Annotated in this window: 99 protein-coding genes, 1 tRNA gene and 1 pseudogene (1 of these 101 only partly in view); 51 read left to right on the plus strand and 50 right to left on the minus strand. The window is 62.1% G+C overall.

Translation table 11 applies throughout. From position 1 onward, the window contains the following. From ccmE to FJ977_RS03705, 8 genes are all read right to left on the minus strand, one after another. Positions 1-303, minus strand: the 5' portion of a protein-coding gene (ccmE, locus tag FJ977_RS03670; protein ID WP_140768624.1) for a cytochrome c maturation protein CcmE. Its footprint begins 141 nt before the window's first position; only the first 303 of its 444 coding nucleotides appear in the window; it begins with the start codon at positions 301-303; the stop codon falls past the left edge of the window. 8 nt (positions 304-311) lie between these two features. Next, positions 312-1451 (minus strand): c-type cytochrome biogenesis protein CcmI, encoded by a 1140-nt coding sequence (ccmI, locus tag FJ977_RS03675; protein ID WP_140768626.1) that lies wholly within the window; start codon positions 1449-1451, stop codon positions 312-314. A gap of 186 nt (positions 1452-1637) precedes the next feature. After that, entirely contained in the window at positions 1638-2075 is a 438-nt protein-coding gene (locus FJ977_RS03680; RefSeq protein ID WP_056565594.1) for a hypothetical protein, read from the minus strand. A gap of 187 nt (positions 2076-2262) precedes the next feature. Next, entirely contained in the window at positions 2263-3690 is a 1428-nt protein-coding gene (locus FJ977_RS03685) for an ATP-binding protein (protein WP_140768628.1), read from the minus strand. Next, complete coding sequence (locus FJ977_RS03690; RefSeq protein ID WP_140768630.1) at positions 3674-4339, minus strand: response regulator transcription factor; 666 nt, start codon at positions 4337-4339, stop codon at positions 3674-3676. The genes FJ977_RS03685 and FJ977_RS03690 overlap by 17 nt, the downstream gene beginning before the upstream one ends. A 106-nt stretch (positions 4340-4445) precedes the next feature. Continuing rightward, the gene (locus FJ977_RS03695; RefSeq protein ID WP_140768632.1) at positions 4446-4745 is read right to left on the minus strand and encodes a hypothetical protein; all 300 of its coding nucleotides are present in this window, start codon (positions 4743-4745) and stop codon (positions 4446-4448) included. Positions 4746-4919: 174 nt separating this feature from the next. Continuing rightward, the gene (locus FJ977_RS03700) at positions 4920-5327 is read right to left on the minus strand and encodes a DUF3168 domain-containing protein (protein WP_056565597.1); all 408 of its coding nucleotides are present in this window, start codon (positions 5325-5327) and stop codon (positions 4920-4922) included. Positions 5328-5329: 2 nt separating this feature from the next. Further along, on the minus strand, positions 5330-5536 hold the full coding sequence (locus FJ977_RS03705; RefSeq protein WP_140768634.1) for a hypothetical protein: 207 nt from the start codon (positions 5534-5536) through the stop codon (positions 5330-5332). Positions 5537-5686: 150 nt separating this feature from the next. Between FJ977_RS03705 and FJ977_RS03710 the strand changes: the two genes are divergently transcribed. Further along, positions 5687-6475 (plus strand): fumarylacetoacetate hydrolase family protein, encoded by a 789-nt coding sequence (locus FJ977_RS03710; RefSeq protein WP_140768636.1) that lies wholly within the window; start codon positions 5687-5689, stop codon positions 6473-6475. A 98-nt stretch (positions 6476-6573) separates the two neighbouring features. Here FJ977_RS03710 and FJ977_RS03715 read toward each other — a convergent pair whose 3' ends face one another. From FJ977_RS03715 to FJ977_RS03735, 5 genes are all read right to left on the minus strand, one after another. Next, positions 6574-7380, minus strand: a complete 807-nt coding sequence (locus tag FJ977_RS03715) for an ABC transporter permease (protein WP_140768638.1) — start codon at positions 7378-7380, stop codon at positions 6574-6576. Next, a complete protein-coding gene (locus FJ977_RS03720) occupies positions 7380-8213 on the minus strand; it encodes an ABC transporter permease (RefSeq protein WP_140768640.1) in 834 nt (277 codons plus the stop codon). The genes FJ977_RS03715 and FJ977_RS03720 overlap by 1 nt, the downstream gene beginning before the upstream one ends. Before the next feature lie 19 nt (positions 8214-8232). Beyond that, complete coding sequence (locus tag FJ977_RS03725; RefSeq protein ID WP_140768642.1) at positions 8233-9345, minus strand: ABC transporter substrate-binding protein; 1113 nt, start codon at positions 9343-9345, stop codon at positions 8233-8235. Positions 9346-9414: 69 nt separating this feature from the next. Further along, on the minus strand, positions 9415-10509 hold the full coding sequence (locus tag FJ977_RS03730) for an ABC transporter ATP-binding protein (protein WP_140768644.1): 1095 nt from the start codon (positions 10507-10509) through the stop codon (positions 9415-9417). Positions 10510-10630: 121 nt separating this feature from the next. Further along, a complete protein-coding gene (locus FJ977_RS03735; RefSeq protein WP_140768646.1) occupies positions 10631-11527 on the minus strand; it encodes a LysR substrate-binding domain-containing protein in 897 nt (298 codons plus the stop codon). A 75-nt stretch (positions 11528-11602) separates the two neighbouring features. Between FJ977_RS03735 and FJ977_RS03740 the strand changes: the two genes are divergently transcribed. The 5 genes from FJ977_RS03740 to FJ977_RS03760 all read left to right on the plus strand — a co-directional run bounded on the left by FJ977_RS03740 (position 11603) and on the right by FJ977_RS03760 (position 17831). Beyond that, entirely contained in the window at positions 11603-13189 is a 1587-nt protein-coding gene (locus tag FJ977_RS03740; protein ID WP_181179564.1) for an amidohydrolase, read from the plus strand. A gap of 40 nt (positions 13190-13229) precedes the next feature. Continuing rightward, positions 13230-14162 carry a dimethylarginine dimethylaminohydrolase family protein gene (locus tag FJ977_RS03745; RefSeq protein ID WP_140768650.1) on the plus strand — a complete coding sequence of 311 codons (933 nt, stop codon included), beginning with the start codon at positions 13230-13232 and terminating at the stop codon, positions 14160-14162. Between the two features lie 193 nt (positions 14163-14355). Continuing rightward, positions 14356-16509, plus strand: coding sequence for a penicillin-binding protein 1A (locus tag FJ977_RS03750; RefSeq protein WP_140768652.1), 2154 nt, complete (start codon positions 14356-14358; stop codon positions 16507-16509). Positions 16510-16684: 175 nt separating this feature from the next. Then, on the plus strand, positions 16685-17269 hold the full coding sequence (locus tag FJ977_RS03755) for a DUF1214 domain-containing protein (protein ID WP_140768654.1): 585 nt from the start codon (positions 16685-16687) through the stop codon (positions 17267-17269). Further along, the gene (locus FJ977_RS03760; RefSeq protein ID WP_140768656.1) at positions 17262-17831 is read left to right on the plus strand and encodes a DUF1254 domain-containing protein; all 570 of its coding nucleotides are present in this window, start codon (positions 17262-17264) and stop codon (positions 17829-17831) included. The genes FJ977_RS03755 and FJ977_RS03760 overlap by 8 nt, the downstream gene beginning before the upstream one ends. Positions 17832-17882: 51 nt before the next feature. Here FJ977_RS03760 and FJ977_RS03765 read toward each other — a convergent pair whose 3' ends face one another. Continuing rightward, positions 17883-18068, minus strand: coding sequence for a hypothetical protein (locus FJ977_RS03765; RefSeq protein ID WP_140768658.1), 186 nt, complete (start codon positions 18066-18068; stop codon positions 17883-17885). A 210-nt stretch (positions 18069-18278) separates the two neighbouring features. On the opposite strand from FJ977_RS03765, the gene FJ977_RS03770 reads away from it, so the two are divergent. Further along, positions 18279-19313: a hypothetical protein gene (locus FJ977_RS03770; protein WP_140768660.1), complete on the plus strand. Its 1035-nt coding sequence runs from the start codon at positions 18279-18281 to the stop codon at positions 19311-19313. Here FJ977_RS03770 and FJ977_RS03775 read toward each other — a convergent pair. The 3 genes from FJ977_RS03775 to FJ977_RS03785 form a co-directional block, all read right to left on the minus strand. Further along, positions 19291-19638, minus strand: coding sequence for a DUF1491 family protein (locus tag FJ977_RS03775; RefSeq protein WP_032929456.1), 348 nt, complete (start codon positions 19636-19638; stop codon positions 19291-19293). The genes FJ977_RS03770 and FJ977_RS03775 overlap by 23 nt on opposite strands. 69 nt (positions 19639-19707) lie before the next feature. Beyond that, on the minus strand, positions 19708-20505 hold the full coding sequence (locus tag FJ977_RS03780; RefSeq protein WP_140768662.1) for a peptidoglycan-binding protein: 798 nt from the start codon (positions 20503-20505) through the stop codon (positions 19708-19710). Beyond that, the gene (locus tag FJ977_RS03785) at positions 20480-22243 is read right to left on the minus strand and encodes a HAMP domain-containing sensor histidine kinase (protein ID WP_140768664.1); all 1764 of its coding nucleotides are present in this window, start codon (positions 22241-22243) and stop codon (positions 20480-20482) included. The genes FJ977_RS03780 and FJ977_RS03785 overlap by 26 nt, the downstream gene beginning before the upstream one ends. Before the next feature lie 533 nt (positions 22244-22776). On the opposite strand from FJ977_RS03785, the gene FJ977_RS03790 reads away from it, so the two are divergent. Together FJ977_RS03790 and FJ977_RS03795 are read left to right on the plus strand one after the other, a co-directional pair. Further along, positions 22777-23127 carry a DUF5330 domain-containing protein gene (locus FJ977_RS03790; protein ID WP_140768666.1) on the plus strand — a complete coding sequence of 117 codons (351 nt, stop codon included), beginning with the start codon at positions 22777-22779 and terminating at the stop codon, positions 23125-23127. 119 nt (positions 23128-23246) lie between these two features. Next, a complete protein-coding gene (locus tag FJ977_RS03795; RefSeq protein WP_140768668.1) occupies positions 23247-23675 on the plus strand; it encodes a SufE family protein in 429 nt (142 codons plus the stop codon). Positions 23676-23763: 88 nt separating this feature from the next. Here FJ977_RS03795 and FJ977_RS03800 read toward each other — a convergent pair whose 3' ends face one another. Together FJ977_RS03800 and FJ977_RS03805 are read right to left on the minus strand one after the other, a co-directional pair. Next, on the minus strand, positions 23764-24189 hold the full coding sequence (locus FJ977_RS03800; RefSeq protein WP_140768670.1) for a MucR family transcriptional regulator: 426 nt from the start codon (positions 24187-24189) through the stop codon (positions 23764-23766). Positions 24190-24639: 450 nt separating this feature from the next. Continuing rightward, complete coding sequence (locus tag FJ977_RS03805) at positions 24640-25008, minus strand: SH3 domain-containing protein (protein ID WP_140768672.1); 369 nt, start codon at positions 25006-25008, stop codon at positions 24640-24642. 115 nt (positions 25009-25123) lie between these two features. Here FJ977_RS03805 and FJ977_RS03810 point away from each other — a divergent pair, with 115 nt between their 5' ends. From FJ977_RS03810 to FJ977_RS03850, 9 genes and pseudogenes are all read left to right on the plus strand, one after another. Beyond that, the gene (locus tag FJ977_RS03810; protein ID WP_140768674.1) at positions 25124-27247 is read left to right on the plus strand and encodes a S9 family peptidase; all 2124 of its coding nucleotides are present in this window, start codon (positions 25124-25126) and stop codon (positions 27245-27247) included. Next, positions 27244-27869: pseudogene (locus FJ977_RS03815) on the plus strand (LysE family translocator). The gene FJ977_RS03810 and the pseudogene FJ977_RS03815 overlap by 4 nt, the downstream one beginning before the upstream one ends. 154 nt (positions 27870-28023) lie before the next feature. Beyond that, positions 28024-28413 (plus strand): SET domain-containing protein-lysine N-methyltransferase, encoded by a 390-nt coding sequence (locus tag FJ977_RS03820; protein ID WP_140768676.1) that lies wholly within the window; start codon positions 28024-28026, stop codon positions 28411-28413. A gap of 103 nt (positions 28414-28516) precedes the next feature. Continuing rightward, entirely contained in the window at positions 28517-29392 is an 876-nt protein-coding gene (locus FJ977_RS03825) for an AraC family transcriptional regulator (RefSeq protein ID WP_140768678.1), read from the plus strand. Positions 29393-29471: 79 nt separating this feature from the next. After that, positions 29472-30359: a PhzF family phenazine biosynthesis protein gene (locus FJ977_RS03830; RefSeq protein ID WP_140768680.1), complete on the plus strand. Its 888-nt coding sequence runs from the start codon at positions 29472-29474 to the stop codon at positions 30357-30359. 76 nt (positions 30360-30435) lie between these two features. Next, complete coding sequence (locus FJ977_RS03835) at positions 30436-31188, plus strand: transporter substrate-binding domain-containing protein (protein WP_140768682.1); 753 nt, start codon at positions 30436-30438, stop codon at positions 31186-31188. Positions 31189-31265: 77 nt separating this feature from the next. After that, on the plus strand, positions 31266-31922 hold the full coding sequence (locus FJ977_RS03840) for an ABC transporter permease subunit (protein WP_140768684.1): 657 nt from the start codon (positions 31266-31268) through the stop codon (positions 31920-31922). Next, on the plus strand, positions 31919-32647 hold the full coding sequence (gene glnQ / locus FJ977_RS03845; RefSeq protein WP_140768686.1) for a glutamine ABC transporter ATP-binding protein GlnQ: 729 nt from the start codon (positions 31919-31921) through the stop codon (positions 32645-32647). Before FJ977_RS03840 ends, glnQ begins: the two co-directional genes overlap by 4 nt. Positions 32648-32661: 14 nt before the next feature. Then, on the plus strand, positions 32662-33843 hold the full coding sequence (locus FJ977_RS03850; protein WP_140768688.1) for a serine hydrolase: 1182 nt from the start codon (positions 32662-32664) through the stop codon (positions 33841-33843). 10 nt (positions 33844-33853) lie between these two features. On the opposite strand, the gene FJ977_RS03855 is transcribed toward FJ977_RS03850, so the two are convergent. The 4 genes from FJ977_RS03855 to FJ977_RS03870 all read right to left on the minus strand — a co-directional run bounded on the left by FJ977_RS03855 (position 33854) and on the right by FJ977_RS03870 (position 37066). Beyond that, a complete protein-coding gene (locus tag FJ977_RS03855) occupies positions 33854-34804 on the minus strand; it encodes a cytochrome c (protein WP_140769721.1) in 951 nt (316 codons plus the stop codon). A gap of 9 nt (positions 34805-34813) precedes the next feature. Beyond that, a complete protein-coding gene (locus tag FJ977_RS03860) occupies positions 34814-35251 on the minus strand; it encodes a cytochrome c (protein WP_140768690.1) in 438 nt (145 codons plus the stop codon). 163 nt (positions 35252-35414) lie between these two features. Beyond that, complete coding sequence (locus tag FJ977_RS03865; protein WP_056563640.1) at positions 35415-36011, minus strand: superoxide dismutase; 597 nt, start codon at positions 36009-36011, stop codon at positions 35415-35417. 176 nt (positions 36012-36187) lie between these two features. Then, positions 36188-37066 (minus strand): branched-chain amino acid aminotransferase, encoded by an 879-nt coding sequence (locus FJ977_RS03870; protein ID WP_140768692.1) that lies wholly within the window; start codon positions 37064-37066, stop codon positions 36188-36190. A gap of 155 nt (positions 37067-37221) precedes the next feature. On the opposite strand from FJ977_RS03870, the gene FJ977_RS03875 reads away from it, so the two are divergent. Both FJ977_RS03875 and FJ977_RS03880 read left to right on the plus strand, forming a co-directional pair. Further along, positions 37222-37881 (plus strand): haloacid dehalogenase type II, encoded by a 660-nt coding sequence (locus tag FJ977_RS03875; protein WP_140768694.1) that lies wholly within the window; start codon positions 37222-37224, stop codon positions 37879-37881. 175 nt (positions 37882-38056) lie between these two features. Further along, positions 38057-38887: a L,D-transpeptidase gene (locus FJ977_RS03880; protein WP_140768697.1), complete on the plus strand. Its 831-nt coding sequence runs from the start codon at positions 38057-38059 to the stop codon at positions 38885-38887. Between the two features lie 84 nt (positions 38888-38971). On the opposite strand, the gene FJ977_RS03885 is transcribed toward FJ977_RS03880, so the two are convergent. Continuing rightward, positions 38972-40519, minus strand: a complete 1548-nt coding sequence (locus tag FJ977_RS03885; RefSeq protein WP_140768699.1) for a helicase HerA-like C-terminal domain-containing protein — start codon at positions 40517-40519, stop codon at positions 38972-38974. A gap of 301 nt (positions 40520-40820) precedes the next feature. Here FJ977_RS03885 and FJ977_RS03890 point away from each other — a divergent pair, with 301 nt between their 5' ends. Further along, a complete protein-coding gene (locus tag FJ977_RS03890; protein WP_140768701.1) occupies positions 40821-42263 on the plus strand; it encodes a methylmalonyl-CoA mutase subunit beta in 1443 nt (480 codons plus the stop codon). Then, positions 42260-44380 carry a methylmalonyl-CoA mutase gene (gene scpA / locus FJ977_RS03895; RefSeq protein ID WP_140768703.1) on the plus strand — a complete coding sequence of 707 codons (2121 nt, stop codon included), beginning with the start codon at positions 42260-42262 and terminating at the stop codon, positions 44378-44380. Before FJ977_RS03890 ends, scpA begins: the two co-directional genes overlap by 4 nt. Positions 44381-44679: 299 nt before the next feature. On the opposite strand, the gene greA is transcribed toward scpA, so the two are convergent. Then, on the minus strand, positions 44680-45153 hold the full coding sequence (greA, locus tag FJ977_RS03905; RefSeq protein ID WP_140768705.1) for a transcription elongation factor GreA: 474 nt from the start codon (positions 45151-45153) through the stop codon (positions 44680-44682). A gap of 120 nt (positions 45154-45273) precedes the next feature. Here greA and FJ977_RS03910 point away from each other — a divergent pair, with 120 nt between their 5' ends. Beyond that, positions 45274-46650: a TIGR03808 family TAT-translocated repetitive protein gene (locus FJ977_RS03910; protein ID WP_140768707.1), complete on the plus strand. Its 1377-nt coding sequence runs from the start codon at positions 45274-45276 to the stop codon at positions 46648-46650. A 9-nt stretch (positions 46651-46659) separates the two neighbouring features. On the opposite strand, the gene FJ977_RS03915 is transcribed toward FJ977_RS03910, so the two are convergent. Both FJ977_RS03915 and FJ977_RS03920 read right to left on the minus strand, forming a co-directional pair. Continuing rightward, entirely contained in the window at positions 46660-47664 is a 1005-nt protein-coding gene (locus tag FJ977_RS03915) for an asparaginase (protein WP_140768708.1), read from the minus strand. A 28-nt stretch (positions 47665-47692) separates the two neighbouring features. After that, positions 47693-48859, minus strand: coding sequence for an acetyl-CoA acetyltransferase (locus FJ977_RS03920; protein ID WP_140768710.1), 1167 nt, complete (start codon positions 48857-48859; stop codon positions 47693-47695). A gap of 201 nt (positions 48860-49060) precedes the next feature. On the opposite strand from FJ977_RS03920, the gene betI reads away from it, so the two are divergent. The 5 genes from betI to betB all read left to right on the plus strand — a co-directional run bounded on the left by betI (position 49061) and on the right by betB (position 55350). Next, entirely contained in the window at positions 49061-49651 is a 591-nt protein-coding gene (gene betI / locus FJ977_RS03925) for a transcriptional regulator BetI (protein ID WP_140768712.1), read from the plus strand. Further along, on the plus strand, positions 49648-51177 hold the full coding sequence (gene betC / locus FJ977_RS03930; RefSeq protein ID WP_140768714.1) for a choline-sulfatase: 1530 nt from the start codon (positions 49648-49650) through the stop codon (positions 51175-51177). Before betI ends, betC begins: the two co-directional genes overlap by 4 nt. Then, a complete protein-coding gene (locus tag FJ977_RS03935; protein ID WP_140768716.1) occupies positions 51178-52179 on the plus strand; it encodes a threonine/serine dehydratase in 1002 nt (333 codons plus the stop codon). Next, positions 52172-53824 carry a choline dehydrogenase gene (gene betA / locus FJ977_RS03940; protein WP_140768718.1) on the plus strand — a complete coding sequence of 551 codons (1653 nt, stop codon included), beginning with the start codon at positions 52172-52174 and terminating at the stop codon, positions 53822-53824. Before FJ977_RS03935 ends, betA begins: the two co-directional genes overlap by 8 nt. Before the next feature lie 62 nt (positions 53825-53886). After that, the gene (gene betB / locus FJ977_RS03945) at positions 53887-55350 is read left to right on the plus strand and encodes a betaine-aldehyde dehydrogenase (protein ID WP_140768720.1); all 1464 of its coding nucleotides are present in this window, start codon (positions 53887-53889) and stop codon (positions 55348-55350) included. A gap of 7 nt (positions 55351-55357) precedes the next feature. Here the strand turns inward: betB and FJ977_RS03950 are convergent, their stop codons facing one another. Together FJ977_RS03950 and FJ977_RS03955 are read right to left on the minus strand one after the other, a co-directional pair. Further along, positions 55358-57598 (minus strand): AGE family epimerase/isomerase, encoded by a 2241-nt coding sequence (locus FJ977_RS03950; RefSeq protein WP_140768722.1) that lies wholly within the window; start codon positions 57596-57598, stop codon positions 55358-55360. Positions 57599-57641: 43 nt separating this feature from the next. Beyond that, positions 57642-58541 (minus strand): LysR family transcriptional regulator, encoded by a 900-nt coding sequence (locus FJ977_RS03955; protein WP_140768724.1) that lies wholly within the window; start codon positions 58539-58541, stop codon positions 57642-57644. A gap of 99 nt (positions 58542-58640) precedes the next feature. Between FJ977_RS03955 and FJ977_RS03960 the strand changes: the two genes are divergently transcribed. The 6 genes from FJ977_RS03960 to FJ977_RS03985 all read left to right on the plus strand — a co-directional run bounded on the left by FJ977_RS03960 (position 58641) and on the right by FJ977_RS03985 (position 62869). After that, on the plus strand, positions 58641-59525 hold the full coding sequence (locus FJ977_RS03960; protein WP_140768726.1) for an NmrA/HSCARG family protein: 885 nt from the start codon (positions 58641-58643) through the stop codon (positions 59523-59525). Positions 59526-59600: 75 nt separating this feature from the next. Next, positions 59601-59677: transfer RNA gene (locus FJ977_RS03965), tRNA-Pro, on the plus strand. A 703-nt stretch (positions 59678-60380) separates the two neighbouring features. Further along, the gene (locus FJ977_RS03970; protein ID WP_140768728.1) at positions 60381-60668 is read left to right on the plus strand and encodes a hypothetical protein; all 288 of its coding nucleotides are present in this window, start codon (positions 60381-60383) and stop codon (positions 60666-60668) included. Positions 60669-61688: 1020 nt separating this feature from the next. Continuing rightward, complete coding sequence (locus tag FJ977_RS03975; RefSeq protein WP_140769723.1) at positions 61689-61904, plus strand: hypothetical protein; 216 nt, start codon at positions 61689-61691, stop codon at positions 61902-61904. A 4-nt stretch (positions 61905-61908) separates the two neighbouring features. Beyond that, positions 61909-62346: a hypothetical protein gene (locus FJ977_RS35690; protein WP_181179569.1), complete on the plus strand. Its 438-nt coding sequence runs from the start codon at positions 61909-61911 to the stop codon at positions 62344-62346. A gap of 178 nt (positions 62347-62524) precedes the next feature. Then, positions 62525-62869: a hypothetical protein gene (locus FJ977_RS03985; RefSeq protein WP_140768730.1), complete on the plus strand. Its 345-nt coding sequence runs from the start codon at positions 62525-62527 to the stop codon at positions 62867-62869. Positions 62870-62915: 46 nt separating this feature from the next. Here the strand turns inward: FJ977_RS03985 and FJ977_RS03990 are convergent, their stop codons facing one another. From FJ977_RS03990 to FJ977_RS04005, 4 genes are all read right to left on the minus strand, one after another. Continuing rightward, positions 62916-64535, minus strand: a complete 1620-nt coding sequence (locus FJ977_RS03990; protein ID WP_140768732.1) for an ABC transporter ATP-binding protein — start codon at positions 64533-64535, stop codon at positions 62916-62918. A 31-nt stretch (positions 64536-64566) separates the two neighbouring features. Continuing rightward, entirely contained in the window at positions 64567-65688 is a 1122-nt protein-coding gene (locus FJ977_RS03995) for an ABC transporter permease subunit (RefSeq protein ID WP_140768734.1), read from the minus strand. Then, a complete protein-coding gene (locus FJ977_RS04000) occupies positions 65681-66604 on the minus strand; it encodes an ABC transporter permease subunit (RefSeq protein ID WP_140768736.1) in 924 nt (307 codons plus the stop codon). Before FJ977_RS04000 ends, FJ977_RS03995 begins: the two co-directional genes overlap by 8 nt. Positions 66605-66766: 162 nt before the next feature. Beyond that, a complete protein-coding gene (locus FJ977_RS04005) occupies positions 66767-68359 on the minus strand; it encodes a peptide ABC transporter substrate-binding protein (RefSeq protein WP_140769727.1) in 1593 nt (530 codons plus the stop codon). Between the two features lie 284 nt (positions 68360-68643). Between FJ977_RS04005 and FJ977_RS04010 the strand changes: the two genes are divergently transcribed. Both FJ977_RS04010 and FJ977_RS04015 read left to right on the plus strand, forming a co-directional pair. Then, positions 68644-69090 carry a TadE/TadG family type IV pilus assembly protein gene (locus FJ977_RS04010; RefSeq protein WP_140769729.1) on the plus strand — a complete coding sequence of 149 codons (447 nt, stop codon included), beginning with the start codon at positions 68644-68646 and terminating at the stop codon, positions 69088-69090. After that, positions 69091-70860 carry a TadG family pilus assembly protein gene (locus FJ977_RS04015; protein WP_140768738.1) on the plus strand — a complete coding sequence of 590 codons (1770 nt, stop codon included), beginning with the start codon at positions 69091-69093 and terminating at the stop codon, positions 70858-70860. A gap of 48 nt (positions 70861-70908) precedes the next feature. Here FJ977_RS04015 and FJ977_RS04020 read toward each other — a convergent pair whose 3' ends face one another. The 10 genes from FJ977_RS04020 to FJ977_RS04065 form a co-directional block, all read right to left on the minus strand. Continuing rightward, positions 70909-72534 carry an alpha-glucosidase family protein gene (locus FJ977_RS04020; protein ID WP_140768739.1) on the minus strand — a complete coding sequence of 542 codons (1626 nt, stop codon included), beginning with the start codon at positions 72532-72534 and terminating at the stop codon, positions 70909-70911. After that, entirely contained in the window at positions 72534-74534 is a 2001-nt protein-coding gene (glgX, locus tag FJ977_RS04025; RefSeq protein WP_140768740.1) for a glycogen debranching protein GlgX, read from the minus strand. The genes FJ977_RS04020 and glgX overlap by 1 nt, the downstream gene beginning before the upstream one ends. Before the next feature lie 200 nt (positions 74535-74734). Then, on the minus strand, positions 74735-76363 hold the full coding sequence (locus FJ977_RS04030; RefSeq protein WP_140768742.1) for an alpha-D-glucose phosphate-specific phosphoglucomutase: 1629 nt from the start codon (positions 76361-76363) through the stop codon (positions 74735-74737). Positions 76364-76366: 3 nt separating this feature from the next. Next, complete coding sequence (gene glgA / locus FJ977_RS04035; protein ID WP_140768744.1) at positions 76367-77812, minus strand: glycogen synthase GlgA; 1446 nt, start codon at positions 77810-77812, stop codon at positions 76367-76369. A 69-nt stretch (positions 77813-77881) separates the two neighbouring features. Further along, a complete protein-coding gene (glgC, locus tag FJ977_RS04040) occupies positions 77882-79147 on the minus strand; it encodes a glucose-1-phosphate adenylyltransferase (protein ID WP_140768746.1) in 1266 nt (421 codons plus the stop codon). 48 nt (positions 79148-79195) lie between these two features. Further along, a complete protein-coding gene (glgB, locus tag FJ977_RS04045; RefSeq protein WP_140768748.1) occupies positions 79196-81409 on the minus strand; it encodes a 1,4-alpha-glucan branching protein GlgB in 2214 nt (737 codons plus the stop codon). Positions 81410-81515: 106 nt separating this feature from the next. Next, complete coding sequence (locus FJ977_RS04050; protein WP_140768750.1) at positions 81516-83984, minus strand: glycogen/starch/alpha-glucan phosphorylase; 2469 nt, start codon at positions 83982-83984, stop codon at positions 81516-81518. 131 nt (positions 83985-84115) lie between these two features. Continuing rightward, positions 84116-84925: an ATP-binding cassette domain-containing protein gene (locus FJ977_RS04055; protein ID WP_246682810.1), complete on the minus strand. Its 810-nt coding sequence runs from the start codon at positions 84923-84925 to the stop codon at positions 84116-84118. Beyond that, positions 84901-85962, minus strand: coding sequence for an ABC transporter permease (locus tag FJ977_RS04060; RefSeq protein ID WP_140768752.1), 1062 nt, complete (start codon positions 85960-85962; stop codon positions 84901-84903). Before FJ977_RS04060 ends, FJ977_RS04055 begins: the two co-directional genes overlap by 25 nt. Positions 85963-86122: 160 nt before the next feature. Next, the gene (locus FJ977_RS04065; protein ID WP_027046633.1) at positions 86123-87139 is read right to left on the minus strand and encodes a sugar ABC transporter substrate-binding protein; all 1017 of its coding nucleotides are present in this window, start codon (positions 87137-87139) and stop codon (positions 86123-86125) included. A gap of 229 nt (positions 87140-87368) precedes the next feature. On the opposite strand from FJ977_RS04065, the gene FJ977_RS04070 reads away from it, so the two are divergent. From FJ977_RS04070 to FJ977_RS04085, 4 genes are all read left to right on the plus strand, one after another. Further along, complete coding sequence (locus FJ977_RS04070; protein ID WP_140768754.1) at positions 87369-88595, plus strand: ROK family transcriptional regulator; 1227 nt, start codon at positions 87369-87371, stop codon at positions 88593-88595. After that, a complete protein-coding gene (locus FJ977_RS04075; RefSeq protein ID WP_140768756.1) occupies positions 88596-89042 on the plus strand; it encodes an RbsD/FucU domain-containing protein in 447 nt (148 codons plus the stop codon). Then, on the plus strand, positions 89039-89962 hold the full coding sequence (locus FJ977_RS04080; protein ID WP_140768758.1) for a carbohydrate kinase: 924 nt from the start codon (positions 89039-89041) through the stop codon (positions 89960-89962). The genes FJ977_RS04075 and FJ977_RS04080 overlap by 4 nt, the downstream gene beginning before the upstream one ends. A 263-nt stretch (positions 89963-90225) precedes the next feature. Then, complete coding sequence (locus tag FJ977_RS04085) at positions 90226-91368, plus strand: DegT/DnrJ/EryC1/StrS aminotransferase family protein (RefSeq protein WP_140768760.1); 1143 nt, start codon at positions 90226-90228, stop codon at positions 91366-91368. 13 nt (positions 91369-91381) lie between these two features. Here FJ977_RS04085 and cysQ read toward each other — a convergent pair whose 3' ends face one another. The 3 genes from cysQ to cysD are packed head-to-tail and all read right to left on the minus strand — an operon-like array spanning position 91382 to position 95029. Beyond that, positions 91382-92173 carry a 3'(2'),5'-bisphosphate nucleotidase CysQ gene (cysQ, locus tag FJ977_RS04090; RefSeq protein ID WP_181179659.1) on the minus strand — a complete coding sequence of 264 codons (792 nt, stop codon included), beginning with the start codon at positions 92171-92173 and terminating at the stop codon, positions 91382-91384. 10 nt (positions 92174-92183) lie between these two features. Continuing rightward, positions 92184-94121 (minus strand): sulfate adenylyltransferase subunit CysN, encoded by a 1938-nt coding sequence (gene cysN, locus FJ977_RS04095; RefSeq protein ID WP_181179575.1) that lies wholly within the window; start codon positions 94119-94121, stop codon positions 92184-92186. Between the two features lie 2 nt (positions 94122-94123). Next, the gene (cysD, locus tag FJ977_RS04100; protein WP_140768766.1) at positions 94124-95029 is read right to left on the minus strand and encodes a sulfate adenylyltransferase subunit CysD; all 906 of its coding nucleotides are present in this window, start codon (positions 95027-95029) and stop codon (positions 94124-94126) included. Between the two features lie 494 nt (positions 95030-95523). Here cysD and FJ977_RS04105 point away from each other — a divergent pair, with 494 nt between their 5' ends. Both FJ977_RS04105 and FJ977_RS04110 read left to right on the plus strand, forming a co-directional pair. After that, positions 95524-96855 (plus strand): O-antigen ligase, encoded by a 1332-nt coding sequence (locus FJ977_RS04105; RefSeq protein ID WP_140768768.1) that lies wholly within the window; start codon positions 95524-95526, stop codon positions 96853-96855. 18 nt (positions 96856-96873) lie between these two features. Beyond that, a complete protein-coding gene (locus FJ977_RS04110) occupies positions 96874-97827 on the plus strand; it encodes an NAD-dependent epimerase/dehydratase family protein (RefSeq protein ID WP_140768770.1) in 954 nt (317 codons plus the stop codon). Here FJ977_RS04110 and FJ977_RS04115 read toward each other — a convergent pair. Together FJ977_RS04115 and FJ977_RS04120 are read right to left on the minus strand one after the other, a co-directional pair. After that, positions 97806-98354 carry a sugar transferase gene (locus FJ977_RS04115; protein WP_140768772.1) on the minus strand — a complete coding sequence of 183 codons (549 nt, stop codon included), beginning with the start codon at positions 98352-98354 and terminating at the stop codon, positions 97806-97808. The two genes, FJ977_RS04110 and FJ977_RS04115, sit on opposite strands and share 22 nt — an antisense overlap. A 226-nt stretch (positions 98355-98580) precedes the next feature. Next, positions 98581-100569: a nucleoside-diphosphate sugar epimerase/dehydratase gene (locus FJ977_RS04120; RefSeq protein ID WP_181179577.1), complete on the minus strand. Its 1989-nt coding sequence runs from the start codon at positions 100567-100569 to the stop codon at positions 98581-98583. 407 nt (positions 100570-100976) lie between these two features. Between FJ977_RS04120 and FJ977_RS04125 the strand changes: the two genes are divergently transcribed. The 9 genes from FJ977_RS04125 to FJ977_RS04165 all read left to right on the plus strand — a co-directional run bounded on the left by FJ977_RS04125 (position 100977) and on the right by FJ977_RS04165 (position 112967). Then, positions 100977-102407, plus strand: a complete 1431-nt coding sequence (locus FJ977_RS04125) for a phosphomannomutase (RefSeq protein ID WP_140768774.1) — start codon at positions 100977-100979, stop codon at positions 102405-102407. Then, complete coding sequence (locus FJ977_RS04130; protein ID WP_140768776.1) at positions 102407-103822, plus strand: mannose-1-phosphate guanylyltransferase/mannose-6-phosphate isomerase; 1416 nt, start codon at positions 102407-102409, stop codon at positions 103820-103822. Before FJ977_RS04125 ends, FJ977_RS04130 begins: the two co-directional genes overlap by 1 nt. A 57-nt stretch (positions 103823-103879) precedes the next feature. Continuing rightward, positions 103880-104866, plus strand: a complete 987-nt coding sequence (gene gmd, locus FJ977_RS04135) for a GDP-mannose 4,6-dehydratase (RefSeq protein ID WP_140768778.1) — start codon at positions 103880-103882, stop codon at positions 104864-104866. A 26-nt stretch (positions 104867-104892) separates the two neighbouring features. Then, positions 104893-105849 carry a GDP-mannose 4,6-dehydratase gene (locus FJ977_RS04140; protein ID WP_140768780.1) on the plus strand — a complete coding sequence of 319 codons (957 nt, stop codon included), beginning with the start codon at positions 104893-104895 and terminating at the stop codon, positions 105847-105849. 33 nt (positions 105850-105882) lie between these two features. After that, a complete protein-coding gene (locus tag FJ977_RS04145; RefSeq protein WP_140768782.1) occupies positions 105883-106668 on the plus strand; it encodes an ABC transporter permease in 786 nt (261 codons plus the stop codon). A 2-nt stretch (positions 106669-106670) separates the two neighbouring features. Further along, positions 106671-107897 carry an ABC transporter ATP-binding protein gene (locus FJ977_RS04150; protein ID WP_140768784.1) on the plus strand — a complete coding sequence of 409 codons (1227 nt, stop codon included), beginning with the start codon at positions 106671-106673 and terminating at the stop codon, positions 107895-107897. Next, positions 107894-109153 (plus strand): class I SAM-dependent methyltransferase, encoded by a 1260-nt coding sequence (locus FJ977_RS04155; protein ID WP_140768786.1) that lies wholly within the window; start codon positions 107894-107896, stop codon positions 109151-109153. Before FJ977_RS04150 ends, FJ977_RS04155 begins: the two co-directional genes overlap by 4 nt. 15 nt (positions 109154-109168) lie before the next feature. Then, entirely contained in the window at positions 109169-112081 is a 2913-nt protein-coding gene (locus FJ977_RS04160; RefSeq protein WP_140768788.1) for a glycosyltransferase family 1 protein, read from the plus strand. A gap of 106 nt (positions 112082-112187) precedes the next feature. Continuing rightward, positions 112188-112967 (plus strand): class I SAM-dependent methyltransferase, encoded by a 780-nt coding sequence (locus FJ977_RS04165; protein WP_140768790.1) that lies wholly within the window; start codon positions 112188-112190, stop codon positions 112965-112967. 50 nt (positions 112968-113017) lie between these two features. Here the strand turns inward: FJ977_RS04165 and FJ977_RS04170 are convergent, their stop codons facing one another. Both FJ977_RS04170 and FJ977_RS04175 read right to left on the minus strand, forming a co-directional pair. Next, a complete protein-coding gene (locus FJ977_RS04170) occupies positions 113018-113785 on the minus strand; it encodes an FkbM family methyltransferase (RefSeq protein ID WP_140768792.1) in 768 nt (255 codons plus the stop codon). Positions 113786-113943: 158 nt separating this feature from the next. Next, complete coding sequence (locus tag FJ977_RS04175; RefSeq protein WP_140768794.1) at positions 113944-114819, minus strand: hypothetical protein; 876 nt, start codon at positions 114817-114819, stop codon at positions 113944-113946. Positions 114820-115343: the final 524 nt, after the last annotated feature.

Raw genomic sequence — 115343 nt, forward strand, 5'->3', positions numbered from 1 at the left:
GACGCCCTGCTCCTCGCGAAAAAGGTCGGGCAGGATGCCGGTATAGGTGACCTTGACCGATTTATGCGTGTCGGTGACGGAAAACGCGACTGTCGCGCCCTGCCCGCGCTGGATGGTGCCTTTTTCGACCAAACCGCCGAGCCTGATGCGCTGGCCGGGCTGGACACTGGCGGTGGTGAGGTCCGCCGGCATGTAGAAATAGGACGCCTTCTGGCCAAGCGCGTAGAAGGTCAGCCCGGTGGCGGCGCCCAGGAAAGCCAACCCACCTGCGATGACCGACAACCGTTTCTGCTTGCGTGTCATGACACGTTCTACTCCGTCGCCGCCAGGCCGAGCGAGGCGGCAAAGGCGGTGAATTTCTTGGCTTCGTCACTGCCGGCGCCAAAGACGGCAATGGCGCGACCCAGCGCCTCGCGCGCCTGGTCGGCCTTGCCCAGCACGACATAGGAACGAACGAGCCGCATCCATCCTTCCGGGTCACGCGGATTTTGCCGCAGTTTTTCATCGAGGCCGGCGACCATCGTGTTGATCATGGCTTCGCGATCCTGCGGCGACATGGAGGACGCGGCGTCGACATCCGCGGCAGCGGGGCCTTTCGCGTCCGTACCGGAGGCGACTTCGGGGCTGGCGGCCTTGGCCAGCGCCTGCTCGACGGCGCCGCGCCAAGGCGAGTCGGGCGGCAAGGTGCCCAGCATGGTTTGCCAGGCCGTGACCGCGTCCTTGTTTCGCCCCTCCTGCGCCAAGGCCACGGCCAGATAGAAGCTGGCTTTCGCGTTGGCCGGATCGAGCTTGAGCGCCGCCTCGAAGGCATCCTGGGCATCGGCCGAAACAATGCCGCCTGCCGCGCCGGCAATCGCCTCGCCGAGGCCGGCCTGGCGAACCGCGCTGTCTCCGTCGAGGCGGATGGCATTGCGGTACGCCGCCACCGCCTCGGAAAAGCGCTGCATGCGCAGATAGATCGGTGCCAGCACGTCCCAACCCCTTCCGTCGGAAGGATTGGCGGCAAGGTGGGCCTCGGCCCGCGCAACCAGCTCGTCGACCGAGCTGTCGGCCGGATTCTTGGTCAATCGACCGCTGAGCGGCTGCGACGGCAAATCAGGCGAGCCAATCTGGCTGTAGAGACCCCAGCTGACTAGCGGTACAGCCAGCACGGCCACTGTCGCGACAAGTCTCGCCGTGAAAAAAGCCCGGCTGGCCGACGTCTTGCCGGCCGCATCCGCATTGTCGAGGCGAAGGATGCGGCGCGCGATCTCGGCGCGCGCCTCCGCCGCTTCAGCCGGCTGGATCAAGCCGCGTGCGGCATCACGGTCAAGCTCGGACAATTGATCGCGATAGACTTCCAGATCGTGATCGCCGCTCGACGACGCGCCCCTGGCGCCTCCGGCCAGCGGCAGCAGCACCGCAAGGCTCGCACCGAGCGTCAGTATCGCGGCTATGACCCAGAACAGCATGGTTCTTCCAATAACGGCAGAGCCATGCCCTGCCAACACAGGCATCCTGCGACGCTTTGACGGTCAGCGCGCCGAATGTCCTTGATCGACATCAACCGGCCGGATTCCAACCGGAGCCGATCCGATCTTTGTTTTGTGCATGTCTTTGTCCCAAAACCGCTGCGCGCTTTTGGGCGACATGCAGCCTCAGGTCAGCGGCGTCCAGCTGCCGTCGGCATTGCGGCAAGCGGTTCCGCGCGCCGTGACGCCGGCACCACCGGTGAAGACGGTCTGCGTGTACTGGCGGCAGTCCTGCGAACCGACGCGATAGGGTTGGGCCGGAACGACCTCGCCATAGCGGGATGCCTGATCGCCCTTCCACGCCACCTTCTGGCCGCTCGTCGTATATTCGAGCGCCTTGTATTCCGCCTCGAGAGCGCTGCGTTTTTCGGATTCACTGAGGCCGGCGCCGATCGAGCCGCCAATGAGACCGCCCCCCATCGCCGAAATGATCGATTTGGTGACCTTGCCACTCGCCGGAGGCGTCGATGCTGGTGTCGGCGCCAAGGTTGGGCCCTTGCCGCTCAAGGTGGTGCAGCCGGACACGGCCAGGAGGGCGGAAACGAGCGCGACGCGAATCTTCATGCCAACAACCGGTTTTCTTGAATTGGAGCCTGCCATGGATGCGCCGGGGGCCGCGTCATCGGAGAAGTAGGTGTGGCCATAGTATTGATATTTGTCGGAAATTTGGCCGCTGCCGGCCGTTCCGGAACCAATCGATAAGCCGCCATGATATGCGCCGTCCATCGCTGCCGATCGGCCCTGAGTAGCATTACTGAAGGCTCCGCAATCGTACCACTGCCTTCAGTCCGCCCATGCCGGACCGTTCGAGCGCCAGAACGCCTCCATACTCGTTGATCAGGTCGGCGACAATGGCAAGCCCCAGACCGGTTCCTGGTTTTGTCTCGTCCAGGCGCCTTCCGCGCTTCAGCGCGTCGCGCGCCTTGTCCTCGGGGATGCCCGGGCCGTCATCCTCGATGCTGATCTCGAAAAAACTGTCATCCTTGCTGGCCAGGGATGCAACCGAGACCGACACGGCGCTTTTGGCCCATTTCACCGCATTTTCGAGAAGATTGCCAAGCAGTTCCTCGAGGTCCTCGCGCTCTCCGGCAAAGACGATCTCGGTGGCCGGCAGCGACAGCGACAGGCTGGTCTGCGGGTTGAGCTTCTGCAAGACCCGCACCATGCGCTGGACCAGCGGCGACACCGGCGTGCGATAGACGACGCTGTCGCGCTGCGCAGCGACGCGGGCGCGCTGCAGGTAATGGTCAACCTGCTTCTGCATCGAGGCCGCCTGTTCGGCGATCAATTGTCCCTTGGCGCCGCCAAGTGCCCTGCCTTCATTGAGCAGCACGGCGAGCGGCGTCTTCAGCGAATGGGCGAGATTGCCGACCTGGGTTCGCGAGCGCTCGACGATGCGTTTGTTGTTCTCGATCAATGCGTTGGTTTCGTTGGCCAACGGTTCGATCTCAGCAGGGAAGCGGCCGTCGAGCCTCTGTGCGGTGCCTTCGCGAACCATGGCAAGTGCGTTCCTGACCCTGCGCAACGGCTGCAAGCCGAGCAGGATGGCGATCGCGTTAATGGCGATCATGCCGACGCCGAACAGGCTGAGATAGGTCAGCAGGCGGCGCTGGAAGGTGGCGATCTCCTGCTCGAGTTCGCTCTGGTTGCCCATGACACGAAAACGCGCGGCGCGGTTCTTGGCATCGAGGACGAATTCGCTCTCGAACACTTCGAGCTGCTCGCCGTCGATGCCTTCGGCCGCATAGCTGCGCTGGAAGCTGGCATTGAAGGGCACCTCGGCCACGCTCGGCGACGGGATCTTGCTTGTCATCGACGACGAGTGAAGGTCGCCATGCACACCTTCCGAGGCAGGCTCAACCGACCAGTACCAGCCCGAATTCGGCTCCGAGAAGCGGAGGTCTCCGAGGTCGGGAGCACCGGTGAGCGCTCCCGTGTCGGAAATGCCGATGGAACCGATCAGGTTGAACAGATGCGCCGACAAAAGGCTGTCGAAGCCACGCTCGCTGGCCTGGCGATAGAGCGTGGTGATCAGGGTGAAGATGACGACAAGGGTCAGGATCGCCCATACGGTGGAAAAGGCGATCACGCGGAACGTCAGCGAACGCGGCCACAAACGCAGCGAAAGCGGCGCCCTTGCGGTTGGTTTGATCGGTTCCGAGTTACGCCTCCGGCTCACGCATGCGGTAGCCCATGCCACGCACGGTTTCGATCATGTCGATGCCCATCTTCTTTCGCAACCGCCCGACAAACACCTCGATGGTGTTGGAATCGCGGTCGAAATCCTGGTCGTAGAGATGCTCGACCAGTTCGGTGCGCGAGACGACCTCGCCCATATGGTGCATCAGATAGGCAAGCAGGCGGAATTCGTGCGAGGTCAGCTTCAGCGGCACGCCGTCGACATCTGCCTTCGACGCCTTGGTATCGAGGCGGACCGGCCCACAGGTGAGTTCCGACGAGGCATGACCGGCGGCGCGGCGGATCAGCGCCCTGACCCTCGCCAGCACCTCCTCGATATGGAACGGCTTGGTGACATAGTCGTCCGCGCCGGCATCGATGCCGGAGACCTTGTCGCTCCAGCGGTCGCGCGCCGTCAGGATCAGCACAGGCATCTTGCGGCCGCCGCGGCGCCAGCGCTCGACCACGCTGATGCCGTCCATCTGCGGCAGGCCGATGTCGAGCACGACGGCATCGTAGGGTTCGGTGTCGCCGAGGAAATGGCCTTCCTCGCCGTCAAAGGCGCGGTCGACGACATAGCCGGCGTCGACCAGCGCGTCCGCTATCTGCCTGTTGAGATCCTTGTCATCCTCGACGACGAGTACACGCATGCGGAGATCGACACCTGTTGAAGAGCTTGGTCAGATTGAAGATTGGGTCAGATATAGGCCGATTCCGGCGGCCTGGGAAACGTGGCCCGTAAGATGGAGCATTGGGTCAGTTTTGCGGGACGACGATCTCGGAACGGCGCGGACGCTGTCCGTCCTTGCCTGGCACCAGCACGACGATGACGCAGACCGGCTGGCCGCCGCGTGTCGACTGTGAGGCCTTGGCCAGCGTGCCGCCATTCTGCTCGGCCACCTGCTGGCCGATCGCGTAGCAGTCGGACGCAGCCAGGACGATCGAGCTGGCCTGGTCTGGCGCGATCACCGGCATCGCCATCGCCTGCGACGCGAGCAGCCCGGCAGCACTGAGCGCCAGGGTCGCGGTTCGAAAGAGGGAGCGAAACGTTTTCATGGTCGGTTTTGTAACGCATCGGTGCTGAACGTGAAATGAACAGTGATCGACACGAAAATCATGCCCGCTACTCCCCCTGAAACGCGAGACGCCCGATGGTGATTTCGACGCCCCAACCCGACGAAATCCCGGGAATGCCAGTCTAGACTCCGTTTCGGTCAGATTGGAAGCGTATCAGGCATTTTCCTGCGTCAGCGCACGAAACCGCAGCAGCCCGTGATGTACAAGGAGATCTTCGTCGTAACGGGCCTCGGTGAATTCGAGCGATAGCCGTGTCTTGCCGCGCCGGCCGACCACCAGCGCGGCGTTGGCAAGGCGGGCCTTGATGGCGGCCATGATGGCAAGGGTTTCGTCTTCACCATGAGCTTTCGACCAGACGTGCAGCGTGATCAGCTGATCATCGTTGTTCTCGGCACCGGTGTCCCAGTCAAAGGCGCTGGTCTGGCCACAAGTCACATAAGGGAACGCGGCATTGTCGGCCGCCCTTTCGAGCAGCCCGGCGCCACCGAGCAGCGCCGACAACGACTTGTCGGTTTTGAGCCTCAGAAAAAGTGCCTGCAGCAGATCGCCGGGCGCTGTCATATTCATTCCTCAAGCCGCTGTGCAACCGACAAATGCGTTTCCAAGCCTGCCGGTTTTCCTATGCCTTGCCAGATATAGCGTTGGCTACGGGAAAACGATGGCGATTCGTCATAAGAATTATGCATGCCGATGATCTCGAAAATACGACTTGCCGACAATCCCACCGATAGACGCGGAAGAGCAGGACCAGGAAGCCGGGCATCAAGCATCGGCGCCGCCCGGCAGGTGGCGCATGAATTTGGTGTCCCGCTTGCCTGATCGCGCGATCTTGCCTCATATGGACCGGTCCACGATGGAATGTTCCTTGCCGGCTCTGGCCGGGCAACGGGGGCATTTTCCCCAGACTTTCGGAGCTGATGATGCTCGATCCAGAAAAGGCCAGAGCCGCGTCCCGGTTGCTGGTGGAGCATTGGGACAAGGGCACCCGTCTCGACGCCATACCTTTCGAATTGCGGCCGCAAACGCGGATCGACGGTTACGTCATCCAGTCGTATGTGATGGATCGCTCAGCGGCCCCGCTTTTCGGCTGGAAGATTGCAGCAACCAGCCTCGCCGGACAAAGGCATATCAACGTCGACGGCCCGATGGCCGGGCGTCTGATCGCCGAGAAATCGGTCGAGGTTGGCGGGACCGTTTCGCTCGCGACGAGCAAGATGCGTGTGGCGGAGATCGAATTCGCCTTCCGCTTCGGCCGCCAGTTGCCGCCGCGTCCAGGACCCTATGAAATCGCCGAGGTGATGGATGCCGTGGCGACCTTGCACCCGGCGATCGAAATACCGGACTCACGCTATGATGATTTCTGCGCCGTCGGAGCGCCGCAGCTCATAGCCGACAACGCCTGTGCCAATCTGTTTGTCATCGGCGAGGCGATAGAAGACGACTGGCGCGCCGTGAACCTCGCGGAGCACCCGGTGACCGGGTTCGTTTCCGGCAAATCGCGGCACGATGGAAAGGGCGCGGCAGTGCTGGGCGACCCCCGGATCGCGCTCACATGGATCGTCAATGAACTGTCGGGCCTGGGCATGGCACTCGAGCCGGGACAGGTGGTGATTACAGGCACCTGCGTAACGCCGATAAGTGTCGAGGCCGGGGACGAAGTGGTTGGCGATTTGGGCCGGTTCGGCCGGGTGTCGGTACGGTTTATCTAGAGCAATTCCAGGAAAAGTGTGTAACGGTTTTCCGTCCGGAATTGCGTAAAAACAAATAGTTAGAGCGGTTCTGCGATTCCGTGAAACGCTGAACCGCTCTAGGCCCCGGCGCGCAACCTGACGACGAAGCTGCGCACCGCAAGCACCAGCACGGTGATGATGATCAGGATCACCGACAGGGCCGCTATCGCCGGGTCGATGTTGTCGCGCAGGCCCATCCACATCAGGCGCGGCAGCGTGATGGCGTTGACCGAAGTGATGAACAGGGTGACGCCGATCTCTTCCCAGGACAGCACGAACGACAAAAGCGCCGCGGTGATGATGCCGAACTTGATGTTGGGCATGATGATGCGGGTGGCACGCTCCCAGACACTGGCGCCTAGCCCCCTCGCCGCAAGGTCGATGCGCCGGTCGATCTGGCTGAGCGAGACCAGGATCAGCACCGTGGCAAAGGGCACCGTCATCACCGAATGCGCCATGGCAACGCCGAGCCAGGTGTCATAGCCAAAGAACGAGCTGAAGCCTGAGATCGAGGTCAGCAGGAAGTAGAGCGTGATTGCCGAGACCACCGGCGGCACCACCATCGGCAACAGCACGAAACCGACGAGCGCGGCGGTGAAGCGGGGCTGGAACATCCAGACGCCAAGGCTGAAGCAGAGCGCCAGCACGGTGGAAATCGCGCTGCTGACGATCCCGATGCGGATCGACAGCAGGATCGACTGGATCCAGCGCGGGTCCTCGATCAGCGAGCGATAGTGGCGCAGCGACAGTTCGCCTGATGGCATCGCCAGCATGCGGCTCGGCGTCAGCGACACCGGAATGACGGCAAGCAGCGGCATCAGCAGGAACAGCGCCACAAGGGCGGCGAGGATCAGCGAGACGGGTCCCGGGCGATAGGTCGGCATCAGATCAACTGCTTCGGTCTGACATAGCGGAACAGCAGCGCCATCAGCGCGCCGACGAACAGCACCAGCACCACGCTGATCGCAGCCCCCAGACCCCAATCCGGGCTCTGGAAAATCCTGAGATAGATCAGTTCGGCGATCATCACGCTGCGGCCGCCACCGAGGATCGCCGGCGTTACGAAGAAGCCCAGCGAGAAGACGAAGACGATCAGCGCCGAGCCGATGATGCCGGAGCGTGTCATCGGCACGAACACCGTCCAGAAGGTACGCATGCGGCTGGAGCCCAGCCCGCGCGCAGCAAGCAGCACGCGCTCGTCGAGGCTGCGCATGGCAGACGCCAGCGGAAAGACGGCGAAGGGAATGAGGAAATGCGTCATGCCGACGACGACGCCGAACTCGTTGCGTACCAGCGTCAGCGGTTCGGAGATGAAACCGATCGACTGCAGCCAGGTGTTGATCAGGCCGCGATTGGACAAAAGCGCCACCCAGCCGAAGGCGCGCGTCAGCACCGAAATCCAGAACGGCACCAGGATGCAGAATTCGGCGATAAGGCGCTGCGCCGGGCTGCCGCGCACCCAGACGACCGTTATGGCATAGGCGGCGGCGACGGAAACGACAGTGACGATGGCCGCGATGCGCAGCGTGCGGATGAACACCGATTGGACCAGATCGTCGGTGAGCAGCGCTTCATACTGGCCAAGTCCCGGCGTCGGCAGAGTAAAACTCCACTTCACCACGCCGAGAAACGGCCAGGCATAGGCCAGGACGAGGAACAGGAGCAGCGGCGCCATCAACAGCGCCGCGCCCATCCTGTCGGAGAGAACGCCTCTCATCTCAGGTCAGCATCCGCTCTCAGGCGGAGATGATCTTGGTGTATTCGTCGAGCGCCGCGCCGTAGTTCTTGGCGTACCACTCCATGTCGAGCGCGATCTGCTTCTTCATGTTTTCGGGATCTACCGGGTTGATGCGCTTCTTGTCGGCGGGGATCAGCGCGTCGGCTGCCGGATTGGCCGGGCCCTGGCCGAGCTTGTCGAACATGACGAGCTGCCTTTGCGGATCCTGTGCGCTGGCGATGAATTTCATCGCAGCGTCCTTGCCGCCGGGGTTGTTCTTGAGCACGGCCAATGCGCCGGGCGAGATCAGGCCCTGGTCCCAGATGAACTTGATCTTGCCACCGGAATCCTGCTCGATCAGCGAGGCTCGGGTGGACCAGACGATGGCCATCGAGGCCTCGCCATTGAGCAGCACGCTCTGGCTCTCGGCGCCGCCGCCCCAGTAGGCGACGACGTTTTCCTTGAAGGCGGCGATCTTGTCATGCGCCCGCTTGAGGTCGAGCGGATAGAGCGAAGCCGGCGCGATGCCGTCGGCCAGAAGCGCCGCTTCCCAGCTCGATACGCCCCATTTGTAGAGCGAGCGCTTGCCGGGGAACTTCTTCACGTCGAAGAAGTCGGCCATGCCTGTCGGGGCATCCTTGCCGTATTTCTCGGAATCGTAGGCGATGACATAGGAGAAGAAATAGGTCGAGGCGGCATACTCCCAGCCGAAGCCCGGCCGCATCTTCGTCTTGTCGACGATCTTGTAGTCGATCGGCTCGAGCGCACCCTGGGCGCCGAGCGTGATGGCCGAGAACGGATCGACGTCGACCAGGTCCCAGGTCGGCGCGCCGCTCTTGAACTGCGCCGAAATGGCGCCTTCCGTCGGGCCCGAGCCGTCCATCTTGACGGTGATGCCGGTTTCCTTGGTGAAGGCCTGGCCGTAAGCCGCATCATAGGCTGTGATGGCGTCGCCACCCCAGTTGACCAGCACCAGTTCCTTGGCCTGGGCGAAGGCACCTGTCGAGCGCAGCAGCATCGGCGTGCCGGCGAGCACGAGGGCAGCCAACTGCGTGAACTGCCGGCGCGAAATCTCGCCGCGTCTGGTCCTTTCGGACAGCGTTTCGATTGTCTGTTTCTTGGTGTCGTTCATGTCAGTTCCCCTTTGTTTTAATTGATTTCAATCCGGAAGCCGGTGCGGCAGATCAAGCCGCGCCAGCGCTCATTGTCCTCCATCCGGAAGGAGGAAACCCTTTTCCGCCGGCCAGGTCAGCCAGACGGAATTGCCCTTGCTCAGCGCCGCGGCCGCGACCTCGTTCGGCACCGAGACGGTCACTTTCGCGCCTTGCCGCGTCGTCAGGTCGAGCTTGGTCGCCGCGCCCAGATAGGTCGAGGCAATGGCGGTCGCGGCGATGCCATTCTCGCCGGCGGCTGCTTCGCGCGCGATCGACATGTGCTCAGGCCGGATCGCCAGGATGGCATCTCCACGGACTTTCTCGGCCTTGCAGTGCATGTTGACGGCGCGGTCCTCGCAAAGGCCTGTCGAGCCATTGTCGGCGGGCTTGACCCCCTTCAGCGGTAACATGTTGATCTCGCCGAGGAACTCGGCGACGAAGCGGTTGTCCGGCCGGTCATAGACTTCGTCCGGCGCGCCGACCTGCAGCAATTTGCCATGATTGAAGATGGCGACGCGCGAGGACAGCGCCAGCGCCTCGCTCTGGTCGTGGGTAACGAAGACGAAGGTGGTGCCTGTTTCCTGGTGCAGGCGCTTCATCTCGGCCTGCATCTGGCCGCGCAGGCTCTTGTCCAGCGCCGAGAACGGCTCGTCGAGCAAAAGCACGCCCGGCTCGAACACCAGCGCCCGGGCCAGCGCCACGCGCTGCTGCTGGCCGCCGGAAAGCTGCGCCGGCACTTTCTTCTCGTGGCCGATCAGGCCCACGCGCTCGATCATCTCGCCGACGCGCTTCTTGATCTCGGAGGCCGATTTCTTGCGGACCTTGAGCGGGAAAGCGATGTTGGCCTCGACGCTCATATGCGGGAACAGCGCATAGCCCTGGAACACCATGCCGGCGGCGCGCTGCTCGGCCGGGCGGTTGGTGATGTCAGCGCCATCGCTGAGGAGACGGCCCTCGGTCGGCTGCACGAAGCCGGCCAGGATCATCAAGAAGGTGGTCTTGCCCGAGCCGGAGGGGCCGAGCAGAGTGAGGAACTCGCCGCGGCCGATATTGAGCGTCAGATTGTCCAACGCACGGAACGAGCCGAAGCTCTTGCCGATCCCGATTGCCTTGATCTCTGCGGCCCGGCCGGGTTGCTGCATCCTGCCTCTTCCTCAGTCCCAGGCGGAAATCGTAGGCAGGCCGGCGGCTCACCGCAACCGAATAGTTTTCGCCTGATCGGCAAATTTGATTCACGTCTGGGCGGCCGGCGCCATTTCGCCTTCAATAGGGCTGAATGCGGTTCTCCGAGAGCTTCGACCTCAGCCACCCCGCGAACGCGTCCAGCACCGGGTGCGAGGCCTTGGCGTGTTCGGAGACCAGGAAATAGGAGCGCGGCGACTTGATCGCGATGTCGAACGGCCTGACCAGCCGGCCTTCGCTGAGTGCCCGGCGGCTGGTCAGTTCGTCGCCCATGGCAATGCCCTGGCCGGCAATCGCCGCCGAGAAGACGAGGTTCATGTCGGAAAAGAAGATGCCGCCCTCGGTGTCGGGGTTTTCGACCTTGGACAGGGCCAGCCAGCGCGCCCAATCCTCGGTGTCATCGAGATGGAGCAGATTGGCGCGCAACACGTCCGCCGGTTTCGAAAAACCGCCGACCTTGTTCAGCAGAGTCGGGCTGCAGAGCGGCGTGAACGAGATTTCACACAGCAGCTCGGCCATGCGGTTCGGCCAGTTGCCGACGCCAAAGGCGATGAAGGCGTCGGCATCGGCATTGCTGACATCGTCGAGCCGCCTAGGCGTCAGGATACGCAGCGCCACATCAGGGTACATCTGCCGGAATTCGCCAATATGGGTGCATAGAAACAGCGAGGCGAAGCCCGGCGTACAGGAGACGGCGAACGAACCGCCGACGCCGGTGCCGGCATCGCGCGTCACCGCATCGCCGAGAACGGTCAGCGCCTTGCGCACGTCACTGGCATAGCGCTGGCCGCGCGGGGTGAGCGCGACGCCCTTGCCGATGCGCTCAAGCAGATCGAAGCCGAGGTCGCGTTCGAGCAGCCGCAACTGATGACTTACCGCGCTGCGGGTGAGGTGCAGTTCGTCGGCGGCGCGCCAGACGCTGCCGTGGCGGGCGAAACTGTCGAGGGCGCGCAGCGCCTGTGTGGAGGGAATTCTCAAGAGGTGAACCGAATTTGCAGGAACCGGGAAAACATATCACTTTTTGGCAAGCCGCTTCACTGCTTTCTTTGATGCATGGACAAACCGGTGACGACATCAGCGCAAGCGACCGCGCTTGCCTGCCTCGATGGCATCCAGCCCTCGCTGTCGCAATGGACGCGCACCATTTTCGATTTCGGCGAGACCGCCTGGCGCGAGTACCAGTCGGCCGCCTGGTACGTGGCGCGGCTGAAGCATGAGGGCTTTTCCGTCGAGGAAGGCTCGGGCGGCATGCCGACGGCGTTCTGCGCCCACTGGACGAATGGCGCCGGGCCGACGATCGGCATGTACGCTGAGTACGACGCCGTACCCGGCAATTGCCAGGACGCGGTGACGGTAAAACAGCCACGGCCCGGCCTTGGCGTCGAAGCCGGCGGCCACACCGATCCGCATTCGGGGCTCGGCATGGCAAGCCTCGGCGGCCTGCTTGCCACCAAGGCCGCCATGCAGCGCCACGGCATTCCAGGCACGCTGCGCTTCACCGGCGAGCCGGCGGAGAAGGTGCGCGGCTCCAAGCCGATCCATGCGGCCAAAGGCTACTATGACGGCCTTGCCGGCATGATCTCCTTCCATCCCTTCTACATGCTGCCGCTCTGCAACACGGCGCGCTGGGACACGCATTGCGGTGCTGCCTACGCCATGATCTACCGCTTCGTGTGCGATGAGCCCGAAAACTGGGTTCGCGCGGGCGACGGCACGCCGATCCCGCAGGCGCATTCCGCCGTGCGGGCGCCCGGCGCCAACGACGCGCTGATGACGATGTACATGGCCTCCAAGGCGCTGCGCGATTCCATGTTGCCGCACCAGGGCGGCTGGTCGATCAGCGAGGCGATCCTGACCGCCGGCCAGGCAACCGCCGACAATCTGCCGGCGGGGCTGGCCGAGATCCAGTACATGATCCGCGTGCCGACCATCGGCATGGCCGAACAGGTCACCGCCGCGCTCGACCGCAACGCCGCGGCCGCCGCTGCGATCAGCGGCTGTCGGTACGAGCGCCACTGGGTGTCGAAGTCGCGGCCCGGGCTGGCCAATCACGCCATGGCCGGGATCGCCTATGACGCGCTCTCGACGGTCGGACCACCACACTGGGACGAGCCCGCGAAGGCGGTCGCGCGCGAAATCCAGGTCAATGCTGGTGGCGCGGCAACCGAAAATCCCTTCATTGATGAGCTGGAGAGGCTGATTTCGCCACAGGAGGCCGAGGCGATCCTGCGCCGCGACCTGCCGCCCTCGCAGGTGAATTCGACCTCCGACGACTACACCGACATGAGTTGGCATGCGCCGACCGCGCGCTTCTATGTCGCGCGCCCGGCGCTGCGCTCTGCGAATGGCCACGCCTATCCGTCCTGGGTGATGAATGCGCTGGGCGGCATTTCCGCCACCATCGACCCGATGGTCACCTGTGCGGCCAAGACGGTCGCGCTGTCGGCGCTGCGCCTGCTCGAGGACAGAAAAGCCCGCGATGCGGCGATGGACGAATTCGTCACCCGCACCGGCGGCGGCATTGGCGGCGCGAACTGGATCGCGCCGCTCTGCGACTATCAACCGCCGATCAATTTCCGCTGGCCGGAATATGTCACCACGGCGCGCGGCCGCGACTGGTGGATCCCAAGCAACGCATGACCCGACCAACTCTTGAGAACAAGCCCACGAGGAGAACACCATGACCGTTCATGATCGCATCGTCGCCGAGCCGTTTTCGCTGCAGCGCCGCAATCCGGCCGGCGGCACCAAGCCGCTGACCGTCTGGGGCTTCGCCAACGAAACCGACGTGTTGACCGACGTGCTGCTCGGATCGCCGAACTTCCTGCGCCATCTGTCGACCAGTTCGCTGTCACGAAAACATCTGCGCGAAGCGCCGTGCAACGTCCAGATCGCGCAGGCGCAGCACAAGGACCTGGTTGCCGCCTACGAGCATTTCGGCGTCAACATCCACTGGCACGAGCCGACGCCGGAACTGCCGATGCAGGTTTATTCCCGCGATTCCAGCGTCATGACGCCCTATGGCGCCATCATCACCGCCATGGCCAACTGGTGGCGGCGCGGCGAGAACTACGCCGCCATCCGCACCTATGAAAAGCTCGGCATCCCGATCTACGACATGGTCACGGCGGGTACGTTCGAGGGCGGCGACTTCAACGTCATCGAGGACGGCGTGGTGCTGATCGGCTGCGGCGGCGCCCGCACGCAGGAGGAAGGCGCCCGCCAGGTGCAGGCCTGGTTCGACAAGGAGGGCTGGGAGACGCGCATCGCCTTCATCGACGAATACTATGTCCATATCGACCTGATGGTGGTGCCTATCGCCGAAAAGCTCACCGCCGTCTGCCTCGCCTGCACCGAGCCCGGCATCGTCGACTGGCTGAAGGGCAAGGGTCACGAGATCATCGACGTGCCGTTCCAGGACACGATGGCGCTCGGCTGCAACTTCATGTCGCTCGGCAAGGACAGGGTGATCGCGCCGACCTCCAGCAAGACGCTGATCGAAAAGCTCAAGGCGCGCGGCTTCGAGGTCGCCGCCGTCGACATGAGCGAGATCTCCAAGACCGGTGGCGGCATCCACTGCATGGCGCAGGCGCTGAAGCGCGAGGCGGCCTGAACAGTCCAGGCTTTTTTGGGCGGGGTGATCGATTACGGCCGCTCCCCCGCTCCGCCATCAACAAACCTTGCGGCTGTGTCCTCGCCGCCCTTGTGAGCGTCGGCAAAATGGATGAATAGTCCAAACAGGGCGTCGCCCTGAAATTGCCCGCTTGCGGTTTTCAGGTCGCGCCACAGCCGAGCCGGGTTTTTGAATGGTCAGCCCTGAACCGCGCAAAAGAAGAGGTCCGATCGCCTCCCGCCTTCTAGCGCTGGATGCCTGGATCGATTCCTCGCTCTACGAGATCGGGTTCAAGGCGCGCCAGTTCTGGGAGGCGGCGACGATCTTCTCGCGGCGCTTCCGTCTCAAGGGCTGGCGGCGCGGCATCATCGAGATTTTGAGCGAAGGCTTTACGCTCGGCGCCGGCGGCATCGTGGTGATGCTGGCACTGGCCATCCCGGCCTTCCAGGATACGGCCGGCGACTGGCGCGCCCAGGGCGATTTCGCCGTCACCTTCCTCGACCGCTATGGCAACGAGATCGGCCAGCGCGGCATCATCCAGCGCGACTCGGTGCCGGTCGACGAGATGCCTGACCACGTCATCAAGGCAGTGCTCGCCACCGAGGATCGGCGTTTCTTCGATCACTACGGCATCGATGTTCTGGGCCTGTCGCGCGCGATCTTCGAGAATGTGCGCGCGAACTCTGTCGTTCAGGGCGGCTCCAGCATTACCCAGCAGCTGGCCAAGAACCTCTTTCTGACCAATGAGCGGACCTTCGAGCGCAAGATCAAGGAAGCCTTCCTGTCGCTGTGGCTCGAAGCCAATCTGTCGAAGAAGGAAATCCTGCAGCTCTATCTCGACCGTGCCTATATGGGCGGCGGCACGTTCGGGATCGAAGCGGCGGCCGACTTCTATTTCGGCAAGAGCGTCAAGGACCTGAACCTTGCCGAGGCGGCGATGCTGGCCGGCCTGTTCAAGGCGCCGACCAAATACGCGCCGCACATCAACCTGCCGGCAGCGCGTGCCCGCGCCAATGTGGTGCTGTCCAACCTGGTCGATTCCGGTTTCATGACCGAGGGCCAGGTGCTGCAGGCAAGGCTGCACCCGGCCGATGTCGTCGACCGCGGCGAGCAGAAGAGCCCCGACTATTTCCTCGACTGGGCCTTCGACGAGGTCAAGAAGATCGCCAAGCCCGGCCAGCACTCGCTGGTTGCCCACACCACCTTCGACGCCAACATCCAGAAGGCGGCGGAAGAATCCGTCGAATTCCACCTGCGCCAGTTCGGCAAGGAGTACAACGTCACCGAAGGCGCCGTGGTGGTCATCGAGACCAATGGCGCGGTCCGCGCCATCGTCGGCGGCCGCGACTACGGCGCCAGCCAGTTCAACCGCGCCACCAAGGCGCTGCGCCAGACCGGCTCGTCGTTCAAGCCCTATGTCTACGCCACGGCGATGGAGCATGGCTTCACGCCGAACTCTGTCATTTCGGGCGGACCGATCAGCTGGGGCAACTGGTCGCCGCACAATTACGGTGGAGAATCGGCGGGCAACATCACGCTGCTGATGGCGATGGCCAAGTCAATCAACACCGTGCCGGTGCGGCTGGCCAAGGACCATCTCGGTATCGGTCCGATCAAGGCGATGGCGGAATCATTCGGGGTGGAATCACCGCTGGAGGGGCACAAGACCATGGTGCTCGGCACTTCGGGCATGACCGTGATGGACCAGGCGACGGGCTACAGCGTGTTCGCCCAGAACGGCTTCGTCGGTTCCCGGCACGGCATCACACAGCTCGTCACCCGCACCGGCGACGTGGTGTATGACTGGACCAAGGATGCTCCGCCGCCGCACCGGGTGCTCTCCGAGCAGGCGTTGAAATCCATGAACACCATGCTGACGGCAGTACCCGTGATGGGCACGGCCCGGCGTGCCCAGATTCCCAACATCGTCGTCGCCGGCAAAACCGGCACGACGCAATCCTACCGCGATGCCTGGTTCGTCGGCTTCACCGGCAACTACACGGCGGCCGTGTGGCTGGGCAATGATGATTTCACCCCGACCAAGAACATGACCGGCGGCTCGCTGCCGGCGATGGTCTGGCAGCGCCTGATGGTCTACGCGCACCAGAACATCGACCTGAAGCCGATCCCCGGCATCGACAAGCCGTTCGTCGACGAGGAGATCGCGGCCAAGGCCGCGGACGCGCAGAAGAAGAGCGAGGAACAGGCCGCGGCCGAGGCGGCGGCCGAACGCCCGCCGGTGCTGTCGAGCCGGACCACGCAGACGCTGAGGGACATGACGCAGCTGTTCCAGTCGGCGCCAAAACTCGACGCCCCTGCCCCGCCCGAAACGCTTTCGGCGCTGTGACATCCGCCCCGGCGCGGGTTTTAGCTCTTTGTTTTTATGCATGTCGTTCTCCCAAAACCGAGGCCACTTTCGGGCGACATGCATTAGCCGAGGTGCAAATCCGCCACGCCGGCTTGCCACGAGGCCCCGCGCCGCGATATCCCCGAACGGCAATCCTTCGCGCACGCGGCCCTTCATGCTCAAGAATGCCTTCCTGATGCTGCTTTCGCTTGCCATAGCCATTGGCGGCGGCGGCGCCAGCGTCTGGTACGCGCTGAAGATCCAGGACGGCGTCGGGGCGATCCGCATCGGCCAATGGACCGCCTTCCCCGACATCGGCACGCCGGCCGCCGACCCCTATTCCAAGGCGCGCGTGGCGCGCGAGGGCGTGCTGGCGCTCGGCCGTGCCGAGGGCCTGTCCTTCGTCGCGGAAAATGATGCTGCCGGCGACCAGCTCAAGCGGGAATGCAGCTACAGAATAGAGGGCGGATTTCCGACAGCCCGTTTCTGGACGCTCTACGCCGCCGATCAATCGCTCGGCGTCGTGGACACCGGCAAGCCGCGACTTGCGGCCCTTCAGTCCTACGAGGTGCTGCGCCAGGCCGACAATTCGGTGATCATTTCGGTCGGCCATCACCCGATGCCCGGCAACTGGCTTTTGACCGACGGTTCCGGCCGGATGTATTTCGTCCTGACCTTCTACGACACGCCGATCGCCAGCAGCACGGGCCTGTCGGACGTTTCGCTGCCCAGGATCGTGAAGGCCGGCTGCGATGCGTAATGTCCCAGCCGCGCTGCGCCGTCTTTTCCATGCCGTCCTGCTCGGCCTTGTCGGCGCCGGCATCGTGCACATCGTGGTGCTGCTTCTGGTGCCGGAATTTTCGGAGCGCGACGCCTGGTCGCGCCTGTCCATGGCGTCCGATCTCTACAGAATGAACCGGCTCGATGCCGAGGCGGGCGGCGCGCCGGTGGTGAAATCGGTCGACCCGCTATTCTATGCCACGGCCTGCCGGTTCGACTTGGAGGAAGGAATGGTTCGGATCAAGGCGCCGGGGAACGTCCCCTTCTGGTCGGTCTCGGTCTATGACCGCAGTGGCCACAATGTCTATTCCTTCAACGACCGTACGGCGACCGGCGGCAAGCTCGATGCGGTTGTGCTGACGCCGGCCCAGATGATCGATGTGCGCAAGGACTTGCCCGAGGACCTGCAGGGGGCGATCTTCGTCGAAGCGCCGATCGACGAGGGCATCTTCGTCATCCGCAGCTTTGTACCGGACGACAGCTGGAAGCCGATCGTGTCGCGCTTTCTCGATCAGAGTTCCTGCGAGCTGCAGGATTTCTAGGCCGCTAGCCAGAAGCCCAGAGCTGACGGCCTGACGGACCAGGCCGCGGCTTCAGTGATGCGGCACCGGCGTGCGCGGCGATCCCGGCTTGTCGGGCCCGGCAGGCCGCGCTTCGCCGGCATTGGACCGCTCATAGCGGATGCCGGGAAAGATGATGACCGCCGCCGGTATTTCGGTGGTTTGCTTGGCTCGATTGGTCGGTGCCGCACGCGGCACGAAAGACAGTACCATGCCCATGATTCGCGCATTCCTCTCGGTTTCCCCGGAGCACAACGCAACGCCTCCAAATATCATTAAGGCCGGCAGAGGGTTAACGGAGCGCTAACGGATCACCGCTAACTTGATCTTTGTCTTGAGGTCTGGACGTTCTGACCGGGGCAATCGCGAAACCGACATAGTCCCGGTTGAGCGTGATCAAGGCTTTGTATCGAGTATCGGGTATCCTTCGTGTCATCTTCGGACTTCAGGCAAATCGCGATACGGACCGAATCGGGCAAGGCCGAAAGGCTGTTCCGCGCCGCAGTGTCGGCGTTCTGCTCGCTGACGCGCCCATCGCGCCGCGAGATCGGCCAGCTCGAAGACCTGACGCTGCCGCTGTTCGACGATGTGTCCGTCGAATCGCGGCGCTACGTGGCCGCCGCCCTCTCCGAATGCGAATATGCCCCCGCCGCGTTGGTGCGGCGCCTGTGCGAAGAACCGGTCGACATTGCTGCGCCACTGCTGATCCGCTCGCGCGCCGTCAGCGATATCGACCTGATCGCGCTGATCGGCCGGCACGGACTGCCGCATGCGCGCGCCATCGCGCGCCGCAAGGACCTGAACCCGACCATCGCCGATCTGATCAGGGTGCTCGAAAGACCGACGCTGGTGCGGGTGCGGGATCCGGAGGTGCAGGCCCCCGCGACACCAGCCGCCGCGCTCGTCAATGCGGAAGCGGCAGAGGACAGCGCGACAGCACAACAGCCCCCCGGCATTGCCGCCGAGAATGCACGGCGCCGGCTGCGCTCCATGATGCGCACCGGCGACGAAGCCCTGGCGGCGAGGGTCGACGCGTTCCCCGGTTCGGATACCTATGTCAAACTGCGCGAGACGGCGCTGACCGGAAACGCCGCGTTCTTCCAGACCGCGCTTGCGGACGCCCTCGACATTGATTTCTCGACCGCGCGCTCGCTGACCGCCAACCAGAACTATGCCTCGTTGCTTGCGGCGCTGCGTTCGCTCGACCTCAGCGAGGACCGGGCCTTCCTGATCACGGTGGCCATATATCCCAGCCTGTTTCCGCATCCGCAGGCCATCCGCACCTATCTCGACCGCTACCGGCTGCTGCACCGCGATGTGGCGCTGGACAGGGTGCGGGGATGGAAGGCCGAGACCGTGTCCAGGATGGTCCGTGACGCCTCGCCGGCGAACAGCGACAGCCGCAAGGCCTCGAACAGCGACGATGCCGCCGCCCCCGTCCTCAGGGCGTCTTCACGGAAATAAGCTCTTCGACCGGAACGGTGCCTGCCTCGATCTCGACCACCCAGATGTCCGGATCGAACTTCTTTTCCCTCTCAAGACGGGCATCGAGCACGGCCGGATCGTCGCCGGCGGCGAGAAGGCTGAAGAAACGGTCATCGGGCTTGGCCGAATCATAGCTTGTCTGCGGCGCCGGTCCGTAGAGGGCGACGTCACCCAGCCTGCCCCGCGTCAGCACGAAAACGGCACCCGCCTCGGTCGCGCCACGGTTGACCACGGCGGCAAATCCGCCGGCGCCGAAAACGCGCCGAACCAAGGCGGAAACCCACAGATCCGATGTGACGCGCATGAGACAGCTCCGAAAGCGTGCGGGCTATCTAGCGATAATTCCGCCGCTCGGCGAGCCGTCATTTCCCGATCAGTTGGTCAGGCCGATCTCGCGCATCTTGACGTAGACGATCTCGTCGGGTTCGCCGGTCTGCGGCAGGCCGAACAGCGATTGGAATTCCTTGATCGCCGCCTTGGTGCGGGCGCCGACGACACCGTCCAGCTGCATGTCGTCATTGCCGAACGCCTTGAGCCCGGCCTGGATCTTGACGATGCGGGGGTCCGGTCCCTGGGTCGGGGCGGTGCCCGACTGCCCCGCATTCGCCTGCCCGGAATTTGTCTGTAGGGACACCGGAACGGCGGCCTGCGTATCCGGGCGAGGCTGTGGTTTGGGCACGGAGGCGGTCTTCGGCGTTGCGCCAAGCTGATCGAGCAACAGCGCATCGATCTCGCCGGAAGCGTTGAGCCCGACCTTCTGCTGGTAGGCCTGTATGGCCTTGCGTGTATTGGGGCCAGAAATGCCGTCGACCGTGCCGGAATAGAAGTCGAGATCCTTCAATATGCCTTGCACCTGCTCGACCACCGGATCGCCCTTCATCGGGGCGGGCGCCGCATTGGGCCGCACGATGTTGATCGTCGTCTCCGGCTCGTCGGAGGCAGTGTGCGGAAAACCCTGGAAATTGCGGGTGGCGAAGAACGCCCCGGCATGCGGGAAAGGCTGATACCACAGCGCATTCGCCGAGACATAGAACAGCGTCACCAGGAATGCCGTCGATCCACCCACCAGCACGGGATTGCGCGAAATCATGCCGCCGACGGCTATGGCGCCGTCCTGGAAGGCGTTGCTGCGGCGTTTGACCGCCTTAGCCTGTTTTGCGGAGCGAGCCATTTCTGTCCCCTTTCGCCCTCGTCAGCGGCATTGTCAGCACCCCTGCCTCGTTCGCCGGGCGCCCCTTCGGCCCGTTGACCGGCAGGCTGATGGTCACCGTGGTGCCCTCGCCCGGCATGCTTTCGATCGACATGGTGCCTTCGTGCAGCGCCACCAGCCCCTTCACCAGTGAAAGGCCAAGACCGGTCCCCTCGAAACGGCGCGTATAGTCGTTCTGGATCTGCATGAAGGGCTTGCCGAGGTTGGCGAAATCCTCCTCGGCGATGCCGATGCCGGTGTCCCTGACCCAGAAATGCAGGCGCGAGCCGATCCGCTTGGCACCAACGACGACATCGCCGCCATCGGGCGTGAACTTGATCGCATTGGAGACGAGATTGATGAGGATCTGTTGCACCGCGCGGCGATCGGCGTTGATGTCGCCGGCGTCCGGAGCGATCTGCGTCTGCAGGTCGATGTTCTTGGCCTGCGCCTGCAACCGCATCATCGACTGGCACATTTCGACGGCTTCCATGAACCGGAACGGCTCCGGTTCCGCCGTATAGGCGCCCGATTCGATCCTCGACACGTCGAGTATGGACGTCACCACGGCCAGAAGATGCTGGCCTGAATCCCGCACCAGGCCGACATATTCCTTCTGGCGCGGATCCTTGAAGGCGCCGAACATCTCATGCAGCAGCATGTCCGAGAAGCCGATGATGGCGTTCAGCGGCGTGCGCAGTTCATGGCTGACCACCGCCAGGAACCGTCCCTTGGCCACTTCGGCGGCGGCCGCCACCTCATTGGCCTGCGCGAGTTCCCCGCGCAGCCGGGCAGTTTCGTCATTTTCGCGCAAGACCAGCGTGAAGACATCGCCCTGCTCCTCACCGCGCACCAGTTCCAGCAGGAACGGCCGATAGTTATCGGCCATCAAGCGACTGTCATTTTGGCGATTGTCACTCTGGCCGTTGCCGTTCTGGGGCAGCCTGATGCGCAGTTCGAGGCGGCGCGACAGAGCACCATCACGCATGTCGGCAAGGGCGCTGAGATAGGAGACACGATCCGACAGATGGACGCGGTCGAAGAAGCCGGTTCCGGAAAGCAGTTCAGGCGGCAATTTCAAAAGCTTGCGCGCCTTGGCCGAAGCGTCCAGGACCTCACCGTGGCGGGCGACCCGCAGGACCACCGCGTCGATGATGTCTTCCAGCCTATCACCGGGATCCAGCGTATCAGCCGCACCGGTGGTATCGCGAAACGCCGATATGCGGGGGATGAGCGTCAGTGCCCAGGCCAACGGCACCAGCCAATGCCAGGCGGCAATCTGTGCGCCCGCGAAGGGCAGGAAGGCCACGGCCAGAGGCTGAAGGGCAATGGCGGCAATGGCCGAGACCACTCCCCACAAGGCCGCGCGCCGCGAAGCGCCGATCCACCAGGCTTCGAAAGGCAGCGCCACGGCAAGCATGACGACGGGAGAGCTCAACCCGCCGGCGGCGGCGATGAGACCACCGAGGGCAACAGCCGCCATCGCCAGGGCGATCGGAGCGGCCGCGGCCATCTTGCCGGTCGCAGCCGCCAGCAAGGCGACGAACCAGCACAAACCAAAGGCGGCGAAGATGGCGGCCATGGTCACAGCGGCGCCCATGCCTGATGTGACCAGCGAGACCGCGGCACCGGCGGCAAAGAATGGCGCCGCCAGCATGACGCCGATGAAACGGCGCTGGCGTTCGCGGCCGCTCTGCCCAAGAATGGAGGGATGGACCATACGTTCGCAACCGGCGGCAATCGCGCCAGGCAATTCAGCGTATCTGGCCTTGATCGGCATCAACTCAACGCACTCGCACTCGTCGTGAACAGCTCTGCTTTTGCAGATTGTTTTGATTGGCTCTGAAACTCTCATCCAGCGTTTAAGGAATGGATAAGGCAGCGCCGACCAAAGCCCGGCCTGCGGCAAATATCGGGACGGCGGCGGCCGAAAACCCGGGCAAATGCCGCCATAGTAAATGGAGGGTTATCTCCGAAAGCCCGCCGTCAGCGGACCATCGATGGGAAGAGAACCACCCTAATCCGAGGAAACATCAATGGAAACAAGCAGATCGATGGTTATCAGAAGGTAACGAAAATCGTCCCGATATGAAACAAATCCACTGCAAAACGCTTTGTTTCGAATTTGCCTAAAATTTGAGGAAAATTGTCGCCGTGCATGCAAGCCGTCCTTTGTGCCTGTGTGCCAAGATCTTGCCCATAAAAGAGGTCATGCCATATGACGCATGATCCAGTCACGACGAGAGGCGAGGCATGTTCTTCCTGATAAGAATGGCTTTCTGGTTTTCACTGGTGCTGCTGGCGCTGCCGCTGAGTGTCGGTTCCGAGCAGCCCGGGCAGGAAAGCGTCGGGCCGATCCAGGCCCTGTTCGCGGCACGCGACGCGGTGGGTGACATTGCCGGCATCTGCGAGCGCAAGCCCGATGTCTGTGAAACCGGCAAGTCGGCGATGCATACCATCACCGCACGCGCCAAGGAGACGGCCAAGATCGCGGCCGCCATGCTGGACGACAAGTCCGCCGGCCCCGATACCTCGACAATGACGGGTAGCGTGCCGGAAGAGATCGTCCTGCCCGAGACCGTCAACCTGCCGGTAAAGAACTAGGCTGCCGATAAAGAATTGAGCCGTCTCGACGGCACACCGCGGGCCGTCTGCCCTCTCGACGCCCGCGGTGTCCTTGTTTTTTCCGTGACGCGGCACTGCCGCGTGACTATATCCGGGTCATGACGACCACGATCCAGACGATCCGCGACGACTTCTCCTTCCTCGATGAGTGGGAGGACCGCTATCGTTACGTCATCGAGCTCGGCGAAGCGCTGCCTCCCTTTCCCGATGCGGAACGCAACGCCGCCAACAAGGTGCCAGGTTGCGTCAGCCAGGTCTGGCTGACCACCGAAAAGGGATCGGGCAGCGATCCGGTCATTACCTTCACCGGCGATTCGGACGCCCATATCGTGCGCGGGCTGGTCGCGATCATGCTGGCGCTGTTTTCCGGAAGGACCGCCAGCGAAATCCAGAAAATCGATGCGGAAGCGACGCTGAAGGCACTCGGCCTGGACGAACACCTGTCGCCCCAGCGCGCCAATGGTCTCCGCTCGATGGTCAAGCGCATCAAGCGCGATGCCGAGGCGGCACTCAAGCAGACCGCCTGACGCCCCTGTCGGCCAACAACCCTGTCCCCAAAAATCAAACGGCGCCCGAAGGCGCCGTCGATGTCGGTTCGACCTGACAGGGCAGCGACTACCGCGCCTTGCGCTTGCGGCCAAGGCCCATCTTCTTGGCAAGCTGCGAGCGGGCCGCCGCATAGTTCGGGGCAACCATCGGGTAGCTCGGGTCGAGGTTCCACTTTTCGCGATACTGGTCCGGAGTCATATCATAGTGGGTCATCAGGTGACGCTTGAGCGACTTGAACTTCTTGCCGTCTTCAAGACAGACAATGTAGTCGTCATGAACCGAACGCTTCGGATTGACAGCCGGCTTCTGCTTGTCGGCAGGGGGCTGTTCGGCGGTTCCGCCCACGCGCCCGAGAGCGGCATGGACATCGGATATTAGGTTCGGCAGTTCGCCGACCGGTACGGGATTGTTGCTGACATAGGCGGCCACCACATCGGCAGTCAGCTCGATCAGCGCATCATTGTTTCTGGAAGGTGTTTCGACAATATCCATGATCTTCAGGCCCCAACAAGAGTTACGTCGGTCTGCGCCCCTTTTTACAGGCAGGGCATTGCACGAATTTTATGAAGGTAGAATTTCAGCGATTCGTGTCAGGGTCACATCAATGCGACCATAGAACAAGTAAGTCAATTCGCTCTTTGCCTTATATTTACGAAAATTGATCAACTATTCGCCAATCAGCTTCAATCTTTCGTGCATTATGTAATTTTTCGATATTCCGCACGCCGAACCGGCAAAGGCTGACGTTACGTCAGATCATCGTTACATTCGCGACAACTCACAAAACAGGTTTCAATGCTCCGGTTTGCTTTGCCATCGGGCGAACAATCTTGGTTGTCACATCCGCCCGCGAAACCACAGGTTGCCGCCACCTTTTCGTGCAGGCGACCAGGGCGACATGTCCGCCAGCCGGCCGCCTCGGGGCCAATCGATGCCGCTCGATCAATACGGCGTGATGAACCTGCCATAGGCCCAGCCGGTGACGAAGGTGCCGTTCTTGGCCGGATCATGCCAGATCTCACACCAGCGATAGCGAACCGTCTGCCGTTGCTTCCATGCCGGTTGATTGGCGATGTCGAGCAGATTTATACCATCGGTGCATCGTCCGGTCATCTGCAGGACGGTCCCGTTCGGGTATGCGGCCTGCTTCTGGGATGTGGCTGATGGATATTTGCGCACGTTGAGCGTGTCGCCGAACGGCACATTGGCCACTTGCCAAGCCGCGAATACGGTCGCATGAGACTGGCCGGCAAAGACCAGTGTTAACGAAGCAACGGCGAAAGTCGCGGCAATCCGAGACCGAATGGTCATCATCTTTCCTCCCGGCCCATCTCAAGGAGCCGACACCACCTCTAGGCCGCAGCCCTTGAACCCACCCTGATCGGCGTGTTCATTCATCATTCAAGATATTCCCCAGCGAGACGCAATGACCAAGACTCCCCGATTTCCGATCGTCAGCCCGCCAACACCCGAGAAGCGGCCGGTTTCCGATACCCATCACGGCATCACGCGAACCGATGAGTACGCATGGCTGCGAGCCGACAACTGGCAGGAGATGTTCAGGGATTCTTCCCTGCTCGATGCGGGCATCCGCGCCGAACTCGAAGCCGAAAACGCCTATCAGTCGAAGCTGATGGCCGACACATCGGACCTGCGGAAGCAGCTTTTCAAGGAAATGAAAGGCCGTATCAAGGAAGACGATTCATCCGTTCCCATGAAGGACGGGCCCTATGCCTATGGTTCTTCCTTCAAGCTCGGCGGCGAGCAGCCGCGCTATTTCCGCATGCCGCGCGACGGCGGGCCTGAGCAGATCCTGCTCGACGGCGATGTGGAGGGGGAAGGCAAAGCCTATTTCCGGCTTGGCGGTGTCGACCATTCGGCCGATCACGGCAAGCTGTTGTGGGCCTTCGACGACAAGGGTTCCGAGTTCTACACGCTGCGCGTGCGCGACCTTGCCGACGGCAAGGAACTGGCCGACGAGATCCCCGCCACCGGCGGTTCGGGTGTGTGGAACGCGGGTAATGACGGGTTCTTCTACACGCGCCTCGACCCCAACCACCGGCCGTCAAAAGTGCTGTTCCACGCACTGGGACAAGACCCTGAAAACGACCGCCTGATCTATGAGGAAACCGATCCCGGCTTCTTCATGAATGTCGACGGCACCCGCAAAAACCAATGGATCATGATCGGCATCAACGATCACGAAACCTCGGAATATCGCCTGTTGAGCGCCAGCGATCCGTTTGCCGAACCCAGGCTGGTATCGGCGCGCGAAACCGGGCTCCAGTATGAGCTAGAGGAAGGCGGCGACGTCTTCTTCATCCTGACCAATGCGGACGGCGCGAAGGACTTCAAGATCATGACGGCGCCGGCAAGCGATCCGGTTCGCGCCAACTGGCGGGAACTGGTCCCGCATGAGCCGGGCCGGCTGATCCTGTCGGTGATCGGCTTCAAGGACCATATGGTCCGACTTGAGCGCAAGGAGGGCCTGCCGCGCATCGTCGTGCGTGACCGCGCCAGTGGCGAGGAGCACCTGATTTCCTTCGACGAGGAAGCCTTCTCGCTCGGCCTGTCGGGTTCCTATGAATACGATACCGACATCATGCGCTTTTCCTATTCGTCGATGACGACGCCAGCGCAAGTCTTCGACTACAACATGCGCACCCGCGAGCGCATGCTGCTCAAGACCCAGGAAGTGCCGTCCGGTCACGACCCGGACCATTATGTCACAAGGCGGCTGATGGCCCCGGCCGCCGATGGCGAACTGGTGCCGATCTCGCTTCTGCACCATCGCGACACGCCGCTGGACGGATCGGCACCTTGCCTGCTCTACGGCTACGGCTCCTATGGCATTGCCGTGCCGGCCGCCTTCAACACCAACTGGTTCTCGCTGGTCGACCGCGGCCTCGTCTTTGCCATCGCGCATGTGCGCGGCGGCAAGGACAAGGGTTACGGCTGGTACGATGACGGCAAGCGTGAGCACAAGATGAACACCTTCACCGATTTCATCGCCTGCGCGCGCCATCTCGTTGCCGAGCGCTATACCGCGCATGACCGCACAGTCGCGCAAGGCGGGTCGGCCGGCGGCATGCTGATGGGCGCTGTCGCCAACATGGCGCCGGACTGCTTTGGCGGCATCGTCGCCGAGGTTCCGTTCGTCGACGTGCTCACCACCATGCTCGACGCGACCCTGCCGCTGACGCCGCCGGAATGGCCCGAATGGGGCAACCCGATCGCGTCCGCCGACGACTACCGGACGATCGCCGCCTATTCGCCCTACGACAATGTCGCGGCACTCGACTATCCGCCGATCCTGGCGCTTGCCGGCCTCACCGACCCGCGCGTCACCTATTGGGAGCCGGCCAAATGGGTGGCGCGGCTGCGCGACCGCAAGAGCGGCGATAATCCGGTGCTGTTCAAGATCAACATGGATTCCGGCCATGCCGGTGCGTCCGGCCGGTTCTCGCGCCTGGAAGAGATCGCCTATACCTATGCCTTCGCGTTGAAGGTGACGGGCAAGGCACAGCCTGCCGGGGAGACACTCAAATGATCGATCTGTCCACGCTGATTGCCTATATCGCCGTCGTGCTCGGCTTTGTCTTCATCCCGGGTCCGGCCACGCTGTTGACGATCGCCCGGGCAACAAGTTCGGGAACAAAGGTCGGGATCGCGACCGGTGCCGGGATCGCGGCCGGCGACATATTTCACACTGTCATGGCGATGGTCGGCATCTCTGCGATCATCGCCACGTCGGCGACGCTGTTCAGCATCGTAAAATATATCGGCGCGGCCTACCTCGTTTACCTCGGCATTCGCGCCATCATCGAGAAAACGCCGGCCGATCCCTCTGCCGGCGCGCTCGCGATCTCCGCCGGCAAGGCGTTTCGGCAGGCCGTCCTGACCGAAGTGCTCAACCCCAAGACCGCGCTGTTTTTCCTGGCATTCCTGCCTCAATTCGTGCGCCCGAAAACGGAACGGTGATGCTTCAATTGGCCGTGTTGGGAGTTGTCTTCGTCGTGCTCGGCCTCTTCAGTACGGTCGTCTTTGCCGTGAGCGCCGGTCGCCTCGGCAGTTTCCTGCGCCGGAATCCGACCGTGCTGAAATGGCAGGGCAAGGTTGTCGGCGGCATCTACTGCGCCCTGGGCGTACGTCTGGCGCTGCAGCAACGCTGAGGGCTCGGGACAGCACGTTCACTTTTGGGTTCGGCGATCATGACTTTTTGAATTCCGCTTTGCTCATTTGCGCTCGCAATTGTGCCAGCCCCGCGCTAACCAGTGCGCGGCTTTTCGCAAGCCGCACTTGCCATGTTTGCTACTGGGGTATGCCATGCTGCTCGTCGACGTCTATCTCGACAAATCGCCGATCCAGGGCATCGGCGTCTTTGCCAAGCACCACATCCCCAAGGGTACGCTGATATGGAAGCTCGACCCCCGCTTCGACCGGATCATCGACGTCGAGACCTATGAGGGCGAAACCGGGCCGGTGAAGAACTATCTCGACCGCTATTCCTACCCGGACCGGCGCGATCCGGCCTATATCGTCTTCGAAGCCGACGACGCCCGCTACATGAACCATGACGACGAGCCGAATTGCGATGTCTCCTCGCCCGAGGAAACCTTTGCGCTGCGCGACATCGCACCGGGCGAGGAACTGACCTGCAACTACAATCATTTCTTCGAGACGGGCTTCGATTTCCTCGGCGACCGGCACCTGTAGTCTGAAATGGGGACCTGGCCCTAAAGGCCGGGCCTGGAGACTTCGATTGCCCGGCCCCTGTCTCGGCTGCTAGTTTGGGTCTCGAAGAATTCGAGCCCCGGAAATGCTGCGGTCATTCGAGCAACTGCGCGACACGGCAAAGGCCGATCTTTTGATCGCGGCCGACGAGGAGCACGCGGCTTTGGCCGGCAGTGGCGCCTACGCGATGCCGTGGCACTGGCACGATTGCCTGATGTTCATCCTGCCAAGCCGTGGAACGGTCGAGCTCAAGCACGAAGACCGGCGCGAAGGGACCTGGCTGTCGCAGGACCGGTTCGCCGTCGTGCCGCAGAACAGGGCGCACGAGACCCGCGCCGGCATTGGCGCGCACCGCCATGTCGCCATCTATGTCACCGGCGCCATTCTGCGCAGGCTCGACCAGGAGATCGGCTCGCTCAGCGAATTCCATCGGCGCACCCGCGCGACGGTTCTGGTTCGCCGTACCGCCACGGTGCGGGCCCTGCAGGCGCTTTCGCTTCGAAACGGCAGCGGCGCCTATGGCAATTCCGGGGTCAAACATTCTGTGAGTTCCGCCCTGCTCGTTCAATGCATCGCCGAAGTGATGGCCGGCGAGATGATGCCCGGTGCCTCGCATCGGGAACACGGCAAGGCGATGGTCGACGATCTGAAGGAGTTCCTGACCCTTCATGCCGACGAGCAGGTCCCCCTCGACGCCCTGGCGGATCGTTTCGGCGTCTCCAGGCGCCACATCACCCGCCTGTTCCGCGAAGGGACGGGTTTCTCGGTGGGCGAGTTTCAACTGCGTGTCCGCCTCCAGACCGCATGTGAGCTGCTGAGCGGAACCGACCTGCCGATCGGCGAGATCGCCTTCCGGGTCGGCTTCGACAGTGGTGCGGCACTGGCCCACGCCATGCGCCGTGCGGACGGCCGCTCGCCCAGCGATATCCGCAAACGCATGGCCCAGCCGATCAAATCATAAGGCCCGTTCGAACGCGCGGCACGGTCGCCGCCGCCCTAGGCTCTGCGCAATATCCTGCGTAGCGGCCAGAAGGGTGAGAATGCGTCCCGACGTTCGACTTGTCAGTGTGTTTGCCGCCGGCCCCCACGGAGGCAATCCGGCCCCGATCGTCGTCGATGCCGCCGGCATGTCCGACGCCGACATGCAGCAGGTGGCGCGCTCCTTTGGCCATGAGAGCGGTTTCGTGCTCCCGCCACCACCCGGATCGGATTGCGATTTCGCGTTCCGTTTCTGGGTGCCCAACCATGAGATGTCGATGTGCGGGCACGCCACCGTCGGTGCGCTGTGGCTGCTGGATCGGCTGGGAAAACTGCCAGGTGATGACCTAACGATCTGGACCAAGAGCGGCCGGGTCGACGCCAGGATTGGCAAGCGGACAGAACACGGTGCGGCCGTAGAGATTTCGCAGCCCGCTGGCACTGTCGAGGCGCTTCCCGATGCCGACAGGAGCCGGGCCGACATCATCGAAATCCTCGGCATTCGGGCGGACGACCTAGCATCGCCACCGATCCAGAACGCATCAACCAGCCGGGTCAAGACGCTGGTTCCGCTGAACAGCGTGGCGGTGCTCGATGGCCTGAGCCCGGACTTTACCGGGATGGAAGAGCTGTGCGGCCGGATCGGCTCGACCGGCCTCTATCCCTACGCCCTGTTCGACCGAGATGCCCAGATCGTCGATGCCCGCCAGTTCCCGCGTTCGTCGGGCTATCCCGAGGATGCCGCTACCGGCATTGCGGCCTCGGCGCTGGCCTTCGGCCTGCTGTCGAGCGAGACGATCGAGGCATCGGACCGCCCGATCGTCGTCCGCCAGGGCCGCGCCATGCAACGGCCGTCGGAAATTCTCGTCCGCTTCCGTCTCGATGACGGACACCCCACCGGATGCTGGCTCGGCGGCGCCGTCCGGCTGGAAGAGCACGAGAGCGCGTAGTCATGAACGCCTGACCAGAGGTCCGCAGACACAGCATTGCTCAAAATCAAACCGGTCGTAACCAAAGGGGAAAAAAATGCATCGCAGACAGCTTCTTCAACTCGGCCTTCTCGCCGCGCCCGCGATAATTCTTGCTCGCAACGTCAGAGCCGAAGACGCCGAACTGATCGTCGGCTCCAATGTCGGCAGCCCGCCCTTCGCCTATAAGGACGGCGACCACTATTCCGGCTTCGACATGGAGGTGTTCGGCGAAATCGCCAAGGGCATGAACCGCAAGTGGAAGGTCCAGCCGATGGACTTCGGAGCACTTATCCCAGCACTGCAGACCGGCAATATCGATGCGATCGTCTCGCAGCTGTTCATCAAGCCGGCCCGACAGAAGGTGATCGATTTCTCCGATCCCTACTACCAGAGCGGATTGGTGGCTGTTACCAAGGCCGACAACACGACCATCAAGACATCGGACGACCTTGCCGGCAAGACGATCGGAACCGAGACGGGAACCGTCGCAGTCGACTATATCCAGAACCACATCAAGACCGCCACGATCGACCAGATGCCGAACATCGACAATGCGCTGCTGGCACTCGAGGCCGGACGCACCGACGCCGTCGTCTACGACACGCCGGTGTTGATGTATTACGCGAACGGCAACGGCAAGGGCAAAGTCCGGGTGATCCATCCGACACTGGAAGGCCTGGATGTCGGCATCGGTTTCCAGAAGGGCAGCCCGCTCGTCGCGCCGGCGAATGCCGTATTGGCGGCGATGAAGGCAGATGGCCGCCTCAAGGCCATTCGCGAAAAATGGTTCGGACCCGACCAGGCATAAGCGGCCAAATGCCGTGAGAGCAATGACGGCTCTCACGGCTGGTTCTTCGTCCGGCCAACACTTTACTGGACCCCCTGATGACTTTCGAATGGACTGCTATCGTCGACGCCCTGCCGGACCTGTTGCAGGGCCTCGAGCTGACGATGATGATCGCACTTGCCGGCCTCGCCGGCGGCATCGTGGTGGGGGCATTGACCGGCGCACTCCTCACCTATGGCGGCTGGCTGGCGCAGGCTCCCGCGCAGATCTATGTCGCCCTGATCCGCGGCACGCCGATCACCGTGCAAGTGATGTTCATCTACTTTGCGCTGCCCATCCTGATGAACATCCGCATCAGCGCAATCAATGCCGGCATCCTGACGCTGATCATCAATTCGGGGGCCTACAACGCCGAAATCATTCGCGGCGCACTGGAAAGCGTGCCCACCGGCCTCAAGGAGGCCGGCCTGTCCATGGGCCTGAGCTTTCGAAAGGTGCTTGCCTATGTCATCGCGCCCATAGCAGTCCGGCGCGCGCTGCCGGCCATGGGCAACCAGCTTGTCTCGGTGGTCAAGGACACGTCGATCTTCCTCGTCATCGGCGTCGGCGAGTTGACCAGGCGCGGACAGGAGATCATGTCGGCGAATTTCCGGGCCGTGGAGATCTGGACGGCCGTGGCGGTGATCTACCTCATCGTCATCAGCATCCTTGCCCTCAGCCTGCGGTTTGTCGAACGGGCGGCGCGTCTGCCATGAGCATGGTCGAGTTCAGGAAGGTCTCGAAGCAATTCGGCGCGCATCGCGTCTTGCAGTCGATCGATCTTGCCGTCGATCGTGGCGAGGTGGCGGTGGTGATCGGTCCGTCCGGATCGGGCAAGTCGACCATGCTTCGCTGCATCAACGTGCTTGAGAAGGTGAGCGACGGCGACCTTCTGGTCGACGGCCTCAGCGTGCTTGGCAACCCACGCGACATCAGGCGTATCCGGCTCGAGGCCGGCATGGTGTTCCAGCAGTTCAACCTGTTCCCGCATCTGACGGCGATGCAAAACGTGATGTTCGGGCCCATCCGGTCGCGCGGCAAAGGCAAGGCAGAGGCGCGCGAGATCGCCGCCGCGCTGCTGCGGAAAGTCGGCCTTGGCGACCGGATGCAACACTATCCGTCGCAGCTCTCGGGTGGCCAGCAGCAAAGGGTGGCCATAGCTCGCTCGCTTGCCGTCGGACCGAAGCTGATGTTGTTCGATGAGCCGACATCGGCTCTTGATCCGGAATTGCGGCAGGAAGTGCTGCGAGTCATGCAGACGCTTGCGACGGAGGGCATGACGATGATCGTGGTGAGCCATGAAATGGGCTTCGCCAAGCGGGTCGGCTCACGCCTGCTGTTCATGGATGGCGGCCAACTCGTTCATGACGGCAAGCCGGCAGACTTGCTGTCGCATCCGCCAAGCGAACGGTTTCGCGAGTTCCTGCAGCACGTTCACTGATGGAGTATCCGGTCATGACGAATGCATCGGCTTTCAAGGCCGCCTACGGATTCGACCGCGACGAGGTCCGTCTTGGCAACTGGCGCGCCGCGCCCTGGAATGTCTGGGCGTTCCGCAATGTCAGCGAGTTCATCCCGACGGCGCGCATTGCGGCGACGCCCGGCCTTGCCGAGGAGCCGGTTGTCAGCCCCGAAGGCCTGCTGCGCCAGGAATTTTCCCTCAACGGCGAGAGGATCACAGTCGCCGAGGCGGTTCGCGAGACGTCGACCGATGCCATGGTGGTGATGAAATCGGGACGCATCGTCGCCGATTTCCACGCGCCCGGCTTCACGCTGCAAAGCCGGCACATCCTGTTTTCAACCAGCAAATCGGTGACTTCCGTTGTCGCCGGCATACTGCAGGATGACGGCTTACTCGATTTCCAAGAGCTGGTGCCACGCTACGTGCCGGAGCTCAAATCCTCGGCCTATGGCGATGCGCGCGTTCGCGATGTCCTCGACATGCGGGTGAGCCTGGATTTCGAGGAAGTCTATCACGATCCGCGCGGCCCCTACGCGCGCTATCGCCGGGCCGGCCTGCTGGATCCCTCCGAACCCGGCGAAGAGCCCGAGACAGTCGTCGCGTTCATCGCCGGGCTGAAAAAAGGCCGGGGGGATCACGGCGGCGTCTATCACTACGCCTCCCCCAATTCCGACGTCCTGGGCCTCGTCATCCAGGGCGCTTCCGGGCGACGTTTTCCTGATCTTGCCTCCGAGCGCCTGTTCCAGCCGCTCGGCGCCAGGCAGGATGCCTATGTCACGGTCGACCGCGCCGGCACACCACGCACGGGCGGCGGCATCAACATGACGCCGCGCGATCTCGCGCGCATCGGCGAAATGATGCGGCAGGGCGGCGTCGCCAATGGACGCCGCATCGTCTCGCAGTCCTGGGTACACGACACCATTACCGGCGGCTCTTCCCAGGCTTGGGCCGAAAGCACTTCCGCGAGCTGGCTGCCGAAAGGCCGTTACCACAACAAATGGTACCAGACCGGCAACGGCGCCTTCTTCGCGCTCGGCATTCACGGCCAATGGCTCTATATCAATCCGCGGGCCGAGATGGTCATCGCGAAGTTCTCGTCACAGCCCGATGCCATCGTCGACGACGCCAAGGATTTCAATCTGGCGCTGTTCGAAGCGCTGGTGAAAATGATCTGAGCCCGGACGCTCAATTCGCAGCCGGCTTGCGCGCCGGATAACCATTGGGATGCGGCGGTACTGCCTTGAGATAGGCGGCGATCGCCGCGCGATCCCCGGCAGTGAGCTCGGCCATGTTGCGTTGCACGTCGACCATGGCGCCGCCGACGGAATCGAAGTCGGGCGTGAAGCCGGTTTCGAGATAGTTGGCTATGTCGGCTTCCGACCAGTTGGCGATGCCGCCCTTGCCCGACGTGACGTTGGGCACGACGCCTGAACCCTCCGCGGCCACGGCACCCGCCAGCCACTCGCTTTTCTTCGTCCCGCCCGCGAAATCACGCGGCGTGTGGCATTCGCCGCAATGGCCGGGTCCTTCGACCAGATAGCGGCCGGCCATGACCGGATCGGGCGTGCCATCGTGCAAGGCAATGACAGGCTGATCGCTGAGATAGAGCCGCTTCCACAGGCCGATGCCACGGCGGATGTTGAACGGGAATGCCAGCGTATTGGCCGGTGCCTTGCCGGCGACCGCGGGCAGCGTCTTCAGGAAGGCATAGAGATCGGCGATATCAGACGGCTTCATGCGGGCGTAGGACGCGTAGGGAAAGGCCGGATAGAAATGCTCGCCAGACGGCGACACGCCCTTGAGCATGGCGTTGGCGAGATCCTCGACCGACCATGCGCCGATGCCGTCCTTGGGATCTTGCGAAATGTTGGGCGGAACGAAGGTGCCGAACGGCGTCTTGAGTTCGAGGCCGCCCACCAGTTGAAGCCGCGCATCGCCCTGCGAGCCGGGCTTTGCGTGGCAGGATGTGCAGCCACCGGCATAGAAAATGCGCTTGCCCCGGCTAGCGTCGCCCGGCCCGAGTTGCGCCAGGGCCGTCGTATCCAGCCTGACCGGCGCCGACAAAAACCAACCGGCGGCCGCGCCGACGCCGCCCAGAACGAGGGCCGCGCCGACAAGCTTCTTCAGCCATGCCATATCAGGCAATCAGCCCTTCTTGATCCTGTAGCCCTGATGGCAGGCGCCGCAATCCGAGCCGAGGGTGCCGACTTGAGCCTTCAGCGCGTCGGCATCGGCGGGAGCCCCGGCGACCGCGGCCTTGACGTCGGCGAGATACTTGTCCTCGGCGGCCTTGAAGCCGGCCGTGTCTTCCCAGATCTTCGGCCCCGCCGTGGTGTCGCCGGTATCGCTGCCTTTCGGGAACAAGGCATCGACGTCGAACTTCTCGGCATTCGCCTGCAGCGCCTGCAACTGCGTCAGCACGGCAGCGGCATCAAAGGGCTCCTCGCCCTTGGCCACTTTCGACAGACCGCCGACGATCTTTCCGCGCTCCTTCATCAGAGCCTGCCGGTCGAGGATCGGATCGGCAAAGGCCGCCGAACCGGCGAAGGCGAGCGTTGAGATGGCGATGACAAGCTTTCTCATTCATTTGGCTCCATGATGAAGGCATTTCAGGACAGGACGTTAACGGATGTCGCGGACGGATTATTCCCTTCCTTCGAGCGATTTTGCCGAACGGTGAGTGACTGAAGATCTCGGCTCTCTAAAAGAAAAGCCCCGGGATGCCGGGGCTCTTCTGCAGGGTCGATCAAGCTTTCTCGTACAATTCCAGCACGTGATCCCAGTTGATCAGGCTGTCGACGAACGCCTCGAGATATTTCGGCCGCGCGTTGCGGTAGTCGATGTAATAGGAATGCTCCCAGACATCGACGCCGAGGATCGGCGAGGCGCCATGAACGAGCGGGTTCTCGCCGTTCGGCGTCTTCGAGATCGCCAGCTTGCCGTCCTTGACCGAAACCCAGGCCCAGCCCGAACCGAACTGTGTCGTGCCGGCCGCGATGAAGTCGGCCTTGAACTTGTCGTAGCCGCCGAGATCGCTGTCGAAAGCCTTCTGCAGCGCACCAGGCAGCTTGTTGCCGCCGCCGCCCTTCTTCATCCACTTCCAGAAATGGATGTGATTGTAATGCTGCGCGGCATTGTTGAAGAGGCCGGCATTCTTGCCGAACGACTGCTTGACCACCTCTTCGACCGACAGATCGCCAAGGCCCGCCTCGGCGGCCAGCTTGTTGCCGTTGTCGACATAGGCCTTGTGGTGCTTGTCGTGGTGATACTCCAGCGTCTCTTTCGACATGTAAGGCTGCAAGGCCTCATAGTCATAGGGCAGAGCGGGCAATTCAAAAGCCATGGGTAGTACTCCCTCGTGGAAAAATCCGGTGTCGATACCGGATTAAGATAGGTCTGGATTGAGCTGGAACAACTCCGGAAGTGAAGCGCCGGTTCCCTTTCTAAGCGGGTTCCGGAAAAAGTCACACGGTTTTCCTGCGGTGAGGCGTGCAGCGACAAAAAGGCCAGACCGGCGCGTCATCCGGCCGATTTCGAATGCGCCCATTCCCAATAGAGCTCACGTGCCTTCTTGGCCACCGGTCCGGGTTGCAGGTTGCGATCCTCGATGCGCGTGATCGGCACCACCTTGGAGTGGTTGCCGGTCGAAAAGATTTCGTCCGCTTCGAGGAAATCGCGTACCGACAAGGTCTTTTCGGTGGCTTTGAATCCGTACTCACCGAGCAGATTTATCGTGCGCGAACGCGTGATTCCGGACAGGAAGGTGCCGTTCGGCGCCGGCGTAAAGACATGTCCATCCTTGACCAGGAAAATGTTCGAGGTCCCGGTCTCAGCGACGTTGCCGAGCATGTCCAGAACCAGCGCATTGTCGAAGCCGCGCATCTTGGCTTCGAGGATGGCGCGGCCATTGTTGGGATAGAGGCATCCGGCCTTGGCATTGGTCGGCATGGTTTCGATCGTCGGGCGCCGGAACGGCGACACCGTCACCGAAAAACCGGACGGCGAGATCATTGGCGATTCATAAAGGCAGAGGCAGAAACGGGTCGATGCGGGATCGGCCGGCACGCCCATGTAGCCGCCATGCTCGGCCCAGTACATCGGCCTGATATAGACCGCCGTCTTGCCGTCGAACTTCTTCAGCCCATCCCAGGTCAGCCCGACGATCTGTTCGGGCGTCATGTTCGGCTTGAGGCCAAGCGCGATCGCCGACGCGTTCACCCGCTTGGCATGGAGGTCGAGGTCGGGCGCCACGCCCTCGAACCAGCGCGCCCCGTCGAACACGCTGGTGCCGAGCCACATCGCATGGCTGCGCGGCCCCAGTATGGCGACATTGCCCTCGTACCAGTTCCCGTCGACGAAGGTCCATGTCGCGGATTGCGCCGCTGCCGCCAGTGTCATTGCGTTGTCCCGTTCCAATCAATGTTGTGTGACAACATTGGATGATGCTTTGGCCGCCGCCGTCAACGGGCATCGGGGAGTTTTGTTGAGGCCAGCGGCGGGCGCGGTGCAATCAAGGCTTGCACCGCGCCCCGCCTCGCCTCAAAACTGTCGCCATGCACTACGCCGCCTATGTTTTCGACGCCTACGGCACACTGTTCGACGTGCATGCCGCCGTGCGCCGCCACGCTGACCAGATCGGGCCGGACGGCCAGTTGCTGTCGGAGATCTGGCGCGCCAAGCAGCTCGAATATTCCTGGGTGCGCACGCTGATGGGCGCCTATGCCGATTTCTGGCAGCTGACCGAACAGGCGCTCGACTTCGCCTTGCGCAAGGTCCCGTCGGCCGATTCAAGCCTGAAGGCCAAGCTGCTGGAAGCCTACTGGCGGCTGGATTGCTATCCTGAGGTGCCAGCCGTGCTGAAGGCGCTCAAGGCCTCGGGAGCCAGGCTGGCGATCCTCTCCAACGGCTCACCCGAAATGCTGGAAGCGGCCGTCAAATCCGCCGCGCTCGACCAGGTTCTGGACGACATCTATTCCGTCGACGCGGTGCGCCGCTTCAAGACCGATCCGGCGGTCTACGACATGGTCGCCACCGGCTGGCGCCTCTATCCCGGCGCGGTGTCCTTCCAGTCCTCCAATCGCTGGGACATTGCGGGGGCCACCAAATTCGGTTTCCGGACAGTGTGGATCAACCGTTCGAACCAGCCCGAGGAATATCGGGACTTCCCGCCAGCCCTGATCCTGCCGACCCTCGAAGCATTGGTCACCGCCTAAGCTGCCCCCTCTGTTGCCCTGACGCCACAGTGGCAGCGCGGTCACAGCTTCGCCTTTGTTTGTCCACGTTCGGGCCAGAATCGGAACCGCCTATCGCGCCAAGTGTTGTCAGGCACTGCAACGGCGATCGGCGTATTGACGCTTTGTTGCGATTTGAGTCTTAAAGAAGGCAGTCATGTCCATAACCGAAATCGAATCCTATCGCCTGAGCCGTCGCGGCTTCCTCAACGCCGCTGCATTAGGCGCCGCATCGATCGCGGTTTCCGCATGCGCCACCACCGGCCCAGGGCCGGTCGAGCCACCGCCGCCGGCCTATGTCGAGCCGCCGCTTGCCGATTATGCGTCGATGTACGCGGCCGTCAGCGATGGCGGCTTCGACCTGCCGGCCATCCCCGTCGACAGGATCGATCCGCAGTTCCTGCGTCAGATCGTTCCGGACCCGACCGGGCAGAAACCAGGAACCATCGTCGTCGATACGACAGGCCATTTCCTCTATCTGGTTCGTCCGGGCGGTCAGGCGATCCGCTATGGCGTCGGCCTTGGCCGCGCCGGCTTCGAATGGTCGGGCGACGCTGTCGTCCAATGGAAGCAGAAATGGCCGAAATGGACGCCGCCGGATGAGATGATCGCCCGGCAGCCGGAACTGAAGCAGTACAGCGCCGACAATGGCGGCATGCCCGGCGGGCTGAAGAACCCGCTAGGTGCCCGTGCGCTCTATCTCTTCCAGGGCAATGTGGACACGCTTTACCGCCTGCACGGCTCGCCGGAATGGCGCTCGATCGGCAAATCGGTGTCATCGGGCTGCGTGCGCCTGATGAACCAGGACATCATCGACCTCTACGACCGCGTGCCGTCGAAAAGCCCGGTCATCGTGACCAGCGATGCCAGCCAGCCGATGGTGGCGGCGGCGACCGCGAACCACAAGGCCATCCCGATCGATGCCGGCGTGCCGGACGGATCTGTCCTGCTCGGCCCCGTGAAAGCGGTCACGAACGCGATCTTCTGATCCGGCTTCGCCCAGGGACAATGCTCGGCGCCACGTGTCCAAGGGACGCGCGGCGCTATAAGCATAGACTTTGCTGCCCCGGGCTCAGCGCCCTCGCGACAGGCTGCCCAGGATACCGCGCACGATCGCACGTCCGACCGACGAGCCGACCGAGCGCACCACCGACTTGATCGCCGCCTCGGCGACTGTCTGGCGATTGGAGGGGCGCTGTGCCGGCGCCCGGCGGCCGCCCGGCTGCGGTGCGGGATCGTCATTGCCGAAGCCCGGAATTGTCCAGCGCGAGCCGCCGGTGCCTGCCTGCTGCGCCTGCGCTTCGGCGTCCTGCGCGTCCTTGGTCTTCTTCTGCAGGATCTCAAAGGCCGATTCGCGATCAATGACCTGGTCGTACTGGCCGGAGACGGGGCTTTCCGCGACCAGCTTTTGCCGCTCGGCGGGGGTTATGGGCCCAAGCCGCGACGACGGCGGACGGATCAGCGTGCGCTGTACCATGGACGGCACGCCCTTGGCCTCCAGCGTCGAGACCAGCGCCTCGCCGGTGGCGAGCTGGGTGATGGTGGTGGCGCAATCGAAGTCGGGATTGGGGCGGAACGTTTCCGCCGCTGTCCGCACAGCCTGCTGCTCGCGCGGCGTATAGGCGCGCAGAGCGTGTTGAACGCGGTTGCCGAGCTGTGCCAGCACCTTCTCGGGGATATCGAGGGGATTCTGCGTGACGAAATAGACGCCGACGCCTTTCGAACGGATCAGGCGAACCACCTGTTCGACGCGGTCGATCAGCACTTTCGGCGCTTCGTCAAAGAGCAGATGCGCCTCGTCGAAAAAGAACACCAGCTTCGGCTTGTCGGGATCTCCCACCTCGGGCAGTTCCTCAAACAGTTCCGACATCAGCCAGAGCAGGAACGTCGCGTAGAGCCGCGGGTTCATCATCAGCTTGTCGGCGGCCAGCACGCTGACGGCGCCCCGGCCGTCACGCGTGGTGCGCATGATGTCGGAAATCCGCAGAGCCGGCTCGCCGAAGAAGTTGGCCGCGCCCTGTTGCTCCAGCACCAGCAGCGTGCGCTGGATGGCACCGACCGATGGCTTGGTGACATTGCCGTAGCGGGCGCTGATCTCGTCGGCGCGCCCGGCGATGTTGGCAAGCAGCGCCTGCAGGTCCTTGAGGTCGAGGAGCAGCAGGCCCTCTTCGTCGGCAATGCGGAAGGCAATGTTCATGATGCCCTCCTGCGCGTCGGTCAGGTTCATCAGCCGCGACAGGAGCAGCGGTCCCATTTCCGATATCGTCGCGCGGATGGGGTGGCCTTGCTCACCGAACAGGTCCCAGAAGATGACGGGGAATTCCTGGAAATCGTAGGGCTCGAGCTTGACCTGCGCAGCCCGCTTGACGAGAAAATCCTGAGCCGTGCCCATCATGGCGATACCGGACAGGTCGCCCTTGATGTCGGCGCAGAACACCGGCACGCCGGCATTGGAAAAGCCCTCGGCCAGGACCTGCAAGGTAACGGTCTTGCCGGTACCGGTGGCGCCGGTCACCAGGCCATGGCGATTCCCGTACTGCAGCAGCAATTGCTCCGGACGCTGATAGCTGTCATCGGGCTTGCGGCTGGCGCCGATGAAAATACTGGTGTCGTCAGCCATATTTCGGGTCTCCGCAAACTGATGTGTCTAAAAAGCCAGCCTTTGCCCGAAGGTATAGTAAGGCTGTTGCACAGCGACAATGCTAATCGTCCAAATTGCCCCAATCGGACCTATCGCCGAAATCGGATTTTGGAACTTGCGGATTTTGCTGGTGTTTGGCAATCGTTCATGGTCCGCCCACCCAAGCTGACCTATATCAAATGGATCGAATTCAAACCCTGGACGCGCATTGCGATAACCGGCCGGGGACCCTAGACTGAGCTGCTCCGGGCTGGTGCGGCGACATAAACGAGGAAGATGGATGGGCGCTGGAGCCTTGACCAGGGATGTTGAACCGGCGGATGCTGAACGCCAGCGATGGCTGGCCTTGGCGGAAAAAGCGTTGGCCGGCGCATCCTTCGAGGAAAAGCTGGTTTCGCACACCGACGACAGCATTCGCATCGAGCCGCTCTATGACCGTGCGGCCGGGGCCGAGCCGATCGTGCGGGCGAATCCTCGCTCGCCGTGGATTGTCAGCCAGCGCGTCGACGATCCCGACGTCGATCGTGCCAAGGCCCAGGTCCTGGATGATATCGCGCAGGGAGCGACAGGATTGTCGCTCGTCTTCGAAGGTGCGCCGAACGCATTCGGCTACGGCTTGCCGAGGACCGCGCAGGCACTGGAGACCGTGCTGGAGGGCGTACCCCTCAACCGGATGCAGATCCGCATCGACACCCACCCGTGGAGCCGGCCGATGGCCGACTGGCTGGTGGCGTTTCTGAGCAAGCGCCGCTCCGATCCGGCAAAGCTGAACCTGTCCTTCGGCATCGATCCGGCGGCGATCCTCGCCGGCACCGGCCGGCTGCGCATGTCGATCGAAGCGCTGCAGGAATCGATGCCGCAATCGCTAGCGCATTTCTTCTCGATGGGCGTACCGGGCGTGCTTCTGGAAGCGGACGGCCGCGTCTTCCACAATGCCGGCGCCACGGAGGCGCAGGAGCTCGGGATCATGCTGGCTTCCGCGGTTTCGTATCTTAGAATGTTCGAGAAGGCGCGGCAGCCGCTCGTCTATGCCGCGCCTCATATCGGCTTCGCACTCAGCGTCGACCAGGACCAGTTCCTCTCCATGGCCAAGGTACGGGCCCTGCGCAGGCTTTGGGCACGGGTGCAGGAGGCTTGCTCGATCCCCAATTCCACGGCCAACATCCATGCCGAGACATCATTTCGCATGATGACGACATTGGACCCGGAGACCAACATGCTGCGCACGACGATCGGTTGCTTCGCGGCGGCCGCGGGGGGAGCCGATTCGATCTCCATCCTGCCGCATACGATCGCGCACGGCCTGCCGGCTCCCTTTGCCCGCCGCGTCGCACGCAACGCGCAGCTGATCATGGCCAATGAAAGCCATGTCGATCATGTCGCCGATCCCGCCTGTGGTTCCGGCGCGGTCGAGGCGCTGACATCAGATCTTTGCGAAGCCGCCTGGGCGGAATTGCAGACGATCGAGGCCGAAGGGGGGATACTGTATAGCCTCCGTGACGGGCACATCCAGAAGCGTGTTCGCGCCGCCGCCACTCGTCGCGACGCCGCCTTCAAGTCCGGCGAGCGAGCCATCATCGGCACCACACTCTATCCGCAGAAGACAGAGCGCCCGGTCGAGACGCTGGACGCGAAGCAGCGGCCGGCTTTCACCGAAGGTGTCGTCCTGTGCGAACCGCTGTTTCCGGCCCGCATCGACCAATCCATCGGGGCGGTCTCTTGATTCCGGATTTCAGTCAGATCGGCTGGGCGCCGCCGCGCCGCGCGCCAGTCGAGGTCAAGGGCCAGCGGGTGACGCCGGAAGGGCTTGTCGTCAAGCATCTCTACAATCAGGGTGACCTCAAGGGCCTGCCGTATCTCGACACCTATCCGGGCTTGCCGCCCTTTGTGCGTGGCCCCTACCCCACCATGTATGTCCAGCAGCCGTGGACGATCCGGCAATATGCCGGCTTTTCGACGGCCGAAGAGTCCAACGCCTTTTACCGGCGCAATCTTGCCGCCGGCCAGAAGGGCCTGTCTGTCGCCTTCGATCTCGCCACGCATCGCGGCTATGACAGCGACCATCCACGCGTCGCCGGCGATGTCGGCATGGCTGGCGTCGCCATTGATTCCATCCTCGACATGCGGCAGCTCTTCGACGGCATTCCGCTCGGCGACATGACGGTGTCGATGACGATGAACGGCGCGGTGTTGCCGATCATGGCGCTCTATATCGTCGCGGCGGAAGAACAGGGCGTTGCGCAGAAGGATCTGGCCGGGACCATTCAGAACGACATTCTGAAGGAGTTCATGGTCCGCAACACCTACATCTATCCGCCAAAGCCCTCGATGCGGATCGTTTCGGACATCTTCTCCTACACGTCGAAGAACATGCCGAAGTTCAATTCGATATCGATCTCCGGCTACCATATGCAGGAGGCCGGCGCGACGGCCGACCTGGAGCTCGCCTATACGATCGCCGACGGCATCGAATATGCCCGCGCCGGTGTCGCGGCGGGCCTCGACATCGACCGCTTCGCGCCGCGCCTCTCCTTCTTCTGGGCGATCGGCATGAACTTCTTCATGGAAGTGGCCAAGCTCAGGGCCGCGCGCCTGCTGTGGGCGACCCTGATGAAGAAGAATTTCGCGCCGAAGGACGAACGCTCGCTGTCGCTGCGCACCCATTGCCAGACTTCCGGCTGGTCGCTGACGGCGCAGGACCCCTACAACAACATCATCCGCACCATGATCGAGGCGATGGCCGCGACTCAAGGGCATACCCAGTCGCTGCACACCAACTCGTTCGACGAGGCGATGGCGCTGCCGACCGATCATTCGGCGGGTATCGCCCGCAACACGCAGCTCGTCCTGCAGAAAGAATCCGGCACCACGCGCACCATCGATCCGTGGGGCGGATCGACCTATCTCGAACGGCTGACCCATGATCTGGCGGCGCGCGCATTGAGCCATATCGAGGAAGTCGAGGCTCTCGGCGGCATGGCGGCGGCGACGGAACAAGGCATCCCCAAGCTGCGCATCGAGGAAGCAGCGGCGCGCACACAGGCGCGCATCGATTCCGGCGAGCAGATGCTGGTTGGGGTCAATGCGCATCGCCCCGAGAACGACATCGAAGTCGATGTGCTCAAGATCGACAATGCCGAGGTCAGAGCCCGGCAACTGTCGAAGCTGCAGCGGCTGAAAGGCACGCGCGAGGTCGCCGCCGTCGAAAGCGCGCTCGACGCACTGACCCGCGCCGCGCAAGGCAACGAAAACCTGCTCGAATTCGCCATCCGCGCCGCGCGCGCCAATGCCACGGTCGGCGAGATTTCGTTCGCTCTGGAAAGGGCCTTTGGCCGCCACGTCGCGACGGTACAGACCATTTCCGGCGTCTACCGCAAGGCGCTTGGCGACAGTCCCGTGATCGACGGGTTGCAGGACAAGATCAGCGCTTTCGAGAAGAAAAACGGCGGCAAGCCGCGCATCCTCGTTGCCAAGATGGGACAGGACGGCCACGACCGAGGGCAGAAGGTGATCGCCACCGCTTTCGCCGATCTCGGCTTCGACGTCACTGTCGGCGCGATGTTCCAGACACCGGAAGAGATCGCGAAACTGGCGGTCCAGCATGACGTCCATGTCATCGGCGCCTCATCGCTGGCGGCAGGGCACCTGACGCTGATCCCCGAATTGCGCGACGCGCTGAAGAAGCTTGGCCGCGGTGACATGCTGATCGTGGCCGGCGGCGTCATCCCGCCGCAGGACTACGACGCGGTGCTGCAGGCCGGGGCGGCGGAAATCTTTCCGCCAGGCACGGTTATTCCGGAGGCGGCGGACCGTTTGATGGACCGGCTGCTGGCGGGCTGAGCGAAACCATTCTGTATTGCTGGAAAAGGTTGTGCCACAATGACGGCGCAACCAAGGGCAACGGCAGTGAAGACTCTCATCCAAAAGCTCGACGACGGATCAGGGGCCGTGATCTTGCCACCGGAAATGCTCGACAGCCTGAAGCTGCAAGTGGGCGATCAACTCCAGATTATCGAAACCGATGACGGCGTCGTTCTAAGACCGGTGGAGAGCAACGACGTCGAACGGCAGATGCGCGCTGCTCGTGATGTCATGGACACATATAGGTCGCGTTGCAAAGGCTGGCCAAGTAGCTGTTGTCAGCTATCCGAGAGCTTGACGATTTCCCATTCCTTGCCGTTGACCGCGGCCACGTCGCCAACCTTCTTGCCGAACAGCGCGACGGCCATCGGCGAAACATGCGAAATGCTGCCCTTGGTGGGATCGGCCTCGTCCTCGCCGACGATCTTCCAATGCACTTTCTTGCCGTCATCGCCTTCCAGCGTGACACCCATGCCGAAGCGGACGACATCGCTGCCGGGCTCCGGTACCGACAGTTCGGCGCTCTCCCGCCGCGCGGTCCAGTAGCGCAGATCGCGTGACACGACCGCGATGCGCTCGCGGTCGGCTTTCCGCTCGGCTTTCGCCAGGACGTCGCGCAGATCGGTCAGATTGTCCTCGATCTGCGCCAAGCCGCGTTCCGTCACAAGATTGCGGTGCGGGCTGATCGGTCGCTCGCCGACGCCGGCGATGGCGTTTTCGCTGTCTTCTTCGCGGGTAAAAGCTCTGCTCATCGCCTGAACTTAGGCGCCGAATGGCTGCTCGACAAGCCATTGTCGATACCTCGTCGAGTGGAACAGGACGTCTGGCACGATTCCTGCGGTGTCAGGGTCTAACACTGGGATTGTGTGCCGATGTTGAACAGACGGACCCTGCTGACGCAAACCGCCGGCTTTGCCGTGATAGGCCTTGCGCTTGGCAAGGCGGCGGCCGCCAGCCTGACCGGCATCGAAAAAGCCTCGATGCGCGGCTCGATCAATGCCACCGAACTTGGCGTGCAGCCCGGGACATTCGACGACCAGAGCAAGGCCTTTGCCAAGCTGCTGCGCGACGCGAACAGCAGGGACATACCGGTGTTCCTGCCGGCGGGCACCTATGTGGTGTCCAATCTCTCGTTGCCCAGCCGCGTGCGTCTTTCCGGCGTGCCGGGGGCAACGCGGATCGTCTATGGCGGCGACGGCCACCTCTTCATGGCTGAACAGGCCGACCATATCGAACTCGCCGGGCTGGTCTTCGACGGTTCGAACCGCTCGATGGGTGACTATGCGCAAGGGCTGCTCGATCTGCGCCGGGTCGGCCATCTCGTCGTCGACAATTGCCAGATAACCGGAAGCGGCAAGAACGGACTGGCGCTGGAACATGCGGCGGGCCGCATCGAACGCTCCGACATATCGGGCGCGGCGGACGCCGGCATCTACTCGGTCGAAGCGGGCGGACTGGCAATCACCGGCAATGCCGTCTCCGACTGTGCCAATGGCGGCATCCTCGTGCATCGCTGGCAGGCGGCGGAAGACGGCACGATGGTCACCGGCAACCGCGTCGAACGCATCGGCGCGCGCAGCGGCGGGACCGGCCAGAACGGCAATGGCATCAACGCCTTCCGTGCCGGCAACGTCATCATTTCGGGCAACGTCGTCTCGGATTGCGCTTTCTCGGCGATCCGCGCCAACAGTTCCAGCAATTTGCAGATATCAGGCAACACCTGCTCACGCTCGGGCGAGACCGCGGTCTATTCCGAATTCTCCTTTGAGGGCGCCGTCGTCAGCAACAACATCGTCGATGGCGCGGCCAACGGCATATCGATCGTCAACTTCAACGAAGGCGGCCGCATGGGTGTCTGCTCCGGCAACATCGTGCGCAATCTGTCGACCAGCGGCCCCTATACCGCCGATCCACCCGGGTTCGGCGTCGGCATCGGCGTCGAGGCCGACACCACCGTTTCCAACAATGTCATCGAAAACGCGCCGCTCTATGGCATGTCGATCGGCTGGGGCCCGTATCTGCGCAATGTGATGGCCACCGGCAACATCATCCGCAAGGCAGGCACAGGCATCGTGGTCAGCGTGGTCGATGGTGCCGGCACGGCCGTCATCTCCGACAACGTCATCGACGGCACGCTGAACGGCGCCGTCGTCGGCCAGCGCTGGGCGCAGCCGGTGACAGCGGACCTGACCCAATCAAGCAACAGCGGCTTTGCGCACCTGACCGTCGAGCGCAACCGCGTCAGTTGAGAGCAATCTTCAATTCAAGGCTGGGGTCGGCCTCAGCGCCCCGACCTTGGCGCCGATCCGGCTTTCGATCGGCGCATTAGCCAGTTCGAGCAGCTTCGCCGAAAGAGCCTCGTCGGCACGCAGCAGCCTGGCGAGGACGGCGGCGACCATGGCTTCACTGGCGCGGCCGGCGCCATCGTCGCATTTGATCGCTATGCCGAGGCCAAGTTCAGGTATCGCGCTGCAGTGGACGCCTTCGGCGCCGCCCTTCGCAAAGATCCGGCCAGGAGCTGCTTCCATCAGCGCGACGTCTTCGCGGCCTGTGCCGGCGACAAAGAAGGGCTCCGCCATGCAGGCGGAAAGCAGGCGCTTCGCCGCCTTGGCTCGCTCGGGACCGAAACCATTCGTCGTCGCCATGCGGGCAAAGCCGAGGGCGAAACTCCTGAGCGGCACCGCATAGGTCGGGATCGAGCAGCCGTCGGTCGCTCGCTCATCCGCGCCGTGGACAGCGCCGGTGACAGCCTGCATGGCGTCGCGCACCATTTCCTGCAGTGCATGCCCCGCCTTGACATAACCACGGTGCGCAATGCCGGAGTGCACGCAGGTGCAGAGGAACCCGGAATGCTTGCCCGAGCAGTTGTTGTGCAGCGCGTTGGGCAAATCGCCGGCGCGGGCGAGCGCAATCTCGGCGTCATGGTTCGAGGGCCAATGCGCGCCGCATTCGAGCGCCGACCCGTCCAGCCCGGCCCTGGCCAACATGGAGCGCGCCAGTTCGACATGCGCCGGCTCGCCCGAATGCGAGGCGCAGGCCAGCGCCAGTTCGCGGTTGCCGAAGCCATAGGCATCGGCAGCGCCGCTTTCGACGAACGGCAGGGCCTGGATCGCCTTGACCGCCGAGCGCGGGAACACCGGCCTTGAGGTGTCGCCGATCTCCAGGACCGCTTTGCCGTCGGCATCGAAGACCGCCACCGCACCGCGATGCGCGCTCTCGACGATCGCGCCGCGCAGAACCTCGATCAGAACCGGATTTGTCATATGACCTCCCGCAAAATGCAGGGGCGGTTTATCTGATCCTGTCGAGAATGGAAACGTAGTTGGCGACCGCCGCTCCGCCCATGTTGAAGATACCACCAAGCTTCGCGCCCGGCACCTGGATACCGCCGGCTTCGCCGACAAGCTGCATGGCGGTCAGCACATGCATCGAGACGCCAGTTGCACCGATCGGGTGGCCCTTGGCCTTCAGCCCGCCGGACGGATTGACCGGCAGGCGGCCGTCTTTCGCCGTTGTGCCGTCCAGCGCCAACCTGGCGCCCTCGCCCGGCTTGGCCAGCCCCATCGCCTCGTATTCGATCAGTTCGGCGATGGTGAAGCAGTCGTGCGTCTCGACAAAGGACAGGTCGTCCAGCGTCACGCCGGCGTTCCTCAGCGCGCGGGTCCAGGCCTGTTCGCAGCCTTCGAAGGACAGGATGTCGCGCTTCGACATCGGCAGGAAGTCCTGCACATGTTCGTTGGCGCGGAAGGCGACGGCGCGGCGCATCTTCAGCGCCGTTGCCGTGTCGGCAAGGACAAGGGCGGCGGCACCGTCGGAGACCAGCGAGCAGTCGGTGCGCTTCAGCGGACCGGCGACGAAGGGGTTCTTCTCGCTCTCCTGCCGGCAGAACTCATAGCCGAAATCCTTGCGCATCTGCGCATAGGGATTGTCGACGCCATTCTTGTGGTTCTTGGCGGCGATCATCGCCAGCGCATCCGACTGATCGCCATAACGCTGGAAATAGGCCTGCGCGATCTTGCCGAAGACGCCGGCGAAACCCGCGGGCGTCTCGCCGTCCTCCGGCAGGTAGGACGCCTTAAGCAGGTTCTTGCCGATCTCGGGCCCGGGCGTCGTCGTCATCTGCTCGGCGCCGACCACCAGCACGATGCGGGCCGCGTTGGCATCGATGGCGCGGATGCCTTGCCTGACCGCCGCCGATCCCGTGGCGCAGGCATTCTCGACACGCGTTGCCGGCTTGAAACGCAGCCGGTCGTCCGCCTGAAGCACCAGGCTGGCGGTGAAATCCTGCGCCGAAAAGCCGGCGTTGAAATGGCCGAGCACGATCTCGTCGACCTCGTCCGGGCCGATGCCGGCATGGTCGAGCGCGTCCGTCGCGACCTTGACGATCAGGTTCTCGAGCGTCTCGCCCTCAAGCTTGCCGAAGCGCGAATGCGCCCAGCCGACGATGCATGCGGTCATGGCAATCTCCATCCTTGGCGCGAGCCCAGCATATGGGCTAACGGCACATCTTTCGCCTTTATTGTTCAAATATAAACATTCTCGCCCGAGCCGTGAAGGGCCGCAAGCAGACAATCGCTTGGTGCAGGTCGCGCCCATGTCGATTTTTTGTTGATTGACCCGTCAATAAAAAATAATCTCCCCGCAAAAATCGGGAACGACATGCCCAAAGTCGGAATGGAGCCACTGCGCCGCAAGGCGCTCATCGACGCGACGATCTCGGCGATCGGCGAGCGCGGTTCGCTTGACGTGACCATGTCCGAGATCGCCGGGCGGGCCGGCGTGTCCTCCGCGCTTGCCCATCACTATTTCGGCGCCAAGGACGAGCTGCTGCTGGCGACGATGCGGCATATCCTGGCCGAACTGACCATCGACATGCGCCGGGCCCTGCAATCCGCCGCCTCCCCGCGCGAACGCGTTTCGGCCGTGGTCGCCGTCAATTTCTCCGACATACAGTTCCAGCCGGAAACCATCGCCGCCTGGCTCGCCTTCTATGTCGAGGCGCAGAAATCATCCGCGCTGCGCCGGCTGCTCAGGGTCTATGCACGGCGGCTGCACTCGAACCTGATGAGCGGGCTGACCGGCATCCTGCCCAGGGCAGAGGCCGACCGCGCCGCCGAAGCGACGGCGGCGATGATCGACGGGCTCTACATCAGGCGGGCGCTGAAGGACGGCGTGCCCGACGCCGCGACCGCGATCGCGCTGGTCGAGGACTATCTCGAAACCAAACTCGGCGAGCGGCACAAACAGTGACAGTCAAGCGACCCAATTTCCTGATCGTCATGGTCGATCAGCTCAACGGGACTTTTTTCCCCGATGGGCCGGCCGCGTTTCTCCACGCGCCGCATCTGAAAGCGTTGGCGGCCCGCTCGGCGCGCTTCAGGAACAACTACACGGCCTCACCGCTCTGCGCGCCGGGCCGTGCCTCGTTCATGAGCGGTCAGTTGCCGTCGCGCACCGAGGTCTATGACAACGCCGCCGAATTCGCTTCGTCGATCCCGACCTTTGCCCATCACCTGCGCGCCGACGGCTATCACACCGTGCTTTCGGGCAAGATGCATTTCGTCGGCCCCGATCAGTTGCACGGCTTCGAGGAGCGGCTGACGACCGACATCTATCCCGCCGATTTCGGCTGGACGCCGGACTACCGCAAGCCCGGCGAGCGGATCGACTGGTGGTATCACAATCTGGGTTCGGTGACCGGCGCCGGCGTCGCCGAGATCTCGAACCAGATGGAATATGACGACGAGGTCGCCTTCCACGCGGTGCAGAAGCTCTATGACTTCGCCCGCGTCTCCGAGGATGCCGCGCACCGGCCCTGGTGCCTGACGGTCTCCTTCACCCATCCCCACGATCCCTATGTGGCACGGCGGCAGTACTGGGATCTCTACGAGGATTGCCCGGCGCTCGAACCAGAAGTGGGCTTCATCCCCTATGACGGCCAAGACCCGCATTCGCAGCGGCTCTACCAGGCTTCCGACTACGACAGTTTCGACATCACGGCAGAACAGGTCCGCCGCTCGCGGCGGGGTTACTTCGCCAACATCTCCTATCTCGACGACAAGGTCGGCGAATTGCTGTCGGTGCTCCAGCGCACGCGCATGCTCGACGACACGATCGTCCTGTTCTGCTCGGACCATGGCGACATGCTCGGCGAGCGCGGCCTGTGGTTCAAGATGTGCTTCTTCGAGGGCTCGGCGCGGGTGCCGCTGATGATCGCCGGCAAGGGCGTGCCGGCCGGGCTGATCGAGGCGCCAGTCTCCAATCTCGATGTGACGCCGACATTGTGCGACCTCGCCGGCATCGACATGAGCGCGATCGCGCCATGGACCGACGGCCAGTCGCTGCTGCCGTTGCTCCAAGGCAAGCCGCGTACGGCGCCAGTGCTGATGGAATATGCGGCCGAAGGCTCCAACGCGCCCTTGGTGGCGATCCGTGACGGCCGCTACAAGTTCGTCCACTGCGAGATCGATCCGCCGCAACTCCATGACATCGAAGCAGACCCACATGAATTGAGCAATCTCGCAACCGATCCGGCGCATGCGGATCTGGTGGCGGCTTTCATGGAAAAGGTCCGCGCACGCTGGGATATGGCGGCTTTCGACGCTGCCGTGCGGGCCAGCCAGGCGCGGCGCTGGGTGGTCTATCCGGCACTGCGCAACGGAACGCACTACCCCTGGGAGTTCCAGCCGCTGCAGAAGGCTTCGGAACGTTACATGCGCAACCACATGGATCTCAACGTGCTCGAAGAGCAGAAGCGGTTTCCGCGAGGCGAATAAATGGCAGACCTTCTCGTCCCCTCCCTTGACCATCTCAAGCAGGCCTACGCCGTCACCTCCAAGGCGACGCAGATCACGCCGCTGCTGGAATCGGCCGCACTCGCCAGGGAAACCGGTGCGGCCCGCGTCTTCATCAAGCCGGAATCACTGCAATGGGCGGGATCGTTCAAGATACGCGGCGCCTATTGGCGGTTGAAACGGCTTTCGTCCGACGAGGCGAGGAAGGGCGTCGTTGCCTATTCCTCCGGCAATTTCGCGCAAGGACTGGCCGCCGCCGGCCAGGCGCTCGGCATTCCCGTCACCATCGTCATGCCGATCGATGCACCGGCCGCCAAGCGTGACGCGACCGCCGGCTACGGCGCACGCGTCGTGCTGACCGACCATGGCGACCGCGCGCGTGAGGAAGTCGCCGCCGCCAAGGCGCGCGAGATCGCCGAGACGGAAGGGCTGGCACTGCTGCATCCGTTCGACGATCCCGAGATCATCGCCGGCCAGGCTGGCGCCGGCCTCGAAGCGCTCGACCAGCTCGCCGCCAAGGACGCCAGCGCCGACTTGTTGTTCTGCTCGGTCGGCGGCGGTGGACTGATCGGCGGCGTTTCGCTCGCCTTCCACTACCTGTCGCCCGCAACCGAGATTATCGGCGTCGAGCCGGAAGGTTTCAACGGCATGGGCTCGTCGCTGGCGCATGGCAGCATCGAGACGATGCCGATCGGCCCGAAGTCGATCTGCGACGGGCTGATGTCGCGACGACCGGGCGATGCGCCGTTCGCCGCGGTCAAGGCCGCCGGCGTTCGCGGCATCACCGTCGACGATCAATCTGTGCGCCGCGCCATGCGGATCGCTTTCGAGCGCATGAAACTGGTGCTCGAACCGTCCGGGGCTGCGTCACTGGCGGCACTGCTCGGCGGCAGGGTGGATGTGAAGGACAGAAACGTCCTTGTTGTGGCTACCGGCGGCAATGTCTCGCTCGCCGATTTTATGGCGCATATGAACCATGCTTGAAGCGGATTTCGTCATCATCGGCTCCGGCTCGGCCGGTTCGGCCATGGCCTATCGCCTGTCGGAGGACGGCAAGCATTCGGTCATCGTCATCGAATTTGGCGGCAGCGATATCGGGCCGCTGATCCAGATGCCCTCGGCTTTATCGATCCCGCTCAACATGAGCCTCTACGACTGGGGCTTTGCCAGCGAGCCGGAGCCGCATCTCGGTGGCCGCGTGCTGGCGACGCCGCGCGGCAAGGTCATCGGCGGCTCGTCCTCGATCAATGGCATGGTCTATGTGCGCGGGCACGCGCGCGATTTCGACCACTGGGCCGAGCAAGGGGCTACCGGATGGAGCTTTGCCGACGTGCTCCCCTATTTCAAGCGCATGGAAGACTCCGATGGCGGCGAGGATGGCTGGCGCGGCAAAAGCGGCCCGCTGCATGTCCAGCGCGGCTCGCGTAGAAATCCGCTCTATGGCGCCTTCGTCGAGGCGGGCCGCCAGGCGGGGTTCGAACTGACCGACGACTACAATGGCGCCAAGCAGGAAGGCTTCGGCCCAATGGAGCAGACCATTCGCGGCGGTCGCCGCTGGTCGGCGGCATCAGCCTATCTGAAGCCGGCGCTCAGGCGGAAAAACGTGAGTCTGGTCAAGGGCTTTGCGCGCCGGGTGATCATCGAGAATCAACGCGCCATCGGCGTGGAAATCGAAGCTCACAAACAGATTCAGGTCGTTAAGGCGCGACGCGAGGTAATCGTCGCCGCGTCGTCGATCAACTCGCCAAAGATCCTGATGCTGTCCGGCATCGGACCGGCTGAGCATTTGCGCGAAAACGGCATCGCCGTCGTCGCCGACCGCCCCGGCGTCGGCCGCAATCTGCAGGATCACCTGGAACTCTACATCCAGCAGGAATCGACCAAGCCGATCACCCTGAATTCGGTGCTCAACCCTTTTTCCAAGGCGATGATCGGCGCGCAATGGCTGTTCTTCAAGTCCGGCCTCGGCGTCACCAACCATTTCGAGGCGGCGGCCTTCGTGCGCTCCCAGGCCGGTGTCGACTATCCGGACATCCAGTACCATTTCATCCCCGCGGCGGTGCGCTATGACGGCAAGGCGGCGGCGAAGTCGCACGGCTTCCAGGCTCATGTCGGACCGATGCGGTCGAAGTCGCGCGGCTCGGTGACGCTGCGCTCGCCGGATCCGAAAGCGAAGCCGGTCATCCACTTCAACTACATGTCGCATCCGGACGATTGGGCGGAGTTCCGCCACTGTATCCGGCTGACGCGCGAAATCTTCGGCCAGAAGGCCTTCGACGCCTATCGCGGCCAGGAGATCTCGCCGGGCAGCCATGTGCAGTCGAATGACGATCTCGACGTCTTCATCCGCGACCACGCCGAAAGCGCCTACCACCCCTGCGGCACCTGCAAGATGGGCCGCGCCGACGACCTCATGAGCGTCGTCGATCCGGAATGCCGGGTGATCGGCGTCGAGGGACTGCGGGTCGCCGACTCCTCGATCTTCCCGCGCGTCACCAACGGCAATCTCAATGCACCGTCGATCATGACCGGTGAAAAGGCGTCCGACCACATTCTTGGCCGCACACCGCTGGCGCCGTCCAACCAGGAACCATGGATCAATCCACGCTGGCAGGCGTCGGACAGATAGAGCATGATCCACCCATAGATTGAGCCGCCCACTTTCGCGGCGCCGGACCATTGGAGACTCCCATGCGCGCCCAGCCCACGGCATCGCACTATGTCAACGGACGCTATATCGACGACGAGCAAGGCGCGCCGCTACCCGTCATCTACCCGGCAACCGGCGAGACCATCGCCATGCTGCGCTCGGCGACGCCGAACGTCTTGGAACTCGCCATCGAGGCCGCACGGGCCGCGCAGCCGGCCTGGGCACGGCTGAAGCCGGTCGAGCGCGGACGCATCCTGCGCCGCGCCGCGGACATTCTTCGCGCCCGCAACGCCGACCTCGCCCGCATCGAGACGCTCGACACCGGCAAGGCGATCCAGGAGACGCTGGTGGCGGACGCGCCTTCCGCCGCCGACTGCCTTGAATATTTCGGCGGCGCGGTCGCCGCCTATAATGGCGAGGCCGTCGATCTCGGCGGGCCTTTCGCCTACACGCGGCGCGAGGCCCTCGGCGTCTGCGTTGGCATCGGCGCATGGAACTACCCGATCCAGATCGCCGGCTGGAAATCGGCGCCGGCGCTGGCCATGGGCAATGCCATGGTGTTCAAGCCGTCGGAAAACACGCCGCTTTCAGCACTGGCGCTGGCCGAGATTTACAGCGAGGCCGGCCTGCCCGACGGGCTGTTCAATGTGGTGCAGGGTTATGGCGATGTCGGCGCCGGCCTGGTGGGGCACGATGTCGTCGCCAAGGTCTCGGTGACCGGCTCGGTGCCGACCGGACGCAAGGTGCTGTCGCTGGCCGGTTCGAAGATGAAGCACGCGACGATGGAGCTCGGCGGCAAGTCGCCGCTGATCGTCTTCGACGACGCCGACATCGAAAACGCCATCGGTGGCGCCATGCTCGGCAATTTCTACTCGACCGGCCAGATCTGCTCCAACGGGACCCGCGTCTTCGTGCAGAGCGGCATCCATGACCGCTTCGTCGAGCGGCTGATCGAGCGGACCAAGAAAATCCGCATCGGCGATCCGCTCGACCCCGAGACGCAGATGGGGCCTCTGGTCTCGAAAGCACAGCATGAGAAGGTTGTCGGCTATATCGGGATCGGCAATCAGGATGGCGCCACACTGGCCTGCGGCGGCAATGTCCCCTCGCTGCAAGGTTTTGACGGCGGCTTCTTCGTCGAGCCGACAGTCTTCACCGGTGTCACCGACACGATGCGCATCGCCCGCGAGGAGATTTTCGGGCCTGTCATGAGCGTGCTGAAATTCGAAGGCGAGGACGAGGTGATCGACCGCGCCAACGACACCGAATTCGGCCTCGCCGCCGGTGTCTTTACCCGCGACCTGCCGCGCGCCCATCGTGTCATCGCCGAGTTGCAGGCCGGCACCTGCTGGATCAATGCCTACAATCTGACGCCGGTCGAAATCCCCTTCGGCGGCTTCAAGCAGTCCGGCATCGGCCGCGAGAACTCGCTGGCGGCACTGGCGCTCTATTCGCAGCTCAAGTCGATCTATGTCGAGACGGGGGACGTGGCGAGCCCGTATTGAGCCTAGCCTAAGCCGTCCTCTCCGCCGTCCCATCCAGATACTGCGTCAGCGCGCAGACCAGGTGATAAAAGATGCTGGCCGGAACATCCGACGCCAGCGAGCGGCCGCGTTCGTCGATGCGGTCTATCCACAGGCCGAGCGGCGCCGGGTCGATGTGCCAGCGGAACAGCCGGCCAACCCGTTCCTCGATCTCCGGCTTGAGATCGGGTCCGCCCGCACCGTCCAGCGCAATCGCCGCCTTGACCGCTTCGGCCTGCGGCCAGCTGCGCGAGATCAGATCCAGCGGCAGCCCCTGCCGCGAGACCGCCCCATAGGCAAGGCCGGTGGCGCGGTTGAGGCCATTGGCGATGGCCGAGGCGTAGAGTTTCCTGGCGAAGCCGCTCAGTTCGGCCTGGCCGCTGCGTCCGGCGAAATCGACCAGCAGCGAAGCCCATTCGAAGTGATGGCCGGGCTCGGTCCACGCGCCCTTCTCACCGGCGGTCGGCCTCCATTCATCATCGAAATATTCGCCCAGCGTCCAGCTGTCCCGGTCAAAGAAATGGCTTCGGAAGAGATCGATGATGCGCGCCGCGCGGCGCAGGTGAGCACGCTCGCCAGTGGCCTGATGCCAGGCCAGGAACGCCTCGAGCAGATGCATGTGCGGGTTGGAGCGCCGCTCGCCCTTCCCGTCCGATGTTTCGAGAAAACCGGTCATGCGATGATCCTCGAGATGCGCGTCGAGGAACGCGAAAGTTTCCTCGCCGAGCCGCAAGGCATCGGGATTGCCCGACATATGCGCATGGGCGAGCGCCAGAAGCACGCAGGAATGATCGTATGCATCCTCGGTGGCATCGGCGACGGAGCCGTCGACATGGAGCGTACGCACCCAGCCGCCTTTGTCGGTGCGGCCATTCCTGGCCATGAACTCGATACCGTGGCTGATCAGCCGGTCGGCCGGACCATGCCAGCCGCGCGCGCTGGCGACCGCGAAGGCAAAGACCTGCCTGGCCTGGGTCCGCATGCGCTTGGGCTTCATGAGCGGGTTGGTGTCAAAGCCCAGCACTTCATGGAAACCGCCATGGCGCTCGTCGACGCCTGATGTCGACCACAGCGGCAATGTCTCCTGAAACAGCCAGTGGTGCACACGCCGCCGCCAGGCGCCGCTTTCGATGACGCGGTCATGCGCCGGCGTGAACCTGGTTTCCAGCCGGCCCGACTTCTCGAGCTGTTCGACGATCTTCTTGACGTGCTGGCTGTGACTGACCGGCGCGACGAAAGTCGCGTCGGCGGTCGAAACGATGGCCACATCCTTCATGGCGATCGCGGACAGCAGGCGGCCGTCGCTGCGGATGTAGGAGTTCTCGCAATCGATGGCGACGACATCGCCGATGACGACATTGCCTTGCTCGTCGGCCGGACCGACATCGAGCAGCGACTGCCAGGAGCCGAGATCGTTCCAGCGGAAGTCGGCCGGCACCATGGCAATGCCTTGCGCCCGCTCCATGATGGCGTAGTCGATCGAGATCGAGGGGATGGCTTCATAGAGCTCCAGCGGCATATAGAGGCCGGACAGGTCCGATGTCGCCGCCTTGTAGGCAGCCGCAGTGGCCTGCCAGATGTCCGGCTGGAACGCCGCGAAGGCATCGCGCATGGCCCCGGCTCTAAACAGGAAGATGCCGGTGTTCCAGTAAAAGTTTTCCGCCCTGAGATAGCTCTGCGCCGTCGCAAGGTCCGGCTTTTCGACGAAGCGCGTGACGTCGAAGATGCCGCCCTGCGCACCTGCCACCTCGATATAGCCATAGCCGGTCTCGGGCTGTGTCGGCTTGATGCCGAACACCACGAGCCGGCCGGCGCGCGCCGCCTCGGCGCCGGCCTCGATGCTCTGCCAGAATTGCCCTGCGGTCGATATTTCGTGGTCCGATGGCACAACCAGGACCATGCTGTCGCCGAATTCGGACAGGGTGCGCAGCGTTGCCAGTGCGATCGCGGCGGCGGTGTTGCGCCCCGTGGGCTCGAACAGCGGACCGCCGCCCGCAAGGTCCAGCCCGGCCAGGTCGGCATGGACACGCTCGGCATGGCGCTCCGAGGCGATCAGGAAGATCGGCGTTTGGCCCGCGGGCCTTGCCGTCAGCCGGCGCAAGGTCTTGGCCAGCATGGAACCGTCGCCGGACAGGTCGTGAAACTGCTTGGGATTATCCTCGCGCGACAGCGGCCAGAGCCGCGAACCGACGCCGCCGCTCATGACAAAACTGACGATGCGCTGGCTCATTCGGGTCTCGCTTAGAAGTTGGTCTGGGGTAGCAGGCATGCCTTTAAGCCGTGTTTACCCGATTGGAAATGCGCTCGACCGCCAGGTCGATGAAGGCCTTGACCAGGGGGGAAAGGTGCCGGCTGCTGGGATAGAGAACGTGCAGGCCACCGGCCGGTGTCGTATAGCCGTCGAGGACGCGCCGCAACCGCCCCTCGTTGATCAATCCCTCCGCTATCGGCTGTGGCAATTGAGCGATGCCGAAGTCCGCGAGCGCGGCCGCCACCACCGCCTGCATCTCATTGGCGGCGAAGCGCCCGGCGACTACGACTGTTTCCTGGCCTTGTGGGCCATCCAGCACCCAATGAGCGCCTGAGGCCGACGGACCCGCGATGACGCATCGATGGCGGGTGAGATCGGCCGGGCTTTCCGGCATCCCGTATCGGGCGAGATAGGCGGGGCTGGCGCAGAGCAGCCTGTGCGTGGAACCGAGCTTGCGGGCAATCAGCGTCGAATCCTCCAGTCTCCCGGTACGGAAGGCGAGATCAATGCCATCCTCGACCAGATTGAGCTTGTCGTCGGTGAGGCGAAGTTCGACATTGGTCTTCGGGTACAGCGTCAGAAAGTCGACCACGGCGCGGATGAGGAAGTGCCCCCCAAAACCAACCGGAGCCGAGATTCGGATCGTGCCCGAAGGCTCCGCCCTCGCCTCGGCGAGGTGCAGATTGGCCTCTTCTATCGTCCGCAGCCCCTGGCTGCTCCGCTCATAGTAGAGACGCCCGGCATCCGTCAGGTTGAGGCTGCGCGTGGTGCGCTGCAGCAGACGCACGCCGACCTCGCGTTCGAGCGCGGCGACACGGCGGCTGACCGTCGTCTTGGGCATGGCGAGGAGGCGCGCCGCGGCGGTGAAGCTGCCGGCTTCGACGACGCGGGCAAACACGACAATATCGTTGAGATCGATCATTGCACTCAAAATTGGGACAAAGTTTTCCAATTATATACAATTATGCATCAATGCAATAGGCCCTAGCTTTGCTCCAGACAAACAGAAGGAGCAGATCAGATGACCAGCAAACGAAACATTCTTGTGACCGGTGCCACGGGCCAACAAGGCGGTGCGGTGGCGCATGCCCTGCTGTCCAGGGGCCATCGCGTCAAGGCAATGACGCGCAAGCCGGACAGCGAAGCCGCGCGGCAACTGGCGGTGGCTGGCGCCGAGGTTGTCGCCGGCGATCTCGCCGACGCGGTCTCAGTCGTGAAGGCCGCAAAAGGCGCCGACACCATGTTCCTGATGGGCAACAGCTACGAGGCCGGCCTTGAGGAAGAGACCCGCCAGGGGATTCTAGCCGCCGATGCGGCAAAGGCCGCCGGCATCGGACACCTGATCTATTCATCCGTTGCCGACGCCGACAAGAAGACCGGCATTCCGCATTTCGAAAGCAAATACCTGGTCGAGCAGCATGTCAGGCAGCTCGGCATTCCCTATACGATCAGCGCGCCGGTCGCCTTCATGGAGAATGTCGTCGCACCGTGGTCGATCGGCGCGCTCAGCCAAGGCAGCCATGCCTTCGCCATGCCGCCGAAGCGTGTCCTCCAACTGGTCTCGCTGGCGGATATCGGCGCGTTCGTCGCCACTCTGGCCGAGCGGCGCGAACGCGTGTTCGGCAAGCGCTTCGATTTTGCAGGGGATGAATTGTCCGGTGAAGAGCAGGCAAGAATCCTGTCCGAGGCCATCGGCCGCCCGATCCGCTATCAGGAGATCCCGATCGCGGCCGCCCGCCAGCAGAGCGAGGACGCGGCACTGATGTTCGAATGGTTCGACCGCGTCGGCTACGACGTCGACATCACCGCCTTGCAAAGGGAGTTCCCCGAAGTGCGCTGGCACGGTTTTGCCGACTGGGCGCACGCATTTGACTGGAACATCAGCGGCCTGCGCGACGAAAGCTGATGAAATGCGACAGAAGTGCTGCCATTGCCGCTTGCAGGAATGAAGTGTGGCGGCTATAAGCCCGCCGTCTGGTCACGGAGTGTAGCGCAGCCTGGTAGCGCACCTCGTTCGGGACGAGGGGGTCGCAGGTTCAAATCCTGCCACTCCGACCAGAAAAACAATGTGTTAGCGCATCCCGACTTTGGCGCTTGATTGATATGCCACCTGAGAACAGGGCGAGATGATACCCCTCCTCAGTTGAGTTGGCTGAGAGTCATATCCAACGCGCCATGCAGCAAAGAGGAGCGGTAAGCTCCCTGCCGTAATATTGGTTTGCGGCCGTCAGCCATGGGCGCTTCCCAGCATTCCGCTCGGCTGATCACGTGCCGACAAGAAGTGTCGACGAACCTTACTCCCGTCACACTTATCGGAGGCCAAAGAAGCTCAATATCGCCAACACGATGACTATCGCTCCAACGAGCCAGATGATGTTGTTCATGATCTCTCTCCTGTCGCCTGGGAAGCCCGCGCCTCTGGCGGAGGACGCGGACCGATCGGCCTTTGCCGGCCGATCTTCGGCAGACACCGAGGCGTCTGCCGCAGGGAGTAGAACTATTAGATAGACCTAATGTTCCGCCGAATGGCAGACCGAATGTCGCGAATTTTTGAGCGCAGATCGTCGCGCCGATTGAATGAGCGCAACCGGTGCATCGGACCACTTCGAAAGGCGCCCCCTTCTCTGCCTTGGGCAATGCGATCGCCCGACCTTCGACTTGCCCGCAGGCATCCCTACCGCCTTGGGAAAGCCCCGGAACCAAAGCGGCCAGCCGCAGTTGTATCCACCGAAGGGCTATTCCAGTCAGTGGAGAAATTATAATGAAAACAATGCTCATGTGCGCTTTGGCGCTTTCCGTGGGATTCCCGGTCGTGGCCTCGGCAGCCGAGGCCGATGTGGTTATCCGGACCCACCATCGACACCACCACCAGGTCAGGATCATCAACGAGGATGGACAGCGCCTGCATCACCGTCACCACGGCACGGTTGCTTTCTATGACCATGGCCGCCGGCATCATCACCATCGTCGCGATGCCCTCGTGGTTACGGGTTCCGTCTCCACACACCATCACCGCCATCCGGTGGTGATCGAGAACGGCGGCTACTGATAAAACGGCCGGCGGCCCGGCTCATTATCAGGAGTCGGGCCAACTCGGCCTTTGTCCCAGGTGAACATCCACATAGATGCGCTCGGAGAATGCTCGGGGTACCCTGACTGGTGCTGGTCCATACCCTCGCCCAGTCAGTCGACGCGAGCTTGACTTACCCACAGGCTGGGCCGGCCAGAATTCAGACCAGAGTCAGGGATGTGATCGGCGGCGTCTTTCGAAGATGTCGATCTTGCGGCTGTATGTCATCCGAATTTGATTGTCACAACCTTCACAGGTCAGCGACTTGACGCTCTTTATCAGGCGACCTTTACGGATCATCATTCGGTTGCATCGAGGACATTGGATCATCATGTCATCATCATACCGGTCCGGTGAAAGTGCCATATTCGCCTCCCAATGACGCTGGCAAGCAACGTACGTGCCGCATGGATATCTCGGTTGTGATGTGTGGAGCGGCCAGCGTTAATCGAGCGTGATTTGTTGGTTCAATCCGCGATTCCGGTCTGGCATTGGAGCCATGCGTAGCGGGTTGGTCGCGGAAGTCCGCGCAATCTCACCACTTGTTGTGGAAGTTCTGATCGTTCAGCCGCCTTCTTCCGCTCTCCGATTTGAGACTGAGGGTTCGCCCGCCGCATGAAGGCGGCGGGCGAACCCTATCGGCGCAGGAAGGGACATAGCTGCGCCAATCTGCAAGACATTCGTGCTCGATCTCTCGGATGGTCAGCCAAGAGTTATTCCAATCGCCATGAAGGTGATGGCCACCGCGAAGGTCAGTGCGAGCAACCAGCGTGCTTGGCCAACACTCTTCTCCATCACTTCCTCCTGCACATGCAGCGGACAACGGCTTTGAACGGGGGCTGTTCCGGGCAGCATCACCGGTAGGACCATTGCATTTTACAGTCAGACTTAAGTCCGGCTCCCTACCAGACCGAAGCCCAACCAGGGAACGATTGCGCTTCGCCCCTGTTCGGTTGACTGGGCGCGAGGGCGATCAAGCGGAATTGGATGAAAGTCACCATGTCGAACAGTGAGGCCGCAAGATCCGATGCATTGGGGACGCGCGTAGCCGACCTCAAGGCCAGGATGCAGCAAGCCCGGATTACCATCAGCGAAATGAAGACATTCCAAAAGGTCGCGGCCATGATGGAGGACGGACAGGGCAGCATCGGCGGCGATGATTTAATTGCCGCTTCCTTCGTGACCGACACGTTGCTCGACAAGGAAACGCCCTGAGACCATGCGGACCATCAGCAGGCTTTTTGATTCCCATGCCGAAGCGGGCCGGGTTGCCGGAGAACTGGTGGCGGCTGGTGTTCCTCACGTTCAGGTTGCCATTATCGGCCCCTACCAGGATGAAGTCGGAGTTCTGAAGTCTCCGGGCGTCATTCTCGGTTTGGTCGGTGCGGCGTTGGCGTGCCTTGGCGCCGTGGCCGTCTACGGTGTCACTTCCCTTCAGGCCGGGTTACCGGCAACAGCCGTGATTTGCGCGGTCTGTGGCGGCGCTGGCGGGCTGCTCGGCTCATTCATCAAGACTGCAGCCAAACCCGACGATCGCAGCGTCGCCGAGGGGATCGTCCTGGTGACGGCGCATGTCGATGAGAACAAGAGCGATATCGCCCAGACAGTGCTCCGTGGTGATGCCCCCATGGCCGGACTAGTCGCCGAGACAGCGTGAGAATCCCAGGAGATGACAGGCCGACAAGCCGTGCGAACGAGCATGCGCCGGCATACAGCATCTCGTCACGCCCGCGCGAATTGCGATCGGGCTCGACAGCAGGCGCAAACTTTGTCGAAATGGGCATCGGCTCTAGGCAATTCGATGAAAGCCGGTAAGCTGGCGACCGGATGCGGACATGAATTTTATCTCAACGACAGCTTCGACACCGGTTCTTGTGATTGCCGTGCTTCTTGTGGCCGGCTGCTCCTCGATCAGCAGAACGACAGATCCGGCGAAGTACGACAAGATGACCTGTATCGAGCTCAACAGCGCGCTGGGCGAAACCGCCAACGAAATCTCGCAAACCGCGATTACGCGCGGCAAGGTCGCCAACACCAATGTTCCCCGCTGGCTGCTTGGTGGCTCACGCGTGAAAACCGCCGTCGCCAATCGGGAAACAGCCAGGATAGACCGGCTGAAACAGCAGCAGGATGCCATTGCCGCTGCGCGCGCACGCAAGTGCCCGAGGTCCGCGGGCTGAGCGGACGGACGCCGCCACGATGATTGCCTTCAGTTGAAGCGCCGCCTCAGGCGCTCAGCCGAAAGCGCGTCACGTCGATCGCCGCGTTCATCAGCGTCTGCGTGTAAGGCGCTTGCGGGTTGCTGAAGATCGCCTCGGTTGGCCCCTCCTCGACAATCTTTCCCTGCTTCATGACGATGATGTAGTCGGCCATGGCGCGCACCACGGCGAGGTCGTGGCTGATGAAGAGGTAGGACAGTTCATGGTCGGCCTGCAGCTTGCGCAGCAGTTCGACGATCTGCTTTTGCACCGAGCGATCAAGCGCGGAGGTCGGCTCGTCCAGCACGACCATCTTTGGCTTCAGGATCATGGCGCGTGCAATGGCGATGCGCTGCCGCTGGCCGCCCGAGAATTCATGCGGGTAGCGGTTGCGGGCGTTGGGATCGAGCCCGACTTCGCGCAAGGCCTCGACCGCGCGCTGGTCACGCTGCTTGCTCGAAAGGTTCGGCTCATGCACCAGAAGGCCTTCGGTGATGACCTGGCCGACGGTCATGCGCGGCGACAGCGAGCCGAACGGATCCTGGAAGACGAGTTGCATCTGGCGCCGCAGCGGCCGCATCGCCTGCCGGTCGGCCGTGGAAATGTCGCGATCGCCAAAACGGATCAAACCATCGCTCGGCAGCAGCCGCAGCAGGGCGCGGCCGAGTGTCGATTTGCCCGATCCGGATTCGCCGACGATGCCAATGGTCTGGTTGCGCTGAAGCCGGATCGAAATGTCATCGACGGCACGCAGCATCAGTGACTCGCCGGCCAGAAACCCGCCGCCGATCCTGAACGTGACTTCGACATTCCTGCCTTCGAGCACCACGGGCGCATTGGCCGGCGGTGGTGCCTTGGTTCCTGTCGGCTCGGCCGCCAGCAGCATCTTGGTGTAGGCGTGCTGCGGGTTTGCGAAGATCGCTTCCGCCTCGCCTTCTTCAACCACCTCGCCCTGGCGCATGACATAGACACGGTCGGCGAAACGCCGGACGATGCCAAGATCGTGGGTGATGAAGACGATCGCCATGCCTAGCTTGCGCTGCAGTTCGGCGAGCAACATCAGGATCTGCGCCTGGATGGTCACGTCGAGCGCCGTCGTCGGCTCGTCGGCGATCAGGATGTCGGGATCGTTGGCCAGCGCCATGGCGATCATCACGCGCTGGCGCTGGCCGCCGGACATTTCGTGCGGATAGGATTTCATCCGCCGCTCGGGATCGGGAATATGCACGAGCCGCAAGAGCCTGAGCGCCTCCTCGCGTGCCTCGGCGGCATTCAGGCCGCGATGCCGGCGGATCGGCTCGATCAGCTGGTTGCCGATCGAATAGAGCGGATCGAGCGAGGTCATCGGCTCCTGGAAGATCATGCTGATCTTGGCGCCGCGCACCTTGTTCAGGTCGGACTTGCTCAGTGTCAGCAGGTTGCGGCCGCGATAGTCGACATGGCCCGTGGCTTCGCCGTTCGAGGCCAGCAGGCTCATCGCCGCCATCATGGTCTGGCTCTTGCCGGAACCGGACTCGCCGACCACGGCAACGGTCTCGCCGGCATTGACGTGGATGTTGATGCCCTTCACCGCCTCGACGGCGCCGTCGAGCGTGCGGAAGCGGACGCGCAGGTCCTTGACGGCGAGGATCGTTTCGGGAGTGGCCATGTCAGCGGTCCCCATCTCAGCGATCCCCATCTCATCGATCCCTTGGGTCGAGCGCGTCGCGCAGGCCGTCGCCGACGAAATTCAGGGCGAACAGCGTCGAGACGAGGAAGAAGGCAGGGAACAGGAGCAGCCAGTTGGCGGTGCCGATGTTCTTGGCGCCGACCGAAATCAGCACGCCCCAACTGGTCATCGGTTCCTGCACGCCGAGCCCGAGGAACGACAGGAAACTCTCCAGGATGATGACCTGCGGCACCAGCAGCGTCATGTAGATCACCACCGGACCGAGCAGATTGGGGATGACATGGCGCAACAGGATGCCGCGCTGGCCGACGCCCATGGCCTCGGCCGCCTGGACATATTCCTGGCGGCGGATGGACAGCGCCTGGCCGCGCACGATGCGGGCCATGTCGAGCCACAGCACCGCGCCGACGGCCAGGAACATCAGCACGAAGTTGCGGCCGAAGAACACCACCAGCATGATGACGAAGAAGATGAACGGCAAGGAATAGAGCACGTCGACAATGCGCATCATCACCTCGTCGATCTTGCCACCGGAAAAGCCGGCGGCGGCGCCATAGATCACGCCAATCACCACCGCCACGACGCCGGCGAGCAGGCCGATGGCCAGCGAGATGCGCCCGGCCATCAGCGTGCGCGACAGCAGATCGCGGCCGGTGTTGTCGGTGCCGAACAGGAAATATTGCTGCTTGACCGATGTGCTCATCGTCACCTCGAGCCCGTCGGGCGATTTGTTCTCGATCCTGGTGTCGTCAAAGGCATCGGAGCGGTCGAGATAGCGGATGTTGCGATCATCGACCGGTTTGGTCGAGGTGACCGTGACCGTGACGCGGCTGCCTTCCTGATGCCATTCCTTGAGGTCGACACGCATGCGCTTGATGGCGTCCGTGAGCGCGCCCTGGATCATGTCTGGCTTCGGGTAGGCCGACAGGCTTGGCGGCATGCGCACATAGTCGGCATAGATGGTCGTGTATTGATGCGGCACGAACCAGGGGCCGAACACGCTGACGATCCCGATCAAGGCGAGATAGTAGAGGCTGAACATGGCGGCGCGGTTGGCCTTGAGGCGCGCCCAGGCATCGCCCCAGAGCGAGCGGCCAACGATGGTGGGAGCCGTGGCTGCGATGTCAGTCATAGCGCACCCTCGGATCGACGACCGCGTACATGACGTCGACGATCAGGTTGAAGATGATGGTGAAGATGGCGATCACCACCACCGTCCCCATCACCAGCGTGTAGTCGCGGTTGAGCGCTGCATCGACAAAATAGCGGCCGACGCCTGGAATGGAAAAGATCGTCTCGACGATGACAGAACCGGTCAAAAGGGCCGCCGCCGCGGGGCCGGTAAACGATACGATCGGCAGGATGGCGCCGCGCAGGGCGTGCTTGACCACCACCGACCAGTCGGAAAGGCCGAGCGCGCGCGCCGTGCGGATATGGTGGGAGCGCAGAGATTCGATCATCGAGCCGCGCATCAGGCGGGCAACGATGGCGATCTGCGGCAAGGCAAGGGTGAGCACCGGACCGACCTTGTTGATGAAGGCGCCATCGCCCCAGCCGCCGATCGGCAGCAGCTTCCAGGTCAATCCGAAGAGGAGCTGGATCACCGGCGCGATGACGAAGGTCGGGATGGTGCTGCCGGCGGTCGCCAGTGCAATCACCGTATAGTCGCCAAGCTTGTTCTGGTTGAGTGCGGCGATGGTGCCGAGCAAGGAACCCAGCAGCAGCGCCAGGATCAGTGCCGACGCACCGAGTTGCACCGAAATGGGCAGGCCCTTGGCGAACAGTTCGGTGACGGTGAAGTCCGGCATGTTGTAGCTCGGACCGAAATTGCCGCGCAGGAGATTGCCGAGATAGTGGACATATTGCAGCCAGAGCGGGTCGTTGAGGCCGAATTGGGCTTCAAGGTTGGCCTTGATCTCGGGGCTCAGCCCCCGCTCCTGGTTGAATGGGCCGCCTGGCGCGACGCGCATCAGGAAAAACGCCATCGTCACGATGACGAACAGCGTCGGTATGGCGGTCAAAAGCCGCCGGAATACGTATCGCAGCATCGGTGCCCCGCTTGATCCGAAGCACCAACGTCCAGTTGGACGATTGCGCTCCAGCCTTCAAATCTTCGCACCGGATTTTCCGAAAATCGATTCCGCTTCCCGGGCCGATGCGATGGCAAACCAGCACCTCCGCGCACGGAGTGCGCGGAGGCTTGGCCAGGGTCAGTCCTTGCTGACGAAACGTGACGGATGGACGTCCATCACATTGTCGACGAAGCCATGCAGCTTCGAGGAAACGATGTCGTGGTAGCTGTAGTAGAGAAGCGGAATCTGGCCGACGTCGTCGACAAGAATGCGCTCGGCCTCGGAGAGCTCCTTCATGCGCTCCTCGGGCTTGCCGCCGGCGGCGGCCGCCTTGTCCATGGCCGCTTCATAGGCCGGGCTGTTGTAGTTCGAGTAGTTGTTGCCGCTCGCCTTGCGCGAGATGCCGAGGAAGGTTTCGGGATCCTTGTAGTCGGCGATCCAGGCGGCACGCGCCACGTCATAGTCGCCCTTCTGCTCAAGGAAGGAGTAGTGGGTCTTGGTGTCGGTGTTGAGCAGCGTGACGTCGACGCCAAGCGGCTTCAACTGCTCCTGGATGGCAACCGCGGTGTTCTTGTGGTTCTCCGACGTGTTGTACCGGATTTCCATCTTCAGCGGATGTTCGGGCGTGTAGCCAAGCTTCTCGAGGATTTTCTTGGCGGCGTCCTCGCGATCGATCTGCGGCATGTCGGCGTATTTGGCCATTGCGGGCGTGTAGCCCTCGATGCCGGGAGGCACCATGGAATAGCCGGGCAGCATCGAGTTCTGCCAGACCTTTTCGGCGATGAAGTCGCGGTCGATCGCCATCGAAATGGCGTTGCGCAGTTCAGGGTTGTTCCACGGCGCCTTGTCGGTCTTGATCGCGTAGTAATAGGTGCCGAGATATGGGCCGACATGGATCTGGTCGCCGAACTTGGTCTTGAGGTCGGCGAGCTGTTCGGTCGGCAGATCGTCGTAGCTGTCGAGTTCGCCGGCTTCGAAGCGCTTCATGGCCGAGGAGCGATCTTCGGTCGGGATGTAGTTGACCACGTCGAACTTGACGGTCGCCGCGTCCCAGAATTTCGGATTCTTGACCAGTTTCATGTGGTCGTTGGGGACCCATTCGGCCAGCGTATAGGCGCCGTTCGAAACAAGGTTGCCGGGCTTGATCCAGTCAGCGCCGAGCTTTTCGATCGAGGCCTTGCTGACCGGATAGGTCGCCTGATGGGTCAGCATCTCCAGGAAGTAAGGTGTCGGCGCCTTCAGCGTCACTTCCAGGGTGTTGGCGTCGATCGCCTTGACGCCCATGTCCTCGGGCTTGCCCTTCTTGGTGTTGACGTCTTCCGCACCCTTCACCGGATAGAGCATCGAGGCATATTCGGCGCCGGTCGCGGGGTCTTCCAGCCGATGGAAGGCGTAGACGAAATCGTCGGCCGTCACCGGGCTGCCGTCCGACCACATGCCGTCCTTGCGCAGCTTGAAGGTGTAGACGGTGCCGTCATCCGATACCGTCCAGCTTTCGGCGGCGCCCGGAATGAGGTTCGCCTTCTCGTCCTGCATGACCAGTCCCTGGAACAGGTCACGCAACACATTGGCTTCATAGACCGTCGAGGTCTTGTGCGGGTCGACCGATTCCGACTCAGCGGCGGTGCCCCTGTTATAGACGGTCTCCGCGAAAGCCGGCGTGTAGAACGCACCGGCGGCTACGGCCATGGTGGTGGCGAACACCGTCGCCTTCAGCATGTTTTTCAGCATGAAGTTCTCCCTGTCGGCGCTGCCGTCGGCGCGCCTTTTCGTGTTGACGCCCCGGGGACCGATATCTGGTTCCTTCAAGCGTGCCACCGGTTCCCTCCGGCAGCTGGTGGCAGGAGACTAGACAGGAGGTAAGCTGTTTTCAACCGAGTACTGATTGACCCTAAGTCAATCCTTCCAACCGAAGAAGCAACGGCTAAATTAGAGCGGCTTTTTCAATTGTACGCACTCTCTGGTTGTACCCAGAGTTTTCGCTTTCTGCATGCGAATTTTGGCATGCTGTTATCATGGTTCAGAACCTCATTTCCAAGGCCCGAAAGCGCGCTTTCCGAACAGACAATTCGGGAACTTCAGCGGTTGAATTCGCTTTGCTGTCGCCGCTCTTTATCCTCATAATACTCGGAATGGTTGCGTACGGCATCTATTTTGGCGCCGCGAACTCGATCCAGCAGATCGCGGCCGACGCCGCCAGGACGGCCATTGCAGGATTGAACCAGACCGAGCGGCAAACGCTGGTGGCCTCCTTCCTCACCAACAATGCCGGCGGATACCCCTTCGTGGACGTCAGCAAACTGACCTACCAGGCCAATGACAGCGTAGCCGATGGAAGCCAGTTCGTGGTGTCTATCTCCTACGATGCGCGCAACCTGCCGATCTGGAATCTCTTCCCGGGCATAGCCATGCCGGGGACCACCATCAAGCGCCAGTCAACGATCAGGGTCGGGGGTATCTGAATGCCGCAGCGTCGGGGCAAGGGCATCGGCCGGCTTGTACGGTCGATGCTGGGAGACAGGAATGCGAACTTTGCCGTCATGACGGCACTGAGCGCTCCGGTCGCGCTGGCGCTGGCCGCGGTGGCCATCGATGAAGCCTCCATCTATACCGAACGCCGCGAAGCCCAGGCGATGGTCGATCTGGCGGCGATCACCGCCGCCTCGAACATCAACAATGTCAACACGGCGGTCGTGACCACGCTCACCGACAACGGCATGCCGGGTGTCGTCGTTCAGGCCTCGGGCCAGACCATTCCCCCGGCCGTCGGAAAGACGGTGGTGACGGTCACAAAGGGCCGATATGCCTCATCGACCGCCAATGTCACCCAGCGCTTCCAGGCGGGTGTGACACCTTACAATGCAGTGCGTGTCACGCTGGCGAAAATCCCCGCCCGCTATTTCGCGAGCTCGCTCATCCCCACTCCGGTCATCGGCACCCAGGCCACGGCCAGCATGACGCCGCAGGCCGCATTCTCGGTCGGATCGAGGCTGCTCAGCGTCAACGGCGGCATCCTCAACGCGCTTCTAAGCGGACTTCTCGGCGGCAACATCTCGCTCAGCGTCATGGACTATAACGGGCTGATATCGGCCGACGTCAGCGTGCTCTCCTTTGTCAGTGCCCTGGCCACACAACTGAACATCACCGCCGGCACCTATTCAAACGTGCTGGCCTCGAAGGCGACTGTCGGCCAGATCGCCACAGCCATGGCCAACGTTCCTGGTCTCGGCAATACGGCCAAGGTCGCCCTGCAGACCGTCGCCACCAAGTCGACTAGCACGGTCAAGATCCCGCTCAGCAGTCTTATCGACCTTGGTTCCGTCGGCAGCCTGGGCCTCGGACAACAGCCGTCCGGCCTTGGGGTCGACGCAAGCGCCATGGGGATGCTGACCGCCGCCGCCGTGCTCGCAAACGGCACCAACCAGGCGGCGGTCGATCTCGGCGCCACCATCCCCGGGCTGCTCTCCACCAAGCTCAACATCGCCATTGGCGAGCCGGCGCAATCCTCGCCCTGGCTGGCGGTCGATGGCATCGGCACCGTCGTGCGGACCGCCCAGACGCGCATCAAGCTGACGGCCTCGGTCGGCATCGGCACACCCGGCCTCAGCGGCGGCATCAGCCTGCTGGCCGTCAATCTGCCGCTCAATGTGGAAGTCGCCTACGCCGAAGCCAAGCTGACCGACATAACCTGTCCGACAGGGCCTTCCAGCATCAGCGTTTCCATCGCCGCACATCCCGGTATTGCCCAGTTGAACCTGGCCAACAGCAACAACGCCTCCGGTTTCGCCGATTTCAGCCAGCCGCAGACCTTCACCGACGCCGAGATCGCCGATGTGAGCCTGAGGATCCTGCTGATCAACATCCCGCTGATCCAGGTGATGGGTTCGGCCGCGACCGCGATCACCAACAACAGCCCGCAGACCCTGACCTTCAACGCGACCGACATCGCCAACAAGACGATCAAGACCGTTTCGACGCGCAACATCTCGCAGTCGCTCACCACGTCGCTGGTCAACAATTTGTCGCTTTCGGTCAATGCGCTCGGTCTCGGCATCGATCTGACGGCCCTGCTCGGAACGGTCAAACCAGCAGTTGTGGCCCTGCTCAACACCGTGACGGCGCCCGTCGACGACTTGCTCTACAATGTGCTGTCGGCCCTGGGGGTCGGTGTCGGCCAGGCCGACGTGCGTGTCACCGGGGCGACGTGCGGACGCGCCGTGCTCGTTCAATAAGCTTTGTGGCCAGGCGGTCGCCTGGCCCGGACGCGGTCGAACCGCCAGTCAGTCGAGCCGACCAAGGAAGCAACCGAGAGCCGGCAGCGAGAGCGCTTCTTCCTCGATAGCAGCTTCGCCATCCAAGACAGCCGCAATTGTTCCGATGTCCCCTGGCAATTGCCAATTCGCCGGCTCCGCGGGGAAATTGAAGACACAGAGCAGCCTCTGTCCGCCACCTTCGCGGATGAAGGCGAGCACATCACCCTCGGCGTCGAGAAAGCGGATCGAACCGCTGACCAGTGCTGGATGACGCCTGCGCAAGGCAAGCGTCGAACGGTAGGCGGACAGCACAGATTGGTCGTTGCCGTTCTGCACATCGGCGGCGCGGGCGCGATGGCTGGCCGGGACCGGCAGCCAGGGCCTGGCGGTCGAGAAACCCGCATTGTCGGCGCCGGCCTCCCAGACCATCGGCGTGCGGCAACCATCCCTGCCCTTCACGCCAGGCCAGAAGCGGATGCCGACGGGATCGCGCAGATCCTCGTAGGCCAACTCCGCCTCTTCCAGGCCGAGTTCCTCGCCCTGATAGAGGCAGATCGAGCCGCGCAGGCAAGCGAGCAGCGTTATCGAGAATCTGGCCACCGTGTCGGGATCGCCGTCCGGCCTTGTCCAGCGGCTGACATGGCGCACCACGTCATGATTGGAGAACGCCCAGCAGACCCAACCGTCGACGACCGCATGTTCGAAAGCCTCGACGCAGCCGCGCACATGCGCCGCCGAAAATTGCGAACCGAGCAGGTCGAAGGTGTAGCACATCTGCAGCTTGTCGCCGCCGGAAGTGTAGGCGGCCAGCGTCTGCAGCGAGCGGCCCTCGTCGCCGATTTCACCAACCGCGGCACGGCCCTCATACTCGTCCAGCAATGCCCGGAAACGTTTGAGGAAAGCCAGGTTTTCCGGCTGCGTCTTGTCGAACAGATGCTCCTGGTAAAGGTAGGTGTTGGTTTCGCCATTGGTGCCGGCGACACTCGACGCCAAGGGCGGATTGCTGCGTAGCCAGCGGTCGTGGACATAGTAATTGACGGTGTCGAGCCGGAAACCGTCGACGCCGCGCTCCAGCCAGAACCGAACCGTGTCCAGCAGTGCATCCTGGACCTCGCGATTGTGGAAATTCAGGTCGGGCTGCGAGGCGAGGAAATTGTGCATGTAATACTGCCGGCGGGTCGAATCCCACTCCCAGGCAGGGCCACCGAAGACGGACAGCCAGTTGTTGGGCGCGTTGCCGTCGGGCTTCGCATCGGCCCAGACATACCAATCGGCCTTGGGGTTGTCGCGGCTGGCGCGGCTTTCGATGAACCATTCATGCTTGTCGGATGAGTGCGACAGCACCTGGTCGATGACGACCTTCAGGCCCAGCCGGTGCGCTTCGGCGACCAGGGTGTCGAAATCCTCCAGCGAACCGAACATCGGATCAACGTCGCTATAGTCCGACACGTCGTAGCCCATGTCGGCCATTGGCGACTTGAAGAAGGGCGACAGCCAAACGGCATCGACGCCAAGCGAGGCGATGTGGGCGAGCCTTGCCGTGATACCCCTGAGATCGCCGCTGCCATCGCCGGTCGTGTCCTGGAAGGAACGCGGATAGACCTGGTAGATGACGCAGCCACGCCACCACTCGTTGGCATCTTCATCGGCCATCACGACCCCTTCCCGGCGCCGCCCTTTTGAGCCAGGCGCTCGATCATGAAATTGACGCTGCGGCCCGGCATTGGCCGCGCAAGGTCGACCGCCTGCGTTTCGATCGCCGGCTGCCATCGGAACCCTTCCCTTTCGGGCAAGGTGAAGACGCATTGGCGGCGATCGCCATTGATGATGACGGCAAGGCGGCCGCCGCCTGCATCGCCCAATAGCATGACAAGGCGATGTCGGCCGGGATCGTTCCAGTCCGCCTCGGCCAGCGGCATGCCGGTCTCAGTCAACCAGACGACGTCGGGGATGCCTGAGGCCTCGGCTGATTGTCCCATCAGGAAATGCGTATCCGACAATGCCGGGACGGCGCGGCGGAGTGTGGCCAGCGCCGATGCGTAACGCTCCAGCACCTGGTCGCGGCCCGTCCAATCCAGCCAGGTGACGGCGTTGTCCTGCGCGTAGGCGTTGTTGTTGCCCTTCTGGGTACGACCAAATTCGTCGCCTGCGGTCAGCATGATGGTGCCCCGCGAGGCAAATAGTGTGGCAAGCAGCGCGCACTGGTCTTCGAAGCGCGCTTTGCCGATCGCCGCGTTGTCCGTCTCGCCCTCGGCGCCGTTGTTCCAGGACAAATTGTCGTTGTGGCCATCACGGTTCTGCTCGCCATTGGCCGCGTTATGCTTACGCTCATAGGCGACGATATCGGCCAGCGTCATGCCATCATGCGCGGCGATGAAATTGACCGTTCGGCTAGCTGGTTGGCCTGCCTTGCCAAAAACATCGGATGAGCCGGCAAGCCGGGTCGCCAACGCTCCAACCGCGCCGACATCGCCACGCCAGAAGCGTCTGGCGTCGTCGCGATAGCGATCGTTCCATTCGAGGAAGCGCGCGGGGAAATTGCCGAGCTGATAGCCGTCCGGGCCTATATCCCAGGGTTCGGCGACCAGCACGCGATCGGCAAGGACCGGATCGCCGGCGATAGCCTCGAGCAAGGGCGCGGCGGGATCGAACACGCCATCGACGCGGCCCAGCACCGGTGCCAGATCGAAGCGAAAGCCGTCGACGCCGGCATGGCGGACAAAATGGCGAAGCGTGTCGAGCACCATGTCGCGCACCACCGGATGGTCGCACGCGACGGTGTTGCCAGTGCCGGTGTCATTGACCAGCCTGCCATCCGGCTGGTGCCGGTAGTAGGCTTGATTGTCGAGGCCGCGCAACGACAGCGTCGGCCCCAGCCTGTCGCTTTCGCCTGTGTGGTTGAAGACGAGATCGAGGATGGTGCCGATGCCGGCCTGGCGCAGCCTCGCGACGGTTTCGCGCAATTCGGCCAGACCGCCGGGCGCCAGCCGTGGATCGAGCGCCATGAAGGTGACGGGGTTATAGCCCCAGGCGTTGCTCAGGCCCAGCGGTGGCAGATGCCGCTCGTCGATCGACGCCGTCACCGGCATCAGTTCGACCGCGGACACACCGAGGCGCTTCAGATGCGCGATGATGGCGGGGTGGGCGAGCGCTGCCAGGGTACCGCGCTGTTCTTCCGGCACATCAGGGTGGAGCTTCGTGAAGGAGCGGACGTTCAGTTCGTAGATCAGGCCGCCCGGACGAAACAGCGGCGGCAGCACGGGCACTGCCTTGGGCAAGGTCCTTGCCACGGTCTTGGGCATCAACGGCGCGGTGTCCGCACCCTCGTTACGCCGCGCGGCGAGCCGCCAGTGATAAGCATAGGGCCGGTCGATTTCGACGGCGTAGGGATCGGTCAGCAGCTTGTCGGGATCGAACCACAGCCCAAGCTCGGGCGCATAATCGCCGTCGGCACGAAAACCATACAGCGTGCCCGCGGCAAGGCCGGAAACGAAGAGCGCATGCACCCCCTCGCCTTCCGGCTTCAGTTCCAGCCGGTCGATTTCGCGATTGTCTTTTTCGTCGAAGATAGAGACCCAGAGGCGACGGGCCGATGCGGACCATGCGGCAAAGCGGATGCCTTCGGGGGTGATTGTGGCGCCGAGTTGGGTCATGCCAGCGCCTCCCCTTCTCCCCTTGTGGGAGAAGGTGGATCGGCGCGCAGCACCGAGACGGATGAGGGGTGTGTGACGGGACGAGGCGTTGGCAATCTCGATCGAAGAACGCGCCAAGCTGGAGCACCCCTCATCCGACCTCGCTTCGCGAGGCCACCTTCTCCCACAAGGGGAGAAGGGAAAGCCCTCAACGCCACCCCTCAAGTAATCACGCTCGGCTTGTTGCGGCCGGTGTGGCTCTTGATCCCGGCAATGTCGTCGGCGGCGGCGATGAGGTCGGCGAGTGCGACCTGGGTGTCGAGATCGTGCCGCGCCTTGTCCGGCTCGTAGCGCTCGATATAGACGCGCAAGGTGGCACCTGAAGTACCCGTGCCGGAGAGCCGGAAGACGACGCGAGAACCGCCTTCGAACAGCACCCTGATGCCCTGGTGCTCGCTGGTCGAGCCGTCGACCGGGTCATGATAGGCGAAGTCGTCGGCCTTGGTGATCTTCAGGCCGCGCACGCTGGTGCCGGGCAGCGAGCCGAGCTTGGCGCGCAGTTCGTCGACCAGCGCATTGGCGCGGTCGCTCTCGACCTCCTCATAGTCGTGGCGCGAATAGTAGTTGCGCCCGTAGGCCGCCCAGTGCTCGGTGACGACCTGCTTGCAGCTTTCGCCGCGCGCGGCGAGGATGTTGAGCCACAACAGCACCGCCCAAAGGCCGTCCTTCTCGCGGACATGGTTGGAGCCGGTGCCCGCACTTTCCTCGCCACAGATCGTCGCCATGCCGGCATCGAGCAGATTGCCGAAGAACTTCCAGCCTGTCGGGGTCTCATAGATGCCGATGCCGAGTTTTTCGGCGACCCGGTCGGCCGCGCCACTGGTCGGCATCGAGCGGGCAATGCCCTTCAGCCCGTCCTTGTAGCCGGGCGCCAGGCGGGCATTGGCGGCAAGCATGGCCACCGAATCCGACGGGGTGACGAAAATGCCCTTGCCGATGATCAGATTGCGGTCGCCGTCGCCGTCGGAAGCGGCACCAAAATCCGGCGCATCCGGCCCCATCATCTCATCATAGAGGTGCTTGGCGTGGACCAGGTTCGGATCGGGATGATGGCCGCCGAAATCGGGCAGCGGCTTGAAGTTGCGGCAGGTGCCGTTGGCCGCGCCAAGCCGGTTTTCAAGGATCTCCTTGGCATAGGGACCGGTCACCGCGTGCATGGCGTCGAAGCGCATGCGGAAGCCTGACTTGAACAGTTTGCGCAGCGCGTCGAAATCGAACAGGCTTTCCATCAGTTCGGCATAGTCGGCGACCGGATCGATGATCTCGACCGTCATGCCGGCGGCCTTGACCGTGCCGATCGTGTCGATGTCGATCGGATCGATGTCCGATGTCTTGAAGCTCGAAATCGCCTTGGTTTTCTCGAAGATCGCGTCGGTCAGCTTTTCCGGCGCCGGGCCACCATTGCCGGCATTGTACTTGATGCCGAAATCCTCGTGCGGGCCGCCCGGATTATGGCTGGCCGACAGGATGATGCCGCCGAAGGTCTTGTATTTGCGGATGACATGCGAGGCGGCGGGCGTCGACAGGATGCCGCCCTGCCCGACCATCACCTTGCCGAAGCCGTTGGCGGCGGCCATGGCGATCGCCTTCTGGATGACCTCGCGGTTATAGAAGCGGCCGTCGCCACCGATCACCAAGGTCTTGCCCTTGAACCCGTCGAGCGCGTCGAAGATCGACTGGATGAAGTTCTCGGCATAATGCTCCTGCTGGAACACAGGCACCTTCTTGCGCAGGCCCGACGTGCCCGGCTTCTGGTCGGAGTAGGGTTTGGTGGGGACGGTGCGTATCATGCTTCAGGCGACCCTTTTCGAAAGCAGCAGGCGATAGAGTTCAACGTATTTTTCGGCGCTTCGATCCCACGACACATCGGTCTTCATGCCCTGACGCTGGATGGTTTCGAAGACCGCGGGGTTGGCGTAGGCTTCGGCCAGGCGGCTTATGGCGTGCAGCATCGCGCCGCCATTGTTGGGTGCGAACTGGAACCCTGTCGCCACGCCGGCCGCCATCGCCGCTTCGTTGGCGTCGATGATAGTGTCGGCGAGGCCGCCGGTGCGGGCAACCACCGGTACACAGCCGTAGCGCAGGCCGTAGAGCTGCGTCAGACCGCAGGGTTCGAAGCGTGATGGGATGACGATGGCGTCGCAGCCGCCCTGCATGGTGTGCGACAGCCCCTCATCATAGCCGACGACCACGCCGATGCGGCCACGGTGGCGTGCGGCGGCGGCAAGCAATGCGCCTTCCAGGCCGGCGTCGCCCGAGCCCAGTATGGCCAAGCGTACACCGGTCGCGACGACACCGTCGATCACCGTCGCCAATATGTCCATGCCCTTCTGCCAGGTCAGCCGGCTGATGACGCAGACGATGGGGCTATCGTCGCGGTCGAGGCCGAAGCGATCCTCCACGGCGGCCCTGTTCGGTGCCCGCGCCTTGAGCGTGGCGGCCGTATAGTTCGATACCAGATGCTTGTCTGTTTCCGGATCCCAGATGGCTGTGTCGATGCCATTGACGATGCCGTAGAGATCGCTGGAGCGCATGTTGATCAGTCCGTCGAGACCCATGCCGAACTCCGGCGAGCGGATCTCCTGCGCGTAGGTCGGGCTGACGGTGGTGATCGCCCAGGCGGCCTGCAGGCCGGCCTTGAGGAAGCCGACGCCGCCATAATATTCGACGCCGTCAAGCGCCATCGCCGCCGCGGGCAGACCGAGCTCGCCGAAGATGCCGGCGCCAAACTGGCCCTGGAAGGCGAGATTGTGGACGGTCATCATCGAAGGCGTGCCGACCGCCTTGCCGTAGCGCATATAGGCCAGCGTCATCGCCGACTGCCAGTCATGGGCATGGACGATGTCTGGCAGGTAGCCCGAGATGGCGCCGCCGGCGATATCGGCACCGGCCTGGCTCAGCGCCGCGAAGCGCCGCCAATTGTCCGGCCAATCCGCTCCCGAAGCATTGCCATAGGGACCACCGGGCCGGTCGAACAGATGCGGCGCGTCGAGCACGAAAAGATCGAGCCCGGCAAGCTCGACAGAGTGGATGGAGGCCTTGCCGCCTTGCAGCAACGGATACTGGTAGACGGCCTTCCTTTTCTTGAAGCCTTCCATCACCACGGGAAAGCCTGGAATGAGTGTGCGCATGGCCACGCCCTTGGCTGCCAGCGCGACGGGCAGCGCACCGGTCACATCGGCCAGTCCGCCGGTCTTGATCAGCGGGAAGATCTCGGGCGTGACCGACAGAACCTGCATGCGTCTATCCGATCCTGTTCTGAGCAATTCCGGTGGGAAAACCGTTCTCACACTTTTCCTGGAATTGCTCTAGAGCCCGAGTTTGTTGATCATGTCCTGTGTGACCAGGCAGATGCCCTTTTCCGAAACGCGGAAGCGCTTGGCGTCGAGCACGGGATCCTCGCCGATCACCAACCCTTCCGGTATCCTTACACCGTGATCGATGACGACGCGTTTCAACTTTGCGTTCCGTCCGACATGAACGTCGGGCAGCATGACGACCTCTTCCAGCGTCGAATAGGAATTGATGCGCGCGCCGGTAAAGATCAGGCTTTTCTTCAGCGTCGCGCCGGAGACGATGCAATCGCCCGAGACCAGGGAAGAAACGGCCGAGCCGCGCCGGCCATCCTCGTCATGGACGAATTTTGCCGGCGGCTTCAACTCGGCATAGGTCCAGATCGGCCAGTCGCGGTCGTAGAGGTCGAGCTCCGGCGTCACATCGGTCAAGTCGATATTGGCTTCCCAATAGGCGTCGACCGTTCCGACATCGCGCCAGTAGGCTTCGTTTTCCGCGGTCGAGCGTACGCAGGACTTGGTGAAGCGGTGCGCGATCGCCTTACCATGCTGGACGATATAGGGGATGATGTCCTTGCCGAAATCGCGGCTGGAGCCGGGCTCGGCGGCGTCGCGGCGCAGTTGCTCCATCAGGAACTTGGTCTTGAAGACGTAGATGCCCATCGAGGCCAGGGCGAATTCCGGGTTGCCCGGAATGCCTGGCGGATCGGCCGGCTTTTCGACGAAGGCGATGATGTTGTCCTTGGCATCGACATGCATGACGCCGAAGCCTGTCGCTTCCATGCGCGGCACTTCGAGGCAGCCGACCGTGACGTCGGCATTGGCGTCGACATGCTGGCGCAGCATCATCTCGTAGTCCATCTTGTAGATATGGTCGCCGGCGAGGATGACCATGTATTCCGGGCCATAGGCCTCGATGATGTCGATGTTCTGGTAGACGGCGTCCGCCGTGCCCTCATACCACTGCGTTTCCGACACACGCTGGCTGGCGGGAAGGATGTCGAAGCTTTCGTTTCGTTCCGGCCTCAGGAAGTTCCAGCCGCGCTGCAGGTGGCGGATCAGCGAATGCGCCTTGTACTGGGTGGCGACCCCAAGGCGGCGAATGCCCGAGTTGAGCGCATTGGAGAGCGCGAAGTCGATGATGCGCGTCTTGCCGCCGAAATAGACCGCCGGCTTGGCGCGACGGTCGGTCAGTTCCTTGAGGCGGCTGCCACGGCCGCCGGCCAGTACGTAGGCCATGGCATCGCGCGCCAGCGGCTGGGTCCGTTTCAAGTCTGCCATTTCTACCCTCCCAAGTTACTCAAGTCTCGCCATTTCGCCGAGACGGGCTCAGTCGACAACCAGTTCGAGCATGATCGTCGACAGCGGCGGCAGAAGCATCGTTGCCGAGATGCTCTTGCCTTCCGCCCTTGCCTCGACCATGCCGCCATTGCCCATGCCGGAGCCGCCATATTCGGATGCGTCGGTGTTGATGATCTCGCGCCACTTGCCGGCCTTCGGCAACGGCACGCGATAATTGTCGCGCGGCACCGGCGTGAAGTTGGAGATGACGGCCACCGGGCTGCCGCCAGGCGCGTTGCGCACCCAGGCGAAAACCGAATTCTGGCTGTCGTCGACGATCAGCCAGGAAAATCCTTCCGGTTCGCAGTCGCGGCCATGCAGCGCCGGGCGCGACCTGTAGAGATAGTTGAGATCGCGCACCGTCTGCCAGACGCCGCGATGCGGGCGGAAATCGAGCAGGTTCCAGTCGAGCGCGCGTGCCTCGCTCCATTCGCGGCGCTGCGCGAACTCCTGTCCCATGAACAACAGCTTCTTGCCGGGATAGCCCCACATGAAGCCGTAATAGGCACGCAAGGTCGCGAATTTCTGCCAGTCGTCGCCGGCCATCTTGCCCAGCAGCGTGCCTTTGCCGTGCACGACCTCGTCATGCGAGAGCGGCAACACGAAATTCTCCGAGAAAGCGTAGGTCAAGCCGAAGGTCAGGTCGTTGTGGTGGTGCTTGCGGAAGATCGGCTCCTTGGAAAAATACTCCAGCGTGTCGTGCATGAAGCCCATGTTCCACTTGAAGCCGAAACCCAGCCCGCCCTCATGCACCGGCGCGGAGACCTTCGGCCATGAGGTGGATTCCTCGGCGATGGTCATGACGCCCGGATGATGGCCGTAGACCTCCTTGTTCATCTTCTGCAGGAAAGAGACCGCTTCGAGGTTCTCGCGGCCGCCCTTCTCGTTGGGGATCCATTCGCCGGCCTTGCGCGAATAGTCGAGGTAGAGCATCGAGGCGACCGCATCGACGCGCAAACCGTCGACATGGTATTTCTCGGCCCAGAACAACGCGTTGTTGACTAGGAAAGACACCACCTCGCGGCGACCGAAATTGTAGATCGCGGTGTTCCAGTCGGGATGAAAACCCTTGCGCGGGTCGGCATGTTCGTAGAGCGCGGTGCCGTCGAAATGGGCCAGGCCATGCGCGTCGACCGGAAAATGCGCCGGCACCCAGTCGAGGATGACGCCAACGCCGGCGCGGTGCGCCCCATCGACGAAACGGGCAAAACCGTCCGGGTCGCCGAAGCGGGCCGACGGCGCATAGAGGCCGGTCGTCTGATAACCCCAGGACGGGTCATAGGGATGTTCGGAGATCGGCATGAACTCGATGTGGGTGAAACCGGTCTCGACCACGTAGGGGATCAGCCGATCGGCCATTTCGTCCCATGACAGGAACGTGCCGTCGTCGCCAAGCTGCCAGGACCCGGCGTGGACTTCGTAGATCGAAATGGCTTCGCGCCGGTGATCGGCATTGCGCCAGAAATTGCGGTGGGCCTCGTCGCCCCACTCATGCCCCGGCGGCACCGCAACGACCGAAGCCGTGGCCGGACGCAGTTCGGATTTGAACGCGAACGGGTCGGCCTTCAGCGGCAGTCTGACGCCATCGGGGCCGATGATCTCGTATTTGTAGGGTCGGCCGGCACCGATGTCGGGCACGAACAATTCCCAGATGCCGGTATCGCGGCGATCACGCATCGTGTGACGGCGGCCATCCCAGTCGTTGAAATCGCCGACCACCGAGACGCGCCGCGCATTGGGAGCCCAGACGGCGAAATGCACGCCGGTGGCCCCCTCGTGCTCGATGACATGCGCGCCAAGCTTGTCGAACAGCCTGAGGTGCGAACCCTCGGCGATATAGTAGTCGTCCATCGGCCCGAGCACCGGGCCGAACGAATAGGGATCGGTCAGCCACCAGTCGCCGCCGGCATTGCGCGCGTGGTAGCGCAGCGGTTGCCGCTTCCTGATCGACAGCTTGCCTTCGAAGAAGCCGGCATCATCGCGCCTGGACAACTCACCGGCCTCGATGCCCGTCAGCGTATAGGCTGCGACGGTTTCGGCATGGGGAACGAAGCAGCGGGCAAACAGGCTCTTGCCGATCTCGTGGACGCCAAGGACTGCAAACGGATCCCCGTGCGTGCCGGCGACAATCGCCGCAACATCGCTGGCTGGCGCCAGTCCGTCCGGCCCGCTTGTCGCAGCGGTCGCGCGCGGCTTCCTCATCAGGCAGTGTCCCTCCCAGGGCACCAGGTGTTTGTTTCTGGTGATGTGAATTGACATTCAACCCGCATCACCGGGACCACTTTGTTCGTGGCCTCATGCAATCACATCAGACAGGCACGTTCCAGATTTCTTTCGCGTATTGGCGGATCGTGCGATCGGAGGAAAACCAGCCGACGCGCGCGACATTGCGGATCGCCCGGGCATACCAATCCGGGCTGTTGCGCCAGACGGCGTCGACCTCGCGCTGGGCAGCGGTGTAGGCATCAAAATCGGCGGCGACCATGAACCAGTCACTGTCGTAGAGGCCATTGATGAGATCGCGGTAGCGGTCCGGGTCGTCCGGCGAGAAGACACCCGAGGATACGGCCGCGACCGCCTGCGCCAGTTCGGAGGACCCCTCGATCACGGCGCGCGGGTTGTAGCCATTGTTGCGCCGCTCGGCGACCTCTGCCGTTGTCAGGCCGAAGATGAAGATGTTGTCGTCGCCGACGCATTCCTTGATCTCGACATTGGCCCCGTCGAGCGTGCCGATGGTCAACGCGCCGTTGAGCGCGAACTTCATGTTGCCGGTGCCCGACGCCTCCATGCCGGCGGTCGATATCTGCTCGGACAGGTCGGCGGCCGGCATCATGATTTCGGCCAGGCTGACATTGTAATTCGGCACGAACACCACCTTCAGCAAACCGCGAACGGCCGGGTCGCGGTTGATGACCCTGGCGACGTCATTGGCGAGTTTGATGATCAGCTTGGCGTTGTGGTAGCTGGGCGCCGCCTTGCCTCCGAAAAACTTCACGCGGGGCATCCAGTCACGCTCGGGATGCGAACGGATCTGGTCGTAAAGCGCAACCGCCTCGAGGATGTTGAGAAGCTGGCGCTTGTATTCGTGGATGCGCTTGACCTGGATGTCGAACAGCGCCGACGGATCGACCTTGATGCCGAGCCGGTCGGCGACGAGATTGGCCAGCCGCACCTTGTTCTGCCGCTTGACGCCCGCGAACTTCTCCCGGAACGCGCTGTCATCGGCAAAGCCGTCGAGCCCTTTGATGCCCTCGATGTCGTCCAGAAACCGGTCGCCGATCGCCTCGCGGGCGAGCGAGGTCAGTCCCGGGTTGCACTGGATCAGCCAGCGCCGCGGCGTGATGCCGTTGGTCTTGTTGTTGATGCGGTCGGGATAGAGCTTGTGCAGGTCGGCGAACACCGTTTCCTTCATCAGCTCGGTGTGCAGCGCCGAGACGCCATTGATGGAGTGCGAGCCGACAAAGGCCAGATTGCCCATGCGAACGCGGCGGTCGCCGTTTTCCTGGATCAGCGAGATGCGGCTGATCTGCTCGCCCGAGAACTGGTTGGTGGCGCGGGCCTCCAGAAGCACCTGCGCGTTGATGGCGTAGACGATCTGCATGTGACGCGGCAAAAGCCGTTCGAACAGCGGCACCGGCCAGCTTTCCAGCGCCTCGGGAAGGAGCGTGTGGTTGGTGTAGCCGAAGGTGCGCTTGGTGATATCCCAGGCGAGGTCGAAGTCCATGCCGTGGACATCCATCAGGAGCCGCATCAGCTCCGGCACCGCGATCGCCGGATGGGTGTCGTTCAAGTGGATCGCGGCCTTGTCGGGCAGCGACTTCAGGTCGCCATACTGGCTCAGATGCCGCTGCGCGATGTCCTGCAGCGAGGCGGTGGAGAAGAAATATTCCTGCCGCAGCCTGAGCTCCTGCCCGGCGACGTGGGAATCGGCGGGATAGAGCACGCGCGACAACGCGTCGGCCTTGTTGCTCTCAGCCAGCGCGCCGATGTGGTCGCCCGCATTGAACTTGTCGAGCAGGATCGGATCGACCGGCATGCCCGACCACAGCCGCAGCGTGTTGACGCGGTTTGCCCGCCAGCCGACGACGGGCGTGTCGTAGGCAACGGCCAGGACATGCTCGGTCGGCTTCCAGACATGGCGCTCGAGCCGGCCATCCTTTGACGTGATGGACTCCACCGAGCCGCCGAAGCCGACTTCGAAGGAGCGTTCGCGCCGTTCGAATTCCCATGGGTTGCCGTGATCGAGCCAGGTTTCGGGCAGTTCGACCTGCCAGCCGTCATGGATTTCCTGGCGGAACATGCCGTTGGCGTAGCGGATGCCGTAGCCATGCGCGGGAATGTCGACGGTGGCCATGCTTTCCATGAAGCAGGCGGCGAGCCGGCCAAGGCCGCCATTGCCGAGCGCCGCATCGGGCTCGAGCGCCGCGATGAGATCGAGGTCGACGCCGAGAGACGACAGCGCCTCGCGCATATTGTCCATCAGGCCGAGATTGGAGAAGGCGTCGCGCATCAGGCGGCCGATGAGGAATTCCAGCGACAGGTAATAGACGCGCTTTTCCTGCTGGTCGTAGGCCTCTTTGGTTGCCTGCATCCAGTGATCGACGATGCGATCGCGCACGACCTTGATCGAGGCGGTCAGCCAATCATATTGCGTCGCGACGGTGGTGTCCTTACCGACCCTGTATTTGAGGGCCATCAAGACTTCCCTTGCGAGCGTCTTCGGATCTGGATTTTCGAGCAGTGGCGGAAGGGTTTCGGATGTCATCGCGCGCGTCATGCTACCTCTCGTGCGGTTGCAACGATCATACCGGCTTTCACCATTCATCCCAGCCCATGTTACCGCATTGCAGCATATATTCAATCGATTTAGATGAAGGTCCGCCAACTTACCCTGCGGCAATTTGGCGGTCAGGCGGCCAGCGCGGCCTCCGGAGGCGCCTTCGCGCCGGTCATGAAGGCGACCGCATCGGACATCGTATACTGCTTGGGATCGATGACTGCGAGACGACGGCCGAGGCGGTGGATGTGGACACGGTCCGCCACCTCGAAGACATGCGGCATGTTGTGCGAGATCAGCACGATGGGCAGGCCGCGCTTCTTGACGTCGAGGATCAGTTCGAGCACGCGGCGGCTCTCCTTGACGCCAAGGGCGGCCGTCGGTTCGTCCATGATCACAACGCGGCTGCCGAAGGCGGCGGCGCGCGCCACCGCGACACCCTGGCGCTGGCCGCCCGAGAGCGTCTCCACCGCCTGGCCGATGTTCTGGATGGTCATCAGGCCGAGTTCTGTCAGCTTGTCGCGGGCACGCTTTTCCATCGCCGGACGATCGAGCATGCGCAGCCATTGGCCAAGAAAGCCGGGTTTGCGGATCTCGCGGCCGAGGAACATGTTGTCGGCGATCGACAGTGCCGGCGATAGGGCCAGGTTCTGGTAGACGGTTTCGATGCCGGCTTCGCGGGCTTCCATTGGCGACTTGAAGGCAACGGCTTTGCCTTCAAGCCGTATCTCGCCTTCGTCTGGCACGACGGCGCCTGAAATCGCCTTGATGAGCGATGACTTGCCGGCACCGTTGTCGCCGATGACGGCGAGAATTTCGCCGGGGTAGAGGTCGAAGTCGGCATTGTCGAGGGCGGTGACGCGGCCATAGCGCTTGACCAAGCCACGCGCGGTGAGAATGGGTTCCTGGGTCATGACTATGCCGAAACCTTTCTGATCCATTGGTCGACCGCCACGGCGCCGATGATCAACACACCGGTGAGCAGCACTTTCCATTGCGGATCGGCGCCCAGCATGTTGAGTCCCATTGAGACGACGCCGACGATCATGGCGCCGAACAGCGTGCCCAGGATCGAGCCGCGCCCGCCGAAGAGGGAGATACCGCCGATCACCGTCGCGGTGATCGCCTGCAGATTGTAGTCGGTGACTGCCGCCGACGGCGAGATCGAACCATTACGGCCGATGGAGACCCAGGCGGCGAAAGCGGCGATCAGCCCGGCAAGGGTGTAGACCGTCACCAGCACCTTCTTGGTCTGGATGCCCGACAGCTTGGCCGCCTCCTGGTCGTCGCCGACGGCGTAGACATGGCGGCCCCAAGCGGTGTGGTTGAGCACGTACCAGAGCAGCAGCACCAGCGCGACCATGGCGATGACGCCGAGCGTCAGCACCGCGGTTCCGACCTTGAAGCTCAGGGCGAACAGATGCAGCAGCGGCGCCTGGGTGTCGACGTCGGTGTCACGGATCGTCTCGTTGGCCGAATAGATGAAGTTCGTGGCCATGACGATGTTCCAGGTGCCCAGCGTCACGATGAAAGGCGGCAGCTTCATGTAGGCCACCAGCAACCCGTTGAGCAGCCCGCAGGCAGCACCGGCGGCAAGCCCGATCGCCACCGCGAGTACGCTCGGCAGGCCGTAGCTGACGGCGCAATTGCCCATGATCACGGCTGAAATCACCATGATGACGCCGATCGACAGGTCGATGCCGGCGGTCAGGATGACCAGCGTCTGCGCAGCGCCCAGAATGCCGACGATGGCAATCTGCTGCAGGATCAGCGTCAACGTGTAGGACGAGAAGAAGCGCCCGCCAATGGTGATGCCGAAGATCATGATCGACAGGACCAGTACGATCAGCGGCACCGCTGCCGGTGTCGAATGCAGGAAATGCTGGATGCGCCTGACTGCCGATTTGTGCTCGTCGAACGCAGCAACGCTGGTGTCGCTGCTCGAGAGAACTTTCTCGAATTCCTGAGCTTGAGACATGTTTCCTCCCCGTAGGGTGTCAGCCACGCGCCGACGCCCGTCCACGCCTTTCCGGTCTATCGCCGGGATTGTTCGCGGTCACGCGAGCCATCGTCCACCCGAAGCGGCCGGGGATCAAGCCCCGACCGCTCGAGTTCGGTAATTGCCGGTCAGACCGGCATCAGCCCCAGCACTTGGCGAGGCCTTCCTTGGTGTCGATGGACTTCACGCCCTTGGCCGGCTTGTCGGTCACCAGGTTGACGCCGGTGTCGAAGAAATTCTTGCCTTCGGTCGGCTTCGGCTTGGTTCCATCCTTGGCGAAGGCGGCGATCGCCTCGATGCCGAGCGCTGCCATCTGCAGCGGGTATTGCTGCGACGTCGCGCCGATGACACCCTCTGTCACCGACTTCACGCCGGGGCAGCCGCCGTCGACGGAGACGATCAGCACCTGCTTTTCAAGGCCGACGGCCTTGAGCGCCTGGTAGGCGCCGACAGCGGCCGGCTCGTTGATGGTGTGGATGACGTTGATGGTGTTGTCCTTCTGCAGAAGGTTCTCCATCGCCTTGCGGCCGCCCTCCTCGTTGCCGTTGGTGACGTCGTGGCCGACGATGCGCGGATCGGTCTCATCGCCGATCTTGTTGGGATCCTTCACGTCGATGCCGTAGCCCATCATGAAGCCCTGGTCGCGCAGCACGTCCACCGTCGGCTGCGACGGCGTCAGGTCGAGGAAGCCGATCTTGGCGTCCTTGGCCTTGTCGCCGAGCGTCGCGGCGGCCCAGGCGCCGATCAGCTTGCCGGCTTCCAGATTGTCGGTCGCGAAGGTCGCGTCGGCCGCGTCGATCGGGTCGAGCGGCGTGTCGAGCGCGATCACCAGAAGGCCGGCGTCGCGGGCCTTCTTGACGGTCGGCACGATGCCCTTGGTGTCGGAGGCGGTGATCAGGATACCCTTGGCGCCGTCGGCGATGCAGCTTTCGATCGCCGCCACCTGGCTCTCACTGTCGCCGTCGATCTTGCCGGCATAGGTCTTGAGGTCGACGCCGAGTTCCTTGGCCTTCGCCGTGGCACCTTCCTTCATCTTGACGAAGAAGGGGTTGGTATCGGTCTTGGTGATCAGGCAAGCGCCGACACCGGCCGCGGATGCGGACGAGGCAAACGCCATCAGACCCAGGGCAGCCGCGGCAAACACGGTCGATTTCAACAGTTTTGTATTGGTCACGATCTTCCTCCCAGTGGAACCATTCCGGATGCCGGCCAACCGGCATCTACGGCGCATCCAACGAATTTCTCCCAGCGTGGACGCCTCTTCAACAGACACCAGACCGAGGGTCCTGTCAATAATTAAATCACTCTTATTTATTATTGACAGCCTTGCGTCCTTCACTCATTCTGGCCCAAAAGCATTGAGGGGAAACGACGGGAGGAACAGGGTGGAAACCGCCACTGCGAGGCACGGTTCGCCCGAAGCGAATGAGAGCCTGATTCACCGCGGCACCAACCAGAGCGGCATGCGCGACCACAACGAGCGGCTGGTGCTCTCGCTGGTGCGTCAGCATGGCAGCCTGGCGAAATCCGATATCGCGCGCATGACCGGACTGTCGGCGCAGACGGTTTCGGTCATCATGCGCGAGCTGGAGGAAGAAGGCCTGCTCGTGCGCCAGGCACCGCTGCGCGGCAAGATCGGCCAGCCCTCGATACCGATGGCGCTCAATCCGGAGGGCGCCTTCTTCATCGGCCTCAAGATCGGTCGCCGCAGCGCGGAACTGGTGCTGATCGATTTTCTCGGGAATGTGCGCTCTATGCTGCAGCACTCCTATCGCTATCCGGCACCGCGCGAGACGGTGGAATTCGTCACCGATGGCATGAAAAAGATGCGCGGCGAACTGACGCCGGCACAGGACAAGCGCATTGCCGGGCTCGGCATCGCCATGCCGTTCGAATTGTGGAACTGGGCCGACACCGCCGGCGCGCCGCGCGACGTCATGGACGAATGGCGCCACCGCGACATCAGGGGCGATATCCAGGCGCAATGCGATTTTCCGGTCTATCTGCAAAACGACGCTACGTCGGCCTGCGGCGCGGAACTCGTCTTCGGCCAGGCGGGCGGCGCGCGTGATTTCGTTTATTTCTACATCGGCGCCTTCGCCGGCGGCGGCATCGTGCTCAACGGCCGGCTGTTCGGCGGCCCGACCGGCAATGCTGGCGCGCTCGGCTCCATGCCGGTGCCGGGACCGGACGGCAAGCCGACCCAGCTGATCGACGTGGCGTCGATCGCCATGCTGGAAAAAGCGCTCAATGCCCGCGGCGTCGAGGCTTCGCATCTGTGGACGTCACCCGAGGACTGGGGCGAGATCGGCTCCGAACTCGACGACTGGATCGCCAGCGCCTCACGGGCGCTTGCCTATGCCATCGTCGCGGCGTCCTCGGTCATCGATTTCGAGGCGGCGGTGGTCGACGGCTGGATGCCGCGGGCGGTGCGCCGTCGGCTGGTCAATGCCATTATCGCGGCCATCGCGACAATCGACGGCGAAGGCTTGAAACTGCCCGCCGTTCGCGAGGGAACCGTCGGCATCCATGCCCGGGCGCTCGGCGGCGCCAGCCTGCCGCTGTCCGAGCGCTTCCTGATCGGTTCGACGACGATTTCCAGGAGCGCCTGAATGCTGATCGGAATCCCGGCGCTGCTCGGTCCGGACCTTCTGGCGACATTGCGCGCCATGGGCCATGGCGACGAGATCGCCCTGGTCGACGGAAATTATCCGGCAGAGGAGCAGGCAAGGCGCCTCATCCGGGCCGACGGTCATCCGCTCATTCCGGTGCTCGACGCGATCCTGAGTATCCTGCCGGTGGATGACGCGGTGCCGGAAGCGTTGTTCCGCGCATCCGTGAAAGGCGACCCGTCGCGCGCCGATCCGGTCCATCACGAGATAGAGGCGATCTGCGCCAAACGCGCGCCCGGCCGCAAGGTGGTTGCGCTGGCCGGCGCCGACTTCTATGCACGGGTCAAATCGGCGCATGCCATCGTCGCGACAAGCGAGCCGCGGCTTTACGCCAACATCATCATCCGCAAGGGCGTGATCTATCCGCCGGAGACCAGGAAGCCATGATCCTTTGCTGCGGCGAAGCCCTGATCGACATGTTGCCGCGCACCACGACGCAAGGTGAGCCTGCCTTTGCTCCCTATGTCGGTGGCGCGGTGTTCAACACGGCGATCGCGCTTGGACGGCTCGGCGCGCCGGCCGGCTTCTTTTCGGGCCTGTCGTCGGATCTTTTCGGCGGCCAGTTCAGGGACGCGCTGGGGGCGAGCAAGGTCAGTTCCACCTACGCCCATACCTCGCCCAGGCCGACGACGCTGGCCTTCGTGAAGCTCACCAACGGCCAGGCGACCTATACTTTCTACGACGAGAACACCGCCGGACGCCTGCTTACCATCGATGACCTGCCGGCGCTTGGAAACGAGATCGAGGCCATGCTGTTCGGCGCCATCAGCCTGATCTCGGAGCCTGCCGGCAGTGCCTATGAAGAGTTCATGCGGCGCGAGCATGCGAGCCGTGTCATGATGCTCGATCCCAACATCCGGCCGAACTTCATCCCGGACAAGGCCAAGCACCTCAGGCGCATCCGGGAGATGATGGCGATGGCCGATATCGTGAAACTGTCGGACGAAGACCTCAACTGGTTCGGCGAAGCCGGTTCGCACGAGGACGTCGTGCGAAACTGGCTTGAGCGCGGCCCGAAACTGATCGTCGTGACGCATGGCAGCGAAGGTGCTGTCGGTTACACCAAGGACCACGCCGTCACCGTGATGCCGGAAAAGGTCGAGGTGGTCGACACGGTCGGTGCGGGTGATACATTCAATGCCGGCATTCTTGCCTCCCTGCATGAACAGGGCCTGCTGACGAAGGCGGCCATCGGCGACCTCACGCAAGACGCGATCCGCAAGGCACTGGCGCTTGGTGCCAAGGCAGCGGCGGTGACCGTATCACGCGCCGGCGCCAATCCACCGTGGCGGCACGAAATTGCCTGAGCAACGTTCAACATAAGTTGAGCCAGTCGATCACTTTATGTTTCGCAGGACGAATCCCGGGGGCTATAAAGGCCGGATCGCGCCCGACGAGGCCCGGATTTCCGGCATCTGGCCAGCATTCGCCGGAAGCAGTGGTAACAGACCGCAACAGCCAGGCAATCTGCGGCCCCGACCGTCCGGCTTTCTCGGCAGGCGCAACTCTGGTACCAGCGGGCCGTTATCTGGCTAAACCGCCTTGTTAAAAACCGTTTTTGAGGCCGACCATGCAGTTCATTGATCTTGGCGCGCAGCGCGAACGCATCCGCGACCGGCTGAAAGCCGCGATCGACCATGTTGTCGAGGACGGCCGCTACATCCTCGGCCCCCAGGTCGCGGAATTCGAGAAGAAGCTCGCCGCCTATGTCGGCACCAAGCATGTCGTGGCCTGCGCCAACGGCACCGATGCGCTGCTGCTGCCGCTGTTTGCGGCCGGCATCGGCCCGGGCGATGCCGTGTTCGTGCCGAGCTTCACCTTCGCCGCCACCGCCGAAGTGGTGGCGTTGGCTAAGGCGGAACCCGTCTTCGTCGATGTCGATCCCGCAACCTACAACATCGACATCGCCAGTCTCGAGGCGGCGATCACCATGATCAAGAAGGAAGGCCGGCTAAAGCCGAAGGCGATCATCCCGGTCGACCTGTTCGGCCTTGCCGCCGACTACGAGGCAATCATGGCCATTGCCGACCGCGAAGGACTGTTGGTGATCGAGGACGCCGCCCAGTCGATGGGCGGATCGCATGACGGCAAGATGTGCGGTGCCTTCGGCCATGTCGGCTCGACCAGCTTCTACCCGGCCAAGCCGCTTGGCTGCTATGGCGACGGCGGCGCGATGTTCACCAACGATGACGCGCTGGCCGACAAGCTGCGTTCCTTTGCCTTCCACGGCAAGGGCGAGACCCAGTACGACAATGTTCGCGTCGGCATCAATTCGCGGCTCGACACGCTGCAGGCGGCGATCCTCATCGAAAAGCTCGCCATCCTCGAAGACGAGATGGTCGCGCGCCAGGTGGTGGCAAATCGCTATGCCGAAGGGCTCGGCGACATCGTCACGGTTGCCCGCAATCTCGATGGCAGCCGGTCCGCCTGGGCCCAATACGCGATCGAGACGCCCAAGCGCGACGGTCTGAAGGCGCATCTCGGCGAGAAGGGCATTCCGTCCGTCATCTACTACGTCAAGCCGCTGCATGCCCAGGTCGCCTATCGCGACTACCCGCGCACGCCGACCGGCCTTGCCGTTTCGGAGGACCTGCCGAAGCGCATCCTGTGCCTGCCGATGCACCCCTATCTCAGTGAAGCCGACCAGAACCGGATCATCGAGACGATCCGCAACTATATCGGCTCGAACTCGGCGCAGGCCGCGGCGGAGTAATCGGCAGCGGCTCTCAGGCTGGGTTTGCCCCTGCCCTGCCGCTGGCGATGAAATGAGGATTGGCGAAATCCTCGTCGTCGGCCTGGTCGCGTTTGCCATAGGCCAAGGGCTTGCCGTCCAGCGTGCGTGTCGTACCGCCCGCCGCGCGCAACACCGCGTCGCCCGCGGCGGTGTCCCACTCCATGGTGCGGCCGAAACGCGGATAGACGTCTGCCTCGGCACTCGCCAGAAGACAGAATTTCAAGGACGATCCGACCGAGACGATCTCGGCGGCGCCGAGTTCGCGAATATAGGCTTCGGTTTCCGGCGTGTTGTGCGACCGGCTGGCAACCACGGCCAGCGGGGCGGCTGCCGTTCTCACCGAAATCGGCCTGCGGCCGACGATCTGGTAGTCGCCGTCGATTTCCAGGGCTTCCGCCCTGCCCGGCCGGCCGGAAAAGAAGCGGCCTGTGCAAGGCGCGAAGACGACACCGACTTCCGGCACACCATGGCGCACAAGCGCGATGTTGACTGTGAAGTCGGTGCGGCGATTGACGAATTCCTTGGTACCATCGAGCGGATCGACGAGGAAGAACGCATCGCCAAGATCGGTCGGCATGACACCGGCCGCCGCCTCCTCCTCGGCCACGCAGGGAATCTCGGGAAATGCGGCGCGCAGGCCGGTGAGAATGATCTTCTCGCTCTCGCGGTCCGCCTCGGTCACCGGCGAGGAGTCTGATTTACGGTCAACCGCGCAGCCGGCGTGGAACACACGCATGACCTCGCGTCCGGCCGCCAGGGCCAGTTGCTCGAAGATGTCGAGCATCGACTTGTCGTCAGATACCGCCGCCGTTGTCATATTGGTCTTCGGCAATGTCACGCTCGTTCAGCCAGTGTTCCAGGGCATCTACCATCTCTTCAGCCGATCTGCCGAGCGTCTTGAGATGGATTTCCGGTTTTTCCGGCGCCTCGTAGGGGGAATCGACACCGGTGAAGTTCTTGATCTCGCCGTTCAGCGCCCGGGCATAGAGGCCCTTCGGATCGCGCCTGGCGCACTCCTCGAAAGGCGTATCGACAAACACCTCGATGAACTCGCCATCGGCCATCAGTTCGCGCGCCATGCGCCGTTCGGCGCTGAACGGCGAAATGAACGAGACAATGACGATCAGCCCGGCATCGGCCATCAGCTTGGCCACTTCGGCCACGCGGCGGATGTTCTCGACCCGGTCGGCATCGGTGAATCCGAGATCGCGGTTGAGACCGTGACGGACATTGTCGCCGTCCAGGATATAGGTGTGCCGGCCGGTGGCGAACAGCTTCTTCTCGAACAGATTGGCGATGGTCGACTTGCCGGAGCCCGAAAGCCCGGTGAACCAGAACACGGCGGGCCGCTGGTTCTTCATGTCGGCGCGCACGCGCTTGCCGACATCGAGCGATTGCCAGTGGATGTTTTCGGCACGACGCAGCGAGTGCACGATCATGCCGGCGCCGACGGTGGCGTTCGAGATGCGATCGATCAGGATGAAGGCGCCGGTGGTACGATTCTCGGCGAAGGGATCGAAGGCGATCGGCGCCCGCGTCGAGATGTTGCAGATGCCGACTTCGTTCATTTCAAGCGACTTGGCCGCTTCATGGGCGAAGTCGTTGACATTGATGCGGTATTTCAGGTCGGTGACGGTAGCGCTGGTCTGGTCGGTCTCGGTGCGCAGGATGTAGGAACGGCCCGGCAGCAGCGCATGCTCGTCAAACCAGACGATGTTGGCGGCGAACTGATCGGCAACCTGCGGCCTGGCGGCCGGCGAAACCAGCATGTTGCCCCTGGAGACCTCGACCTCATCGTCAAGAACGAGCGTGATGGCCTGGCCGGCCACCGCCTGTTTGAGATCGCCGCCATGGGCGACAATGCGTTTGACATGCGAGGACTTGCCGGATTTGGCGACCACGACCTCGTCGCCTGGCGCAATGGCGCCGGAAGCGATCGTGCCGGCAAAGCCGCGGAAGTCGAGATTGGGTCGGTTGACGTACTGCACCGGAAAACGGAATGGCTGCTCGACAGCAGCCTCTTCGACCGAAACTGTCTCGAGGTGCTCGATCAGCGTCGGGCCGGAATACCATTGCATATTGTCGGAGCGGCCGCTGACATTGTCGCCGTAGCGGGCCGACATCGGGATCGGCACGATGGTCTGGAAGCCGAGGTCACGCGAGAATTGTCCGTAGTCTTCGACGATCCGGTCGAAAACCGCCTGGTCGAAATCGACGAGATCGATCTTGTTGACCGCCAGCACGATGTGGCGAATGCCGAGCAGCGAAGCGATGATCGAATGACGCCTTGTCTGGCGCAGCACCCCTTGCCGAGCATCGATCAGCACGATCGCCAGGTCGGCGGTCGAGGCGCCCGTCGCCATGTTGCGCGTATATTGTTCGTGGCCGGGTGTGTCGGCGACGATGAACTTGCGCTTCGGCGTGGCAAAGAAGCGGTAGGCGACGTCGATGGTGATGCCTTGCTCGCGCTCGGCCTCGAGGCCGTCGACCAGCAGCGCGAAATCGATGTCGTCGCCGGTGGTGCCGTGCTTGCGCGAATCGCGCTCGAGCGCGGCGAGCTGGTCCTCGAAGATCTGCTTGGTGTCGGACAACAAGCGTCCGATCAGCGTCGACTTGCCGTCGTCGACCGAACCGCAGGTCAGGAAGCGCAGCAGCGACTTCTTCTCCTGCGCGGCTAGATAATCACGGACGCTGTCGGTGGGAGCAAGGCTTTTTGCCATGATATGACGCATGGTCAGAAATACCCCTCGCGCTTCTTCTTTTCCATCGAGCCTGCCTCATCACGGTCGATCAGGCGACCTTGGCGTTCAGAGGTGCGCGCGGTCAGCATCTCGCCAACGATGGCTTCGAGCGTGTCGGCATCCGATTCTATGGCGCCGGTGAGCGGATAGCAGCCCAAAGTGCGGAACCGCACCAGCCGGTTCTCGACCGACTCGCCGGGGCGCAGTTTCATGCGATCGTCGTCCTTTAGGATCAGCATGCCGTCGCGTTCCACCACCGGCCGCTCCTTGGCAAAATAGAGCGGCACGATCGGGATGTTCTCCTGCAGGATGTACTGCCAGATATCGAGTTCGGTCCAGTTCGACAGCGGGAAGACGCGGATCGATTCGCCCGATGCGATGCGGGTGTTGAATATCTTCCACATTTCGGGGCGCTGGTTCTTCGGATCCCACACGTGCTGGGCGTTGCGGAACGAGAATATACGTTCCTTGGCGCGCGACTTCTCCTCGTCGCGGCGGGCGCCGCCAAAGGCGGCATCGAAACCGTATTTGTCGAGCGCCTGGCGCAGCGCCACGGTCTTCATAACATGGGTATGGGTGTTCGAGCCGTGGTCGAACGGATTGATGTTGTCGCGCACGCCGTCTTCGTTGACATGGACCAACAGGTCGAAGCCGAGTTTTTGCGCCATCTGATCGCGAAAAGCGATCATTTCGCGGAATTTCCAGGTGGTGTCGACGTGAAGAAATGGAAATGGCGGCTTGGCGGGATAGAACGCCTTCATCGCCAGATGCATCAGCACGGATGAATCCTTGCCGACCGAATAGAGCATGACCGGCTTGGTGAAGGCGGCCGCAACCTCGCGGAATATGTGGATGGACTCGGCTTCAAGCCGCTGCAGGTGCGTAAGCGCTATGGTCATGGACTGTGAGCGTTCTCTCGTGCCTTGCGACAGAAGACCTTGCGTCAAATCATCGAGCTTTTTGCGCCCGGTTCAAGCTTCGCTTCTGGACAAAGTGTTTTCGTGCGGGCGTTCTAGCAGATCGGCGCACGGCAGAACAATGCAAGACGAGCTTGGCGGCTGTCAGTTCGAGAATGAATTTTCCATGCTTTCGCCAGAACCCGGAAATTTCTGTTCGCAGGGCCTCCAATCGAGAAAAGGCAGGAAAAATATTGCCCGGGAGAACGTGACGGCAAACGCTTCCGGAACCCTTTCCCAAGCGACGGGCGCCGGCCGCCGATTTTCGGTGACAACCAGCCCCGCCGCACTATCGAAAAATCAGCCCAGCCGCTATACAAGCCTCTCGAAGCGGGCAAGATGCATCATGAGGCATGGGCGATTTCGAGGCGAGCACATTCGGTTCCACTAAACGGGATGTGCCGCATAAAGCTACTCGAGAATAGCGAGCCCGAAACTTGGACCGGCTTTCGTCTGTAAGACAGCAATTCACGCCTTCGCGGATCAATATCTACTTTTCCATTCTTTGCTTCTTTTTTCCCCCGGTTCTGGGATCGGCGGTCAGCTTCGTGTTCAATGGTGGTGGCCTGTGGTCCATCCTTTTGATCGCCTTCAGGAAAAGACGCTTCAACATCGACCCGGCGATGATGGTGCTGACGGTCGCGATCTATGCCTATTGCGCGGCCAATCTCGTGGCTTCCATCGTCAACAACGCGATCACTCGGGACGCGTCACACCTGATACCGCTCGTCACCTTCCTGTTTTTCCCCATCTCCTATTCGACCTGGAGCATTACGCGGAAAACGACGCTTGTGCGCATCATCGTGCTGAGCAGCATGGCGGCCTGTTTTGTGGCGCTGTTTCTGGCGGTCTTCCAGCAATATTGGCTTGGTAAGCGCGCCGAGGGCGGAGCCGGCAACGCAATCGTGTTCGCGGAGGTCCTGTGCCTTGGAGTGATGGTCTGTGTGGCCGGTGCCTTGTCAGGCATCGAGCGACGCCGGATCGCCCTCGTCTGCGCGGCACTCGGTGGGACGATCGCCATCATCTACTCCCAAACACGCATTATCTGGCTGGCACTGCTGATCGCCGGCATCGCCGTTCTGCTGATCAACCAGCAGAAACTGAGAGGAAGAAATGCCGTGCGCCTGCTGTTGCTGTTGCTGGCGGTCGGCGTCGTGGTCGCTGCTGTCGGCTTCCAGACCATATCCGGGCGGGTCGATTTTCTGCGCTCCGACTGGGATGCGCTTGCCACCCATGGCGACCACACGACCCCCCTGGGATTGCGCGCCGCTCTGTGGGATATCGGCCTCAAGGCGTTTCATGAGATGCCATTGTTCGGACATGGAGTGGGTGCCACCCAGGTCTTGATAAAACAGGGCTTCCAGGATCAGTTCGGCATGGACGCCGGCTTCAGTCATTTCCACAACGGCTTTCTGACCGCCCTGGTGCAGGCGGGAATACTGGGCGCCGTGACGCTGGCGGCGATATTCGTGGTTGCCGCCAGGAATGCCGCCCTGGTGCTGCGCAACAGCACGGATCCAATCGAGCGGTTCGGCGCCACCATGATCGTCATCGTTCTGATCACCTATCTGACCGCGGGGATGACGGGCATCCTGATCGGCCATGACATTCTGGATTCGGTGCTGATGGTGTTCCTGGTGTCGGGAACCTATCTTGCCTCCGGGCGTCAGGCTCCGTTGGCGGAAGGCCAGGCACTTTCGCTTGCGACGGAAAAACAAGTCCTTCCGCCAACGACGGAAGAGCAGGCGCTTCCGTCCGCCATCCAATAGTTGTTCCGGGCAAAGGCCATGAGAGTTCTGGTGACAGGCGCGACGGGCTTCATCGGCCGTCAGGTGGTGCGCCGGCTCCGCGAGGCAGGCGCCGAGCTTCGCCTCGCGTCCCGCCACCCGGAGAGGCTTGGTTCGGGACGTGACGCCATGCGGATGCCCGGTTTCGACGCGCCGACCGCCGCCTTCCTGGCGCTTACCAGGGATGTCACGGATGTCGTCCATTGCGCGGGCCTGAACAATGATGAAGGCAACGCCACCGAAGCCGATTTCCGGACGGCCAATGCGGAATTGAGTACGCGGCTGGCGCAGGCCGCCGCCGAGCAGGCAAGCGGACGCTTTATCCAGCTCTCCTCGATCCGTGCAGTGATCGGCGCACGCGTCAGCGCAACGATCAACGAGGACACGATGCCCGATCCGCGATGCGCCTATGGGCGCTCGAAGCGTGAAGCCGAAGTCAGGGTGCTGGACGCCTATGCGTCGCATGGCCGTTCCGACGCCACCGTATTGCGGCTGCCTCCAGTCTACGGAAGCGGCATGAAGGGAAACCTGGCAACGCTGATACGCCTGGCCGACACGGCCCTGCCGCTGCCGACAGGTGCCCTGACGGCAACCCGTTCCCTGCTGTCATCACAATCAGCGGCGGGAGCGATATGGCATCTGCTGAGCCGTTCAGGGCCACTGCGCCCGATCTACATTGGCAGCGATGTGCCGCCGGTTTCGATCGCTGACATTGTGCGCGCCTTCCGCAGCGGTTTCGGACGGCCGACGCGCCTGATGGCCGTGCCGGCCGCGCCGTTGCGGGCAGCCGCGATCCTCTTGGGCAAGCGGATATTCTGGGACAATATGACCGCGACGCAGGTATGCGACCCTGCCATGCTGGTGTCCGAAGGCTGGCTGCCGGAAACCGGCACGCTGGAACGGCTGGCCGAGATGGCGCGGCTCGCAAGCGCTCAATCGGCTCCGTTGCGATAGAGCGTTCCAAACAGGATACGAAGATCAAGCCAGAATGACGCCGTCCTGAGATAGGTGGCATCCGTTTCGGCCAGGAGCCGCGGGTTCGACATGTCGATGCCCTTGATCTGGGCCATGCCCGTTATGCCTGGAAGTGCTGTCAAAACCCCCAGCCGCCTGCGATACTCGATCAATTCCGTCTGTGTCGGCAGGCAGGGACGCGGCCCGACCAGGCTCATCTCGCCCTTCAGGACATTCCAGAATTGTGGCAGTTCATCGAGCTTGAACTTCCGCAAGGTCCTTCCGACGGCAGTCACGGCATTCGCAGGCGCTTCATGCGAGGGCAAGGACGGCGTCCCCTGGACCATCGTCCTCAATTTGTGGCAGCGAAACAACGCGCCGTCGCGACCGACCCGTGTCTGGGAAAAAATTGCTGGACCGGGTGACGATGCCCGCACGGCAAGCATGGCGAGCAATAAAACAGGAGATGTGGCCACCAGCAGCAGGGCCGCGCCGGCAAGATCGAAGATTTTCTTGGCTGCCTTCATGAATGGCCGATCGTGCTCCCTGCCAAAAGCCCCGCGGGACAACACCGCTGATGAAGCCGTCATCCGGTCGACCTAGCACGTGGTCGCCTCTCGACCAAGCGCACCGCACGGCCATTCAAGGTTCAGTACATGGGGTGCCGGTTGGTCCCGGCGGAAAGCCGCCGATGGAGACAGTTTTTGCGTTTGCGCCGACCAGGTTTCAGGACTCAAAGGTCGGCCCGGCAGGTTAAGTCGCCTGCCCAGCCGTTTTCGGGATTGCCTGCAGGTCCGTGCTCCCCCTCGCCTTCTTGGCGCGGTCGAGACCCGCCAGCACGGCGAGCGACGCGGCCTTGCCCTGATTCTTCACCGATTGCTGAAGCGCAGCAAGTGCGACCTGGACATCCGACCACTCCACAACGTCCGTGCTCAAGCCAAAAATCTTCGAAATGCCGAGTTCGACGAGTTCCTCGTCTTCACCATGCAGCGTTTCATGGAGCTTTTCGCCAGGCCTGATGCCGGTAAAGCGGATTGGGATGTCCGTGTACGGGCTCTTTCCCGACATGCGGATCATCGTTTCGGCCACTTCGAGGATCGGCACCGGCTTGCCCATGTCGAGCATGTAGACGGCATAATCTTCGCCGCTTGGCCGCGATGCGGCATCGGCAGCCGACATGATGACGAGATCGACGGCTTCGGCCACTGTCATGAAATAGCGTGTCATGCGCCGGTCGGTGATGGTGACAGGTCCGCCAGCCTCGATCTGCGACTGGAATATGGTCGCCACGGAACCGTTGCTGCCAAAGACGTTGCCGAAACGGACCGCGATGAACTTGGTGGCGGGACGGCGCCCACCCGGATCGGTCGGGGGTGTCCCATGCAAGGCGCTGACGATCTGTTCCGCAGCCCGCTTCGTGATGCCAAGCACGGACGACGGATCCACGGCCTTGTCGCTCGACACCAGGACAAACTGCGCCACTCCGCATCTGGCGGCAACCTCCGCGCAGACGAGTGTCCCGAAAACATTGGTCTGGATGGCCGAGTCCCAATTCTCCTCGAGCAGCGGAACGTGCTTCAGCGCCGCCGCATGGAAGATGATATCCGGTTTGAATTCCGAGACGACCCGGGTTATCTGGCGCCGATCGGCGACGTCGGCAATGCGGACCTTGAGGCGGTCATGGTGCTGCTCGTCAATATATTGGCTCAACTGGAAGATGCCGAACTCGGAATTGTCGGCAACCAAGACTGCCTCGGCGCCAAGCTCCAGCGACCGTTTGACCAGGGTTCGGCCGATCGAACCGGCGCCACCCGTCACCAGAACCCGCTTACCGCCGACGAAGGCGCCGATGCGTTTGATATCGGAAGGCACCGTCGAGCGACGCAGGATCGTTTCCATCTCGACAGCGTCGAGAACGAGCTTTCCCTCCTGCCCCAGTTGCGAAAGCCCCGAGAACTGCACGACCGCTATGTCGCCATGCCGGGCGACCCGAACGAGTTCGGAATATTCTTCGATCTCATGCTCGGCACCGCTGCCGAAAATAAGCAGGTCGAGACTTGCCGTCCCCTTTGCGTATTCCTCGAGCGCCTCGACCAGACGAGGGCGAATGGCCACGACGGGTACGCCCTGGATACGGGTGCCCTCGGGAGCCCCGTTTTCGATCGCCAGGATTCCCACAATGGAATACTCGGCCGGCTGGGCTGTGCGGGTGAAACGGATGATCACGTCGGCCTCGCTCAATTTGCCGACGAACATCGCCCGCTTGATCGAGGCCTTGCCGGTGCCGCGGCTCAAGATGCGCCAACTCGCACCATCGCGAAGGAACCGATAGAAAATCCGAGGCGCGGAAATGATGGTGAAAGAAACCAGAAAGAAGACAATAAACTGGCGCTCGTTGAGGCCCGCTACAGGTTGAAAGGAACGGACAACGAGCGAAACGCAGTAAAGCGTAACAGTCAAGATTCCGCAACTCTTCAGGATGTTGAAGAAATCCGGCGTCGAGGCGAAACGCCACACGGTGTTGTAAAGGCCGCAATATCTAAACAGCAGGTGGCTGAGAACGATGATGCTCGCCCAGCAAGCAAAACCCGCTGAGGAAAAGGCTTCGAACGACAGTCTCGATTGCGATAAAGTCAGGCTGAGCGCCACCGCGATCAGGACCATCACGATATCCAGAACCATGATGATAGCGCGACGCACCTTCGGCCGAAGTCCGGATACGGCTTCTATGTGGGATGTCATCGGGCAGTACTGAACTCCGGGCGTGAGAACTTCGACACTAGTACGGAGCCAGATCGAATACCATTCGCCACCGGCCACCTGTTATTAGCGCCAAATCCTCGGCCCCCGCCTTCTCTATCGCATAGCGTGGACTTGAGGCCATCGCCAGAGATTTTTTCACAGGCGGTTTGATCAGGACCGGGCATATCGATCAGGACCGGGTGCAACAGCAAGTGCAAAAGTAGCTCTCGCTCATACAAGTCACGAGGCTCCCGGACCGATATTCACCAAGTGTCGTCGAAATCATTGCCGGTGCACTATTTTGAAGATCACAAGGGAAACGCTGGGCGGCTGGCCAAGCGATTTTCGGTTGACAGAGGAGCCTACTGCAATATGACGGCCTTTCCTTCACCAGCCAAAGCGAAGTGATGAAATTTGGATCGAGTGGCCTTCGAGGCCTGGCTTCGGAACTGCTCGGGAAGCCGAGTGGACTTTACACCGAGGCTTTCGCCTGGCGCCTGGCCGCCGGCGGGGGGCAACCGAAAGCCAGGGTGCTGGTAGGTCGCGACCTACGCGACAGCAGCCCCACCATTGCCGCCAACTGCATGGCGGCCCTGGCGGCAAACGGACTTCAACCGATCGATTGCGGCGCCATTCCGACACCGGCTTTGGCGCTCTATGGCCTGCAGCATGGCATGGCGGCGCTCATGGTGACGGGTTCGCATATTCCTGCCGACCGCAACGGCATCAAATTCTACAGCCCGCATGGCGAGATCAGCAAAGCCGATGAAGCCGCCATGGCGCAGTATGCCGCTGAAAAGTCAGATTCCTATCGCTCGCCGCCATCCGCAGAAACCGCATTTCCGACACACCATGATCAGGCGATCGCCGCCTATCGCGCACGCGCTAAGGATATATTGAAGCCCGGCTCGCTTTCGGGTTTAAGGATCGGCGTCTATCAGCACAGCTCGGTCGCGGCGGATCTCCTGGTCGAGATTCTCCGATCCTTCGGCGCCAGCGTAACACCTGTCGGGAAATCCGATACTTTCGTGCCTGTTGACACGGAAGCTGTGAGCCCCGCCACAATTGCAAAATTCAGGGATTGGGCGCGAGAATTCAAACTCGATGCCATCGTGTCGACAGACGCCGATGCCGATCGTCCGCTCATCACCGACGAGAACGGCGATCTGTTTCGCGGCGACCTGATCGGCCTCGCCGTAGCCTTGTATTTGCGGGCAGATGTTGTCGTGACACCGGTGACGTCCAATTCAGGCATTTCGAAAACCTTCGGTTTTGAGGTGCTGAGGACGAAGGTCGGATCTCCGTTCGTCATCGAAGCCATGGAAGCTTCATACCGTACCGGCAGCATCGTCCTCGGCTTTGAGGCCAATGGCGGCGTGCTCCTTGGGTCGGACTGTTCGCTGCACGGGAGGACATTGACGGCACTGCCGACGCGCGATGCGATGCTCCCTATCCTTGCCGTCCTTGGCACGGTTGCGTCGACAGGAAAAAAGCTGTCGCATCTGCGCGAACTTTGGAAGCTCCCGGCGTGTGCTAGCGAGCGCCTTGAAAATTTCCCGGTTGAAAGTTCGCGCAGCCTAATGCATCGGCTCGCCGATCGGGAACAATTGCAGCGATTTCTGGCCCCTTTCGGGACTGTCGCCGAAGTCGATGAGACCGATGGCCTCAGGACACGAATGGCGACCGGCGAGATCATCCATCTGCGGCCTTCCGGCAACGCGCCGGAACTGCGGTGCTACTCGGAGGCCGCAAACCCGGACAGAGCCGCGGCGATCGTGGCGCTTACGCTTGAAAGGGCGCGGGCAATCACATCCACAGACGAAACAGAGGTCGTTTAATGAAAGTGGTTCCCGTCATCATCAGCGGGGGAGCCGGATCGCGGCTATGGCCTGCCTCGAGGCAATCGCACCCCAAGCCTTTCCTCAAAGTGGCAGACGGACACTCTCTTATTCAACACACCGTGTTGCGCGCGGCTTCGATCGAGGGCGTCGTGGAACTCGTTGCGGTGACGTCCGGGGACCACCTCTTCCTGACCAAGGACGACTTCGACCAGCTGGACTCAGTCGTGCTGCCACGCACATTTCTGCTTGAGCCGGAGGGCCGGGATACGGCCGCTGCCGTTGCCGCCGCCACGATCCACGCCAAGGCGACGCAGGGACCTGACGCAATCCTGTGCGTCTTTCCCGCGGATCACATGATCGGCAATCTGCCTGCGTTTCTGAATGTCATGGGCCGAGCCATCGATCACGCGAAGCAGGGCCGAATCGCAACCCTGGGCATAAATCCAACCAGGCCGGACACCGCGTTCGGTTACATCGAAGCCGATAGCGAAAAAGTTGTCCGTTTCGTTGAAAAGCCGGACCTCGAGACCGCTCAAGCCTATCTCGCATCCAAGCGTTTCTTCTGGAACGCCGGCATCTTCTGCTTCACCGCCCAAACCATGCTCACCGAAATGGCCGTGCATTGTCCCGCGGTCATCGAGGCCGTTTCCAGAAGCTATGAGAACGCCCGTTTCAGCGAAGGCGAAGGCTTTGCCAAAATCGAACTCGCGCCCGAGCATTTCGGCTCGGCTCCGCGTATCTCTCTCGACCACGCGGTCATGGAGAAGGCGGGCAATCTTGCCGTGATACCCTGCGACATGGATTGGAACGACATCGGATCCTGGAACGCGATGGCAGAATTGATCGCCCCCGACGAAAACGGAAACAGGATACGCGGCGATATTCACATGATCGGCACCGCCGGCAGCTATATCAGCTCCGACAGGCGGGTCATCGGCACCGTCGGCGTCAACGACCTGATAATCGTCGATTCCCCGGATGCGTTGCTTGTCGCATCCCGCGACCGCGTTCAGGACGTCAAAAAGCTGTTCGAGGGTCTCAAGGCTTCCGGACATGGGGCGCATCTCCTTCACAGCACGGTACACCGACCCTGGGGTACCTATACGGTTCTGGAGGAAGGCGAGCGCTTCAAGATCAAACGCATCGAAGTGAAACCTGGCAGGCGTTTGAGCCTGCAAATGCACTACCATCGTTCGGAGCACTGGGTCGTGGTCAGCGGCTCCGCGAAAATCGTCAATGGCGACCAGGAGCTGTTCCTGGCAACAAACGAATCGACCTACATCCCCTGCGGCCATAAGCATCGGCTGGAAAACCCCGGCAGAATTGACCTGGTGATCATTGAAGTGCAAAGCGGCGATTATCTCGGCGAAGATGATATCGTGCGCTTCGACGACGTGTATGGTCGCGCCTGACAATCCCGCGACTCGTGATGCTTGGCGAGCAACCACCAGATACAATCGAGAATATTGATGACAAAGAAAGCTTTGATCACCGGCATCACCGGGCAGGATGGCGCATATTTGGCGCAGTTGCTGCTTTCCAAGGGATACGAGGTCCACGGACTGGCGCGGCGATCGAGCACGGCTGACGTCAACACAACGCGCCTGAAATGGCTTGGCATCGAAAACGATGTCCGGATCGTTGATGGCAACCTGACGGATCTGTCCGGGCTGGCTCGAACCATGCGCGACGTCAAGCCCGACGAGGTCTACAATCTTGCCGCCCAATCCTTCGTCAAATCATCGTGGCAGCAGCCGATCCTGACGGGCAACGTCACCGGCATAGGCGTGACCAATGTGCTCGAGGCACTTCGCCTCGAATCGCCCGAAGCCCGTTTCTACCAGGCGTCGTCCTCGGAAATGTACGGTCTTATCCAGGAGCCCATGCAGTCGGAGACAACGCCCTTCCATCCGCGTTCGCCTTACGCGGTCGCGAAGCTCTATGGCCACTGGATTACCATCAATTATCGCGAAAGCTTCGGCCTGCATGCCTCGAGCGGCATCCTGTTCAATCATGAATCTCCGCTCCGCGGCATTGAGTTCGTCACCCGAAAAGTCACGGATGCGGTGGCGCGCATCAAGAAAGGCCTGGCAAAGGAGTTGCGGCTCGGCAACATCGATGCCAAGCGCGATTGGGGTCACTCCAAGGACTATGTCCGTGCCATGTGGCTTATGGTGCAGCAGGACCAGCCGGACGATTACGTCGTCGCGACAGGCAGGACGACGACCGTGCGCGACATGTGCCGAATCGCGTTCGAGCATGTCGGGCTCAAGATCGACGATCACCTTGTGATCGACCCGGTCCTGTTCAGACCGGCCGAAGTCGAAATTCTGCTCGGAAACCCTGCGAAAGCAAAGCAGAAGCTGGGATGGGAGGCGACGATCTCGCTGGAAGACATGATCCGTGAAATGGTGGACGCCGATCTCGAACGTCACGCCAACTCCGCCAAGCGCTGAGTTGAGCGGAGAGCTTTTTTTGCGTTATGGTCGATAGGTTGACGCATCGCATCCTGATAACCGGGGCAACAGGGTTTGTCGGCGCGGCACTGTTGCGGTTGCTGGAGCGGGAACATGCTGGCTGCAAGGTGTTCCCGCTTGGCCATGGCGCAGGCCAACGAAACGCGATCGACCTGCAGGACCGAAAGGGGATCGACGAGGTTGTCCGCGAAGTGCAGCCCACCGCGCTCATTCATCTGGCCGCCGTCGCCGCACCTTCCGATGCGCGCAACGCGCCACGGCATGCCTGGAACGTCAATTTCACCGGAACGATGAACCTCGCCCAATCCGTGCTGCACCACGCGCCGGGCGCCCGGTTCGTCTATGTGGGCAGTTCCGAAGCCTATGGCGCTTCCTTCCGGAGCGCGACAGGTCCGGTGACGGAAGATGTGCCGCTTCGGCCGATGACGGTCTACGGCGCCACCAAGGCGGCCGCGGACCTGATGATCGGGCAAATGGCGTATGAAGGTTTGCGCGCTGTGCGCTTTCGTCCCTTCAACCACACCGGCCCCGGTCAGTCCGATGCCTATGTGGTTTCCGCTTTCGCACGCCAGGTCGCCGAGATCGTGTCCGGCAAAAGCGAACCGGTCATTCACGTCGGCAATCTCGAGGCGGAGCGCGATTTCCTCGATGTTCGCGACGTGGTGCGCGCGTATGCGAGTTCCGTGGTGCTGAATCTGGATGCCGCGCCGGACCAAGTCTACAACATCGCATCGGGACAACCCCGGAAAATCCGTGATATCCTGGATACGCTTGTTGCGCAGTCGGGCATCGACATCGAAGTACGCGCCGACCCTGAAAAACTCCGCCCGAACGAGATTCCCACCGCATCAGGCGATGCTTCAAAGGCACGCGCCGAGCTGAATTGGCAGCCTTTGGTGCCGTTCGAGCAGACAATAGCCGACGTTTTCGGGTATTGGCACCGGCTATGTGACGCCCGATGACGACATCACCGCAGCGCGCCAGAGGTTGAGCACATGTTTCGAAGCCTGTGGCAGTACCGCCATTTCATCATTTCCTCCATCAGGGGCGACCTGAAAGGGCGTTTCGTGCGGTCGCGCCTGGGCGGCCTGTGGTTCATCCTTCACCCGCTTGCGCAGGCACTCATCTTCTCGATCGTCCTTTCGGAAGTTCTCAAGGCAAGGCTCCCGGACACGGACAGCCCCGCCGCCTATCCGATCTATCTCCTGTCCGGCATGGCGGCCTGGACGCTGTTCAGCGAGATTCTGACACGCAGCATGACCGTCTTCATCGAGCAGGCACCCGTGATGAAGAAGATCGCCTTTCCGCGCTTGTGCCTGCCCGTCATCGTGGGGGGCACGGCACTTATCAACCACCTGCTGCTGCTCGTCGCCCTGTTTGTCATCTTCATCTTCCTCGGGCATATTCCGGGCCGCGCCCTTGTCTTGCTGCCGGTCGGGATCATCCTGATCGCCGCGATCGGCTTCGGCCTTGGCGTGATCCTCGGCGTGATGAACGTGTTCATTCGCGATGTGGCGCAAGTCATGATGATCGTGCTGCAGCTCTGGTACTGGCTGACGCCGATCGTCTATCCCGCCAATGTTCTGCCCGAAAAATATGCTTTTCTGATCGGCCTCAATCCGATCGCACCGCTGGTGGCGCTCTATCAGGACGCGTTGTTGTTCAACCGCTGGCCAAACCCTGAAAGCCTGATCGTGCCGGCTGTACTTGGAGTTGTGAGCATGGCTTTCGCAATGATCTTCTTTCGGCGCGCAAGCCCCGAACTCGTCGACGTGCTGTAGCGATGACCGTGCTTTCCGTCAGCCATCTGTCGAAACGCTATGCGAGCTACGCAAGCAACCTGGAAAGGTTTGCCGGCTGGTTCGGCGCGCCCGTCAAGCCCACGGAGGAATTCTGGCCGGTAAGGGACATCTCGTTCTCCCTGGCGGCCGGCGAGGCGTTGGGTCTCATCGGCCAGAATGGTGCCGGCAAGAGCACGCTTCTGAAGCTGATCACCGGCACCGTGCGACCTACCGAAGGCACGGCAAGCGTTGGCGGGCGCATCAGCGCCATCCTCGAACTCGGGCTCGGCTTCAACCCCGAATTCACGGGGCGCCAGAACGCCTACCATGCCGGCGGGCTGATGGGGCTCTCGCAAACGCGGCTTGCCGAATTGATGCCGCACATCGAGGACTTTGCCGAGATCGGCGACTTCTTCGACCAGCCGCTGCGAACCTATTCGAGCGGCATGCAGGCGCGGCTGGCCTTCGCGCTGGCCACCGCTGAACGGCCCGAGGTGCTGATCGTCGACGAAGTGCTTTCGGTGGGCGACAGCTATTTCCAGCACAAGAGCTTCGACCGGATACGCAGTTTCAGGGCCGCCGGCACGTCGATCATTCTGGTCACTCACGGCATGGGCGACGTCAGATCCTTGTGCGACCGGGTGATTCTGCTGGACAAGGGACGCGTGCTGAAGGATGGGCCGCCCGACGAAGTGGTCGACTACTACAACGCCCTGATCGCGACCAAGGAGAACGCCAAGCTGACCATCGAGCAACGGCGCGAAAAGGACGATTGGCTTTACAGCAGGAGCGGGACCAAGGCGGCCGCGGTGGAATCCGTCGCGCTGATCGACGGCGAAAACGGGAAGCCGATCAAGACCGCCATCTCCGGACAGAGCGTGACAATTCGAGCCCGGATAGAAGCGAAGGAGGATATTCCGGAACTCGTCATCGGGTTCATGCTGAAAGACCGCGCCGGCCACACAGTTTGGGGAACCAACACCTGGCATACGGGCCAGGTGCTTTCTGGCATCAAAGCCGGGGACAAGGTGGAATGTAACCTGCGCCTTGCCTGCGCACTTGGGCAGGGTTCATACGGGCTTTCCATTTCGCTCCACACGGGAGACGTTCACATCGACAACAATTTCGACTGGATTGAAAACGTCGAGGTTTTCGACGTCATCAATTCAGACCGCCCGTTTTTTGTCGGGACGAGCCGCCTTGAACACGTGTTCGAAATCGTCAGATGAAAAAAACCTTCGATGATCTCTACAAGGCCTTCGAGGATCGCTTTCGCGGCTCGAGGGAACTCGTCAAGGATCGGCTGAAGATCTACCAGCCCTTGCTGGCGCAGGTACCGCGACAGGCTGAGGGACCGACCCTGGCGATCGATCTTGGCTGCGGACGCGGCGAATGGCTGGAAATACTCGCCGAGGCCGGGTTCGACGCCACGGGTGTGGATACCAATGCGCGTATGGCACAGGAGGCCACAGACAATGGCCTCAAGATCGAATTACAGGACGCGGTCGACTATCTCGGCGGCAGGCCGAACAACAGCGTGGCCGTCATTTCGGCTTTCCATATGGTCGAGCACGTACCAACGGACTACCTGATCAGACTGTTGGATGAATGCAACAGAGTGCTGACCAATGACGGCCTGCTGATCCTGGAAACACCCAATCCGGAAAATATCTCGGTCGGTACGCATACTTTCCATCTCGACCCAACGCATCGAACCCCCCTGCCCCCGAGTTTGCTCGAATTCCTGGTGGAGCAGGCCGGCTTCGCGGAAACGGCGATCCTCAGACTGAACGGCATACCCGCGACAGAGACTGGGCCGATGGAGCGCAGCTTCCACCTCATGTTCGAAGTGGCGCGCGACTACGCCTGCTTGGCAAGGAAGCGCGACAAGGACGTCACCGAGGAAGGCAATTCCTTGGCCGCTTTCGTGCAGGTGGCGTCGGAAGAGAACCCGATCGACATAGAGAAGATAAAGAGCTGGCTTCGCTCGGTCGACAACGAGGTTTCAAGCATACCCACAGAGGTCAGGGGCGCGATATCCACCAATGCGGACCAGTTGCGGCATCTGAGCGTCGAGAATGCAGTGCTCCAGGACGCGGTGGCTGTCCTTGCCGCGCGCGATGCCGAGATTGATCGCCTGGGCGAAAGTGTCGCGACGCTGGTCGAGCAGGTTCAACAACTGACGGCCCGGACCAGCACCGTTCATGTTTTGGCCGCGCAGGCAACTCCGCTCGGGCAATGGTCAAAAGACAAGCTGCGCCTGTTCATGAGCCACGCGCTTCTCTGGGTAGGGCGCCGCCCAAAAGTGAGGCTGCAGTTACGGCGCATCGTCAGCCTCATGCCACCGCTAGAGCGCAGGCTGCTGCTTTTCGCCCACTCTCGCCCTCGTGTAACAATGCCCGGCCGACAGGGGCGTTGGATGATGGAGCCGGATCCCGTGGTTTTGGCTGAATGGAAGAAAATACTGCGCGAACACCAGCGGTAAGAGCAAGGGCCTATAATGCGCGTCTGGTTCGATGGACAATGCTTGCAGACTTCAAGCAGGGAGAGAGGCATTGGCCGATATGCGCTGGAGCTGATCCGAAGTGTGAGCCTGCACTTTCCTGACGTCGAGTTGTGCATTTCCTTCAACGCGATCATGACGGATGATCTTCTGCGCGCACAGGATCTGGTCTCAGGCCTTATCCGGGCCGAAAACATTTATTCGTGGCATTCCGCTGCCACGACAGGAGAAGCCATTTCCGGCCAGACGCCACAACGTCAGCTCAGCGAAATCGCATTGGCGCACCATGTGCGTTGCATCGCTCCCGATATCGCGGTTGTGCTAAGTACATTCGAGGGCGGGGTGGATATGGCGGTCCCCCTCAATCCCGGTCTTTCCTTGAATTGCCCGGTCGTCGGAATATTCTACGATGCCATCCCCTTCAGGTTTCCAGACGAATATCTCTCTTCAAAAATCACCAGGGAACATTACGAACGACGGTTTGGCAACCAGGCACACTACGATGGCCTGCTGTGCATCTCTGAATTCACAAAATCCGAAGCCGAAGATATCTTCAAGACAGTTCCTGCTTTCTGCATTGACGCGGGCATGCCGACACAACTGCAAAATATCTTCAATCATGCCTACAAGACCGAAGAAGCTCCTAAAAGAAACCCGAATGACATCTTGTACGTGGGCGCGCTCGACTGGCGAAAGAATGTCGACAAGGTGGTCGATGCGTTTTCGATCCTAAACGAACGAGGATTCAATCGGCTCCGGCTGGTCATCGCTGGATCATATCACCAGGACGCTGCTCAGGAAATCAAAGCCAAGTGGAAAAGGCTCGGCCTTCAGGAAAGAAACCTTTCGTTTCTAGGGCAAGTCGGCGACAGAGAATTGTGCGATCTCTACCTTGGTTCCGGGTTCTCTATCCAACCGTCGCTGATGGAAGGGTTTGGACTTACGGCGTTGGAGGCGACGTATTTCCATTGCCCGGTTCTGGGTTCCAATATCGGAGCCCTCAAGGACATAATCGGAAGCCCGCTTGCGTTGTTTGATCCAATGGATGCGAACGACATGGCGTCGGTGATTCAAAACGCAATTTCCCATGACGACGTTCGGGAGCGCATCTTGAACACACAGATAAATTCTCCTTCGAACTACACATGGAAACGAACATCCAAACTGTTCATGGAAGCCGTGCATTCCGTCATTTTGAACAAAAATGAATCTTACAAAAAGCACTCTCCCCTGGAAGCCATTGAAGATTCAAGAGTTTTCTCCGCGCGGCTGATCGAGAATATCGATTCGAGCATCGACGAGAAGATCATGTCGCTGACTCTCGCGGAACCAAAGATCGGGCTGCGGCCGCGGCTTATCGTCGACGCGACATCAACAATACTCATGGATCACAAGACCGGGATTCAGAGAGTAGTGAGGCAGATTTGCCGTCATCTTGCAGAATTTCCGCCGAGCAAGGACGTAAGCCGGGTGATCGGCTTTTGCAATGACGAGCTTGGTTGGTTCGACGCGAATGGGAATCTGGACGAGCGCCCAGCGAAGAGACGGTCTCGAAAGCTGGACCCAAGATCCAACGACACCATGCTTCTCCTCGACAGCACCGCCTGGGGCTTTTTTGGTCTTTACTTGCCTTTTCTTGATGAGATGCGGATTCAGGGGGCGCAGGTCATTTCCTGTCTCTACGATATTGTTCCGATTACCATGCCGGCGACATGCGATCCCGGCATGCCTCCGGTATTTGCCAACTGGTTCAAAGCTGCACTTGTCTATTCGACAGGATTTGTCTGTATTTCGCGCGCGGTCGCCGACGAGTTGCATGCCATGCTTGGGGCCATTGCGTTTCCGCGCCGCATGAAAATCGGCTACTGGCAGCTTGGCGCCGATTTTTCCGGGCAAACAATGCAAACATCCCCGAGCAGAAAGGCCAAGGAGCGGCCCGTCTTCCTGATGGTGGGAACGCTCGAACCCCGCAAGGGTCATCGTGTCGTGCTCGATGCCTTCGAGCAACTCTGGGCGGAAAATGTCGACGTGGCCCTAGTGATTGTCGGCAAGATCGGATGGGGATCCAAGCATGTTGCAGAACGCATCCAGGCCCATCCAGAATATGGAAAGCGATTGACCTGGCACAGCACGGCAGGTGATGCCGAGCTGGTCCAACTTTACAATGAATGCGATGCCCTGATCGCAGCCTCGTTTGCAGAGGGCTTCGGATTGCCGCTTGTCGAAGCGGCGCATTTCGGCATGCCGGTGCTGGCGAGTGACATTCCAGTTTTCAGGGAAGTCGCCGGCAGTGCCTCCACCGCCCATTTTTTCGAGAGCGGTTCGCCCACGGCTCTATCATCGACTGTGAAGGAATTCCTGAAACATCATCGAGGAGTTGCAGCTCGGAAAGCCGAGCATGCGACTTGGCCTACCTGGGCGGAGAGCGCGGCACAGCTTGAAACTGTCGTCCTCTCCGAGAAGTGGTACAAAATCTACGAGCCGCTGTCGCCAAAGCCAAACGTTGCGAGGACCGACATCGGCCATGTTCGCATGACTTCGCCCCTCGAAGGAACAGAGCGTTTGCACTCGCTACGCCTGGTCGACGGCCCGTTTTCCGAAGATGCGGAAAATCTCAAGATTGTGGTGGCCGTCCAGAATCTCTCCAATTCCATATGGTCAAGCGAAGGCGCATATGATGGTAGCCTCGGCGTGACGCTCAGTTACCATATCGTCGATAGGGATGGGACCATTCTACTTTTCGATGGACCTCGATGCCCAATTCCGCTCGTCCTGATTCCTGGCGATACGCATTATATGGCCGTTAACGTCCCGAGATCGTGGAAAGCACGCGGCGCGGGATTCATCGATATCGAACTCGTGCAAGAGGGAGTCAGTTGGTTCGGTACTCCGTTGCGCGTGGCTATGTAGCAGGCAGATCCTTGTCACGTAGACCAACGCAGCGAGTTGCCTCACAGGGTGCCTGTGTTATCAAATCAGTAAAAATTATTGTTCTCTCTAGGGATTTCAGCTTCAGATGGATGACACGGCTTACCGGCAATACCAGCTCGAACGAGACAACTGGCTGAAGGCAGGTCGGCGAAACCTAATAGCCGCATTGATAAAAAAATCGCTTGGTGATCGCCGTGATCTGGAAATACTCGATCTGGGTGCCGGCGTTGGACAGAATGTTGAGGCCATCAGTAAGTTCGGTGAAGTCGATGTAGTCGAGATCAATCCTATTGGCCTGGACGCATTGCGACAGATTTCCATCATTAGAAAGATTTTCGATCAGCCCATCCCATTTGACTGCAACCAAACCTACGATGTGATTGTCGCTACCGATGTCCTTGAACACATAGAAGATGACAGAGCAGCCGCGCAATGGATTGCAGACCATTTGCGACCTGGTGGTTTCTTTCTTTCAACGGTGCCGGCTTTCCAATTTCTATTCTCGGAACATGACGTCGCGCTGCATCATTACCGGCGCTACAGCGCCTCAAACTATGCCGCCATCATGCCTCCGGAAATGCCGGTAATGGAACGCGGCTATTTCAATTCGTTCCTGTTTCCGCTTGCTGTCGTTACCAGGCTGGCCAGCAAACTCGCGTCAAAGCCTAAGCTCGGCGGCGCAAAGAAGCAGAGCAGTATCGTTCCCGGCCCGATTAACTCGATTTTCAAGGCAATTCTCGGCATAGAAAGCCAATTGATCTTGCGGGGCATAAGACTACCGTTTGGCTTGTCGGTATTTTGCCGGGCAAGAAAGTCGACGTACCCCAAGGCGGTGCCTGTCCGCCGCAGTGTGGTGCAATCATGAAGCGCTCGGGGGCTCCTCGCTCAGCACGAACAAATTTTTAGGTATTGACCCTAGACGCCGGGTGTCAATCTGAAAGAACAGTAGAGGTCATCCACACATCCTGCAGATACCAAATTGTCGTGAATGAAGCCAAGCGCGGCGGCGTCACTATCGATCAGTGAAGATTGCCCATCTTTGAAGCGATAGACATAGGGAAACGTCTGCTGCAACTGCCTTAATAGATCACGCGGATTGATGTCCCTGAATCCCACCATCGTAAAGGCGTTGAATTCGACCAGCAGAGAAGGCTTCATACGTTCTATCGTCTTCCGTGCTCCTCGTAGAACGTCTATTTCAAAACCTTCCACGTCGATCTTGATGAAGTCGATCCTGTCGATACCACGAACATTCACAAACGCGTCTAGCGTCGACATTTGAACAGTTCCCGTGGGCGTGTGTCCAAGCGTGTCTTCAGTGACAAGGTGGCTGGCGGAGGCGGAACTGGGGTTGGAGAAGAAGGACAGAGAGCCTTCACTCTCTCCCAACGCCATATTGTGAGCGTCGACCGAAACCGCATTGGCCGCTATCGTATCCAGCAGTAAGGGGAAGACGTTGGGGTCGGGTTCGAAAGCATGGACTTCCGCAGCGCCTGATTTCGCCGCGATAACCGCCGTCATCCCGATATTGGCACCGATATCGAAGACGACCGCGCGAGCAGGAAGCGAACGCATTGCGAATACAAACGGCTCGTCGGGAGCAGCGTGGTCAAAATAGCTGTCCCCCTTTCGCCCGCAGAGGACGATATTCTGCTCGCCAAACTTGATGTTCCGAGTGTGCATTTTCTACCCTCTAGATAGCAAAGACCGGCTTTCGCCTTCAAATATCAATTGCGCTTGTCCGACACCTTACGCGCAAACCTTGTCTCAAGGGATGATATCCAGGTGATCGACGTAAGAGCCAATTCTGAGCACCATCACGATGGGAGCCGACGACGCCTTCAATTTCGCCTATTGGCTGTCCGGTAAAGCCAACTGAAGATCTGTTCGCAAGCAAAAAACAACACATCCCCGAGCACAGTGATCAATCGCCCTATGACCACCGCCAGAAGAATAACCGGAGCGTCACTAAGGCTACTAAGCAAAAACAGCAGAACCGCCTCTCTAACCCCGAGGCCGGCCGGCGCACCCGGGGTTATAAGTCCCGCGAGCCAAGCAATCACGTATGCACCGGCGATCGCTGGATAAAGTGTGAAATCGCCGAGGCCACCAGCAACGCTGTATGCTGCAATGAAAACCAAACCTGAAGACGCAAGAAAAGAGAGATAAAAGCCCGCGGCCATACACAAATCAACGCCGCCGACGCGTACGGTCAGCCAGAGTGTGATTGCCACTACTGAGGCGAAAGAAACCCATCCAAACCAATCCGGAATGCCTGCTGCGATCAGCGGCAGCACAAGGGGCGAGAACAGAGCTGCGCCGACTACGAGAAAACCGAGTTCATAAACAGTCGACTTGGCTAGCGGCCCATTGCCAATGCCGGCGGCCACGCCAATGGCCTGGCGACCCGCAAACTGAAGAACGTTACCGGGAACATACTTGGCCAACTGCGAGATGGCATAGGTGCGAATCGCCCAATGCCACGAGACCGGAGCTCCGAGATGGAGCATGAGACTTCGCCAGCCGAAACCGAGCAATACATTCGACACCCCGAATAGGCTGGCCAAAGCGGCTACCGCGATATAGCTGCCCGTTCCCATTCTGTGAAAATCGATCTCGTCAGCGTAACCTCGGAGCCTGATCGCCACGAAAACGACCCCGGCCAACCCGAGGAACGCTCCAATACGATGAAGCCAGACCTTGGCGTAGGGCGACATGATGTCAGCCAAATAGAAAAACCGCGCCGTCAACGTGCAGGTGTCGCGCTATCGGGCGCAAACCCTTCCGTTTCATTCTAACAAGGATCTGGGCAATCCGGTTTGGCAGGTGCTTGCTCTTGGAACTTTACGGAAGTTTCGTGCATTAGCATCATCGGCCAAAGGTGCAAAGGCCAAAGGCGCAAACCATTTTCCTTACGGAAATCGCGCCGCTGCGCCGCCCAGACAGTAGCCTTTCGACCTTGCCAAGCAAAGCCCTGTCCACTAAGGGTCGTTGGGTCGAGGCGCCATACTGTACCGCGGATCACTGGTCGACGTGCCCGGCTCCCAGTACTTGCGCAGCATGAGAAGGTCGGTGATTAAACTCCCGAAGAAACTGATCATCCAGATCACCTGCTTTAAAGACACGCAGACCGTGGCGATCGAAATTGCCAAACCGTCGATGGTCGTACCGTGGGGCGTGGGTGGTCTTTCTTGCCATTTTTAGTCGAATACCCCAGGAGCAACCATGCGCCAAATATATG

It is taken from the genome of Mesorhizobium sp. B2-1-3A (genome assembly GCF_006442655.1).
Taxonomy (GTDB): domain Bacteria; phylum Pseudomonadota; class Alphaproteobacteria; order Rhizobiales; family Rhizobiaceae; genus Mesorhizobium.

Bases quoted from the DNA above. Each gene is read 5' to 3' on its own strand.
- ccmI (WP_140768626.1), bottom strand. From the start codon at position 1,451: ATGCTGTTCTGGGTCATAGCCGCGATACTGACGCTCGGTGCGAGCCTT.
- FJ977_RS03680 (WP_056565594.1), bottom strand. From the start codon at position 2,075: ATGAAGATTCGCGTCGCGCTCGTTTCCGCCCTCCTGGCCGTGTCCGGC.
- FJ977_RS03690 (WP_140768630.1), bottom strand. From the start codon at position 4,339: ATGCGTGTACTCGTCGTCGAGGATGACAAGGATCTCAACAGGCAGATA.
- FJ977_RS03695 (WP_140768632.1), bottom strand. From the start codon at position 4,745: ATGAAAACGTTTCGCTCCCTCTTTCGAACCGCGACCCTGGCGCTCAGT.
- FJ977_RS03700 (WP_056565597.1), bottom strand. From the start codon at position 5,327: ATGACAGCGCCCGGCGATCTGCTGCAGGCACTTTTTCTGAGGCTCAAA.
- FJ977_RS03705 (WP_140768634.1), bottom strand. From the start codon at position 5,536: ATGCTTGATGCCCGGCTTCCTGGTCCTGCTCTTCCGCGTCTATCGGTG.
- FJ977_RS03710 (WP_140768636.1), top strand. From the start codon at position 5,687: ATGCTCGATCCAGAAAAGGCCAGAGCCGCGTCCCGGTTGCTGGTGGAG.
- FJ977_RS03715 (WP_140768638.1), bottom strand. From the start codon at position 7,380: ATGCCGACCTATCGCCCGGGACCCGTCTCGCTGATCCTCGCCGCCCTT.
- FJ977_RS03720 (WP_140768640.1), bottom strand. From the start codon at position 8,213: ATGAGAGGCGTTCTCTCCGACAGGATGGGCGCGGCGCTGTTGATGGCG.
- FJ977_RS03725 (WP_140768642.1), bottom strand. From the start codon at position 9,345: ATGAACGACACCAAGAAACAGACAATCGAAACGCTGTCCGAAAGGACC.
- FJ977_RS03730 (WP_140768644.1), bottom strand. From the start codon at position 10,509: ATGCAGCAACCCGGCCGGGCCGCAGAGATCAAGGCAATCGGGATCGGC.
- FJ977_RS03740 (WP_181179564.1), top strand. From the start codon at position 11,603: ATGGACAAACCGGTGACGACATCAGCGCAAGCGACCGCGCTTGCCTGC.
- FJ977_RS03745 (WP_140768650.1), top strand. From the start codon at position 13,230: ATGACCGTTCATGATCGCATCGTCGCCGAGCCGTTTTCGCTGCAGCGC.
- FJ977_RS03750 (WP_140768652.1), top strand. From the start codon at position 14,356: ATGGTCAGCCCTGAACCGCGCAAAAGAAGAGGTCCGATCGCCTCCCGC.
- FJ977_RS03755 (WP_140768654.1), top strand. From the start codon at position 16,685: ATGCTCAAGAATGCCTTCCTGATGCTGCTTTCGCTTGCCATAGCCATT.
- FJ977_RS03760 (WP_140768656.1), top strand. From the start codon at position 17,262: ATGCGTAATGTCCCAGCCGCGCTGCGCCGTCTTTTCCATGCCGTCCTG.
- FJ977_RS03765 (WP_140768658.1), bottom strand. From the start codon at position 18,068: ATGGGCATGGTACTGTCTTTCGTGCCGCGTGCGGCACCGACCAATCGA.
- FJ977_RS03775 (WP_032929456.1), bottom strand. From the start codon at position 19,638: ATGCGCGTCACATCGGATCTGTGGGTTTCCGCCTTGGTTCGGCGCGTT.
- FJ977_RS03780 (WP_140768662.1), bottom strand. From the start codon at position 20,505: ATGGCTCGCTCCGCAAAACAGGCTAAGGCGGTCAAACGCCGCAGCAAC.
- FJ977_RS03785 (WP_140768664.1), bottom strand. From the start codon at position 22,243: ATGGTCCATCCCTCCATTCTTGGGCAGAGCGGCCGCGAACGCCAGCGC.
- FJ977_RS03790 (WP_140768666.1), top strand. From the start codon at position 22,777: ATGTTCTTCCTGATAAGAATGGCTTTCTGGTTTTCACTGGTGCTGCTG.
- FJ977_RS03795 (WP_140768668.1), top strand. From the start codon at position 23,247: ATGACGACCACGATCCAGACGATCCGCGACGACTTCTCCTTCCTCGAT.
- FJ977_RS03800 (WP_140768670.1), bottom strand. From the start codon at position 24,189: ATGGATATTGTCGAAACACCTTCCAGAAACAATGATGCGCTGATCGAG.
- FJ977_RS03805 (WP_140768672.1), bottom strand. From the start codon at position 25,008: ATGACCATTCGGTCTCGGATTGCCGCGACTTTCGCCGTTGCTTCGTTA.
- FJ977_RS03810 (WP_140768674.1), top strand. From the start codon at position 25,124: ATGACCAAGACTCCCCGATTTCCGATCGTCAGCCCGCCAACACCCGAG.
- FJ977_RS03820 (WP_140768676.1), top strand. From the start codon at position 28,024: ATGCTGCTCGTCGACGTCTATCTCGACAAATCGCCGATCCAGGGCATC.
- FJ977_RS03825 (WP_140768678.1), top strand. From the start codon at position 28,517: ATGCTGCGGTCATTCGAGCAACTGCGCGACACGGCAAAGGCCGATCTT.
- FJ977_RS03830 (WP_140768680.1), top strand. From the start codon at position 29,472: ATGCGTCCCGACGTTCGACTTGTCAGTGTGTTTGCCGCCGGCCCCCAC.
- FJ977_RS03835 (WP_140768682.1), top strand. From the start codon at position 30,436: ATGCATCGCAGACAGCTTCTTCAACTCGGCCTTCTCGCCGCGCCCGCG.
- FJ977_RS03840 (WP_140768684.1), top strand. From the start codon at position 31,266: ATGACTTTCGAATGGACTGCTATCGTCGACGCCCTGCCGGACCTGTTG.
- glnQ (WP_140768686.1), top strand. From the start codon at position 31,919: ATGAGCATGGTCGAGTTCAGGAAGGTCTCGAAGCAATTCGGCGCGCAT.
- FJ977_RS03850 (WP_140768688.1), top strand. From the start codon at position 32,662: ATGACGAATGCATCGGCTTTCAAGGCCGCCTACGGATTCGACCGCGAC.
- FJ977_RS03855 (WP_140769721.1), bottom strand. From the start codon at position 34,804: ATGGCATGGCTGAAGAAGCTTGTCGGCGCGGCCCTCGTTCTGGGCGGC.
- FJ977_RS03860 (WP_140768690.1), bottom strand. From the start codon at position 35,251: ATGAGAAAGCTTGTCATCGCCATCTCAACGCTCGCCTTCGCCGGTTCG.
- FJ977_RS03865 (WP_056563640.1), bottom strand. From the start codon at position 36,011: ATGGCTTTTGAATTGCCCGCTCTGCCCTATGACTATGAGGCCTTGCAG.
- FJ977_RS03870 (WP_140768692.1), bottom strand. From the start codon at position 37,066: ATGACACTGGCGGCAGCGGCGCAATCCGCGACATGGACCTTCGTCGAC.
- FJ977_RS03875 (WP_140768694.1), top strand. From the start codon at position 37,222: ATGCACTACGCCGCCTATGTTTTCGACGCCTACGGCACACTGTTCGAC.
- FJ977_RS03880 (WP_140768697.1), top strand. From the start codon at position 38,057: ATGTCCATAACCGAAATCGAATCCTATCGCCTGAGCCGTCGCGGCTTC.
- FJ977_RS03885 (WP_140768699.1), bottom strand. From the start codon at position 40,519: ATGGCTGACGACACCAGTATTTTCATCGGCGCCAGCCGCAAGCCCGAT.
- FJ977_RS03890 (WP_140768701.1), top strand. From the start codon at position 40,821: ATGGGCGCTGGAGCCTTGACCAGGGATGTTGAACCGGCGGATGCTGAA.
- greA (WP_140768705.1), bottom strand. From the start codon at position 45,153: ATGAGCAGAGCTTTTACCCGCGAAGAAGACAGCGAAAACGCCATCGCC.
- FJ977_RS03910 (WP_140768707.1), top strand. From the start codon at position 45,274: ATGTTGAACAGACGGACCCTGCTGACGCAAACCGCCGGCTTTGCCGTG.
- FJ977_RS03915 (WP_140768708.1), bottom strand. From the start codon at position 47,664: ATGACAAATCCGGTTCTGATCGAGGTTCTGCGCGGCGCGATCGTCGAG.
- FJ977_RS03920 (WP_140768710.1), bottom strand. From the start codon at position 48,859: ATGACCGCATGCATCGTCGGCTGGGCGCATTCGCGCTTCGGCAAGCTT.
- betI (WP_140768712.1), top strand. From the start codon at position 49,061: ATGCCCAAAGTCGGAATGGAGCCACTGCGCCGCAAGGCGCTCATCGAC.
- FJ977_RS03935 (WP_140768716.1), top strand. From the start codon at position 51,178: ATGGCAGACCTTCTCGTCCCCTCCCTTGACCATCTCAAGCAGGCCTAC.
- betA (WP_140768718.1), top strand. From the start codon at position 52,172: ATGCTTGAAGCGGATTTCGTCATCATCGGCTCCGGCTCGGCCGGTTCG.
- betB (WP_140768720.1), top strand. From the start codon at position 53,887: ATGCGCGCCCAGCCCACGGCATCGCACTATGTCAACGGACGCTATATC.
- FJ977_RS03950 (WP_140768722.1), bottom strand. From the start codon at position 57,598: ATGAGCCAGCGCATCGTCAGTTTTGTCATGAGCGGCGGCGTCGGTTCG.
- FJ977_RS03955 (WP_140768724.1), bottom strand. From the start codon at position 58,541: ATGATCGATCTCAACGATATTGTCGTGTTTGCCCGCGTCGTCGAAGCC.
- FJ977_RS03960 (WP_140768726.1), top strand. From the start codon at position 58,641: ATGACCAGCAAACGAAACATTCTTGTGACCGGTGCCACGGGCCAACAA.
- FJ977_RS03970 (WP_140768728.1), top strand. From the start codon at position 60,381: ATGAAAACAATGCTCATGTGCGCTTTGGCGCTTTCCGTGGGATTCCCG.
- FJ977_RS03975 (WP_140769723.1), top strand. From the start codon at position 61,689: ATGTCGAACAGTGAGGCCGCAAGATCCGATGCATTGGGGACGCGCGTA.
- FJ977_RS35690 (WP_181179569.1), top strand. From the start codon at position 61,909: ATGCGGACCATCAGCAGGCTTTTTGATTCCCATGCCGAAGCGGGCCGG.
- FJ977_RS03985 (WP_140768730.1), top strand. From the start codon at position 62,525: ATGAATTTTATCTCAACGACAGCTTCGACACCGGTTCTTGTGATTGCC.
- FJ977_RS03990 (WP_140768732.1), bottom strand. From the start codon at position 64,535: ATGGCCACTCCCGAAACGATCCTCGCCGTCAAGGACCTGCGCGTCCGC.
- FJ977_RS03995 (WP_140768734.1), bottom strand. From the start codon at position 65,688: ATGACTGACATCGCAGCCACGGCTCCCACCATCGTTGGCCGCTCGCTC.
- FJ977_RS04000 (WP_140768736.1), bottom strand. From the start codon at position 66,604: ATGCTGCGATACGTATTCCGGCGGCTTTTGACCGCCATACCGACGCTG.
- FJ977_RS04005 (WP_140769727.1), bottom strand. From the start codon at position 68,359: ATGCTGAAAAACATGCTGAAGGCGACGGTGTTCGCCACCACCATGGCC.
- FJ977_RS04010 (WP_140769729.1), top strand. From the start codon at position 68,644: ATGGTTCAGAACCTCATTTCCAAGGCCCGAAAGCGCGCTTTCCGAACA.
- FJ977_RS04015 (WP_140768738.1), top strand. From the start codon at position 69,091: ATGCCGCAGCGTCGGGGCAAGGGCATCGGCCGGCTTGTACGGTCGATG.
- FJ977_RS04020 (WP_140768739.1), bottom strand. From the start codon at position 72,534: ATGGCCGATGAAGATGCCAACGAGTGGTGGCGTGGCTGCGTCATCTAC.
- glgX (WP_140768740.1), bottom strand. From the start codon at position 74,534: ATGACCCAACTCGGCGCCACAATCACCCCCGAAGGCATCCGCTTTGCC.
- FJ977_RS04030 (WP_140768742.1), bottom strand. From the start codon at position 76,363: ATGATACGCACCGTCCCCACCAAACCCTACTCCGACCAGAAGCCGGGC.
- glgA (WP_140768744.1), bottom strand. From the start codon at position 77,812: ATGCAGGTTCTGTCGGTCACGCCCGAGATCTTCCCGCTGATCAAGACC.
- glgC (WP_140768746.1), bottom strand. From the start codon at position 79,147: ATGGCAGACTTGAAACGGACCCAGCCGCTGGCGCGCGATGCCATGGCC.
- glgB (WP_140768748.1), bottom strand. From the start codon at position 81,409: ATGAGGAAGCCGCGCGCGACCGCTGCGACAAGCGGGCCGGACGGACTG.
- FJ977_RS04050 (WP_140768750.1), bottom strand. From the start codon at position 83,984: ATGACGCGCGCGATGACATCCGAAACCCTTCCGCCACTGCTCGAAAAT.
- FJ977_RS04055 (WP_246682810.1), bottom strand. From the start codon at position 84,925: ATGGATCAGAAAGGTTTCGGCATAGTCATGACCCAGGAACCCATTCTC.
- FJ977_RS04060 (WP_140768752.1), bottom strand. From the start codon at position 85,962: ATGTCTCAAGCTCAGGAATTCGAGAAAGTTCTCTCGAGCAGCGACACC.
- FJ977_RS04075 (WP_140768756.1), top strand. From the start codon at position 88,596: ATGCTGATCGGAATCCCGGCGCTGCTCGGTCCGGACCTTCTGGCGACA.
- FJ977_RS04080 (WP_140768758.1), top strand. From the start codon at position 89,039: ATGATCCTTTGCTGCGGCGAAGCCCTGATCGACATGTTGCCGCGCACC.
- FJ977_RS04085 (WP_140768760.1), top strand. From the start codon at position 90,226: ATGCAGTTCATTGATCTTGGCGCGCAGCGCGAACGCATCCGCGACCGG.
- cysQ (WP_181179659.1), bottom strand. From the start codon at position 92,173: ATGCTCGACATCTTCGAGCAACTGGCCCTGGCGGCCGGACGCGAGGTC.
- cysN (WP_181179575.1), bottom strand. From the start codon at position 94,121: ATGCGTCATATCATGGCAAAAAGCCTTGCTCCCACCGACAGCGTCCGT.
- cysD (WP_140768766.1), bottom strand. From the start codon at position 95,029: ATGACCATAGCGCTTACGCACCTGCAGCGGCTTGAAGCCGAGTCCATC.
- FJ977_RS04110 (WP_140768770.1), top strand. From the start codon at position 96,874: ATGAGAGTTCTGGTGACAGGCGCGACGGGCTTCATCGGCCGTCAGGTG.
- FJ977_RS04115 (WP_140768772.1), bottom strand. From the start codon at position 98,354: ATGAAGGCAGCCAAGAAAATCTTCGATCTTGCCGGCGCGGCCCTGCTG.
- FJ977_RS04120 (WP_181179577.1), bottom strand. From the start codon at position 100,569: ATGACATCCCACATAGAAGCCGTATCCGGACTTCGGCCGAAGGTGCGT.
- FJ977_RS04125 (WP_140768774.1), top strand. From the start codon at position 100,977: ATGAAATTTGGATCGAGTGGCCTTCGAGGCCTGGCTTCGGAACTGCTC.
- FJ977_RS04130 (WP_140768776.1), top strand. From the start codon at position 102,407: ATGAAAGTGGTTCCCGTCATCATCAGCGGGGGAGCCGGATCGCGGCTA.
- gmd (WP_140768778.1), top strand. From the start codon at position 103,880: ATGACAAAGAAAGCTTTGATCACCGGCATCACCGGGCAGGATGGCGCA.
- FJ977_RS04140 (WP_140768780.1), top strand. From the start codon at position 104,893: ATGGTCGATAGGTTGACGCATCGCATCCTGATAACCGGGGCAACAGGG.
- FJ977_RS04145 (WP_140768782.1), top strand. From the start codon at position 105,883: ATGTTTCGAAGCCTGTGGCAGTACCGCCATTTCATCATTTCCTCCATC.
- FJ977_RS04150 (WP_140768784.1), top strand. From the start codon at position 106,671: ATGACCGTGCTTTCCGTCAGCCATCTGTCGAAACGCTATGCGAGCTAC.
- FJ977_RS04155 (WP_140768786.1), top strand. From the start codon at position 107,894: ATGAAAAAAACCTTCGATGATCTCTACAAGGCCTTCGAGGATCGCTTT.
- FJ977_RS04160 (WP_140768788.1), top strand. From the start codon at position 109,169: ATGCGCGTCTGGTTCGATGGACAATGCTTGCAGACTTCAAGCAGGGAG.
- FJ977_RS04165 (WP_140768790.1), top strand. From the start codon at position 112,188: ATGGATGACACGGCTTACCGGCAATACCAGCTCGAACGAGACAACTGG.
- FJ977_RS04170 (WP_140768792.1), bottom strand. From the start codon at position 113,785: ATGCACACTCGGAACATCAAGTTTGGCGAGCAGAATATCGTCCTCTGC.
- FJ977_RS04175 (WP_140768794.1), bottom strand. From the start codon at position 114,819: ATGTCGCCCTACGCCAAGGTCTGGCTTCATCGTATTGGAGCGTTCCTC.